93 protein-coding genes, 2 tRNA genes and 1 pseudogene (1 of these 96 cut by a window edge) are annotated in these 87145 nt (G+C 69.4%); 55 read left to right on the plus strand and 41 right to left on the minus strand.

Annotation, left to right across the window (positions count from 1 at the left end):
* Nucleotides 1-496, minus strand: the start of a protein-coding gene (locus tag H5411_RS10295; RefSeq protein WP_246368901.1) for a tryptophan dimethylallyltransferase family protein. It extends 602 nt beyond the left edge of the window; only the first 496 of its 1098 coding nucleotides appear in the window; the start codon lies at nucleotides 494-496; the stop codon falls past the left edge of the window.
* Between the two features lie 330 nt (nucleotides 497-826).
* Between H5411_RS10295 and H5411_RS10300 the strand changes: the two genes are divergently transcribed.
* Together H5411_RS10300 and pcaB are read left to right on the plus strand one after the other, a co-directional pair.
* Nucleotides 827-1366: a DinB family protein gene (locus tag H5411_RS10300; RefSeq protein WP_183123661.1), complete on the plus strand. Its 540-nt coding sequence runs from the start codon at nucleotides 827-829 to the stop codon at nucleotides 1364-1366.
* A gap of 382 nt (nucleotides 1367-1748) precedes the next feature.
* Nucleotides 1749-3104, plus strand: coding sequence for a 3-carboxy-cis,cis-muconate cycloisomerase (pcaB, locus tag H5411_RS10305; protein ID WP_183123662.1), 1356 nt, complete (start codon nucleotides 1749-1751; stop codon nucleotides 3102-3104).
* 78 nt (nucleotides 3105-3182) lie between these two features.
* Here the strand turns inward: pcaB and H5411_RS10310 are convergent, their stop codons facing one another.
* On the minus strand, nucleotides 3183-3713 hold the full coding sequence (locus H5411_RS10310) for a DUF4383 domain-containing protein (protein ID WP_183123663.1): 531 nt from the start codon (nucleotides 3711-3713) through the stop codon (nucleotides 3183-3185).
* A gap of 228 nt (nucleotides 3714-3941) precedes the next feature.
* Nucleotides 3942-4388, minus strand: a complete 447-nt coding sequence (locus H5411_RS10315) for an anthrone oxygenase family protein (protein WP_183123664.1) — start codon at nucleotides 4386-4388, stop codon at nucleotides 3942-3944.
* A 90-nt stretch (nucleotides 4389-4478) separates the two neighbouring features.
* On the opposite strand from H5411_RS10315, the gene H5411_RS10320 reads away from it, so the two are divergent.
* Complete coding sequence (locus H5411_RS10320; RefSeq protein ID WP_183123665.1) at nucleotides 4479-5057, plus strand: TetR/AcrR family transcriptional regulator; 579 nt, start codon at nucleotides 4479-4481, stop codon at nucleotides 5055-5057.
* Nucleotides 5058-5197: 140 nt separating this feature from the next.
* Here the strand turns inward: H5411_RS10320 and H5411_RS10325 are convergent, their stop codons facing one another.
* Complete coding sequence (locus H5411_RS10325; protein ID WP_183123666.1) at nucleotides 5198-6415, minus strand: alpha/beta hydrolase; 1218 nt, start codon at nucleotides 6413-6415, stop codon at nucleotides 5198-5200.
* A 157-nt stretch (nucleotides 6416-6572) separates the two neighbouring features.
* Entirely contained in the window at nucleotides 6573-7535 is a 963-nt protein-coding gene (locus tag H5411_RS10330; RefSeq protein WP_183123700.1) for an alpha/beta hydrolase, read from the minus strand.
* 160 nt (nucleotides 7536-7695) lie between these two features.
* Here H5411_RS10330 and H5411_RS10335 point away from each other — a divergent pair, with 160 nt between their 5' ends.
* Nucleotides 7696-8169 carry a MarR family winged helix-turn-helix transcriptional regulator gene (locus H5411_RS10335; protein ID WP_183123667.1) on the plus strand — a complete coding sequence of 158 codons (474 nt, stop codon included), beginning with the start codon at nucleotides 7696-7698 and terminating at the stop codon, nucleotides 8167-8169.
* A gap of 49 nt (nucleotides 8170-8218) precedes the next feature.
* Nucleotides 8219-9067: an SAM-dependent methyltransferase gene (locus H5411_RS10340; protein WP_183123668.1), complete on the plus strand. Its 849-nt coding sequence runs from the start codon at nucleotides 8219-8221 to the stop codon at nucleotides 9065-9067.
* Between the two features lie 111 nt (nucleotides 9068-9178).
* On the opposite strand, the gene H5411_RS10345 is transcribed toward H5411_RS10340, so the two are convergent.
* Complete coding sequence (locus H5411_RS10345) at nucleotides 9179-10108, minus strand: patatin-like phospholipase family protein (RefSeq protein WP_183123669.1); 930 nt, start codon at nucleotides 10106-10108, stop codon at nucleotides 9179-9181.
* Nucleotides 10109-10220: 112 nt separating this feature from the next.
* Between H5411_RS10345 and H5411_RS10350 the strand changes: the two genes are divergently transcribed.
* From H5411_RS10350 to H5411_RS10365, 4 genes are all read left to right on the plus strand, one after another.
* Nucleotides 10221-10766 carry a PadR family transcriptional regulator gene (locus H5411_RS10350; protein ID WP_183123670.1) on the plus strand — a complete coding sequence of 182 codons (546 nt, stop codon included), beginning with the start codon at nucleotides 10221-10223 and terminating at the stop codon, nucleotides 10764-10766.
* Entirely contained in the window at nucleotides 10766-12772 is a 2007-nt protein-coding gene (locus H5411_RS10355) for an NADPH-dependent 2,4-dienoyl-CoA reductase (RefSeq protein ID WP_183123671.1), read from the plus strand. The genes H5411_RS10350 and H5411_RS10355 overlap by 1 nt, the downstream gene beginning before the upstream one ends.
* Before the next feature lie 29 nt (nucleotides 12773-12801).
* A complete protein-coding gene (locus tag H5411_RS10360; protein ID WP_101440892.1) occupies nucleotides 12802-13770 on the plus strand; it encodes a prephenate dehydrogenase in 969 nt (322 codons plus the stop codon).
* A gap of 65 nt (nucleotides 13771-13835) precedes the next feature.
* The gene (locus H5411_RS10365) at nucleotides 13836-14090 is read left to right on the plus strand and encodes an antitoxin (RefSeq protein ID WP_101436430.1); all 255 of its coding nucleotides are present in this window, start codon (nucleotides 13836-13838) and stop codon (nucleotides 14088-14090) included.
* A 48-nt stretch (nucleotides 14091-14138) separates the two neighbouring features.
* Here the strand turns inward: H5411_RS10365 and H5411_RS10370 are convergent, their stop codons facing one another.
* The gene (locus tag H5411_RS10370; RefSeq protein ID WP_101436431.1) at nucleotides 14139-16097 is read right to left on the minus strand and encodes an FUSC family protein; all 1959 of its coding nucleotides are present in this window, start codon (nucleotides 16095-16097) and stop codon (nucleotides 14139-14141) included.
* Between the two features lie 74 nt (nucleotides 16098-16171).
* Here H5411_RS10370 and H5411_RS10375 point away from each other — a divergent pair, with 74 nt between their 5' ends.
* Together H5411_RS10375 and H5411_RS10380 are read left to right on the plus strand one after the other, a co-directional pair.
* Entirely contained in the window at nucleotides 16172-16618 is a 447-nt protein-coding gene (locus H5411_RS10375) for an SRPBCC family protein (protein WP_101436432.1), read from the plus strand.
* Nucleotides 16619-16703: 85 nt separating this feature from the next.
* Nucleotides 16704-17462, plus strand: coding sequence for a polysaccharide deacetylase family protein (locus H5411_RS10380; RefSeq protein WP_101436433.1), 759 nt, complete (start codon nucleotides 16704-16706; stop codon nucleotides 17460-17462).
* A 262-nt stretch (nucleotides 17463-17724) separates the two neighbouring features.
* Here the strand turns inward: H5411_RS10380 and H5411_RS10385 are convergent, their stop codons facing one another.
* The 6 genes from H5411_RS10385 to H5411_RS10410 all read right to left on the minus strand — a co-directional run bounded on the left by H5411_RS10385 (nucleotide 17725) and on the right by H5411_RS10410 (nucleotide 24573).
* Nucleotides 17725-20313 (minus strand): CHAT domain-containing protein, encoded by a 2589-nt coding sequence (locus H5411_RS10385; RefSeq protein WP_101436434.1) that lies wholly within the window; start codon nucleotides 20311-20313, stop codon nucleotides 17725-17727.
* 53 nt (nucleotides 20314-20366) lie between these two features.
* Nucleotides 20367-20852 carry a hypothetical protein gene (locus tag H5411_RS10390; RefSeq protein WP_101436435.1) on the minus strand — a complete coding sequence of 162 codons (486 nt, stop codon included), beginning with the start codon at nucleotides 20850-20852 and terminating at the stop codon, nucleotides 20367-20369.
* A complete protein-coding gene (locus H5411_RS10395) occupies nucleotides 20849-21454 on the minus strand; it encodes an RNA polymerase sigma factor (protein WP_101436436.1) in 606 nt (201 codons plus the stop codon). The genes H5411_RS10390 and H5411_RS10395 overlap by 4 nt, the downstream gene beginning before the upstream one ends.
* A gap of 1308 nt (nucleotides 21455-22762) precedes the next feature.
* A complete protein-coding gene (locus H5411_RS10400; RefSeq protein ID WP_158242475.1) occupies nucleotides 22763-22903 on the minus strand; it encodes a hypothetical protein in 141 nt (46 codons plus the stop codon).
* 98 nt (nucleotides 22904-23001) lie between these two features.
* The gene (locus tag H5411_RS10405; RefSeq protein ID WP_101436437.1) at nucleotides 23002-23751 is read right to left on the minus strand and encodes an SGNH/GDSL hydrolase family protein; all 750 of its coding nucleotides are present in this window, start codon (nucleotides 23749-23751) and stop codon (nucleotides 23002-23004) included.
* 189 nt (nucleotides 23752-23940) lie between these two features.
* A complete protein-coding gene (locus H5411_RS10410) occupies nucleotides 23941-24573 on the minus strand; it encodes an NAD(P)-dependent oxidoreductase (RefSeq protein ID WP_183123672.1) in 633 nt (210 codons plus the stop codon).
* A 61-nt stretch (nucleotides 24574-24634) separates the two neighbouring features.
* Between H5411_RS10410 and H5411_RS10415 the strand changes: the two genes are divergently transcribed.
* Nucleotides 24635-25198, plus strand: a complete 564-nt coding sequence (locus tag H5411_RS10415; protein WP_101436439.1) for a TetR/AcrR family transcriptional regulator — start codon at nucleotides 24635-24637, stop codon at nucleotides 25196-25198.
* Here H5411_RS10415 and H5411_RS10420 read toward each other — a convergent pair.
* Nucleotides 25195-25680, minus strand: a complete 486-nt coding sequence (locus H5411_RS10420) for a GbsR/MarR family transcriptional regulator (protein ID WP_101436440.1) — start codon at nucleotides 25678-25680, stop codon at nucleotides 25195-25197. The two genes, H5411_RS10415 and H5411_RS10420, sit on opposite strands and share 4 nt — an antisense overlap.
* Nucleotides 25681-25774: 94 nt before the next feature.
* Here H5411_RS10420 and H5411_RS10425 point away from each other — a divergent pair, with 94 nt between their 5' ends.
* Nucleotides 25775-26674: an ABC transporter ATP-binding protein gene (locus tag H5411_RS10425; RefSeq protein ID WP_101436441.1), complete on the plus strand. Its 900-nt coding sequence runs from the start codon at nucleotides 25775-25777 to the stop codon at nucleotides 26672-26674.
* Complete coding sequence (locus tag H5411_RS10430) at nucleotides 26671-28266, plus strand: ABC transporter permease (RefSeq protein WP_101436442.1); 1596 nt, start codon at nucleotides 26671-26673, stop codon at nucleotides 28264-28266. Before H5411_RS10425 ends, H5411_RS10430 begins: the two co-directional genes overlap by 4 nt.
* Nucleotides 28267-28268: 2 nt before the next feature.
* On the opposite strand, the gene H5411_RS10435 is transcribed toward H5411_RS10430, so the two are convergent.
* Nucleotides 28269-28610 (minus strand): hypothetical protein, encoded by a 342-nt coding sequence (locus tag H5411_RS10435; protein WP_101436443.1) that lies wholly within the window; start codon nucleotides 28608-28610, stop codon nucleotides 28269-28271.
* Nucleotides 28611-28729: 119 nt separating this feature from the next.
* On the opposite strand from H5411_RS10435, the gene H5411_RS10440 reads away from it, so the two are divergent.
* Nucleotides 28730-29839, plus strand: a complete 1110-nt coding sequence (locus tag H5411_RS10440; protein WP_279629995.1) for an MFS transporter — start codon at nucleotides 28730-28732, stop codon at nucleotides 29837-29839.
* A gap of 105 nt (nucleotides 29840-29944) precedes the next feature.
* On the opposite strand, the gene H5411_RS10445 is transcribed toward H5411_RS10440, so the two are convergent.
* On the minus strand, nucleotides 29945-30490 hold the full coding sequence (locus H5411_RS10445) for a TetR/AcrR family transcriptional regulator (RefSeq protein ID WP_009086025.1): 546 nt from the start codon (nucleotides 30488-30490) through the stop codon (nucleotides 29945-29947).
* Nucleotides 30491-30673: 183 nt separating this feature from the next.
* On the opposite strand from H5411_RS10445, the gene H5411_RS10450 reads away from it, so the two are divergent.
* Nucleotides 30674-31438, plus strand: a complete 765-nt coding sequence (locus H5411_RS10450; protein ID WP_101436444.1) for a nuclear transport factor 2 family protein — start codon at nucleotides 30674-30676, stop codon at nucleotides 31436-31438.
* Here the strand turns inward: H5411_RS10450 and H5411_RS10455 are convergent.
* Nucleotides 31435-32040, minus strand: coding sequence for a TetR/AcrR family transcriptional regulator (locus H5411_RS10455; RefSeq protein WP_101440893.1), 606 nt, complete (start codon nucleotides 32038-32040; stop codon nucleotides 31435-31437). The two genes, H5411_RS10450 and H5411_RS10455, sit on opposite strands and share 4 nt — an antisense overlap.
* Nucleotides 32041-32163: 123 nt before the next feature.
* Here H5411_RS10455 and H5411_RS10460 point away from each other — a divergent pair, with 123 nt between their 5' ends.
* Complete coding sequence (locus H5411_RS10460) at nucleotides 32164-33504, plus strand: flavin monoamine oxidase family protein (RefSeq protein WP_101436445.1); 1341 nt, start codon at nucleotides 32164-32166, stop codon at nucleotides 33502-33504.
* A 7-nt stretch (nucleotides 33505-33511) separates the two neighbouring features.
* Here H5411_RS10460 and H5411_RS10465 read toward each other — a convergent pair whose 3' ends face one another.
* The 3 genes from H5411_RS10465 to H5411_RS10475 all read right to left on the minus strand — a co-directional run bounded on the left by H5411_RS10465 (nucleotide 33512) and on the right by H5411_RS10475 (nucleotide 35242).
* Nucleotides 33512-34297, minus strand: a complete 786-nt coding sequence (locus H5411_RS10465; RefSeq protein WP_101440894.1) for a metal-dependent hydrolase — start codon at nucleotides 34295-34297, stop codon at nucleotides 33512-33514.
* 62 nt (nucleotides 34298-34359) lie between these two features.
* Nucleotides 34360-34713, minus strand: a complete 354-nt coding sequence (locus tag H5411_RS10470) for an STAS domain-containing protein (protein WP_101436446.1) — start codon at nucleotides 34711-34713, stop codon at nucleotides 34360-34362.
* Nucleotides 34714-34936: 223 nt separating this feature from the next.
* A complete protein-coding gene (locus tag H5411_RS10475) occupies nucleotides 34937-35242 on the minus strand; it encodes a WhiB family transcriptional regulator (protein ID WP_101436447.1) in 306 nt (101 codons plus the stop codon).
* Nucleotides 35243-35393: 151 nt separating this feature from the next.
* Here H5411_RS10475 and H5411_RS10480 point away from each other — a divergent pair, with 151 nt between their 5' ends.
* The 3 genes from H5411_RS10480 (at nucleotide 35394) to H5411_RS10490 (ending at nucleotide 37067) form a co-directional block, all read left to right on the plus strand.
* Nucleotides 35394-35810, plus strand: a complete 417-nt coding sequence (locus H5411_RS10480; protein ID WP_101436448.1) for an ATP-binding protein — start codon at nucleotides 35394-35396, stop codon at nucleotides 35808-35810.
* Entirely contained in the window at nucleotides 35807-36583 is a 777-nt protein-coding gene (locus tag H5411_RS10485) for a SigB/SigF/SigG family RNA polymerase sigma factor (RefSeq protein WP_101436449.1), read from the plus strand. Before H5411_RS10480 ends, H5411_RS10485 begins: the two co-directional genes overlap by 4 nt.
* Before the next feature lie 64 nt (nucleotides 36584-36647).
* Complete coding sequence (locus tag H5411_RS10490) at nucleotides 36648-37067, plus strand: ATP-binding protein (protein ID WP_167441930.1); 420 nt, start codon at nucleotides 36648-36650, stop codon at nucleotides 37065-37067.
* Nucleotides 37068-37706: 639 nt separating this feature from the next.
* On the opposite strand, the gene H5411_RS10495 is transcribed toward H5411_RS10490, so the two are convergent.
* Together H5411_RS10495 and H5411_RS10500 are read right to left on the minus strand one after the other, a co-directional pair.
* Complete coding sequence (locus H5411_RS10495) at nucleotides 37707-38360, minus strand: alpha/beta fold hydrolase (RefSeq protein WP_101436451.1); 654 nt, start codon at nucleotides 38358-38360, stop codon at nucleotides 37707-37709.
* A 13-nt stretch (nucleotides 38361-38373) separates the two neighbouring features.
* Complete coding sequence (locus tag H5411_RS10500; RefSeq protein WP_101436452.1) at nucleotides 38374-39033, minus strand: HNH endonuclease family protein; 660 nt, start codon at nucleotides 39031-39033, stop codon at nucleotides 38374-38376.
* A 242-nt stretch (nucleotides 39034-39275) separates the two neighbouring features.
* On the opposite strand from H5411_RS10500, the gene H5411_RS10505 reads away from it, so the two are divergent.
* The 3 genes from H5411_RS10505 to H5411_RS10515 all read left to right on the plus strand — a co-directional run bounded on the left by H5411_RS10505 (nucleotide 39276) and on the right by H5411_RS10515 (nucleotide 41661).
* Nucleotides 39276-40313 carry a tetratricopeptide repeat protein gene (locus H5411_RS10505; protein ID WP_101436453.1) on the plus strand — a complete coding sequence of 346 codons (1038 nt, stop codon included), beginning with the start codon at nucleotides 39276-39278 and terminating at the stop codon, nucleotides 40311-40313.
* 81 nt (nucleotides 40314-40394) lie between these two features.
* Nucleotides 40395-41285 (plus strand): hypothetical protein, encoded by an 891-nt coding sequence (locus H5411_RS10510; protein WP_244194639.1) that lies wholly within the window; start codon nucleotides 40395-40397, stop codon nucleotides 41283-41285.
* Between the two features lie 10 nt (nucleotides 41286-41295).
* On the plus strand, nucleotides 41296-41661 hold the full coding sequence (locus tag H5411_RS10515) for a VOC family protein (RefSeq protein ID WP_101436455.1): 366 nt from the start codon (nucleotides 41296-41298) through the stop codon (nucleotides 41659-41661).
* A 17-nt stretch (nucleotides 41662-41678) separates the two neighbouring features.
* Here the strand turns inward: H5411_RS10515 and ppk2 are convergent, their stop codons facing one another.
* On the minus strand, nucleotides 41679-42815 hold the full coding sequence (gene ppk2, locus H5411_RS10520; RefSeq protein ID WP_244194640.1) for a polyphosphate kinase 2: 1137 nt from the start codon (nucleotides 42813-42815) through the stop codon (nucleotides 41679-41681).
* A gap of 111 nt (nucleotides 42816-42926) precedes the next feature.
* On the opposite strand from ppk2, the gene H5411_RS10525 reads away from it, so the two are divergent.
* The 19 genes from H5411_RS10525 (at nucleotide 42927) to H5411_RS10615 (ending at nucleotide 61212) form a co-directional block, all read left to right on the plus strand.
* On the plus strand, nucleotides 42927-43844 hold the full coding sequence (locus H5411_RS10525) for an ABC transporter ATP-binding protein (protein ID WP_183123673.1): 918 nt from the start codon (nucleotides 42927-42929) through the stop codon (nucleotides 43842-43844).
* Nucleotides 43844-44701 carry an ABC transporter permease gene (locus H5411_RS10530; RefSeq protein WP_183123674.1) on the plus strand — a complete coding sequence of 286 codons (858 nt, stop codon included), beginning with the start codon at nucleotides 43844-43846 and terminating at the stop codon, nucleotides 44699-44701. The genes H5411_RS10525 and H5411_RS10530 overlap by 1 nt, the downstream gene beginning before the upstream one ends.
* A gap of 12 nt (nucleotides 44702-44713) precedes the next feature.
* A complete protein-coding gene (locus H5411_RS48900; RefSeq protein ID WP_101436458.1) occupies nucleotides 44714-45835 on the plus strand; it encodes a sensor histidine kinase in 1122 nt (373 codons plus the stop codon).
* Nucleotides 45832-46440, plus strand: coding sequence for a response regulator transcription factor (locus H5411_RS10540; RefSeq protein ID WP_037368971.1), 609 nt, complete (start codon nucleotides 45832-45834; stop codon nucleotides 46438-46440). Before H5411_RS48900 ends, H5411_RS10540 begins: the two co-directional genes overlap by 4 nt.
* Nucleotides 46431-47570 (plus strand): amidohydrolase, encoded by a 1140-nt coding sequence (locus tag H5411_RS10545; protein ID WP_183123675.1) that lies wholly within the window; start codon nucleotides 46431-46433, stop codon nucleotides 47568-47570. Before H5411_RS10540 ends, H5411_RS10545 begins: the two co-directional genes overlap by 10 nt.
* 322 nt (nucleotides 47571-47892) lie before the next feature.
* Nucleotides 47893-48030, plus strand: a complete 138-nt coding sequence (locus H5411_RS10550; protein WP_183123676.1) for a hypothetical protein — start codon at nucleotides 47893-47895, stop codon at nucleotides 48028-48030.
* Nucleotides 48031-48067: 37 nt separating this feature from the next.
* Nucleotides 48068-48211 (plus strand): thiocillin family RiPP, encoded by a 144-nt coding sequence (locus H5411_RS10555; RefSeq protein WP_107503639.1) that lies wholly within the window; start codon nucleotides 48068-48070, stop codon nucleotides 48209-48211.
* 50 nt (nucleotides 48212-48261) lie between these two features.
* Complete coding sequence (locus tag H5411_RS10560; protein ID WP_143271399.1) at nucleotides 48262-48420, plus strand: RiPP peptide; 159 nt, start codon at nucleotides 48262-48264, stop codon at nucleotides 48418-48420.
* A 13-nt stretch (nucleotides 48421-48433) separates the two neighbouring features.
* Entirely contained in the window at nucleotides 48434-48583 is a 150-nt protein-coding gene (locus H5411_RS10565; protein WP_009085976.1) for a thiocillin family RiPP, read from the plus strand.
* 22 nt (nucleotides 48584-48605) lie between these two features.
* Nucleotides 48606-48755, plus strand: coding sequence for a hypothetical protein (locus H5411_RS10570; protein ID WP_158242476.1), 150 nt, complete (start codon nucleotides 48606-48608; stop codon nucleotides 48753-48755).
* A gap of 49 nt (nucleotides 48756-48804) precedes the next feature.
* Entirely contained in the window at nucleotides 48805-48948 is a 144-nt protein-coding gene (locus tag H5411_RS10575) for a hypothetical protein (RefSeq protein ID WP_183123677.1), read from the plus strand.
* A 118-nt stretch (nucleotides 48949-49066) separates the two neighbouring features.
* Entirely contained in the window at nucleotides 49067-50308 is a 1242-nt protein-coding gene (locus H5411_RS10580) for a cytochrome P450 (RefSeq protein ID WP_158242477.1), read from the plus strand.
* Complete coding sequence (locus H5411_RS10585) at nucleotides 50305-52428, plus strand: ATP-binding cassette domain-containing protein (protein WP_183123678.1); 2124 nt, start codon at nucleotides 50305-50307, stop codon at nucleotides 52426-52428. The genes H5411_RS10580 and H5411_RS10585 overlap by 4 nt, the downstream gene beginning before the upstream one ends.
* A complete protein-coding gene (locus tag H5411_RS10590; protein ID WP_183123679.1) occupies nucleotides 52425-54140 on the plus strand; it encodes an ATP-binding cassette domain-containing protein in 1716 nt (571 codons plus the stop codon). Before H5411_RS10585 ends, H5411_RS10590 begins: the two co-directional genes overlap by 4 nt.
* Before the next feature lie 11 nt (nucleotides 54141-54151).
* A complete protein-coding gene (locus H5411_RS10595; RefSeq protein WP_220816764.1) occupies nucleotides 54152-56476 on the plus strand; it encodes a TOMM precursor leader peptide-binding protein in 2325 nt (774 codons plus the stop codon).
* The gene (locus H5411_RS10600) at nucleotides 56473-57957 is read left to right on the plus strand and encodes a SagB/ThcOx family dehydrogenase (RefSeq protein ID WP_183123680.1); all 1485 of its coding nucleotides are present in this window, start codon (nucleotides 56473-56475) and stop codon (nucleotides 57955-57957) included. The genes H5411_RS10595 and H5411_RS10600 overlap by 4 nt, the downstream gene beginning before the upstream one ends.
* A 5-nt stretch (nucleotides 57958-57962) precedes the next feature.
* Nucleotides 57963-60185 (plus strand): hypothetical protein, encoded by a 2223-nt coding sequence (locus tag H5411_RS10605; RefSeq protein WP_183123681.1) that lies wholly within the window; start codon nucleotides 57963-57965, stop codon nucleotides 60183-60185.
* Nucleotides 60178-60984, plus strand: a complete 807-nt coding sequence (locus H5411_RS10610) for a thiopeptide-type bacteriocin biosynthesis protein (RefSeq protein ID WP_183123682.1) — start codon at nucleotides 60178-60180, stop codon at nucleotides 60982-60984. Before H5411_RS10605 ends, H5411_RS10610 begins: the two co-directional genes overlap by 8 nt.
* Before the next feature lie 60 nt (nucleotides 60985-61044).
* Nucleotides 61045-61212 carry a hypothetical protein gene (locus H5411_RS10615; RefSeq protein WP_158242479.1) on the plus strand — a complete coding sequence of 56 codons (168 nt, stop codon included), beginning with the start codon at nucleotides 61045-61047 and terminating at the stop codon, nucleotides 61210-61212.
* A gap of 273 nt (nucleotides 61213-61485) precedes the next feature.
* Here H5411_RS10615 and H5411_RS10620 read toward each other — a convergent pair.
* From H5411_RS10620 to H5411_RS10640, 5 genes are all read right to left on the minus strand, one after another.
* Nucleotides 61486-61559: transfer RNA gene (locus tag H5411_RS10620), tRNA-Arg, on the minus strand.
* A 42-nt stretch (nucleotides 61560-61601) separates the two neighbouring features.
* A tRNA-Ser gene (locus H5411_RS10625) sits at nucleotides 61602-61691 on the minus strand.
* Between the two features lie 66 nt (nucleotides 61692-61757).
* Nucleotides 61758-63467 (minus strand): phosphatidylglycerol lysyltransferase domain-containing protein, encoded by a 1710-nt coding sequence (locus H5411_RS10630; protein WP_183123702.1) that lies wholly within the window; start codon nucleotides 63465-63467, stop codon nucleotides 61758-61760.
* Between the two features lie 46 nt (nucleotides 63468-63513).
* On the minus strand, nucleotides 63514-65493 hold the full coding sequence (locus H5411_RS10635) for an acetoacetate--CoA ligase (protein WP_183123683.1): 1980 nt from the start codon (nucleotides 65491-65493) through the stop codon (nucleotides 63514-63516).
* 204 nt (nucleotides 65494-65697) lie between these two features.
* Nucleotides 65698-66330, minus strand: a complete 633-nt coding sequence (locus H5411_RS10640; RefSeq protein WP_183123684.1) for a dienelactone hydrolase family protein — start codon at nucleotides 66328-66330, stop codon at nucleotides 65698-65700.
* A 104-nt stretch (nucleotides 66331-66434) separates the two neighbouring features.
* Here H5411_RS10640 and hisC point away from each other — a divergent pair, with 104 nt between their 5' ends.
* Nucleotides 66435-67493, plus strand: a complete 1059-nt coding sequence (gene hisC / locus H5411_RS10645) for a histidinol-phosphate transaminase (protein WP_101436469.1) — start codon at nucleotides 66435-66437, stop codon at nucleotides 67491-67493.
* Here the strand turns inward: hisC and H5411_RS10650 are convergent.
* On the minus strand, nucleotides 67486-68247 hold the full coding sequence (locus H5411_RS10650) for a sulfite exporter TauE/SafE family protein (protein ID WP_183123685.1): 762 nt from the start codon (nucleotides 68245-68247) through the stop codon (nucleotides 67486-67488). The genes hisC and H5411_RS10650 overlap by 8 nt on opposite strands.
* A 919-nt stretch (nucleotides 68248-69166) precedes the next feature.
* Complete coding sequence (locus tag H5411_RS10655) at nucleotides 69167-69511, minus strand: VOC family protein (protein ID WP_183123686.1); 345 nt, start codon at nucleotides 69509-69511, stop codon at nucleotides 69167-69169.
* Between the two features lie 77 nt (nucleotides 69512-69588).
* Here H5411_RS10655 and H5411_RS10660 point away from each other — a divergent pair, with 77 nt between their 5' ends.
* A complete protein-coding gene (locus tag H5411_RS10660; protein WP_101436472.1) occupies nucleotides 69589-70287 on the plus strand; it encodes a FadR/GntR family transcriptional regulator in 699 nt (232 codons plus the stop codon).
* A 1-nt stretch (nucleotide 70288) separates the two neighbouring features.
* On the opposite strand, the gene H5411_RS10665 is transcribed toward H5411_RS10660, so the two are convergent.
* Complete coding sequence (locus H5411_RS10665; RefSeq protein ID WP_183123687.1) at nucleotides 70289-70693, minus strand: VOC family protein; 405 nt, start codon at nucleotides 70691-70693, stop codon at nucleotides 70289-70291.
* A gap of 83 nt (nucleotides 70694-70776) precedes the next feature.
* On the opposite strand from H5411_RS10665, the gene H5411_RS10670 reads away from it, so the two are divergent.
* Entirely contained in the window at nucleotides 70777-71589 is an 813-nt protein-coding gene (locus H5411_RS10670) for a class I SAM-dependent methyltransferase (protein ID WP_183123688.1), read from the plus strand.
* Between the two features lie 66 nt (nucleotides 71590-71655).
* On the opposite strand, the gene H5411_RS10675 is transcribed toward H5411_RS10670, so the two are convergent.
* Entirely contained in the window at nucleotides 71656-72144 is a 489-nt protein-coding gene (locus H5411_RS10675) for an FBP domain-containing protein (protein ID WP_101436474.1), read from the minus strand.
* Nucleotides 72145-72233: 89 nt separating this feature from the next.
* Between H5411_RS10675 and H5411_RS10680 the strand changes: the two genes are divergently transcribed.
* On the plus strand, nucleotides 72234-73706 hold the full coding sequence (locus tag H5411_RS10680) for an adenylate/guanylate cyclase domain-containing protein (RefSeq protein ID WP_101440897.1): 1473 nt from the start codon (nucleotides 72234-72236) through the stop codon (nucleotides 73704-73706).
* 28 nt (nucleotides 73707-73734) lie between these two features.
* Here H5411_RS10680 and H5411_RS10685 read toward each other — a convergent pair whose 3' ends face one another.
* Nucleotides 73735-74733: a beta-ketoacyl-ACP synthase III gene (locus tag H5411_RS10685; RefSeq protein WP_101436475.1), complete on the minus strand. Its 999-nt coding sequence runs from the start codon at nucleotides 74731-74733 to the stop codon at nucleotides 73735-73737.
* A gap of 203 nt (nucleotides 74734-74936) precedes the next feature.
* Between H5411_RS10685 and H5411_RS10690 the strand changes: the two genes are divergently transcribed.
* Complete coding sequence (locus H5411_RS10690; RefSeq protein WP_101436476.1) at nucleotides 74937-75407, plus strand: Lrp/AsnC family transcriptional regulator; 471 nt, start codon at nucleotides 74937-74939, stop codon at nucleotides 75405-75407.
* Between the two features lie 165 nt (nucleotides 75408-75572).
* Complete coding sequence (locus tag H5411_RS10695) at nucleotides 75573-75980, plus strand: SsgA family sporulation/cell division regulator (protein ID WP_183123689.1); 408 nt, start codon at nucleotides 75573-75575, stop codon at nucleotides 75978-75980.
* On the opposite strand, the gene H5411_RS48905 is transcribed toward H5411_RS10695, so the two are convergent.
* Both H5411_RS48905 and H5411_RS48910 read right to left on the minus strand, forming a co-directional pair.
* Nucleotides 75902-76327, minus strand: coding sequence for a hypothetical protein (locus tag H5411_RS48905; protein WP_244194941.1), 426 nt, complete (start codon nucleotides 76325-76327; stop codon nucleotides 75902-75904). The genes H5411_RS10695 and H5411_RS48905 overlap by 79 nt on opposite strands.
* A complete protein-coding gene (locus H5411_RS48910) occupies nucleotides 76297-76539 on the minus strand; it encodes a hypothetical protein (RefSeq protein ID WP_244194988.1) in 243 nt (80 codons plus the stop codon). Before H5411_RS48910 ends, H5411_RS48905 begins: the two co-directional genes overlap by 31 nt.
* A gap of 51 nt (nucleotides 76540-76590) precedes the next feature.
* Between H5411_RS48910 and H5411_RS10705 the strand changes: the two are divergent.
* From H5411_RS10705 to H5411_RS10715, 3 genes and pseudogenes are all read left to right on the plus strand, one after another.
* Nucleotides 76591-76755, plus strand: a pseudogene (locus tag H5411_RS10705) (response regulator transcription factor); the annotation flags it as partial.
* 36 nt (nucleotides 76756-76791) lie between these two features.
* On the plus strand, nucleotides 76792-77466 hold the full coding sequence (locus H5411_RS10710; protein ID WP_101436478.1) for a DUF1345 domain-containing protein: 675 nt from the start codon (nucleotides 76792-76794) through the stop codon (nucleotides 77464-77466).
* 43 nt (nucleotides 77467-77509) lie between these two features.
* The gene (locus H5411_RS10715; RefSeq protein WP_183123690.1) at nucleotides 77510-77830 is read left to right on the plus strand and encodes an antibiotic biosynthesis monooxygenase family protein; all 321 of its coding nucleotides are present in this window, start codon (nucleotides 77510-77512) and stop codon (nucleotides 77828-77830) included.
* Between the two features lie 52 nt (nucleotides 77831-77882).
* On the opposite strand, the gene H5411_RS10720 is transcribed toward H5411_RS10715, so the two are convergent.
* The 4 genes from H5411_RS10720 to H5411_RS10735 all read right to left on the minus strand — a co-directional run bounded on the left by H5411_RS10720 (nucleotide 77883) and on the right by H5411_RS10735 (nucleotide 81530).
* On the minus strand, nucleotides 77883-78596 hold the full coding sequence (locus H5411_RS10720; RefSeq protein ID WP_101436480.1) for a G1 family glutamic endopeptidase: 714 nt from the start codon (nucleotides 78594-78596) through the stop codon (nucleotides 77883-77885).
* 199 nt (nucleotides 78597-78795) lie between these two features.
* Nucleotides 78796-79851 carry an ABC transporter substrate-binding protein gene (locus tag H5411_RS10725; RefSeq protein ID WP_183123691.1) on the minus strand — a complete coding sequence of 352 codons (1056 nt, stop codon included), beginning with the start codon at nucleotides 79849-79851 and terminating at the stop codon, nucleotides 78796-78798.
* A 1-nt stretch (nucleotide 79852) separates the two neighbouring features.
* Nucleotides 79853-80737, minus strand: a complete 885-nt coding sequence (locus H5411_RS10730; RefSeq protein WP_183123692.1) for an ABC transporter permease — start codon at nucleotides 80735-80737, stop codon at nucleotides 79853-79855.
* A complete protein-coding gene (locus tag H5411_RS10735; protein ID WP_183123693.1) occupies nucleotides 80727-81530 on the minus strand; it encodes an ABC transporter ATP-binding protein in 804 nt (267 codons plus the stop codon). Before H5411_RS10735 ends, H5411_RS10730 begins: the two co-directional genes overlap by 11 nt.
* Before the next feature lie 157 nt (nucleotides 81531-81687).
* Here H5411_RS10735 and H5411_RS10740 point away from each other — a divergent pair, with 157 nt between their 5' ends.
* Entirely contained in the window at nucleotides 81688-83307 is a 1620-nt protein-coding gene (locus H5411_RS10740) for a sensor histidine kinase (protein ID WP_376772117.1), read from the plus strand.
* Nucleotides 83304-83960, plus strand: coding sequence for a response regulator (locus H5411_RS10745; RefSeq protein ID WP_183123694.1), 657 nt, complete (start codon nucleotides 83304-83306; stop codon nucleotides 83958-83960). Before H5411_RS10740 ends, H5411_RS10745 begins: the two co-directional genes overlap by 4 nt.
* Before the next feature lie 129 nt (nucleotides 83961-84089).
* Here the strand turns inward: H5411_RS10745 and H5411_RS10750 are convergent, their stop codons facing one another.
* Together H5411_RS10750 and H5411_RS10755 are read right to left on the minus strand one after the other, a co-directional pair.
* Nucleotides 84090-84746 (minus strand): hypothetical protein, encoded by a 657-nt coding sequence (locus tag H5411_RS10750; protein WP_183123695.1) that lies wholly within the window; start codon nucleotides 84744-84746, stop codon nucleotides 84090-84092.
* A 121-nt stretch (nucleotides 84747-84867) separates the two neighbouring features.
* Entirely contained in the window at nucleotides 84868-85704 is an 837-nt protein-coding gene (locus H5411_RS10755) for an SDR family NAD(P)-dependent oxidoreductase (RefSeq protein ID WP_183123696.1), read from the minus strand.
* A gap of 66 nt (nucleotides 85705-85770) precedes the next feature.
* Here H5411_RS10755 and H5411_RS10760 point away from each other — a divergent pair, with 66 nt between their 5' ends.
* Nucleotides 85771-86520 (plus strand): trypsin-like serine peptidase, encoded by a 750-nt coding sequence (locus tag H5411_RS10760; protein WP_183123697.1) that lies wholly within the window; start codon nucleotides 85771-85773, stop codon nucleotides 86518-86520.
* Nucleotides 86521-86533: 13 nt separating this feature from the next.
* Nucleotides 86534-86755: an RNA-binding S4 domain-containing protein gene (locus H5411_RS10765; RefSeq protein WP_167441932.1), complete on the plus strand. Its 222-nt coding sequence runs from the start codon at nucleotides 86534-86536 to the stop codon at nucleotides 86753-86755.
* Nucleotides 86756-87145 lie beyond the last annotated feature (390 nt).

Here is an 87145-nt window from a genome sequence, read left to right on the forward strand (position 1 = left end):
TGACCAGGGAATCCGCCATGGTCGGCCCGCTGATCTGCGGGTTCAGGTACACCTTGATCTTCGGCGCGGAGCCGTTGCGGAAGATCAGCGAGTACCACAGCGTGAACGGCCCGCGGCGCTCCTCGTGCGGGAGGAAGAGGTCGGACACCGCGTCGAGCCGGTCGGTGACCAGGCCGTACTCGCCGGCCACCTGCGCGAGGAACGAGCGCGGGTCCGGGGCCCCGACGGTCTCGCCGAGAACCCGTACCACACATTCGCCATTGGCGTCGAAGGCGACCGAGAATTCCACGGGCGTGGTGTCGTCCGCCACATTGCACGGGAACTGCGCCGGACCGCCGACGGTCAATTCCCCGGACTCGCCGAGCAACAACCGGAGAAGTTCCAGGTGCCGGCGTTCTTCCGGATCGAATCCGACCGCGCGGCACAGCCGGTCGAGTTGACCACCGGCATGGGTGTACATCGACAAGTCGACCATCGGCACACTCGCTCCGACCATGGCGCTGTATTCACCGTTTCATTCGTGCGTTCGGCCCCGCGAAGCATCCGCCGTTCGGCGGAGCGGGCGCTCCCGGGCCGCCGAGAAGATTAATCCCCGGAATGCCGATCACCATACCTCTGACGGAGCGACAACACCGACCGGAAACCGTGCCTGAGTGTGCTGATCAACACCGGAATTCACCTGAATTCCGCATCGACAGGAACGGATTCTGCGGCTACTTGAGCCGCCATGTGGGCTATCCCACTGCTGCTGGCGGACGGTGTCTCGTGCACCCGATGCGGCGGCTTCGCGGCGAAAATTGTCGGTGGCGGGTGAGACGCTCGTCTCATGACCCAGATCCCGAAGCATCTGTCCAAGGTCGCCGAGAGCGACCGCCCGCCGATCCCCCGCGTCGCCGGCGAACGCGAGACGCTCCTCGCCTACCTGGAGTGGCACCGGGAAACCCTCGCGCTGAAGTGTGCGGGCTTGAGCCAGGAAGCCGTGTCGACGCGCGCGGTACCGCCGTCCACGATGTCGCTCCACGGCCTGGTCCGGCACCTGGCGGGCTGCGAACGATGGTGGTTCCGCATCCAGTTCGCCGGCGAGGACGTCCCGCTGCTGCACTACTCGGACGACGACCCGGACGAGGACTTCGACCGTCTGGACGGGGATTTCGGCGAGGCACTGGCGTTGTGGCGCGCGGAGTGCGACCGCAGCCGGGAAATCGTGGCGGCCGCGGCGTCGCTGGACGCGCAGGGGATCGGGAAGACCACGGGAGAGCCGTTCTCGCTGCGGTGGATGCTGCTGTCGATGATCGCGGAGTACGCGCGCCACCTCGGCCATGCGGACCTGCTGAGGGAGGTGACGGACGGGGCGACAGGGCGGTGAGGAGTGTCTGTCGGCCGTGGACTCGGAGGTGATGCGGTGGAGAATCCGGCTGCCGGGTTTGGCGAGAGGCGAGGCGATAGGTGCTTGGAGCTGGTCGAGGATCGGCCGACGTTTGGCTGAGGTGGTCGGCACGGCGGTTGCGCTGCCCGACCACGTGCCTGGCCTCAATGGACCGATCTGTCGCGCATGAGGCCCGGCTGCTCGCCCGTCGCGAGGGGGGTGGCCGCAGAGCCCGCGTCCGCGACGAATCGGACCAGCGGCCTTCCCGCCTCACCGCACTCGGCGTGCGGCGGACCAGCAGCCTTCCCGCCGACCGCGCCGCGCGTGCGGCGGACCAGCGGCCTTCCCGCCTCACCGCACTTGGCGTGCGATGCTGGACGGCATGATCGCCGATCCTGACTCCGGCCTGCTCTCCCCGGTGCGCGCCGGAACCCCGGCCGAAGCGGTGACTGGCGACCGGGCGTTCGCGGTCGCTCTGCTGGAAGCGGAGGCCGCACTCGCGCGGGCGCAGGCGCGGCTTGGCACGGTTCCGGCCGAGGCAGCTGAGCGCATCACCACTGCCGCGCGGCTGCTGGGCGAGGGCGAACTCGACGTCGTCGAACTGGCGCGCGACGCACGGGCGACCGGAAACCCGGTGGTCAGCCTGGTGCGCACGCTGTCCGCCAAGATCCCGGACGTCGCCGATTACGTGCACCGCGGCTCGACCAGCCAGGACATCGTCGACACGGCGATGATGCTCGTCGCGCACGACGTCCAGCGGCTGATCAGCGCGGACCTGGCGGCGATCGCGCACGCCCTCGCTGAGCTGGCGCGCGCTCACCGCGACACGGTCATGCCGGGACGCACCCTTACCGCGCACGCGGTCCCGACGACGTTCGGCCTGAAAGCGGCGATCTGGCGGCAAGGCGTCCAGGAAGCCTCCCGACGGATCGCGGAGCTGCGGCTGCCGGTATCGCTTGGCGGAGCGGCCGGAACGTTGGCCGCGTACGTCCAGTACGGCGACGGCAAGGACGACTATGCGGAACGGCTAGTCGCTGCCTTCGCTGAGGAAACCGGTTTGACCGCGCCGATTCTGCCGTGGCATGCGGATCGCACCCCGGTTGCTGAGCTGGTTTCCGCGTTGGCTGGGGTGACGACAGCGTTGGGCAAGATCGCGGTGGACGTTCAGGTCTTGGCGCGCACCGAGATGGGCGAAGTGACCGAGGCGACCGGCGGTGGGTCTTCGGCGATGCCGCACAAGCAGAACCCGGTGCGGTCAGCGTTGATCCGGTCGGCCGCGCTGCAGGTGCCCGTGCTCGCGGCCGGGGTTACGCAGTCCGGCTTGGCGGAAGATGAGCGCTCGGCGGGTGTCTGGCAGGCCGAGTGGCAGCTGCTGCGCGAATGCCTGCGCTTGACCGGCGGGGCCACGCATACGGCTTCGGATTTGGTGCAGGGACTGGATATTCACACGGACCGGATGCGGGAGAACCTCGCGCTGACCAACGGGTTGATTGTCTCGGAACGGCTGTCGGCGGCGCTGGCGCCAAGAATGGGCAAGGCTCGCGCGAAAGACTTGCTGGGCACCGCTTCCCGGCGTGCGATCGAGGAAAACCGTCCGCTTTCCGAGATCCTGGCGGACACGCCGGAAATTACCGCCGTCGTCGACGCTGCGACGCTCGCCGATCTCCTAGACCCGGCGCAGTACGTCGGCGCAGCGGGGCGACTGGTCGACCGGGCATTGGAAAATCCCGCGGAATAAGCACAAGCGGGACCGCTGCCAGAGGAAATTTGGCTCTGGCAAGCGATCCCGCCGCGCGATTACGCCACTGTGGACTGATCAGTGGGCCAAGCCGTGCCCGCCGGTATCGCGACGAGGCGGCTGAACGGTCCGGTCGACCTCGACGGGTTCCTCGTCCTCGGGAAGCAGAACCCCGTGCCGCGCAGGGAGAACTGCCGTCAGCAGACCAAGAACCGCGATGCCGAGGTGCAGCCAGTTGTCCGCGTCGGCGAGGTTGAGCGGGTTGCCCAGGCCGGACACCGGATTGACCGTGATCGTCCCGGCCAGCATCAGACCCCAGACGAACAGCGCGCCGTACCCGATGAAGAGCAGCCAGCCGAACGTCCGTGCCCCGCCGGAACGCAGGGCGAGCAGCAGACCGATCACACCGGTCCCCACGTGGACGATGTTGTTGAGCGGATTGGCGGAAAACCGCCACAAAGTGACCCCGTGTCCGGTGAAATCGCCGAACCCGGACTTCACGAGCCCGATAATGCCGTAGGCGAGAAACAGGACTCCGAGCAGAACGGCCAGCACCTGGGCGGGCTGCAGCCCTTCCACCCGAACGCGGGCCCGATGCGCACGAACCATGACTCCAGTCCTTCCCGTACCGAGATGACGGTGGGTCAACCCTGAAGGAATACCCCCGCTCAAACTGGGCCGAAACCCGAATCCCACCGCCGCGAACCCGCCCACCGGGCACAATCGGCCACACAGGACGGGCTGCCGGGGTTGCTGGGGCTGCTGAGCCAAGAGATGGCCGAGTGAGGCTCCCACCGCGTCGGCTCAGCTATCCGGAGAAATTCACCCGGCCCTGGCTCAGACCAGCGCGGCAACCAGCAGAGCGAAGGCGGCGATGATGACCGCGACGCGCACGTAGTGGTAGCGGTCCCAGCGGTTCATCTGCTCTTTCCAGTCCGCCGGCCGGTTCTCCGGCGTCCACGTCTTGCCGCGGTTGTTGATCGGGACGAGCAGCAGGATCGACATCACGACGCTCGCCACCAGCAGCCCGGAGCCGATGACGACGAGGCCGGTGCCCGGCCGGCCCCACGCGGCGATCGCCCAGATCGCGCTCAGGACGAGCGACCCGATGTACCAGAACGGCATGAGCGCGCCGAGCATCCGGCCCCCGTGCGCGCGGCCTTGCTGATTGCTGTCGTCCGGGAGCCCGTTGAGGATCGGATTGATGACGAAGGCGACCGAAAACTCCACCCCCACCATCACGCCGACGACCACGATGGTGCAGACCGCGAGTGCGCTGAGCATGATGACCTTCCCAAGTCCTAGCGTTGCTAGCTGTTGAATCGATGCTAGCTCTACTGCCGCTCGGTTGTCTAGCAGTGCTAGAGTCAGCTCATGTCGGTACACACACGCAAGCAGCGCGAACAGGCGGAACGCGAGCGCCTCATCGTGGCGACGGCCCGCGAACTCGCCGAACACCAGGGCTGGGACGCGGTCACCACCCGACGGCTCGCCGAGCGCATCGAGTACAGCCAGCCCGTCCTCTACAGCCATTTCCGCGGCAAACGGGAGATCATCGGCGCGGTCGCGCTCGACGGTGCCGCCGAACTGGCCGCGGCGGTGCGAGCCGCGACCCGCGGCGTGGACGGCCCACGCGCCCGTGCCGCCGCCCTCGCCCGCGCGTACCTCGACTTCGCCGAGCACCACCCCGCGGTCTACGACGCCATTTTCCAGCTCGACGGCGGCCTCGCGTTCGCCCAGGACGACACCCCGGAACCGCTGAAGGACGCCTTCGCCGCACTGCTGGAAACCCTCGGCGAGGTGGCCGGAGAAGGAGTCCATCCAGGACTGTTCACCGAGCTGTTCTGGGCGTCCCTGCACGGAATCGCGACGCTGACCCGAGCGGGACGGCTGCCGCGGGAATTCGCCGAACAGCGGATCGAACTGCTGGTGGAACGGCTCGTCGTGGCCTGATCCACCCGGCCGAGCCGGAACGAACCCTGCCTGCTTGCCCGCGGCCCTCCCGACCGTCACGCGTACAGGCCGGTACCGACGACACCGCCCAAACTCAGGTCACCGAAGTGGTCAGGCGCTTTCCCGGCATCGACTGAACGTCACTGGTCCACCGCGGTCAGTCCGCCCCGCGCACCCGTGCTCGGCAACGGCCACGGCTTCACTCCGCCGGTCACGTCGGCCCGCGGTCCGGGCGCTGACGGACCGGGAATCCGCTGCCCGATCCACGTCAGGACATCCGGCAGCTGCGCCTTGAACGTGTTCATGTTGTGCCCGGCGTCCGGAATCCGCCACGTCGTGAACTGCACCGGAGCCTGCGCGGCGGCCCGCATCTGGTCGACCGCACGGGTTTCGTTCTGTTCCTTCTCCCCGGAGATCGCGAGGAGTTCCAGCGGGGCCGGATGCAGCCGGACGTTGATCTTGACGTTGTTCGCGTCGTCGATGTCCTTGCGGCCGCGGAAAAGGTTCTCGGTCTCACCGTCCACTTGCGCCTTCTCGTAGCCGCTCACGCTCGCCGCCTGCGCGTACCACTGCGGATGCCGCGTCACGAGATTCAGCGCGCAATAGCCGCCGGACGACCAGCCCGCGATCGTCCACGCCCGGCGGTCCGGATTGATGCCGAGGCGCTGGATTCCCCATTCGCGGACGTCCGCGGACAGGTAGGTGTCGTTGGGGCTTCCGTTGACCTCGTCGACGCATTCGGTGTCGTGCCCGATTTTCGGCGTTCCGGTCGGATCCGGGATCAGCACGATCACCGGCGGCAGCAGATGCTTCGAGATCGCCGCGTCCAGCTGTTCGGGCAGGTGGTACCCGATCGGGGCGGTGGTGACCTCCGGGCCGGACGGGTAGTTCGGGATCCAGATGATCGCCGGGAACCGCATCGCCTTGTACGGATGCTGGAAGTATTGCGGCGGAAGGTAAACCGTGACGTCGCGGGTGAGGCCGGTGCGCCGCCCGGTCACCGTCACGTGCGCGATGGTCCCCTTGCCGACCCGCGCGTGCGCCACCCCGAGGTCGCGCGCCCGGGCGAGGTCGACGCCGTTGTCGCCGCCCTCGACGTCGATGCCCTCGGCGGCGAACGCGCCGGTCCCGAGCAGCGAGCCGAGCGTCGGGAAGAATCCGCCGATCATGTTGCCGGTCAAGCCAAGGGTGACGACGACGAGACACAGTGCGATCAGGACCGTGGCGCTGCGGCCAATTTGCTTGCGCTTGCGCCATTTGTCCCAAAACCACGGGACCGAGAGGACCGCCAGGAGTGCGAGCACGCCGACCACCGCGAGCCCGACGGGCGAATCCAACCTGATCTCGCTCAGGTGCACGGGAGAACCTCCAGGACCGATCGCGTGCCCGGACGGCGGGACTCGCTGCTCTAAATACGTTTGAGGGGCCATTCGCGTTGTGATCACGTGACGCCTGTCACGCTGGAATGGCCCCTCCGACGTCCTCGGTCCCTAGCGATTGCCCGTTAGTTCCCGATTAGTTGCCGAATGCGCCGCGCAACACCGTGATCGCTTGGGTGATCGCCGCCTCCGCCGCGTGCGTTTCACGGAGCGCGTTCACCATCACGAAGTCGTGAATGATGCCCTGGTACCGAACCGCGGTCACAGGCACCCCCGCCTGTCGCAGCTTCGCGGCGTACGCCTCGCCTTCATCGCGAAGAACGTCCGCCTCGCCGGTGATCACGAGCGCCGGCGGCAGTCCGGCGAGTTGCTCCACGGTCGCGCGAAGCGGCGAAGCGGTGATCTCGGCGCGCTGTGCCTCATCAGTCGTGTACTGGTCCCAGAACCACTTCATGCCTTCACGGCTGAGGAAGTAGCCCTCGGCGAACTTCGTGTACGACTCGGTGTCGAAGGATGCGTCAGTGACCGGGTAGAACAGCACCTGCTGAAGGAACTTCACGTCCCCGCGCTCCTTGGCCATCAGTGTCAGAGCCGCGGTCATGTTGCCGCCGACGGAGTCGCCCGCGATCGCGATTCGCGTGGTGTCGAGCCCCTTGTCCGCACCGTGCTGGACGACCCACTTCACGGCGGCATAGTTCTCTTCGATCGCGACGGGGTAACGAACTTCGGGCGAACGGCTGTATTCCGGAAAAACAACTGCCGCACCCGTTCCGGCGGCGAGTTCGCGGACGAGCCGTTCGTGCGTGTGGAAATCGCCGAAGACCCAACCGGCCCCATGGACGTAGACAAGCACCGGAAGCGGCCCGGTGACACCTCGCGGCTTCACGATCCGGACTTCGACGTCGCCGTTCGGTCCACCCGGGACAGTCAGCGTCTCGATGTCGGCGGGGGCGAGTTCGACTTCGCCGTCCTGGACGCCGTCGACCGCTTTGCGGCCCTCGGCGGGCGGGAGCTGGAAAAGGTACGGAGGCTGGTCGGTGGCCTCGGCGAACGCCTGGGCGGCCGGCTCGAGGACGAGGTTCTGCGGGTTCGCGGTCATGGCTTCCTCCGGTATCGGATCGGACAGGATGAACATAGCTCGCAACTTAATTGCGCACAACTTGATTAGGCTCAATGAGATCTAGAGCACTTGAGTTGCCCTTCCCAGCCAGTCGAGAGAGGATGGAGAGCTGGCGCACGAACCCCGAGGGAGGCCACCGATGACCAGCCCAGACACCGGAGAAACCGGCTCGCTGCTGCTTGACGACCAGCTGTGCTTCGGCCTGTACTCGGCCTCCCGGGCAGTCACCGCGCTCTACCGCGTGCTGCTCGAACCGCTCGACCTGACCTACCCGCAGTACCTCGTGATGCTCGCGCTGTGGCAGCAGGACGAGCAGCAGGTCAAGGAACTCGGCTCCGCGCTCAACCTCGACTCCGGCACGCTGTCGCCGCTGTTGAAGCGGCTGGAGAAGGCCGGGCTGATCAAGCGCGAACGCCAATCCGACGACGAACGTTCGGTCCGCATCCGGCTCACCGACGAGGGAATCGCCTTGCGCGCCAAGGCGGAACGGATCCCGCCGCACGTCGGAGCGGCGATGAACATGGACAACGCCGAGCTGAACCGGATGCGCGCCGCGATGGATCAGCTGACGGCTTCGGTCAACGCCTACCGGGAGTCCTACCGCCCGAGCTGAACCGGACGCCGTGGTTAGCATGAGCGCCAGGGCGAGCGGGAGGACGGCGATGAGCACACAGGACGAAGCGCTGCGCGCGGTGGAAGCCAGCCTGGACCGGCCGTCGGCGGCCCGCGTCTACGACTACTTCATCGGCGGCACCACGAACTACGCGATCGACCGGATGTTCGCCGAGAAGGTGCGAGAGCGGCTGCCGCTGATCGGCGAATACTGCCGCACCAGCAGGCAGTTCCTCGGCCGGGCGGTGCGCCAGAGCGTGCGCGAGGGCATCCGGCAGTTCGTCGACATCGGGTCCGGCCTGCCCACCGCGGGCAACGTGCACGAGGTCGCCGACGACGAACGCCCGGAACACGACGTTTCCGTGCTGTACCTGGACAACGAGCCGGTGGCGCTCGCACATTCGCAGGTGCTGCTCGCCGACACCGCGGACGAGGACCGGCACCAGGCGATCGCCGCGGACCTCCTGCAGCCCGCCGAATTGTGGGACCGGGTCGCCGATTCGGACGTGATCGACGTCCGGAAACCGGTGGCGCTGATCGTCAACGCGGTGCTGCACTTCATCAAGGACGAGCAGGACCCGGACGGCGTCCTCGAGTACTACCGCAAGCAGCTCGCGCCGGGCTCGTTGCTCATCCTTTCCCAGATGACCAACGAAAACCCGGTCGACGACAACGAACGCCAGGCTCTCGCCGACCTCATCGAGTACTACGAGTCGACCACCAATCCCGGCATCCTGCGCACGAAGGCGGAGTTCGAGCGGTTCTTCGGCGGCTGGCCGCTTCTCGAACCGGGCCTGGTGTACGCGCCGGCGTGGCATCCAGACGCCGACACGCTGTTCGCGAAGTCGCCGTCGGAGTCGCGGGTGATCGGCGGCGTGGCCCGGAAACCGCTGGACTGACCGGGTTTCCCGACAGCGCCTGACCCGGCTGACGTGGTGGCCACCGCAAGTCCGCCGTGCCATGGCTGGTTTTCCTTCGGCATCCACTTAGGACTCGGCCAGCAGTCGCCTTCACGAAGCCCTGCGCAAGACTTCCAGCGCCGCATAAACCGCGTCCCGGCCCAACTCCACCGCACGCCGCAACACAGCCGGATCCCGTTCCAGCACCACCACATCCGGAGCACCAGCTGGCGGCCGGACGCTGGCCAGCCGCGGATCTTCCCGCAACTGGCGTTCGTCCTCCAGATCCCGGTGGTACTGCGTGCGCCAGGCGTCGATGGTGCCCGGCGCGTGGCGGCGGAGAAACCGAGGCACAACCACATCCTGCACTCGCGGCGGCGGCACCGGACGTTCGTCCTCGCGCCGAGTGCGCAACACCAGCACGTCCGTCGCGCCCTGCGCCAACGCAGTGCGGAACGGCAACGGCTCGGCGATCCCCGCGTCCACGAACCGCCGCCCGCCCATCGCGATCGGCGGCCCGGCCAGCACCGGCATGCACGACGACGCGGCGAGCGCGATCTTGATCCCGTCCACGTCGTCGATGAACGGATGCAGATCGGTCGACTCGCCGGTGTCCGCGTCGGTGGCGAGCGGATGGAAGCCGACCGGATTCGCCAGGATCGCCGGGAAATCCATGGGTTCGAGCACCGAGTACACCTGGTGCACGAGGTATTCGAGGTCGATCACCGCCCGGCCGCGCAGGGTGTGCAGCGGGTTGATGATCCGCCGCATCACGGTCGGGTTCCACCAGGTGCGCACCCCGGTCTGCGAGCGCCCGCACAACAGCCACGCCGCGTTGAGCGCACCGGCGGAGGCACCGTACACGTCGTCGAACGCCAGTGTGGCCCCGAGTTCGTCGAGCGCGAGCACCATCCCGCTCGAATACGTGCCGCGGCTGCTGCCGCCCTCGACAGCGAGCGCGAGCCGGCGCCCGTCCGTCCGCCGCCCCGGCACGCTCCCTTCGGCGATCCGCGCGGCGAGCAGTTCCAAAACCGGATGCACGACTCCATCTTGATCCTTTTCGCCGCGCCGATCGACCCGATTTGCCCCCTCTCCGGGTGACCTGGGTTGCACTCAGTTGCACTGCACCTAGTTGCATATGACACTGTCCGTCATGGCACTGGAGCACGCGATCCTCGTCTCGCTCTCCGAGCGTTCCGGCTCGGGCTACGAGCTGGCGCGCCGGTTCGAGAAGTCCATCGGGCTGTTCTGGAGCGCCTCCCACCAGCAGATTTACCGCGTGCTGAAGCGAATGGAGGAGGCCGGCCAGGTCGCCGTCGACGTGGTGGCCCAGGACGGGCGGCCGGACAAGAAGGTCTACACCGTCGCCGAACCGGGCCGGGCCGAACTGCGTCGCTGGCTCGCCGAACCGTCACCGCAAGCCGGGCCGCAGGAACTGGCGGTGAAGCTGCGCGGGGCGTCGTTCGGCGACGCCGAGGCGGTCGCCGCCGAGATCGCCCGGCACCGCGACGCGCACGCCGAACGGCTCGAGCTGTACCGGCAGATCGAGAAGCGCGACTTCCCCGCCCCGGACCGGCTCCGCGGCCGTCCGCTGCACCAGTACCTCGTGCTGCGCGGTGGAATCCGAGTCGAAGAAGGCCAGGTCGAATGGCTGGAAGAAATCCTGACCGCGTTGCGCGCCGACGAGAAGGACGATTGATGACCGAGTACCCGAACCTGCTGTCCCCGCTCGATCTCGGCTTCACGACGCTGCGCAACCGCGTCCTAATGGGCTCGATGCACACCGGTCTGGAAGACCGCGCCTCCCGCTTCCCGCGGCTGGCCGAGTACTACGCCGAACGCGCGCGCGGCGGCGTCGGACTGATCGTCACCGGCGGGGTCGCGCCGAACCGCACCGGATGGCTGTTGCCGTTGGCCTCGAAGCTGTCCACGCCCGCCGAGGCGAAACACCACCAGTTGCTGACCAGCGCGGTGCACGCCGAGGGCGGCAAGATCGCGTTGCAGATCCTGCACGCCGGCCGCTACGCCTATCACCCGCTGAGCGTTTCCGCGTCGAGCCGCAAAGCGCCGATCAACCCGTTCCGCCCGCGCGCGCTCACGGGGTACGGCGTGCACCGCACCATCCGCGCGTTCGCCGACTGCACCGCGCTGGCCCGCGACGCCGGGTACGACGGCGTCGAGATCATGGGTTCCGAGGGCTATCTGATCAACCAGTTCCTCGCCGAACGCACTAACCGGCGCACCGACGCCTGGGGCGGCACCGCGGAGAAACGCCGCCGGTTCGCGGTCGAGATCGTCCGGCGCACCAGGGAAAAAGTCGGGCCGGACTTCATCATCGTCTACCGGCTGTCCATGCTCGACCTTGTCGAAGGCGGGCAGAGCTGGGACGACGTCGTCGCGCTTGCCCGTGAAGTCGAGGCGGCCGGGGCCACGATCATCAACACCGGCATCGGCTGGCACGAGGCGCGCGTGCCGACGATCGTCACGTCGGTGCCGCGCGGCGCGTTCACCTGGGTCACCGGCAAGCTGAAGCCGCACGTGTCGGTGCCGGTGGTGACCTCCAACCGGATCAACCTGCCGCACGTCGCGGAACAGGCGCTCGCCGACGGCGACGCGGATCTGGTCTCGATGGCCCGTCCGCTGCTCGCCGACCCGGACTGGATCCGCAAGGCCGAGACCGGCCGCACGGACGAGATCAACGCCTGCATCGCGTGCAACCAGGCCTGCCTCGACCACGCGTTCAGCCGGAAACCGGTGTCCTGCATGGTGAATCCGCGGGCCGGGCACGAAACGACCTTGAACCTGCTTCCGGCCCGGCGGACCAAGCGGATCGCCGTTGTCGGAGCCGGACCGGCCGGGCTCGCCACCGCGACGGCGCTCGGCGAACGCGGCCACGACGTCGAACTGTTCGAGGCCGACGACGAAATCGGCGGCCAGTTCGGGATCGCACAACGGATTCCCGGCAAGGAGGAATTCGCCGAGACCATCCGGTACTACACCCGCCGGCTGGAGGTCACCGGTGTGAAGGTGCGTCTCGGCATCCGGGCGACCGCCGCGGACCTGACCGGCTTCGACGAAGTCGTGCTGGCCACCGGCGTCACGCCGCGGGTCCCGGCGCTGCCCGGGATCGACCATCCGAAGGTGCTGTCGTACGTCGACGTCGTGCGGCACGGCAAGCCGGTCGGCGAACGGGTCGCGGTGATCGGTGCGGGCGGCATCGGCGTCGACGTCAGCGAATTCCTCACGCACAGCTCGTCGCCCGCGTTGGATCGTGCCGCCTGGATGGCCGAATGGGGCGTCACCGACCCCGCGCTCGCACCCGGCGGACTGGTGAAGCCGAAGCCGGAACCGTCGCCGCGGCAGCTCTACCTGCTGCAGCGCAAGAAGTCGCCGATCGGGGCCGGGCTCGGCAAGACGTCCGGCTGGGTGCACCGCGCGGCCCTGCGCGCCAAGGGCATCGAAAGGATCAGCGGGGTCTCCTACGAACGGATCGACGACGCCGGCCTGCACCTGACGGTCGACGGGAAACCGCGGCTGCTGGAGGTCGACACCGTGGTGGTCTGCGCCGGCCAGGAATCCGTGCGGGAGCTCGCCGACGCGCTCGGCGACGTGCCGGTGCATCTGGTCGGCGGGGCCGACGAAGCACGGGAACTCGACGCCAAACGGGCGATCGACCAGGGCACCCGGCTGGCCGCCGTCCTGTAGCCGCTTGCGCGCACTGGCAGGATGGCCACGTGCGAGACGTATGCGTGATCGGGCTCGGGCTCATCGGCGGTTCCCTGCTGCGAGCCGCCGCGGCGAGCGGCAGGACCGTATGGGGAGCCACAGTGTCCGAAGTGGACGCTGATGCGGCGAGCCGAGGCGGCTATGACGTCACCACCGACGCCGAAGCCGCTCTGCAGCGCGCGGCGTCCGCGGACGCGATCGTGGTCATCGCGGTGCCGCTGCCCGCGGTGGAAAACCTGCTGCGGCAGGTCGCGCAACACGCGTCGCACTGCCTCCTCACCGACGTGGTCAGCGTGAAGGGCCCGATGCTCGACGCAGTCCGCCGCCGCGCGCCGTACACGCGCTACGTCGGCGGGCACCCGATGGCGGGCACCTCGCGCTCCGGCTGGCTCGCTGGCGACACCATGCTCTTCCGGGACGCCGCGTGGGTCGTCGGCGTCGAAGAGGAAACCGACCTCACGGCGTGGGCCGAGGTCACCCGGCTCGTCCTGGACGTCGGCGCGCACGCCGTGCCGCTGCCCGCCGATTCGCACGACGAGACGGTCGCCCGGATTTCGCACCTGCCGCACCTGTTCGCCGCGATCCTCGCCTCGGTCGGCGCGCAGGGCGGCCCGCTCGCGATGTCGCTGGCCGCCGGCTCGTTCCGCGACGGCACCCGCGTCGCCGGATCGTCGCCGGACCTGGTGCGCGCGATGACCGAAGGCAACCGCGACGCCCTGCTGCCGATCGTCGACGACGCGCTCGGCCGCTTGGGAGCCGCCCGCGGTTCGCTCGCGTCCACCGGCGGTCTCGCGGCGACCATCAACGCAGGTCACGAAGGCGCGCTCGCCCTGGAAGCGACCCGCGACGCGGCGCGGTCCGGCGTCCGCATCGACCTCACCGCCGCCGACGCCCGCGAAGGACTCGTCGCACTCGGCGAACGCGGCGGCCGGATCACCGGACTGGACGGAGCGGTGGCCCTCGGTGAAGTGTCTTGACTTGCCTGGAACGCCTGGTGTGTGACGATTGAAGTCTCTCAATCCCAACCCCGGGGAGGCATTCGATGGGCATCAACTTCGACGAGCTCAAGAACAAGGCGACCGAGGCGCTGCGCGAGAACAGCGGCAAGCTCGAGCAGGGGCTCGAGAAGGCGGCTGAATTCGCGAAGTCCAAGGTCAGCGGCCACGACTCGCAGATCGACGGCGGCGTCGGCAAGGCGAAGGACCTGCTCGGCAAGGTCACCGGCAAGCACGACGAGGGCGGCGAGAAGCCCGAAGACGGCAAGCCCGAGGGCGGCCAGCCCGGCGGACAGCAGTAACCCTCCGCCTCCAGGGTGGGCCCGGCGGCACCCCATGCGGCTCTCGGCTCAGGTGCGCCGGTGGTACGGGAGGAACCGGCGCACCAGCCGCAGCGGCGAGCGTTCCACCAGGTCCGGCCCACGCACCGCGTCGAACGTCGAGCCGAGCTGGTCCACGACCCCGGCGAGCCGAGGGTTGTCCGGCATCGGCACCGAATCCGGGTCCCGCTGCTCGCGGACCGCGGAAGCCAGCTCCGCCAACGCGTCCGTGAGCAGCTCGATGTCCGCGGGCGACGGAGCCGGCGCGCCCTCGCCGATGGTCACGCCGACCTCGGTCACCGCGTCGGTCACCCGCTCCAGCCCTGCGATCACCGGCCACCACGCCACCGCCTGCCTGCCCGCCGGCGACGGCTCCACGATCACCTGCTGGAACGCGGTCCGCAGGTCCGCGAGCGCGCGGTACGCCGCCCGCCGGGCCCGTGACCGGGCGAGCCGCGATTCGCTGGTCGAGTTCAGCACCATCGCGGTGCGGACGTACTTGGCCACCGTGTCGAAACTGTCCGCCAGCCGTCCGCCGACAGTCGGCCGCCGCGAACCCGGCCACAGCAGATAGCCGAAAACGAGCACGATCACACAGCCGATCACGGTGTCGACCAGCCGCGCCAGCACGACCGGCCAGCTGCCCGTGTTGGCGAGGTCCATCTGCAGGATGATCAGCGGCGTCACGAACGTGCCGAGCATCCCGTAGTTGCGGACCTTCCCCACCGCGGCCCCGCCGGCGAACACCGCGATCAGCGCCACCAGCACCCAGCCTCGGGCCCCGAACGCGAGCACCACCGCACCGATCCCGACACCGGCGACCGTGCCCATCCCGCGCAGCACCGCGCGGCCGAACACCGAACCGAAGTCCGGTTTCAGCACCACGCCTACGGTCAGGGTGATCCAGTACGACCGCTCGAACGGCACCAGCAGCGCCACCACTTCGGCCACCGCGACGCACAACGTCAGCCGCAGCGTCGCCACCCAAGTCAGCGGTCCGGAGAGCCCGCTCGCCCACTCGCGCACGCGGCGCAGCGCCGAGACCTTCTTGCGCCGCTTGCGATCGTCGAGCTTCCCGATCCGCGCCAGTCCGGCGTAAAGCGCGCTGAGCACCGCGTCGGCGTTCTCGTCCGGCAGCTCGGGCGCGGGCGGCAGCGGCTGGCTCGCCAGCACTGAGGCGGCGACGCGCGTCAAGTAGTCGATGACCTCGTCCGGCGCGCGCTGTCCGGCGTTGACCATCGCCACCGACGCCTCGACCGCGGGGGTCGTCGCGGACAGCCGGTTCAGCAGCCTGCGGTACGTCGCGTCTCGACCGGACAGCCACGAGCGCGCGACCAGCAGCCGGTCGTACGCCGTGCTCATCGCGGTGGTCAATTGGTGGCGCGCGACCCGCGAAGTCGGTTCGTCCTCAGCCGACAGCATCGCCGCGAGTTCGATGTAGACCTGCGCGACGGCGGTGCGTTCGGGGCTCGTCGCGCGGAGCGTCCAGGTGCCGAGCGCGACCAGCAATCCCCAGCCAGCGCCCGCGCAGAAGTAGCCGAAGAGCACTTCCGTGCGCACGCCGGTCGCGTGCTGCGCGGTGCCGAGCACGCAGAAGACGAACATCTGCAGCCCGGCCACCGAAGCGTTGCTGCCCGCGGCACTGATGAGCGCGGAAATCGCCGCTATCACCACGATCGCCGGGATCGACCAAGCCGGCATGCCGCCGGTCAGGAGCCCTACGAGATACCCCATCGCGGCCGCGAACGTCGCCCCGCCCAGCCTGCGAGCGCGGTAGCGATAGGCCCCGGCCGCCTCGGACAGCACGGTCGGCAGCGCGCCGGTGGAGATCAGCGCGCCCACCGCGATGTCGCCCGCCGCGTACGCGACCGCCAGCGGAACGGCCAGCGCGGCCACCGCGCGAGCGACCATGTTCCACGGAATGGGAACCGGTTTGGAGCGCAGAAGTTGCGTCAGCCAGTGCGGCGCGGCGAAGTCGGGGCGGCTCACCGCTCCATCTTGACCTACCGGGGCCGTCCGGGATTGATTTGTCTCTCGGTCAACAACGTGTGCAGGGAGCTTTCATGCCGGGTCGCAGGTACTCGTTCGAGGTGAACCGGGTGAGCGCCGCCGCTCCGTCGGTGCTGTTCCGGCTGGAAAGCGACGGGACGCTGTGGTCGACGTGGGCGCGGCCGCTCGTATGGCAGTCCCGCTGGGCGGCACTCGGCGACGACGGCCGGGTCGGCGCTGTCCGGGAAGTCGGATTGTGGCCGGTTCTGGCCCGCGAACGGACTCTGGAATTCGAACCGGACCGGCGGCACGTCTACACGTTCGACGGTTTCAGCCCGGTCCACGACTATCGTGCGGAAGTGGCGTTCACGCCGAACGCCGACGGCGGCACGGACCTCAGGTGGTCGGGTTCGTTCGCCGAACGGATCCCCGGAACGGGTCCGGTCGCCCTCGCAGTGTTGCGCGGTGTGATCGGATTTTTGGCCACCCGGCTGGCCGAAGCGGGCAACCGGGGCGCCTGACCGGGGTGCGTTGCACCACAACGATCAACGAATACCGGAGCACGGACGTCATCCCCTCGGGGGACCCCGAGGGAAAGGAAGCGGCATGGCGAAACGGTGGCTGGCGGCGGCGGTGGCCGGCGTGCTGGTGCTGTCGGCGTGCTCCGGCCCGGACTCGAGTCAACCCCCGGAACAGGCGAACCCCGCCCCGGGAGCCGCGAACCCGGCTCCGCCGCCCGCGCCGTACCCGTTCGGCACCGTGCAGGCGAAGGCCCCGGCGATCCAGGACGGCAAGGTCGGCGTGGTCCGCCGCATCCAGACCGACAAACCGTACGTCTTCATCACCATGGACGACGGCGCCGTGAAGGACCCGTCGGCGCAGAGCCTGATCCAGCAGTCCGGCGGGCATCCGGTGCTGTTCCTGAACAACCGGTACGTGAAGGGCCACGAGGCGTACTTCAAGGCCATCCTGGACTCGACCGGGGCGGTCCTCGGCGACCACACGGTCAACCACCCGAACCTCAAGGGCAAACCGCTGGACTTCCAGAAGAAGGAAATCTGCGACGACGCCGACGACTTCCAGAAATCGCTTGGCGTGCGCCCGACGCTCTTCCGCCCGCCATTCGGCAACTACGACCAGAACACGCTGAAGGCCGCCGCGATGTGCGGCATGCGCGTGACGGTCCTGTGGACCGCCTCGGTCAACGACGGAGTCGTCCAGTTCCAGTCCGGCAACAAGCTCCGCCCGGGCGACATCGTGCTGATGCACTTCCGCAAGACGTTCAAGGAAGACTACGAAGCCTTCATCGCACAGGCCAAGAAGGACGGCCTGACCCCGGTCCCGCTGGCCGACTTCCTGGGCTGACCCGGTCCCGCCGCGCCGACCCTCGCGCAGCGCGGACTTGCCGCCGTGCTGTTTCCCTTGGCGAACCCTCAGTGGCTGCGCCGGTTCTCACCGGCGCTCACGAGAATCCTCCACCGCTGCACTGGCACTCGCTAAGCCGCGCCGCGCCATCATTCCGCCCGCTGCCGCCTGCGGGCATCGCTGCTCCGCGGACTGCCGCCGCCAGCTGTGACCGCCCTCCGCGCGTTGCCAACCCCAGGCGCGGCCGACTCCTGGCGCGCGGTCAGCCAGCCCCGAGGCACACGAACGGCCGCCGCATCGGGTCCACGGCCACCGCTTCGGCCAGTGCCAGCGCGGGAGAAGTCCCCTCCGCGAGCCGCCGGTGCAGGTCCGCCATCGTGTCCGCCGCCGCGCGGTCGCCGACCCGGGCCACCGCGCCGATGACCGTCCGCGAACCACTCGCCAGCAGCGTTCCGGCGAAGCCCAGCGCTTCCTCGCCCGGCCGGATGTGGCTCATCGCCAGCTCGCACGCGGCCAGCACCACCCGTTCCGGCGGGTTCGCGAGCCGGGTCGTCTCGTGCGCGAACAGCGGGCCGTCGACCAATTCGATGCGGGAGAACAGCGCGTTCGCCGGCTCGTGCGCGCCATGGGCGACCACGTGCGCCAACCGGGTGCCGTCCAACGCGGTCAGAACCGTCGTGCTCGTCGCGTCGTCGCCCTCGACCAGCTGCGCGTCCGGGTAGACCGAACGCAGCTTGCTCACCTCGCCGACCGCACCCGGCACCCCGGGGCCGCCCGCGAGCAGCACCGGACCGTCCTCGGCCGGACGTTTCGCGGTGATCCACGCGGTCGCCGACGGCGCGATCGACACCGGATGCCCGCGCAGCGACGGCAGCGCGCCCCACGGCATCGCGTACAACTGGCCGATCGGCACGATCACCAGCTCGCGGTCGTCGAGAGTTTTGACCAGCGACGCGGAAATCAGCGCGTCGAGCTTCTCCGCCCGGCGGCGCGCGGACGCGGACACCGTCTCGGCCATGAGCGGCGGCAGATGGTCCGGCGCGAGCGCGTCGAGGTCGGCGTGCAGCTGGGTCGCGGTCTCCACGATGTCGTCCAGCGGACCCAGTTTGAGCAGCCGGAACGTCCCGCGGTCGACGACCACCGAGTACAGCTGATTGTTGTAGGGCACCAAACTCACCAGCACGCGGTCGCCGAGCGCCGCGACGACCTCGTCCGGCGTCGCGACCGGCCGCGGGCGGCCCCACTGGCTCGTGTACCAGCCGAGCCTGCTCGCCTCGCGCTGCAACTGGGCGTACCGCTGCTCCAGCGCCTTCACCGGCTCGCCCTCCAGCCGGGCGCGCTGAATGGTGCGCTGGACGTGCCGCATCTCGTTGATGTGCTTGGCCAGCACCGGGTCCTCGATCACCGGCAGCGGTTCGTAGCGGTAAACCTGCGCCCGGGTGCGTTCGAGCCACGCGAACATGCGCCGCGCGCCCGCCGCGTTCCGCCGTGCACGCCGCAACACGAGCCGCATCGCCAGCCTGCCGAGTTCCTCGCCGTGCACGGCCGTTCCGCACAGCAGGTCGAGGCCGCCCATCCGGTCGCGGATCGTGCCGAGTTCGCGCAGTCCGGCGCGGGCCTGTGCGAGCGCCGCGCGCGGCCGGTCCTCCGCGACAGCCAGTTCCGCCCGGCACAGCCGGAACAGCATCCGGTGGTCGACCGGCGACGTCGCGCGCGGAGCCGGCACGTGCGTGAGTACGAGCGAGGCTTCGGCGATTTCCTTGCGGCGGATCAGCAAGCGCACCGCGAACAGCCGCGCGACCGCCGCCTCGTCCCGCAGCCCGAGCGCGGCCAGCCGTTCGGCGATGGAGACGAGTTCGGCGGGCAATCGCGAGGTAGAGCGTCCTTCGCGGTCCGACAGCACCTGCTGCGCTTCCGCCCGGAACCGGGCCAGACCGGCGATTTCGGCCCACGTCCGATTGCCGCGGCGGAGAAATCGGCGGCGCGCGTCCGACGCGGACTTTCGCGCCAACGCGAAATCGCCCTCCAGCAACGCGGCGGCGGCCCGGGCGACCTCGGCTTCCGCGATGTGCTGGCCGGATCCGTTGGCGCGCAAATCCGGCAGCGCTTCGTCGAGATGTTTGCCCGCCTCGTCGGCGAGGCCCGCGGTGAGCAGCGCGCGGGCCTGGTCGAGCCGGATCAGCGGGATCGAACCGGGCGATTCGGTGACAAGGATGCGCGCGGCTTGTTCGTAGCTGGACAACGCTTGCGGGACGTCGCCGATGAGCTGCGCGTGATCGCCGAGGTTCTGCCGGATCTTGCCCTCGAGCCGGGTGTGCCCGTTCTCCCGGGCGAACCGGAGCGCGCGTTCGAGGTCGGCTTGCGCGGCGTTCGGCTGGTTCAGCGCCATCTGCACGAGCGCCCGGTTCATCAGCATGATCACCAGGGTGCGGCGGTCGTCGTCGAACTCGGCCTCGATCCCGGGCAGCACGGCGTCGTAGACCGAAAGCGATTCGCTGAACCGGCCGCCGCGCATCAGCACCACGGCGCGCTGGCCGGTGACCAGCAAGCCCAGTTCGCGGGCGACCTTGCTCTCCGGGAGCTGGTCGCGAAGCTGCCGCGCGGTCTCCAGGTGCACGAGACCGGCGTCGGTGGAGGCGACCTCGGCCGCGGCCGCGCCGAGGCTCACCAGGACGCGGACCTGCAGTTCCCGGTGTTCGGGCAGCGGATCGGCGACGCGCGCCAGCCGCGTGAGCGCGCTGCGGAACAACCGCACCGCGATGCCGGGCCGTTGATCGGACGCGGCGGCCCGGCCGCGCGCGTACAGATCGGACGCCGCCGCGATCGTTCGATCATGGACGGGCGCGGACACGGACTCTATGGGAGCACACCTCCGCCACTCTCCATAACGCCCGTCCGGGTTTCTCAGAGCACGACGGTCGGCGTGACGACGGTGCGGCGGTGCGGGCCGGCGCCGAGGTGCACGAGGATCTGCGTGGTTCCGCAGGGGACGCGTTCGAGCACGAACCGGCCGCCCTCGTCGGTCGCCGTCGCGAACGTGCCGTGATCGGCGACCCGGACCTCGACGTCGTACTCGCCCGCGGGCGCGAGCCAGCCGTCGATCCGGTGCGTCTTCCCGATTTTGGTCAGGTTGATCATCACGGTCAGGTCGCTGACGGTGAACGTGATCGTGCCGGTCGCCGTGCTGCGCACGCCGGCCAGTTCGTCGAGCCGTTCCCAGCGCGCGACCTCGACGTCGAGGTTCTCGAGTTCGAGCGCGAACTGGACCCGCTGCACCAGGTCGTCCGGCGGCGGGTCGAGTTCGTCGAGGAACCGGCCGATGTCGGCCAGGATGGCCTCGTCGTCCGGAACCGCGTGGCCGTGTCCCGGCCTGCCGATGTTGTCGCTCACCGGGTGCCCCCTTCTCCTGCGAGCAGATCGCGCATCGAGTCGAGGCAGCGGCCCCTGGTGGGCCCGACGCTGCCGCGCGGCATCTGCATAGCCTCGGCCACCGCCCGGTATTCGGCACGGCCGGCGAGAACGGTCAGCCGCAGCAGCTCCTGGCAGCGTGCGGGCAGGCGGAGGAAGGCGCGCCAGACCCGGCGGTCCCGGTCGGCGCGGACGGCTTCCTCCTCAGGCGCGGGATGATCGCTTTCCAGCGTCGCGGCGACCTCGTCGGACAGCGGCACGGGCTGCGCGCGCCTGCCGTAGGGACGGGTCGCCTCGCGGCGAGTCGTGGTGATCAGCCACGCGGCGAGCGCGCGGGGATCGCGCAGCTTCGCGAGCTGGCTGAACAGAGCGAGCCACACGGTCTGGACCACGTCCTCAGCCACTTGCCGGTCGAGCCCGTTGGCGCGCGCGACGTGCCACACGAGCGGCGTCAGCTCGTCGACAAGTTTCGCCATGGCGCGCCGATCCCCGCCCCGCGCGGCTTCCATGCACGCGGCGTGCAGGTCGGCGCCGGTCAGGCCTTCCCAGGGCGGGTCTACCTCGGTGGTGTGCACGTCGGTCACCGTAGCTGCCTCACTCCGGAGGTGGGCCGACCTGGGCGAGCAAGCCTCCGGTCGTGTCGGCACGGCCAGGCCCGTCGCGGGTCGCCTCTCCGGTCGGGTACCGGATCGATCGTGAATGGTGCGCGCTCTTTCGGTGGGGTCGGTGGGGTCGGTGATGCGGATGGTGTCCAGGGGCACGGTGGGTGCCACATGGGTGGGCTCTTGGTTGAGGAGCACGCAGCTGGCTCTGGGATACATGAATCTCTGACTTTTTTTCGGATGGGTTTTTTGGTGGCACCGGTCGGGGCGGCTTGGATGCGGGCCGCACCGCGGCTCCGCGCCGTTCGGCGGCGGTGTTTGTGCAGGTCAAGCAGGTCTTTGCGAGCTGGTGCCGGGACACGACCGGCCAGGCTCCCCCTCCGGCACGGCCGTGTCCCGACAGCTCGGTCGGACCCGATGAATCCCCCAACGACCCATCACGCCCCGCCGGCCCAGTGCGGCCGGACGGACCCTCCCCAGAACCCGCCCGCCCGCACGGGCCCGGAAGCTGCCCGCTGATTCACCAGTCCCCGCCTTCCCAGGCCCACCTGCCGGATTTATCCCTCCCCGGACCCCTCCGGCTGACCGGCTCGAAAGCCGACCAGCAAGTCCCTGCCAGCCGGGCAGATCCCCCCGGATCCGCCCGGCTGACCCCGTCAGGTCAGCTCACGGCCCGGTCTGGCAGGCGAGTTCCTCCCCGAACCCGCCTGACCGAACCGAGCCACCCCTCCAGGCGGGACCGACCCGGGAAGCCCGCCGACTCCGCGGACCTCCCCCGAGGTCCGCGCAGCCACCAGGTCAGCAAGGCCGAACCGCCAACCCCGCCGGACCAGCCCACGAAACCCGCCAGCTGGACAGGCCCCTCCCCGAACCTGCCCAACCGCGCCAGCCCGCAAGCCGATCCGCCTTGGACTGGCCGTTCTTGCCGTTCCGGTCGGCTCGGCGGCTGGCCGGGTCCCCTCCGAAACCCGTCCGGCAGGGCCGGGTCCCCCTGACCCGGACCGAGCGTGACCGGACCGGCGGTGTGGCCAGTCCTGCCCACGTCCATCCCTCGTTTCACACCGACCGCCGAGCTGCTCGCCCCCCTTGTGCCGAGCAGGTCGCCGGTCGCGTGCGTTCGTGCGGGTGCGCACCGGCCGGCGTGAGCGTTTCGCCCGCGCCGACCGGTACTCCCCGCCCCCAGGGGAGCCCGCTCCCCTTCGGGCTCCGCCGGAGGAGAGTTCCTCCCCGAACCCCCTCCGGCTGACGACGTCCGGCAGCCCCCTCGGCTCCCGGGCGCCGCCCGTCTGGTTACTTGGCCGTGCCGGTGTCGTCGAGCGGCTCGTGGTTGCCGTCCGGCTGCACACCCCGGTTCGCCCCAGGCGCGGGGCTCGTCTTGACGGGCGGAACGGTGGTTCCCGGCTGCCGCTCGTCCTTCTGATCCGCAGGCATGTGGCCTCCCTTTCCTTGGTTCGCCCCATAGGACGCATCCAGAGTGCGCCTAGATACACGGAGCGCCAAAGTTTTCGGGATTTTTGTGAATCTGCCGGTCAGGACGGCCGCGTCACCTCCCCCGGATGCCGACCGTCAGTGACGATCGGTAATCCCTCCGAGAGCGCGGCGGCCCAGGCGCGGTAACCGTCCGGGCCGGGATGGAAGCGGTCGGCGGCGAACATTCCCGGACGGAGCAATCCCGGCACCAACGGGATATGCGTGACCCCGGGAAGCCGGGTCAGCGTGCGCGCCGCCCGGTCGAGCGCGACGGACCGCGCGCCCAGCACGTCCCGGAGCGGCCGGGGCAAGGACGGGAAACTCGCCAGCGGCGGCACGCCCGCGAGAACGACCGGGACGTCGCCGATCCTCCGCCGCACCTCGACGATGATCGCCAGCAGATCTCGCCGGTACCGCGCGGCCGAGTGCAGCTCCAGGGTGTCGTTCACGCCGAGGACGACGACCACGATGTCAGCCGCCCGGACGCGCGGGACCAGCTCGTCGAGGACCACCCGCGCCGAGGCACCGGTGATGCCCAGCGCGTGCCATCGCACCTCGCGGTCCGGGTACGCGCTGGCGAGACCCACCGCGAGCTGCCCAGTGAGCGCATCGGCGTGCGTGGCCGCGCCGACGCCGTCCACTGTCGATTCGCCGATGACGGTGAGCCGCAGCGGTCGCCCGGTGCCGAGAGCGCCCTCGATCGGCCCCGTGGCCCCGGGAAGCCGCGGAGTCGCCCGACGCACCCGAACTGCCTGCGCGACCAGCACGGGTGCCGTCAGGAAAAGGAGGAACAGCCGAAGAACTGCCATGCCTCCGACAGTAACGAGGGGCTACGACAGATCCGGGTCCGTGGAGCGAGTTGTCCACAGGGGATGTGAGTTGTGGACAACCCTGGGGATAGCTTGGGGACAGCTGTGCACATGTCCGCACCTGCCGACCAAATCACCCCACGCCGACCTCGGCGTTCGCGGACAACCCACCGGCAATCGCAGACCACCTCAGCCCTGCGAGATCGACACCGTCTTGCCCACCAAGGACTCATCCTCAGCCGCGTCCAGCAAATACCGCGCCACGTTCGCCCGCGGGATCTGGAAGCTTCCCCGAACATCCCGCCCGACCTCGCTGCGCACCCGCTCCCGCGCGGGCTTGTCGGTCAGCCTCGTCGGCCGCACGATCGTCCACCGCACCTCCGGGGCTTCGTGCAGGATCGACTCCATCCGCCGCAGGTCGGCGTATCCGTTGCGCAGCACCGCGCCCAGCAACGGCTTCAGCAGCAACCGCGACACCAGGCTGTCTCCCTCAGCCGGCAGGCCGGACGCGCTCACCACGACGAACCGCGTCTGGGAGCCGCGCAGCGCGGACACCACGGAGCGGGTGCCGTCGGAGTTGACCGTCGTCGGCTTGAGGTCCGTGGGGCCGAGGGCCAGGACGACCGCGTCACGGCCGGTCACCGCGTCAGCCAAGCCAGGATCAGTAAGCGAGTGAACCGCGACGTCCAATCGGGGGTGTGCGGGGACGGTCAACCGCGCCGGGTCGCGGACTACGGCGGTGACGTGCCATCCGCGCGCCAGCGCTTCCCGCACCGCCAGGCCGCCGATCCGGCCGCTCGCGCCCAGGACGGTGATCTTCATGAGGCCTCCAAGGAGGGTGAGTGAACACTTACCACGCTGAGAAGACCCTCAGGGAGCACACATGGGAAGCCGCGAGGAGATCGTCGCCGCAGCAGCGACGGTGATGCGGGAGCGGGGGTACGCGCACGCCACGACCAAGGCGATCGCACAGGCCGCGGGCTACTCGGAAGCCTTGCTGTACAAGCATTTCCGCGACAAGACCGCGCTCTTCCTCGCAGTGTTGAAAGAAGAGCTTCCCGATCTTGCCGCCACGGCGGCGAGGCTCGCCGAGCATCCGGAGAAGGCAGAGTTCAGCGACAATCTCGCCGAACTGACCACCACAGCACTGGCCTTCTACTGCGCGAGCTTCCCGATCTCCGTCTCGATCTTCTCCTCGCGCGCTCTGCTCCGCACCCACCGGGACACCCTCGAAAACGGTCCCGACCAGCCGATCCAGTACGTCGTCGGCTACCTCGACGCCGAGGTCAAACTAGGCAGGCTGCGCAGCGATCTCGACGTCGAAGCCGCGACCCGGCTACTGCTCGGCGCGTGTTTTCAAGAGGCGTTCCTCGCGTCCTTCGAAGAACGCCCGCCGCGACCAGATCTCGCGCACCGGCTCGCCGCGACGTTCGCGAAGATCGGCTAGTCGCGGTTCTTCCGCAGCTCGTGCCACCGTTCGTACAGGTTGTTGATCTCGACCAGCAGGAACGCCAGGAAGTCCCGCATCTCGGCCAGCCGCTTCCCAGCGGGGGTGTCCGCGCCGAGGGCGTCGATGCCTTCGGTGGCCGCGTCCCTCCACATGATCAGGAACCGGTCGCGCTTGAGGAACGTCGCGTACCAGAGGTCGTCGTAGAGCTGGTAGTGGTCGCGGCGCTGGCCGGGTTCGCGCACCTTCCGCACCATGCCGACCTGTTCCAGATACCGCACCGCCCCGGAGATCGCGGCCGGGCTCACCGACAGCTGCTCCGCCAGCTCAGCGGCCGTCAGCTGCCCCGAATCGGTCGTCATCAGCGCCGCGAACACCCGCGCTGACATGCGTTGCATGCCGATCTGAGCCATCACGAGGCCCAGGCTTTCGACGTATCGGCGGACGGCGTCCTCGTCCCTCTTCGTCTCAGGCGTCGTCATCCGTCCATCCTCTCCCACGACCCTCCAGAAGATCACTCGGTCTAGACGTTTTCTTAACTTCACAACTTCGTGAAATGAGTGTAGCTTCCGAAACATGGGAAACGCCATTGCGATCTCCGGCCTGCACAAGGCATTCGGCCGGGTGAAGGCCCTCGACGGCCTTGATCTTCAGGTTCCCGCGGGGGAAGTACACGGTTTCCTCGGCCCGAACGGCGCCGGGAAGTCCACCACGATCCGAGTCCTGCTCGGACTGCTGCGTGCCGACGCCGGCGAGGTCCGGCTGCTCGGCGGCGACCCTTGGCGCGACGCGGCGAGCCTGCACCACCGGCTCGCCTACGTGCCCGGCGACGTCAACCTCTGGCCCAACCTGTCCGGCGGCGAGGTCATCGACCTCCTCGGCAGGCTGCGCGGCGGGCTCGACCAGAAGCGCCGCAAGGAACTCGTCGAGCGCTTCGATCTCGACCCGCGCAAGAAGGGCCGCACGTACTCGAAGGGCAACCGGCAGAAGGTCGCCATCGTCGCCGCGCTCGCGTCCACTGTGGACTTGCTGCTGCTCGACGAGCCGACCTCGGGGCTCGATCCGTTGATGGAGGCCACTTTCCAGGAGGTCATCCAGGAGGAGCGCGCGCAGGGCCGTACGGTGCTGCTGTCCAGCCACATTCTCGCCGAGGTGGAAGCCTTGTGCGACAAGGTGAGCATCATCCGGAACGGCCGCACGGTCGAGTCCGGCACGCTCGCCGAACTGCGCCATCTCACTCGCACGTCGATCACCGCGGAACTGGCCGGACCGCCGAACGGCCTCGCCGAACTCGCCGACGTGCACGACCTCAAGATGGACGGCAGCCGCGTCCGCTTCGACGTGGAAACGCGCGCGCTCGAGGACGCGCTGCGGCAGCTGGCCCAGATCGGCGTGCGCAGCCTGGAGAGCCGGCCGCCGACGCTCGAAGAACTCTTCCTGCGCCACTACGCGGACGAACTCGAGGCCGGGAAATGACCGGCGCGCTCGTCGGCACCGGACCGCTGATCCGGCTCGCGCTGCGCCGCGACCGGATCATCCTGCCGATCTGGATCGTCCTGCTCAGCATCGTCCCGGTGGCCACGATCAGCAGCTACGACCAGTTCTATCCGACCGCCGCGAGCCGGGCCGGGCTCGTCGCGTCGGCGGCGGCGAACCCGTCGTTCGCGCTGCTCTACGGCCCAGCGTTCAATCTCGGCGCGGCCGGCGGGTTCATCGCCTGGCGGATGGGCGGATTCCTCGCGCTGCTGACCGGCCTGATGGCGGTCTTCACGCTCACCCGGCACACCCGTGCGGAGGAGGACAGCGGCCGGGCCGAACTGCTGGCGTCCACTGTGGTCGGTCGATACGCGCCGCTCACCGCCGCGCTCACGGTGACCGGCGGGGCGAGCGTGCTGATCGGTGTATTGCAGGCGAGCACGCTCGCGTCGAAGGTTCCCGCAGCGGGTTCCGTCGCGCTCGGCGCGAGCACGGCGCTCGCCGGTCTGGTCTTCACCGGCGTCGCCGCGGTCGCCGCGCAGCTCGGCGAGTACTCGCGTACCGCGAACGGCATCGGCACGGCCGTGCTCGGCGTCGCGTTCCTGTTGCGTGGCGCGGGTGATTCGACCAGCGACGCGCACTGGCTGTCGTGGCTGTCGCCGCTCGGCTGGGCGCAGCAGATCCGCCCGTTCGCCGAAGAACGTTGGTGGGTCCTGACTCTGCCCGTCGCGACCACATTGGTGCTGTTCGCGGTGGCCTACGCGCTGCTGCCGCGTCGCGACGTCGGCGTCGGCCTGCTTCCGCCGCGCCTCGGTCCCAGCGAGGCCGCGCCGTCGCTGCGGTCGCCGTTCTCGCTGGCCTGGCGGCTGCAACGGGGTCCGTTGCTCGGCTGGCTGGTCGGGCTCGCGGTCGGCGGCGCGTTGTTCGGGACGATCGCGCAGGGCATTTCCGGCCTCGTCGGCGGTACCGAGCAAAGCAGGCAGATCTTCGAACGCCTCGGCGGATCGCGCGGACTGGTCGACGCTTTCCTCGCGACGATGGTGAGCCTGTTCGCGATGCTCTCCTCGCTCTACGGCGTGCAGGCGACGCTGCGGATGCGCACCGAAGAAACCTCGCTCCGGCTCGAACCGCTGCTGGCCACACGGGTCGGACGGCTGCGCTGGGCCGCGAGCCACCTGGTGTTCGCGTTCCTCGGCAGCGCGTTGCTCGTGCTCGTCGGGGGCGTGCTGCTCGGGCTGTCGAACGGATTGCGCAGCGGTGACGTCGGCCGCTCGGTCGGGAACATGGTCGAGGCCGTCGCGGTGCAGGTGCCCGCGGCGTGGGTGATCGTCGCGGTGGCCGCGCTGATCTTCGGACTGCTGCCGAAACTGGCGACCGCCGCCTGGGGCGTGGCCGCGCTGGCGTTGCTGATCAGCATGTTCGGGCCGGTCGTCAACGCGCCGCAGGTACTGCTGGACGTCTCGCCGTTCCAGCATCCGCCCAAGGTGCCCGGCCAGCTGTTCACCGCGGTGCCGCTGGTGGTGCTGCTGGCGGTCTCGGCGGTCGTGCTGGCGACGGGGCTGGCCGGCTGGCGGCGGCGCGACGTCGGCTGACGTCAGCGTTCGTCGCGGGAGAATCCGCTGGTCGGGCCCAGCGAGGTCGGCGGGGGCGCCGGCGGGCTCGACGAGGTCGGGGTGACCGACACCGTGGCCGTGGTCGTGCGCGGCGGCGGGGCCGGGGGTGCCGGCTGGCGATGGGTCACGGTGATCGGCGGCAGAGGGAGGCCGGTCACCGTGACCGTCACCTGCTGCACAGGCGGCGGGGTAGGCGGCGACGACTCTCCGGCCGGACGCGGAGTGCGACCGGCGACCAGCAGCGCGGCGACGAGCAACCCGCCCGCCAGCCCGGCCAGCCCGGTCACGACGACATAACCCCAGGTGGGAGCGGTGTCCGACATCCGGCACCTCCTCGCCGCACGGTCACTCGGCTACGAGGGTTTCGTCGCGTTGATCATAGGCGTCGTTACGCACTGTGCAACTTGATATCTACCGACTCAACTTATGTCACACTCCCCTTATGAGGGGGATTCTTCGCACGCCCGACTTCCGGCGGCTCTGGCTCGCCGACGGCCTCAGTCAGGCCGGCAACCGCATCGATTTCCTGGTCATCCCGCTGCTGGCCACCACCACGCTCGCCGCCTCAGTGGCGGAGGTTTCGCTGCTGCGGACGCTGAGCACGCTCCCGTATCTGCTGCTTGGACTGCAGGTGGGCGCGTGGTGCGACCGGATGCGCAACCGGCCGGTGCTGATCACCGCCGACCTCGCCCGCGCGGCGCTCATCGGCTCAGTGCCGCTCGCCGCGGCGTTCGGTGAGCTGTCGCTGGGTCATCTGTACCTCGTCGTGCTGCTGGCCGGTGTGTTCACCGTTTTCTTCAACGTCGCGCACCAGACCTACCTGCCTGGCCTCGTCGAACGCGGCGAACTGCCCGACGCGAACGCCCGGCTGCAGACCAACCTCTCCGTCGCCGCGATCGCCGGGCCGGGCCTCGGCGGGCTGATCGTGCAGTTCATCGGCAGCGCGGGCGCGATGGCCTTCGACGCTCTGACCTACCTGTGGTCCGCCGCCTGGCTGCACCGCATCCGCACGCCTGAGCCACGGCCCGAGCCCGCCGAGCGCAACCTCCGCCGCGAGATCGGCGAAGGCTTGCGGACGGTGCTGCGCGATCCGATCCTGCGGGCGATCACCGTACACAGCGCCGTTTCGAGCCTATTCCAGTCGATGTTCATGGCGGTGTCGATGGTGTTCATGGTGCGAGACCTGCATCTGACGCCGTTCATGATCGGGCTGATCGGCACGCTCTCGCTGACCGGAGCACTGCTGGGCAGCACAGTCGCCCGACGGCTCGGCACCCGCTTCGGCGCGGCGCGGGCTCTGTTCATCGGCGGTGCGGCGTACAGCGTTTCGTTCCTGCCCAACGCTTTCGCGACGCCAGGGTGGGGCCTTGCCTGGTACATCGCTGGCGGGATCGCGTCGAGCTTCGGGATCATCGTGCTCGGCGTGTTCGAAACGAGCTTCCGGCAGGCGATCCACCCCGCACGAGCTGCTGGGCCGGGTCTCCTCGGTGTCGCAGACGGTCGTTTTCGGCATCGCCCCGCTTGGCAGCCTGCTCGGCGGCTTCATCGCTGAGTTCACGACGACCCGGGTCACGTTGTACGTGTGCGGCATCGGAATCCTTGCGGCGTCGGCGATTCTCGTCGCTTCGCCGCTTCGGAAGATGCGCGATCTGCCCGGCTAGACCTTCCGCAGTCCGTCAAGCAGTACGCGCACCAGATGCCGGCTGTCCGGCGTAAATCGCTCCACCGCGAGTGCGCCGACGATCAGCGCGCGCAGGTCTTCGCCGTCGATGTCTGCGCGTACAGCGCCCGCGGCTTGTGCGCGTTCCAGAAGCGCAGTGAGGTTCACTCGAAACCGCTCCGCTGCTTCGGCCTTGTACGCGGAGCCGCTTGTCTCACCGAGCGCTTCGCAGATCGCGCGGTTACGCGACGCCTGTTCGATGACGCGTGTGAAGTAGTCGTAGAACGCTTCGCCCGGCGCGTCGGAGTCGATCAGCTCCTGCGCCTCGACGCCGTACTGCTCCAGCCGCTCTACGACGACTGCCTGGAACAGCGCTTCCTTGCTGGGGAAATGCCGGTAAACCGTGCCCGCGCCGACGCCAGCCAGCCGCGCGATGTCGTCGAGGGGCACGGAGAGCCCGTCGACGGCGAACGCTGCTTCGGCGGCAGCCAGCACACGGGCGCGGTTCCGGCGCGCGTCCGCGCGGAGCGCAGGCTTCTCCACCGGTCATCTCCTCTGATCTCAAAGTGGTGCGGCCGTCCGATTCTTCCTTGGAACACGGTCCGCCGCTTCTGACCGTGTCCCAGATCTCCAGGGTGCCGTTGACAACCGGAGCGCGAACTCCGTATCGTCGTAAGCGGGTGCCCCGTTCCGATTATCCACCCGTCTTCCCGAATGAGGTTTCTGATGCCCCGCACCGTGTCCGAGGTGGCCGAGATCGTCGCGAACGCGCTGAGCGCCGTCGACGCCGCACCGCTCGCTGACGTTCTCGCCGAGGACGCCGTCTACGAAATCCCGTTCACCGGCCACCGCTCAGCGGGCCGGGACGCCGTACTGGCCACGCTCGGCGCGGGCAGCGCCGTCGCGGCCCGGATCGGCCTGGGAAAAGTCGAGGTCACCACGACCGAAACCGCGGACGGGTTCGCCGTCGAACTCGTCGCCGAGGGCCGCAATCCGCACACCGGGCACAGCTACCGCCTCCCGTCGTCCGCCGGGTTGCTGACCGTGCGGGACGGCGAGATCACCCGTTATCGGGACTACCCGAACAACGGCGCGGCAACCGCGTTGCACGGGACGAAGGAAGTGTTCCAGCGTTTCCTCGACGCGGCGGTCGACAACCGCTGGGACGATCTCGCCGACCTGTACTCCGACGACGTCGTCATCGAAATCCCGTTCGCGCCGGCCGGAGTGCCCAAGGTGACGCGCGACCGGGAGGAGTTGCGCAAACGCTTTCACGAGGCCGGACAGCGCCGCCGGATCACCAAGGCGGACCGGGTCGTAGTGCACGAGACCAGCGACCCTGAGGTACTGGTCGCCGAGTACGACCTGCACGGGGAATACGAGGGCAAGGCGTACGTCTCGACGTACGCGATGGTGCTGACGGTGCGCGACGGGCGGATCGTGCACTCCCGGGATTACTCCGGCCCGCCGGTGTTCGCCGAATCGGCCTAAGCGGCGTCGACCCTCGCCAACCCGATCACCATGTCCGCCAAGGCCTCGCGCCCCTCCCGCGCACGCGCGTCGTCGGGGTCGCAGACGTACTGCAGGATCAAGCCGTCCACTCCGGCGACGATCATGCGCGCGAGGTGGTCGAAGGAAACGGCGGCAGTCTCGCCCGCCTGCTCGGCGGCTTGGCGGCACCAGCGAGCGACGACCCCGGCGTAGCGCTCGTACTGGAGCCGGGCGAGCTCTTCGTGACCAGGGGTGCGCAGCGCGTACATGGTGAGCTCATACTGCAGCAACTGCAGCTCACGCCCGCCCTCGACGAGCTTGGCCCAGAAGGTGTCGAGGCCGTGCCGGATCGCGTTCTCCAGGCCTTGGTCAGTAGCGGCCGAGGCCTGGAGAACGCCGGCGATCTCGTCGACGACGTCCTCGATCACGGCGCGGAGCAGCTTCTCCTTGGACGGGAAGACGTACTGCATGGTCGCCAGCGGGACGTCCGCCTGCGCGGCCACCACACGCAGCGAAGTCTTGGCGACGCCGTGCGCGGCCAGCGCGGCGCGGGCGGCCGCGATGAACTGCGGCCGGCGCACCGAGGCCTCGACGTACGGCATGGCCACCCCTTTCGGTCAGTCGACCGAAATATTGCCACGACCCCTTGCCAGCCCCGGCGGCGCTCCTTACGCTGCTCCAAATCGGTCGGCTGACCGAATCTTCGGAACGCGAGGGAGCGAGCCATGAAGGTCGTGGTCGTCGGCGCGGGACTGGCGGGACTCTCCGCCGCACGAGAGCTCGGCAAGACCGGAGCCGAGACAGTCGTCCTGGAAGCTCGCGACCGGGTCGGCGGGCGAGTCGAGGGCGGCGAGCTCGGAGGCCATCCGATCGAACTCGGCGGCACCTGGATCGGCGAGGGCCATTCCCGGATGCACGGGCTCGTCGAGGAACTCGGCCTGGCGACTTTCCGCACGTGGAACGACGAAGGCAAGACACTCGTCCAGCTCGGCGGCCGGCGCACCCTCGTCAACGGAGCCAAGGGCGCCGTGCCGCGGCTCAACCCGGTCGCGCTCGCCGACCTAGCGCAGGGCTTGGCCCGTTTCGGCCGGCTGGCCCGCAGCATCGACCCAGCCCAGCCGTGGACGCATCCGAAGGCGCGCCTGCTCGACAGCCAGACCTTCGAGACCTGGGTCCGGCGCAACCTGCGCACCCCGAGCGGGCGGGCGTACTTCCGGGTCGCGACCGAAGCCGTCTTCGCCGCCGACGCCAGCGACCTGTCGCTGCTGCACGCGCTGTTCTACGCGGTCAGCAACGCGGACCTGGAGACCCTCCTCGCCGTCGACCGCGGCGCACAGCAGGACCGCGTCGTCGGCGGCTCCGTGCTGGTGGCTCAACGACTCGCGGACGGGCTCGACGTCAGGCTGTCGACGCCGGTCGCGTCAGTGGCCCACGACGGGACCGGGGTCACGGTCACCACGCGCGCTGGTCAGACCTTCACCGGCGACCGGGTCGTCGTCGCCCTCCCGCCGACGCTCGCCGGACGGCTGCGGTACGACCCGGTGCTGCCCGCCTGGCGCGACCAGCTCACCCAGAAGCTGCCAGCGGGCACCGTCGCCAAGACGTTCGCCGCGTACCCCACCCCCTTCTGGCGCGAGCAGGGGCTGAACGGGCAGGTCGCCTGCGACACCGGCCCGGTCAAGGTCACCTTCGACGTTTCCCCGCCGGGCGGCGAGATCGGCGTCCTCCTGGGCTTCGTCGAGGGCGGCGAGGCACGGCGCTGGCAGCGTCTTCCCGCCGACCGGCGCCGGCAGGCCGTGCTCGATTCCTTCGTCCGCTACCTGGGGCCGCGGGCCGCCGAACCGACCGCGTACGTCGAGAAGGACTGGAGCGCCGAGGAATTCACCCGAGGTTGTTACGGCGCCCACTTCGCCCCTGGAGTGTGGACCAGCTACGGCGATGCGCTGCGGCCGCCGGTCGGCCGGATCCATTGGGCAGGTGCGGAGTACGCGGTGGAGTGGAACGGCTACATGGAGGGCGCGGTGCGGTCCGGCAGCGCTGTCGCGGAAGAAATCATGCGGCTTTGAGCGGGGCTCAGTGCGTCGCGGTCTGCGAAGCCGCCGGAGTGAACAAATGCTCCACCGCGGCCACGGTCCAGTCCCACACGCCCGGCACCAGCAACACTCCCACCAGCACGAACACCGGGAACACGAGCCGCGTCTCCACCTTTTTGCCGGTGTGCAGCCGCAGCGGCTTCGGCGGGCGGAGCTCGTACCAGGTCTCCCCCGCGATGGGCAGCGGGAACAGGAACGGGCAGCCCGACTCGGTCAGCGAATCCCCGAGGCAGTGCACGAAACAGCCCGCCGCGACAGCCACGCCGAGCCAGCCGGAGATGTCCGCCAACTGAGCCACGCGGTCGTCCGGCGCGGTGAAGTACCACCAGGCCACCGCGCCGCCGTAGAGCAGCAGCAGCCAGTCGCCTAGGGCACCGACAGCGAGCAGCAATCCGAACAGCAACACTCCCAGCACGGCCCAAGCCCCACCGGCACTACAGCCAGCGGAGGTAGCCGCGCCGAGGGCGACAGCGAACAAGAGGGTGTGCGAGAGGTGCCGGTGCGTGCCGGGCCCCTTTTCGTCGCGCGGGCCCTTCGTCAGGGCGTAGACAGCCGCGGACAGCCGGCGCAGCAGCCAGGACAGCGCGCCGGTCAGCCAGCCGAACAGGCGGGTCGCGCTGGCGCTGGGGTGGTCCAGGTCCGGCAGCAGCGCGAACCCTGCCGTGGTGGCCGCGAAGACCACCGCCTGGTGCACTGTGCCGACGCCTACCGCCGGCGCGAGGGCAAGCCCAGCGCACCAGCCGGTCAGGGCGTGCGTGCGCCCCATCATGATGGTTATCCCCCAGGTCGCGGACCACTTTACTCAGTCCGCGCGACCGTATCGGGAGATCAGGCCGGAGGTTCCTCCGACACGCTCAGGTGTTCGGCCACCCCGGTGAGCTCGATCACCCGGCTGACCGCCGGGCTCGGCACGACCTCGAGTTCGACCTGCTGTTCCCCGGCCTGCCGCTGGGCGTGCAGGACGACGTTCAGCGCCGATGAGTCGAAGAAGGTCACCCCGGTGAGGTCGGCCACCACGCGACGGGAATTCTTGTCCGCGATCAACCCGGCAAGAGCTTCCTGCAGCTGCGGGCTGGTGAGCAGATCGAGCTCACCCGTGACCACCACCCTCGGCTCGGCGGCCGCGGTGTCCAGCGTGATGCCGAATCCGGGCGGAGTGGCGTTCTGGTCGGCTGCGGGCATGCAGTTTCTCCTCGTCAGGCGCTGCTCCTGCGCCGGTACGCGCCTGTTGTCTCAAGCGGCAACCGTGTCACGGTCCCAAAGCATCTGGAGACCCAACCCTAACCCAGTGGGTGACCGCCGCCGCGTCGGCACACGGCTACCCCCTGGCTCGCGGGCGACCGGCGGACGCACAGCACCCCGCGCACCGCAGGTGGGCGCGCGGGTCGCGGGGGGTCGGATCAGCTCAGGCGGACACCTTCTTGCGCTTCGCCCGCCGTTCGCGCATGAACAGCTCGCGGCGCTCGATCTCGCCGAGCCCGCCCCAGATCCCGTAGGGCTCTTCGACGGTCATCGCGTGCTTGCGGCACTGCGCCAGCACCGGGCAGGTGTGGCAAATCGCCTTGGCGCGGGACTCGCGGCGCTCACGCGCGGAGCCGCGCTCGTTGTCGGTATGGAAGAACAGGCTGCTGTCCGCTCCGCGGCACGAGCCTTGAAGCTGCCACTCCCACTCCTCGGCCACCACATTCGGCAGTCGGCTCACGTCAGCCATGTCGTCCCCACCTTTCCCGGGATCAGCACACTCGACGGCTACATGCCCGCCGGTCGCGGCGGTCAAACGCGGGTTTGGTTTGCTCACCCCCCGGGCATGTGGCAGATCGGGCACGAAAGACTGGCGTGGCACGCCGGAGAGAGGAAAGCACGTGGAGGAGAACGCCCCGCTCGAGCGCGAGGACGCACAGCTCATCGAGGTGCGGACGGCGGCTATCCCGCACGTGGTGCCCACCCTGCGCACCATCGTCGCCGACATCGCCATGCGCCAGGATTTCGACCTGGACGCGGTCGAGGATCTGCGGATGGCCGTGGACGAGGCCTGCTCGATGCTGCTGCCCTCGGCCGCCGACGGCAAGCTGACCTGCGTGTTCTCCTGGCTGGAGGGCCGGATCGAGGTCACTGTGTCGGTCGTCTCCGAGCGCGCCGACCACGGCGACGAGACCGGTCTGTCCTGGCAGCTGCTGACCGCGCTCGCGACCTCGGCGCGACGCACCGTGACCCCGGCCGACGGCCGGTACCTCTCCCGGGTGCAACTGGTCCGGGAGAGTGAGGCGGCCAGCTCGTGACGAACCCCGCCGGCGGCGACCAGCCCACCGACGTGGCAGCACTGTTCCACGAGCTGACCGAGCTGCCCGAGCGTTCGCCCCGCCGCGAGGAGATCCGGGACCAGCTGGTGCGCGAGCATCTCGAACTGGCGCGCAACCTCGCCCGGAAATTCCGCAACCGCGACGAGGCGATGGACGACCTTGTGCAGATCGCGACCGTCGGCCTGATCCACGCGGTGGACCGTTACGACCCCTCGCAGGGCACCGACTTCCTGGCCTTCGCGGTGCCGACGATCTCCGGCGAGCTTCGCCACCACTTCCGCGACAACAGCTGGTCGGTCCGGGTGCCAAGACGGCTCAAGGAGCTCAACGCCACGATCTCGGCCGCACGCGAGGAACTGACCGTGCGGCTTTCGCGTGCGCCGAAGCCCAGCGAGATCGCCAGCCATCTCGGCGTGCCGATCGAGGACGTCTACGAGGGCCTGCGGGCCGGACAGGGCCGTTACGGGGCCTCGCTGGACAATCTGCTGGAGAACTCCGCGCACACCCGCTTCGGCGCGCCGGACGCGAACCTCGGCCAGGCCGAACTGCGCGAGGCGCTGCGGCCGATGCTGGACAGCCTGCCCGAGCGCGAACGCAAGATCGTCGCGTTGCGCTTCGGGTCCGGGATGAGCCAGTCGGACATCGCGCGCCGCGTCGGGGTTTCCCAGATGCAGGTGTCGCGGCTGCTCGCGGCGACGCTCAAAAGGCTCCGTACCGGACTGGCCGAGACTGACATCACCGAGGGCACCTGATTCGCTTTCGGCCGAGTTGGGTAAACACCACATGCGACAACAGCGGCCGGGAGGTGCAGAACCCATGACGACGTCCAGGATGCCGACCAGGGGCACCGAGGCGGCCGCCGCCACGGTGCGCCTGGAGCTTCCGGACGACGTCACCGCGCCCGCTATCGCGCGGGCACAGGTCCGCGCCGCGCTCGCCCAGCTCGACGTTCCCGCCCAGCTTCGCGACGACGTGCTGCTGGCGACTTCCGAGCTGGTCACCAACGCCTTCGAGCACGGCGACCGGCCAGACCGGCTCGAACTCCGGATCGAGCACGGCGAACTGATGCTGCGGGTCTTCGACACCTCGGCCTCCCTTCCGCAGCTGAAAGAGCCGGTTCTTCCGTCCGCGGCGCGCAGCCGCGGACTTCAGCTGGTGCACGCGCTGTCCCGGCGCTGGGGCTACGACCCGGCCGAGGGCGGGAAGTGCGTCTGGGCGGCGTTCGGCCTCAGCTGACGCCGGCTGGCCACCACGAGCCCGGCCGCGCCGAGCACCCCTAGTCCGCCCCCGAGCCAGCCGACGATCGTGCGCGGCCGTTCGGCCGCCGCACAGCCCGCTTCGGCGTGTGTCTCGGTCTCCGGCGAGCTGAACGCCGTCCCGCAGCCGACCCGGACGCTGGTGACGGAATCCGGTGGGTCGCCGGGGCCGAAGAGAGGGCGGTCACCGGCAACCGGAGGAACGCGATCCCGGCGAGGAAGAGCGCTGCGGACGCGAGTCCGATCCACAGCGCCGGACGCCGGATGCTGGACGCAATCGGGGTGACTGGGGACGAGGAGCGGGCGAGCAGCTGGGGCTGAGCGCGGCACAGGTCTCGGAGATCCTGCGGATAACCGCGCGGGTTTTCGGACTGGGTGAAGCGGACGTGCTCCGCCCCGTGCCCGGCCGGACCGTCGCGATCTGCCTGCCGCCCTGGAAACTTTCGACGTGCACGACGTCACCGGTGAGCAAGGTGACGGCGTGCCACTCACCGGGGCCAGGCACCGGTGAGCCGCGTGCGGCCGAGAGTGATGGCCTCGTGATCTCCACGTCATCGCACAAGATTCGGGGCGAGCCGGGGTTCACGTCACTGCCTCGCACTGTCGCGGTTGCGACATGTTAGCCAGCCACCGCCGCGTAATAGGCCAGGAGGCGGTCAGCGAGTTCGTCCGGACGGCTCAGCAGCGCGAGATGGGAACCGGCCATCTCGTCCGCGTCCAGTCCCAGCCGTTCGCGCGCGACCCGGCGCAACAGGTCCGCGGAGAAGAACCGGTCGTCGCGGAAGAGCAGGACTTTTGTTGGCACGTCCGGCAACCGCTCGCCTGGCCACGGCACGCTGTACTCGGCGCTGTTCTGATCCCGGCCGCGGCGCTCGTTCTCCTCCGCCAGCTCGGCCGGAACGTCCGCCATGAACTGCTCGGCGACGCTCAGTCCGTCGGCCGATTCGAAGCCGACGTTGCCCCACCACTCCCCCGGAGCCTCGCCTGGCGCGGGCACCATCCCGGCGACGAACACGAGAAGCCGCGCGCCGACCCGCTCCGCCACGAGCGGCGCGGTGAACCCGCCGTAGGAATGTCCGACCACGACGACTTCCGCGGCGTCGCCGATCGCCGCGACCACGGTGTCGGTGAAGTCGGCGAACGTGGCCTGCGGGTTCTCGATCGGCAGGTCCGGGGCCACGACCTCGTGGCCGGACGCCTTGAGCCGCGCGGCGACCAGGTGCCAGTCCCAGCCGCTGCCGCCGCCCCCGTGGATCAGCGCGAAAGTCGCCATGGGGCCCAGCTTGTCACGCTGGGCAGCGCTTCAGCATGTCCTGCAGCGCGTTCTTCTCCATGTCCGTGATCGTCAGCCCGTAGTAGTGCTTCACCGTGACCCAGTCGGTCGCGTAGGTGCACCAGAACGACACCAGCGGCGGCTTCCACTCGTCCGGAGCCTTGTCGCTCTTCTGCCGGTTCACGCTCGCCGTCACCGCGAACAGCTGCGGGCGCGTGAGGTCGTTCGCGAACTGCTCGCGCTTCTCCTGCGTCCAGTCGCGCGCGCCGCTCACCCAGGCCTGGCCGAGCGGGACCATGTGGTCGATGTCGAGCTGAGTCGGCTTGGTCCAGGTCTGGCCGTCGTACACGCTCAGCCAGGTGCCCGACGTCGGCTTGCAGTCGCTGCCCGCCTTGACGTCCTTGCCCGCGCGCTTGAGAACGGTTTCGCGGGTGTCGCAGCTGTCGCCCTGGCTGTCCCAGTGCTTGAACTTGTCGCGCGAATAGCCGGTCATGGTGCCGCGCGCGCCGATCTTCAGCTCGGACAGCTGCTTCGTCGCGTCCGCGGCGGAGGCCGGTGCCGCCTCGGACGGGGTGTCGCCGACTTCGCGCTGGCCGTACCAAAACCCGACGACAGCGATGAGCAGCACGACCGCGAGCAGCACGGTGCGCTTGGTGGGGAACGGCCGGGCCATGGTGCGCGGAATCCTCTCGGGCGGGGAGTTCGGGGAGCCGGAGTATGCCTGTCGCCGGGCCGGTAATCGCGCAGACACTCTCGGCAGCGTTCGAGCCGTGGCAAGGACCACGTCCGGCCAGTCGTTGCCCGCCAACGAAAAAGCGCAGATCAGCGGGGGTGGATAACGCTCGCGAAGGTGTCACGTCCTCGGCGGCGCGAACGATTGTCTTCAGTGGGGAGCCGGAAAGGAGCGGGTGCGAGATGCCCGGGCGGCTGCGGAACTGGAACACACGCGTCGATGACTACCTGCGCCGGAAGGCGGCGGAGGGCGGCAACCTCGTCGCGATGACGCGGGTCGCCGCCGACCTGCGCGAACGCGGCGACACGGCGGAGGCCGAACAGTGGTATCGCCGGGCTGCCTCGGGCGGTGACCGGATCGCCATGACCGCGCTGGCCCACCTGCTGGCCGAACGCGGAGCCGACGACGAGGCCGCCCGCTGGTACCACGAAGCCGCGCAGGCCGGCGAGCCGCACGGGATGCTCGGATACGCCCGTACCTGCGAAAACCAGGGTCATCTCAACGACGCCGAACGTTGGTATGCCGCCGCGTTCCAAGCCGGTGCGACCGAAGCAGCCGGACTGCTGGGTCACCTGCTCGTCGAAGACGGCCGATACGCCGAGGCCGAGGGCTGGTGCCGCACGGCCGCGGAGGACGGCAACGCGACGGCGATGCTGGACCTCGGCACGGTCCTGCGAGAACTCGGCGCGCCCGACGAGATGGCGTACTGGTGGCGAGCCGCGCTGGACGCGGGCGAACTCTCCGCGACCTGCCTGCTGGGCCGGGAAGCGGAACGGACGGACCGGCAAGGCGACGCCGAGCGGTGGTTCCGTCGCGGCGCGAAAGGCGGGCACGTCGAGGCGAAGGTGCGGTTGGGACTGCTGCTGCATCGCCGGGGCGACCTCGAAGAGGCGGAGCGCTGGTACCTCGAAGCCGCCGAGGCGGGCGACGCGGCGGCGATGACCAACCTCGGCGTTCTCGCCCGCAATCGCCGCGACGACGGCGAGGCCGCGGCTTGGTACCGCAAGGCCGCCGAGCACGGCAGCATCCCGGCGCTTACCAACCTGGGACATCTCGCCGAATCCCGCAGCGACCTGGCACAGGCCGAACGCTGCTTCCGCGTCGCCGCGGAGACCGGTGACGTGCAGGGCATGCTGAGCCTGACCCGGATGCTGCGCGCCCGCGGCGCGACCGCCGAAGCCGACCATTGGCAGGCCCTCGCCGCCGACCGTCCACAGTAGACACTGCGCGCCTCGTCTCGGGGTCGATCTCCGGGATCTTCCCGGATGTTGTCCGGCACCGGCGCGGCTAGCGTCGATGAAGTGTTCCGACGCCTGCTTCTCGCCGTCCTCGCCGGCATCGCGGTGTTCCTGGTGCCGTGGACGGTCTATCTCGGGCTGACCCTGCCCGAGCACTTCGACACGAGCCAGTGGCGGGTCGCCTGGGTCGGCTTCGACATCGTCCTGCTGCTGTGTTTCGCCGCGTCCGTGCTGCTCGGGATGCGCCGCAGCCGCGCGTCGGTGCCGATGCTGGCCGCGACCGCCGCGCTGCTGTGCTGCGACGCCTGGTTCGACGTCGTCCTCGACTGGGGCGGTCCCGACCAGTGGGCCAGCATCGGCACCGCGCTGGTCGCGGAAGTGCCGATCGCGGTGTTCCTGATGCTGCGAGCGCGCGCCCTGCTCGCCGGCAACGCGCGACCGCGGCCGCTGACCATGCGCGACATCGCCGTGCACACGAACCCGAACTACCAGCGGTTGCTCCGGCTGCTGCCGGCCACCTCGGCCGAACTGCGCGCGCAGCTCCCGTCGATCGACGTCCCGGCCGCGCTGCTGACCCTCACCCACGCCGGATACACGCGTCGTGCCCGCGACGGTCGCTGGCACTCCCTCCCGCAGAGCACGAACGAAGCGAAGCCGGAGGACTTCCCCGAGGAAGACCGGCCGAAGCTGGCCGCCTACCTCGACGCGAAGTACGACCGCGAGGTGCGCCTGATGTCCTGGGCCGCCGAGCATCGCGACACCTTCGACGGCTGGACCGCCGGGAGCCGCGCCGGCATCCGGCTGAGCTACAAGGACCTGAAGGAGTTCCAAGCGGAGTACCTGGAACTGGTGCACCGCTACGCCGCCCGCAAACCCGGTCCGTCCGACGAGGCGCGTGATCTGGCCGTGCGGTTCTACGCTTTCCCGGAACCGAAACCCGCCGAGCTGGCGTAGGTTTCGCAGCATGATTCATCACGTGCAGATCGCCTGCCCAGCGGGCGCGGAGGACGACGAACGCGCTTTCTACACCGGTGTGCTCGGCTGGACGGAACTGCCGAAACCGCCGCTGCTGGCGGCCCGCGGCGGCTGCTGGTTCCAGGTGCCCGGCGTCGGCGGCCCGGACGGCGAACTGCACGTCGGCGTCGAGGCGGATTTCCGTCCAGCACTCAAGGCGCACCCGGCGTTCGTGGTCGACGTGGACGCCGTCGCCGCCGCGATCGAAGCCGCCGGCCGATCCGTGGCGTGGGCCGATCCCGCGGAAATCCCGGGCAGGCGGCGGTTCCACACCTTCGACCCGGTCGGCAACCGGCTGGAGTTCCTCGAGGGCTGATTGTCCTTTATGGACATTCAGTCGCCGACCGCGTCCCGTCCGCGCTTCACGATCAGCGGATCCGGTTCCCCCACCACGGTTTTGTCTTTGCCCTCATAGTCGAACCGGGACAGGAAATAGCGCATCGCGTTGATCCGGGCGCGTTTCTTGTCGTTGCTCTTGATCGTGATCCACGGCGCGAGATCGTTGTCCGTGCGGAGGAACATCGCCTCCTTGGCCGCGGTGTAGTCGTCCCATTTGTCGAGCGACTGCAGGTCCATCGGGGACAGTTTCCACTGCCGCACCGGGTCGACCTGCCGGATGATGAACCGCGTGCGCTGTTCGGCCTGGGTCACCGAGAACCAGAACTTCGTGACGGTGATCCCGCTCTCCACCAGCATTTCCTCGAACAGCGGCACCTGCCGCATGAACTGCTCGTACTGGTCCGGCGAGCAAAACCCCATCACCTGCTCGACCCCGGCCCGGTTGTACCAGGACCGGTCGAACAACACCATCTCGCCCGCGGTCGGCAGATGCTGGACGTAGCGCTGGAAGTACCACTGATGCGCTTCCCGGTCGCTGGGCTTGGCGAGCGCGACGACACGAGCGTGGCGCGGGTTGAGATGCTCCATGAACCGCTTGATGGTGCCGCCCTTGCCCGCGGCGTCGCGCCCCTCGAACAAAATGACGTGCCGGCTGCCGGTCTCGCTGATCGAGTTCTGCAGCTTGAGCAGTTCGACCTGCAGCAGATACTTGGTCTGGTCGTACTCCTCGCGCGGCATGCGCTCGTCGTAGGGATAGTTCTCCCGCCAGGTGTCGACCGCCTTGCCGAACGCGTCGATCAGCACGGGATCGTCATCGTGGTCCTCGCCGACCGAATGCCCGTCGATCTCGAGCCGATCGATGTACTCCCGCACGTCCCGCAACATGCGGCCGACCTTAAGCAGGACAGGTGAACGGGAGGTGTCTGGCAGCTGCCAGACCGGCAGGCGGTGCAACCGCGCGACGGTCAGCTGATTGGCGCAGTCCACTCTGTACTCCTCGCCGCTGATTCCGTTGAACCGCAGCCCTTCCGGCGAAAAGCCGGTCCCGAGCACCCCGAGATTCGCTTGTTCGCTCACGGCAAGCCAGGCCCCGGCGAAGTGCAGGTGCCTCCAGACCGCCACCCAGAGCATGCCCTGACCTGCGGATATGAGGTTTGTCATGAGCCTCGCCTGCGAAATCCACGTCGGTTCGGTGAGGGCTGCTCCTGTGCCGGTCAGGGCGGTCGGCGAGACGCTGTCGGCATGGGCAGGGAAACGGTAGTCGAGGTGGACGGCCTGCGGATCGACTACGGGTCGTTCGTAGCGGTCCACGGGTTGAGTTTCACGGTGCGCGCCGGCGAGGTTTTCGGGTTGCTGGGGACCAACGGTGCGGGCAAGACGTCGACAATGGACGTCCTGGAGGGGTACCGGCGGCCCTCGGCCGGGAGTGTGCGGGTCTTCGGAGTCGATCCGGCACAGCAGCGCGAGAAGATCGCGCCGCGGGTCGGGATCATGTTGCAGGAGGCCGGGTTCTTCGACGACCTGACAGTCGTCGAGTCGATCCGGGCCTGGCGGCGCTTCACCGCCGACGCGATGCCGATCGACGAGGTGATCGACCTGGTCGACCTCGGCAAGGTCGGGAACACGCGCGTGGGGAAGCTGTCCGGCGGAGAGCGGCGGCGCCTTGACCTGGCGCTCGCCGTCCTGGGGAGGCCGGAGCTGCTGTTTCTCGATGAGCCGACGACCGGACTCGACCCGCAGGCGCGGCGGCGGACGTGGCGGGTGCTGGAGAACATGGTCGCGGGCGGCATGGCGATCCTGCTGACCACTCACTACATGGAGGAAGCGCAGTATCTCGCCGATCGCGTGGCGATCATGGACCGCGGGCGCATCGTGCGCCACGGCTCCGTCGGCGAGGTGATCGGGGCCGACCACGGCTCGACGGTCACGTTCGTCAGCGAGGCTCCGGTGCCGGTCGAAGTGGCCGGGGTGTCGCAGGACGGCCGCCACTACGCGCTGAGCAGCACCGATCCGCAGGCGGACCTGCACCGGCTGCTCGACTGGGCCCACCGGGCCGGCGCGCGGATCTCCGAACTCGAGGTCCGGCGCAATTCGCTCGAAGACGTCTTCCTGCGGGTCGCCGACGAGGCCGACCTCGCTGTCACCGCGAAGGAGCGCTGATGACTGCCGCGGCACCCGTGCTGCCCGCCGCCCGCCGATCGCTGGGCTGGTGGCGCTACACCTGGTCACAATTCCTGCTGTCGCAGAAGGTGCACTGGCGCGATCTCGGTTTCGCGCTCACCGGAGTGCTTATTCCGCTCGGGCTCGGCATCGGATTGCCCGCGAGCCAGCACGGCAAGGGCGAGGTCGCCGGCATCGACGGCGGCGTGTACCTGCTGCCGGGGATGATGGGATTCGTCCTCGTCTGGATCGTCTACAACGTCGTGAACTCGGCGACGAGCCGACGCGGGAAACTGATTTACAAAAGGCTGCGCGGCACCCCGCTGCCCGACACCGCGATCATGACCGGAGAAGCCATGAGCGGATCCGTCACCAGCGTCGCGCAAGTAGTGGTGCTCTTGGTTTTCGGGCTCGTTTACCTGGGCGGCCCCGCGCCGGCGAACCCGCTGTTGCTGCTGGTCGGCGTCGTGCTGGGCGCGTTCACGTTCGCGCTGCTGGCGATCGGCGTTTCCGGACTGCTGCCCACCAGCGAGGTCTCGACGTGGCTGGTCACGCCATTCCTGTTCCTGATGATGTTCGCGTCCGGAATCGTTTTCCCGCTGTCGGAGATGCCGCACTTCCTGCAGGTTCCCGTGCAGTACCTGCCCTCGAGTTCGGTGGTCGAGATTCTGCGCACCGCTTACCTCGGCCGCGACTTCGCTTCGAATCCCGCGACCGCCCAGCTGCCCCGCGAAGTCGGATTCCTGCAGTCGTTCCGGGCGTGCGTCATGCCGCTGGGACTACTCTGTGCCTGGATCGGCGTTTCCCTCGGCCTGGGCAAGCGCTTCTTCAAATGGGACCCGAAACGGACGGGCTAGGCGGGAGGACGTGTGGACCGGTGGAGCCCCGGGACACTGGGCCGCGTCGTCGCGCTGCTGATCCTCGGCACGGTCGTCGCGTTCACCGGCGAAGGGTTCTTCCTCTGGCTCAGCACCCGGCCCCCGATGGTCGACGTCCTCTTCGCGGTGCTGGCCGGCGCCGGTCTGCTGGCCGCCATCGGCCGCGTCGTGTGGTCGGTGGTGCGCCGTTCGTCCTCCCGGAGCGAGCACCTGGTCGACGTGGCCATCGCCACCAGCCTGTCCTACGCGCTGCTGCTGGCCTTCGGACCCGCGTGGCTGGCGCTGCCCGCCCTGGTCGCCGGGGTCGCGGCGATCAGCTTCACCGGAGCCAAACGCTGGCTTTTCCCGCTGCTCGTGCTGATCAGCACGGCCGGGATCGCGTTCCTGCACGACGTGCCGGCGTTCGCGGTGGCCGAGACGTTGCTCCGCTCGGTCGTGACCGTCGTCGTGCTGGCCGGGATGGGGCTGCTGGTCGCCTACGCGGCCGAGGTCCACGCCAGCCGCGACGAACTGGCCCGGATGGCGGTGGTCGAGGAGCGGTTGCGCTTCGCCCGCGACCTGCACGACGTGCTCGGGCGGGGCTTGTCGGTGGTGCGGCTCAAGGCCGAACTCGGGGTGCGGCTGCTGGACGCCGACCCCGGTGCCGCCCGCGACCAGTTCGTGCAGATCGCCGAGCTCGCCGGCAGTTCGGTGTCCGAACTGCGCAAGGTGATCGCCGGCTACCGGCAGCCCAGCCTCGCCGAGGAGCTGCGCGGCACGTCGTCGATCCTCAGCCTCGCCGGCGTCCGGGTGGTCGCCGATCCGGTGCCCGAGGACCTGCCCGCACCCGCGGCCGAGGCGATCGGCGCGGCGATCCGCGAGGGCGGCACCAATATCCTGCGCCACAGTGCCGCGGAGAACTGCCGCGTCGAGTTCGTGCGCGAACCGGCGGCGCTGACCGTCCGGATCTCCAATGACCGGCCGCACGCCGGGGGCGCCCGGGCCGGCCACGGGCTCACCGGCCTCGCCGAGCGGCTCGCCGCGGTGCACGGCACGCTCGACCACACCGGCGCGGGCGACGAGTTCGTGCTCACCGCTCGCGTTCCCCTTGACCTGCCGAGGAAAAACTCATGACCCTGCGGATCGTGCTGGCCGAGGACCACGCCCTGCTCCGGGAATCCCTGCGCACGGTGTTCAGCCTCGCCGACGACATCGAGGTGGCCGAAGCCGTGGACAACGGCGCCGACGCGCTCGAAGCCATCCGGCGCGAACGTCCCGACGGAGCCATGGTCGACATCGACATGCCGCGCATGTCCGGCCTGGAGGTCGCCGAGGCGGTGCACGCCGAGGGCATCCCGTGTGCCCTTCTCGTGGTCACCAGTTACGGCAAACCCGGGTACCTGCACCGCGCCATGCGGGCCGGGGTGCGCGGGTTCGTCACGAAGAACATCTCGCCGGACGCGCTGATCGACGCCGTGCGCAAGGTGTGCGCCGGCGGACGGCACGTGGACCCCGAAATCGCCGCCGACGCGCTCGCGGTCGGCGAGACGCCGCTGACCGATCGGGAGCTGGAAGTGCTCCGGCTCTCGGGAGCCGGGCTGCGTCCCGCCGAGATCGGCGCGCGGCTGTCGCTGGCCGAGGGCACCGTGCGCAACTACCTGTCGAGCACCCTGACGAAACTGCAGGTCGACAACCGGGTGGCGGCCTACCGCGTCGCGGAGGAGGCCGGGTGGCTGTGACGGACCTGTTCGAGCTTTATCAGGACCTGCACCGCCATCCCGAACTCTCCGGCGCCGAGGAGCGCACCGCCGCCGTCCTCGCGCGGGAACTGACCGGCCTGGGCTTCACCGTGCACCCGGGAATCGGGGGCCATGGTGTCGTCGCGGCGCTGGACAACGGCGAGGGGCCCACGGTCGCGCTGCGGTCCGAACTGGACGCTTTGCCGCTGACCGAACGCACTGGTTTGTCTTACGCCGCAAGCGGTTCCGCGATGCACGCGTGCGGGCACGACCTGCACCTCGCCGCCGTGGTCGGCGCCGCGGCGGAGCTGACCGAGGACCGGGCTAGCTGGCGGGGCAGGCTGGTCGTGCTGGGACAGCCGGGCGAGGAGACCCTCGACGGCGCGCTGGCGATGGTGGCCGACGGCGTGCACGACGTTTTCGGGAAGCCGGACGCGGTGCTGGCCCAACACGCCGTGCCGGGACCGGTGGGGCGGATCGGGCATTCGCCCGGGCCGATCACCGCGCCGTGCGCCGAACTGGCGATCACCGTGCACGGCCGGGGCGGGCACGCCGCGGTGCCGCACCTCGCGGTCGACCCGGTGGTGCTGGCCGCACATCTCGTGGTGCGGCTGCAATCGGTGGTGGCACGGGAAACCAGCCCGGCCGAGCCGGTGGTGGTCACGGTCGGCTCGATCCACGCGGGCGACGCGGCCAACGTGATCCCGTACCGGGTGCGGCTGGGAGTGAGCGTGCGTTCGGCGACCGACGGCGCGCTGAGCCGCGCGCTGACCGCGGTGGAGCGCGTGTGCCGCGCTGAGGCCGCCGCGTCCGGGGCACCGGTCGAGCCGGAGATCCAGACGGTCCGCTCGGCCCCCGCGACGATCAACGACCGGCAGCTCACGCTCGCCGTGCGGGGCGCACAGCTGGCTGCCCTCGGCCCGAACCTCGTCTCCTGGACGCCGCCGGTGGCCGCGGCCGAGGACGTGAGCCACCTGGCTGAGGGCGCGCCCCTGTGCTACTGGACGCTCGGCGTCGGCGACCGCGGAACCAACCACTCGCCGGACTTCGCCCCGTCTCCCGAGGCACTGCCGGCGGCCGTGCGGGCGCTGGTGCTCGCCGCGCAGGCGGTCTTCGCGCCCGGACGCTGAGCTATCCGGAGTCAGTACTCAGGGTGACCGCAGCGTAGGCAGCCATGCACTCTTAGCATGACTTTCCTAAGGGAACCCTAAATTAGCTGTCAGCTAACTACTCCAGACGGGTGATATCGCTGCGTAACCCGTCTACCGGGTGCCGAGTTTGGTTTACGTTCGCCTTGTGCGAATCGCTCGAAGCGAATAGCACGAAACTGGGGAATCAAAAGCCTGGGGGGCTTGCATGATGACCGCTGCTGTCATTTCCGCTTTCGCGGTTGTGTCCGGTTTGCCCGGAGTATCCGCTACCGGAGCCACCGTTCCGGCACCGCCGAGGTGTGTGCCGAGCACACAGTTCGCCAACGTCGGATTCGAGCTGGCGGAATGGGAGTACCTCGGTACTCAGGGCGGGGAATACCGGTACCGCTACAGCTTTAACGGCTGGACTCAGGGCACGGTCGCCTGCACCCCTAGCTGAATTCCCTTCGCTTTTATCGCGGGAGGAGGTGAAAGGAATGCAGGAGATCACCAACGCCGTGGACGCGGTGGAGGAGCTGCAGGTCGAGGAGCTCGTCGAGACCACCGCGGCCGGCACCGCCTTCTCGATCGGCAGCGCGGGCTGCCCGTCGAGCGTCGGCACCGCTTCCAGCTTCGGCTGAGCGCGTCCGAATCCGGAAAAACACTGGTCAGCACATCCGAGGAGATCGATATGAACGAGTTCGACACCCAGGTCGAGCAGGCGTTCGCCGAGGACATCACGGTGGAGGAGCTGGGCGAGGTGGCCGGCGCCGGCACCACGAACACCGGCGGCACCATCAGCTCCACCACCTGCCCGGCGTGCATCGGCACCGCCTTCAGCTGGTCCTGAGAGGACAACGCACATGGACATGCAGGAGTCGCAGGACTTCACCGAAGAACTGACCGTCGAAGAGCTGTCCGACGCCACCGGCGCCGGCTGGTGCGTCGGGTCGGCCGGCACGTTCGGCTGCCCCTCCAGCGCGGGCTCCTACGGCACCGTCAGCTCGCACTGAGCCTCTGAACAGGGAGAACATCATGAACGAAGAGATCTTGGAGCCGGCGACGACCGAGCTGACGATCGAGCAGCTGTCGGACGCGCAGGCGGGCAGCTTCTGCCTCGGCAGCGTGGGCACCGCGGGGTGCCCGAGCTCGGCGGGCACGGTCGGCACCGCGAGCTCGAGCTGACAATCCCCTGCCCCATCCGCGGCGAAACGAATTTCGAAGGGAGGTTGCCATGGAGAACGCTACCACGCAGGCCCCGCAGGCCGAGGAGCTCGTGATCGAGGAACTCACCGAGGCCGGAGCCAGCAATTGTTTCGGAACGGCGGGCAGCATCGGCTGCCCGGTGTGCTTCGGCACCTACGGCTGCGCCACCTGATCCAGGCGCGTTAGCCGATATTCCACACACCCGTGGTCGCCGCCGAATGATGAATCTTTTTATAGCCGGCGGCGACCACGCGGTGCGGATGAACACGTGCCGAGAAAGGAACTGGGGGATGGCAGAAATCGTCCAGCGGCTGTGGCGGCACTTCGCCCGTCAGGAGCCGTTCGGCAAAGACGCTCCGGGCTTCTTCGCGGAGCTCGCGGAACGCGCACCGGTGGTGCGGTTCGACGGGATGTGGGTCATTTCCGGCTACGACCTGGTGACCCGGCTCTGCACCCACCCCGGCTTCCCGATGGCGGCTCCGGTGTTCCAGGAGGACGTCCGCCGGGATAACCCACAGTTTGTTCGCTTCTTCAGCGGCACCATGTCGGTGCGCGCCGCCGAGGAGCACCAGCGGCTACGAAGCGTGCTCACCGGAGCTTTTTCCGGCCGCCGGCTGGCCGCGCTGCGCGGCCGGATCGACGAGGTGGTGGCCGAGTTGCTGGCCGAACCCCTCCGGCGCGGCGAGGCCGAGTTCGTGGCCGACATCGCGACGCCGCTGCCCGCGCGGGTCACCGCCGTGCTGCTCGGCATCCCTCCGGCCGACCGTGACCTGGTCACCGCGAGGGCGACCGGCATGATGAACCAGCTGGCCGCCGGTTTTCTCGCCGAAGCGCATCCCGAGGCCGGTCCGCCGATCACCGCCGCGGAGTTCGCCGAGCTGCGCGAGTACGTCGCCGGCCAGCTCGCCCGGCGCCGCGCGGAACCGGCCGACGACCTGATCGGGCACCTTGCCCAGGCGCAGCAGGACGGCAAGCTCTCCGCCGACGAAGCCGTCGACATGGTGCTCCTGCTGTTCATGACCGGCCTCGACACGGTGACCGCCGCGCTCGCCAACACGCTCGTCGTCCTGTCCGAGCGCCCGGAGATCGCCGCGGCGCTGGCCGCCGACGAGCAGCGCGCCGACCGCGTGTTCGCCGAGGCGATCCGGCTGCGCACGCCGGTCGCGTTCGGCTCGCGCCAGGTCACGCACGACCTGTCCGTCGGCACCCTGGACTTCAAGGCGGGCGACACCGTCATCCTGGCTTTCGCCGCCGCCAACCTCGACCCGCGCAAGTTCGCCGAGCCGCTGGAGTTCCGGTGGGATCGGCCGATCACCGGCAACGTCGCGTTCGGCCACGGCAGCTACTACTGCCTTGGCAGCGCGCTGGCCGCGATGACCGCGCAGTCGCTGCTTCAGGCGGTGCACCACCGGCTGCCGACCCCGAGCCGTCCGCTCGCCGAACTGCCGTGGCGGCAGTCGCTGGCCTTTCCGACCCCGCGCGTGCTGCCGGTGACCTTCGCCCCGGCGCTCGCGGAAAGCGGTGCGCGGTGAGCACCCGCTTCCGCTCCCGCGCGGGCGCCGAGTTCCGCCAGGTCGAGGAATCCGACTGCGGCGCGGCCTGCCTCGGGATCCTGCTCGCCGGTTTCGGCAAGCACCTCACCTGGCCGGAGCTTTCGCAAGCGTGCGGCGGCGGACGGGACGGGATCAGCGCCGCGACGCTCGCCCGGCGCGGGCAGCAGTTCGGGCTCACCGTGAGCGCCAAGCGCGTCCGGCTGTCCGGAGCCGAAGCTGACCTCGCCACCTTGCGCGGACTCGCCGCGCCCGGGGTGGTGTTCGTCGACAACCGGCACTTCGCGGTGCTGGAGCGAGTCGGCCGGAAGGGCCGCGTGCGGCTGCACGACCCGGCGGCGGGCAGGCTGACACTGTCGCTGGCCGAGTTCCGCACCCGGTTTTCCGGGCTGTACCTGGGTTTCCGGCCCGGTGCCGGGTTCACGCGCGGTGGCGCGCCGCAGCGGGTGCTGCCGCGCGCGATGCGCTGGCTCGGCGCGGGACTGCCCGCGGTCGTCGGCGCGGTGACCGCGGGCGTGTTCACCGCCGCGCTGACGGTCACGGCCGCGTTGCTCGCCTGGTCGTTGGTCACCGCGACCGCCGGGCCGAGTGCGCAGTGGCTTCTGACCGCCACCGCAGTCGGCGTCGCACTGGCGGGCTGGGCGCAGCAACGCTTGCTTTCGGCAGCGCTCCTGCGCACGTCCCTCACGCGGTCGAGCGAACTCGTCGGGCATCTGCTGCGCTTGCCCGGCAGCTACTTCCACCGCCGGTTCACCGGCGGCGTCGCGGCGCGGGTACAGATCGCCGACACTATCGCGCAGCAGCTCACCACGGTGGTGCTCCCGGTCGCGGTGAACGCCGCCGCGGTGCTCGGACTGCTCGTCGTGCTGACCGTGCTCGCCCCTGCGGCCGCCGCGGTCCTGCTCGGCAGCACGCTGATCACCGCCCTGTTCCTGCGCCTCGGCCGCCGGTCCGGCACCGAACGGCAGTCGACGCTCATGGTCGAGCAGTCGGCGCGCGACGGGCTTTCGCTCAACGTGCTCTCCGCGATCGACACGGTGAAGGCCGAAGGCAGCGGACGGCAAGCGTTCGCGCGCTGGTCCGCGGCGCAGCGGAAAGTGCTTACCGCGCAACGGAAAGTCGCGCTGGGCGAGCACAGCTTCGGGCTCGGCGTCACGGCACTGCACGCCGTCGGGTACGCCGTCTGCCTCGCGCTGACCGCACTGGTCGCGCCCAGCGAAGTCATCACCGTGGCCGTGCTGGCCGGAGTGTGGCAGCTGCACGCGGGCGGGCTGGTCACCGGACTGCACCGCATCGGCGGCCTGCGCAGCAGCTTCGCCGCGTACGACGACGTGGCGGGCGCCGAGACCGATCCGTCCGATGTGGACACACCCGTCGCCGTGGGCCCGGGCCGCGTCACCGTGCGCGGCCTGCGCTACGGCTACGACACCAACGCCGAACCGCTGCTGGTCTCGCTGGATCTCGACGTGCCGCCCGGCGGTCGCATGACCTTGGTGGGCCCGAGCGGCTGTGGCAAGTCGACATTGGCGAAGGTGCTGGCCGGACTCGTGCGGCCGTGGTCGGGCGTGGCGCTGGTCGACGGGAAGCGCACCGCGGACCTTCCGCCTTCGGTGCGGCCGTCGCTGGTCGGGTACGTGCCGCAGCGGCCCGCGTTCTTCGAGGGCACCGTGCGGGAAAACCTGGAGCTGGGCACGCGGCTGCCGGACGACGCGATCGCCGCCGCCCTCGCCGACGCCCAGCTCACCGAAACGATCGCCCTGCGCGGCGGCGTCGACGGAGCTACGGTGAGCCAGCAGGCCCGCAACTTCTCCGGCGGCGAGCGGCAACGGCTCGCGCTGGCCCGCGCGCTCGCCCGCAACCCGCGCGTCCTCGTACTCGACGAAGCGACGAGCGCGGTCGAAACAGCTCTCGCCGGACGGATCGACGCGGCGCTGCGGGCCCGTGGCACCACGACGATCGTGGTGGCGCACCGGCTTTCCGAAGTCCGCGCCGACGACACCGTCGTGCTGCTGGACCGCGGGAAGGTGCGTGTCTACGGGACGCACGAAGACCTCGTCGCACACGCCCGCGGGTATCGCGACTTCGCGGAGGTGGCCGGATGACCACGCTGCCGCCCGAAGGAATGACCGGACGCGGACTGCTGTCGTTCGCACTGGCCGGCGAACGGGTCCGGCTGGCGATCACGGCCGTGCTCGGCCTGCTGGCGACGGTCTTCGGATTCGTCGTGCCGCTGGCGGGCATGGTGCTGGCCATCGCGATCGCCGCGGCGAACCACGATGCCGTGCCGTACGCCGCCGGAGCGCTCGCCGGGCTGCTCGCCTTGCAGCTGCTGACCACCGCGGTGGTCGAACGCGGTCTGCTGACCCTCACCGACCGGGCTCAGGACCGGCTCGAATCCGCGCTGTGGCATCGGCTGCTGAGCCTGCCCTCGGCGTTCTTCCGCCAGTACCCGCTGCGCCGGTTGATGGGCTTCGCCGGCGGCGTCGGCCAGCTGCGCGGACTCCTCGGCAGCGGGGGCCTGACCGCCGCGCTGCACGCGGTGTTCGCACTCGTCGCGGTCGCGTTGCTGGCCTTGCTCGACCCGTGGCTCGCGGTCGCCGCCACCGGGATGTTCGGGCTGGTGCTCGGCGCGATGCTGTGGCTTTCCGTGCGCCAGCAACGGCACGACACCGACGTGCTGGCCGCGGTCGACGACGTGCAGGCCGCGGTCTATCCGGCGATGCTCGGCATCGACGACGTGCGGGCGTTCGGCGCGCAGTCCTATGTGGTCAGTCGCTGGCGCGAGGCGTTCACGGCGCAGAAACGGTCGGACGACAAGGGGTTGCGGTACTCGGAGATCGCGAGCGCACTGGCCGTGGCGTGCTATCCGGCATTGCTCGCTGTACTGCTGCCGATGACCGCCGGGCTCGGGTTCACCGCGCAGTGGACCGTGGTCATGGTCGCGATGACGCTCAACCTCACCGCCGCGCGGCTGCAGGGCGCGCTGGTCGGCCTGTTCTCGATCGGCCCGGTGCACGCGCGGCTCGCGCCGGTGCTCACGACGCGTCCGGAAACGCCGCCGGACCCGGTTCCGCTCCCCCGCGCTCGCGGCGCGGTGGTGCTCGACGGCGTGAGCTTCCGCTATCCCGGCCAGACCCGTGACCTGCTGCAGGACATTTCCCTGCGCATCGAACCGGGCGAATTCGTCGCGCTGGTCGGCGCGTCCGGCGCGGGCAAGTCGACCCTGCTCCGGCTGCTGCTCGGCCTCGACCACGCCGACCGCGGCCGGGTGCTGGTGGACGGCGTGGACGTCCGCCATTGCGACGTCGACGAGCTGCGGACGCGGATCGGCTACGTCGCACAGGACGCCACGCTCATGCGCGGCACCCTCGCCGAGGTGATCTGCGGGGCGGCCGGCGAGACGGACCTGCGCCTGGCCTGGCAGGCGGCGGAATCGGCACAGCTCGCCGACGTGGTCCGCGCGCTGCCGATGGGCCTGCACACTCAGGTCACCGACGGCGAGAGCGGGCTGTCCGGCGGCCAGGTGCAACGACTGCTGCTGGCCCGCGCGCTGGCCAAACGCCCGTCCGTGCTGCTGCTCGACGAAGCGACCAGCGCGCTCGACGCCGCCGCGCAGGAACTCGTGCGGCGCGCGGTGGACGACTTGCGGCTGACCCGGGTGGTGGTGGCCCATCGGCTCTCCACCATCCGCTCGGCCGACCGGATCGCCGTGCTGGAGCACGGCCGCATCGCCACCCTCGGCACGTTCGCCGAGGTGGCCGGCCGTTCGGAGGCTTTCGCCCGGCTGGTGGGCACCGCCCGCCGGCTCGACTGAGGGGAACAACCATGACGAAAAGCATCAACCGGGTCACGAGGTTCAACCGGTCGCTGCGGGTGCTGACGGTGCCCGGCGACGCGGTGTACCTCACCAGTGAGCGGACCACGCAGACGCGGCTGGCCGGCACGCTGGTCGAGCGGCTGGCGCCGCTGCTGGCCGACGGGCAGCTGAGCCGCGACGACATCAAGGCCGCGCTCGCCGAGGCCGACCCCGCGCGCATCGACGTCGCGCTGGACCGGCTGGGCCGCAGCGGCTACGTCGTCGAGGTCGACCCCGAGGTCGACCCGCGCGTCGGCGGCTACTGGGAAGCGTCCGGTGTGGACGGGGACGACGCGGTGCGCCGGCTTGCCGCGGCGAACGTGCGCGTGCTGACCGCGGGCGAGGTCGACGCCGCCGGGTTCACCGAGGCGTTGCGGGCGCTCGGCACCAACGTGACCAGCGAGCCCGGCGGGTTCACCGTCGTGCTCACCGACGACTACCTGCGCCCGGAACTCGCCGAATGGGGCAAGCAGTTCCACGAGGCCGGGATGCCGTGGCTTCCGGTGAAGCCGGTCGGCAGCATGATCTGGGTCGGCCCGGTTTTCGAACCCGAGGTCACCGGCTGCTACGAATGCCTGCGGGTGCGGCTGTCCAACAAGAACGTCCTCGCCTCCTACCTGCGCCAGCGCGGCGTGCTCGACAGCCCCGCACTGGTCAACTCGGTGACCGGCACCCCGGTCACCCAGGACCTGGCGCACCGGCTCGCCGCGCTGCACGTGGGCAAATGGCTCACCGGGGCGTTCGCCGCGGGACGCGCGGCGATGCCGCAGCCGCCGGGCGGGGTCGCCGCGGAATACGGCACGCCGTGGCAGGCCGAGGTCATCACGCTCGACACGATCAGCCTCACCCAGGAGCACCACCCGTTCCAGCGGCGTCCGCAGTGCCCGCTGTGCGGTGAGCCGGACCTGCAGGCGCGCCGCCAGGAAACGCCCGTGCGGATCGAGTCGCGCCCACGGATGGCAAGCAGCGACGGCGGATACCGCTCGCGTCCGCCGGAGCAGTTCGTCGCCCGGTACGAGCACCTGATCAGCCCGGTCACCGGACCGATCAGCAACCTCGTGAAGGTGCCGCTGGAGGTCGAGGGCCTGCACACCTACACCGCGGGCCAGAACTTCGCGATCCCGATGGCGAACGCCAACGACCTGCGGGCGGGGCTGCGCAGTTGCAGCGCGGGCAAGGGAATGAGCGACGCGCAGGCCAAGGCGTCCGCGCTGGGCGAGGCCATCGAGCGTTACTCCGGCCTGTTCCACGGCGACGAAGCCCGCCGCACCGCGCGCTACACCGATCTGGATCCGGCCGAGGTGATCCACCCCAACGCGGTGCACCTGTACAGCGAAGCGCAGTTCCGCGACCGGGCCGAATGGAACGCGCGCCCGTCGCACTTCCACTGGGTCGCCGACGACCTCGACCCGCACGCCGAGGTCGAATGGTCGCCGGTGTGGTCGCTGACCGAGCAGCGCACCAAGCTGTTCCCCACCTCCGGGCTCTACTTCGCTTACCACCACCCGGAAAACCGGTACCAGGCCGGAGCGAACTCCAACGGCTGCGCCGCGGGCACCAGCCTCGAGGACGCGGTGCTGCAGGGCTTCATGGAACTCGTCGAACGCGACACGGTCGCGATGTGGTGGTACCACCGGCTGCGCCGCCCGGCCATCGATCTGTCCACTTTCGACGTTCCCTACTTCGCCGAATGGCAGCAGCGCTACGACGCTCTCGAACGCGACACCTGGGTGCTGGACCTGACCAACGACCTCGGCATCCCGTCGGTGGCCGCGGTTTCGGTCCGCCGCGACAAGCCCGCGCAGGACATCCTGTTCGCCCTCGGCGCCCACTTCGACGTGGAGGTGGCGATCGGGCGGGCGCTCTCGGAGATGAACCAGTTCCTGCCCGCGGTGATCGGCATGAAGGCCGACGGTTCGGGCACTTACGCCTACAACGACCCCGACCAGCTGCACTGGTGGCGCACCGCGACCACCGAGAACCAGCCGTACGTGCTCCCGGCCGAAGGCCCGCGGCGCACCAAGGCCGACTTCGCCCGCTACGAAAGCTCCGATGTCCGCGACGACGTGCTGCGCGCCGAGCGGATTGTCGCGGAGCACGGCATGGAAATGCTGGTGCTGGACCAGACTCGCGTCGACATCGGCCTGCCGGTGGTGCGGGTGCTGGTGCCCGGGATGCGGCACTTCTGGCCCCGCTTCGCGCCCGGCCGGCTGTACGACGTGCCGCTGGAGCTGGGCTGGATCGACCGCAAGCCGTCCGAAGCCGACCTCAACCCGATTGCGATGTTCCTATGACCACGCTCGAACGCACCGCCGAAGCCGTCGTCACCTTCCGCCGCGACATTTCCTTGCTGCACAAGGACGACCAGGTCCTGCTCGGGCTCGCCGACCGCGCGGGCTACCGGCTCAAGGGCGTCGGCGCGCCGATGCTCGAAGCACTCGAGCAGGTCCGCGCCGGGTTGCACACCGAAGAGGAACTGGTCGCCGAGCACCCGAACTCGCCGGTCGCCGCCGTGCTGGCCAAGGTGGAACCGTTCCTCGCCGCCGGTTTCCGGCTGCGCGGCGAGCGCGTGGCCGTGCTGGAACGCACCGGCGTGACGCCGCTGCGGCCCGAACTGCCCGAGATCGCCGGCGGGTGGCTGCGCCTCGGCAAGTTCAGCCTGCTGCGCCGCCGCGGCGGTGAGCTGGTGATCGAATCGCCGATCGGGAAGTATCGTGCGGTGCTGCTCGACGCGGCGCTCGCCGGGGCCGTGGCCGCGCTCGCCGTCGCGCGGCCGGTGTCCGAACTGGACGCGGAATGGCATCCCGTGCTGGCCGCGCTGGCTGGTGCCGGTTTCCTCGACCTCGGAACGGACGGCGAGTTTCCCGCGGACCAGGACGACGTGCTGCGCCAATGGGACGTGCACGACCTGTACTTCCACAGCCGCAGCCGGATCGGGCGCACCGACGAGGCGTTCGGCGGCCGGTTCCCTTACGTGGGACAGATCGAGCCGCTGCCCGCGGTGAAGCCCGCCCCGGAGGGCCCGGCGATCACGTTGTACCGCCCCGAGTTCGACGTCGTGCGCTCGGCCGATCCGGGCCTGCAGGAGGCCATCGAGGCGCGCCAGTCCATCCGGACGTACGGCGAGAAGCCGATCACCGCGCAGCAGCTGGGCGAGTTCCTGTACCGCACCGCGCGGGTGCGCGGCACGTACGGGCCGCGGCCGGAGGCGCGCATGCCGTACGAGGGTTCGAGCCGTCCGTACCCGTGCGGAGGCGCGGGCTACGAACTGGAGCTGTACCTGACCGTGCGCCGGTGCGACGGGCTGGAGCCGGGCATCTACCACTACGACGCGGGCGAGCACGTGCTGCGGCTGGTCAACGCCGACGAGGCCGTACGGGAGGAACTGCTGTCCGTCGCGACGCTGTCGACCGGCGGCCAGGCCGTGCCGGACGTGCTGGTGACCATGACGTCCCGCTTCCAGCGGCTCTCGTGGAAGTACCAGTCGATCGCCTACGCCGTGACCCTCAAGCACGCCGGCGCGCTGTACCAGACGATGTACCTGGTGGCGACCGCGATGGGGCTGGCCGGCTGCGGGCTGGGCAGCGGGGACGCCGACGCGTCGGCCCGCGCGTTCAAGCTCGACTACCTGCGGGAGTCCTCGGTCGGCGAGTTCATCCTCGGCAGCGCCCCTGCGGAACTGCCGGCGCCGGTGAGCGGGGACGGCGCGCTCGACTGGCGCGCGGGCAACGACCCGGGCTGGCAGGCCGAGGCCCTGGCCGCGCGTAGGCGGTGACGACCGTGGCCGAACTGCTCGTCTCCCGGATCTGCGGGCTGCCCGCCGCGGTGCTCGACGGCCTGCGGGCCCCGGAGACCCTTGCCCTGCTGGAGGAGGCCGAGGCCGCCGCGGCACGCAAAAACGCGCTGCGCGAACCGGTCTGCGACCTGCTGCACGCCGTCATCGGGCGCGACGGACTGTCGCGCGACCAGCGGCGCGGGCTCATCCGGCTGCGCCGGGGCGTGTTCAACGACCGCACCGACGAGGCCGGGCTCCGGCTCTCGCGCGAGGTGCTGGCCCCGGCGGACGCGGAGCGGCTCGGCGAGTGGCACCAAGCGCTGGTGCGGGAGCGGGAACTGCTGGAAAAGGCGGCTCGGGCGCTGACCGGCGAGCTGGCGGCGGCGCAGCACGCGGTGTCGGCCGCGTTGCGCCAGCCCGACGTGCTCGCCGGGCTCGCGCTGGCCAGCCCGGAGTTCGTCACGGCCTTCACTGACCGGCCGGAGCTGGGCAAACCCGGCGGCAGGCTGAGCCGCAGCGCGGTGTCGTATCTGGTGCGGACCACGCTGAAGCCCAGTCCGTTCGGCACATTGACCACGGTCGGCGTCGGCGGCTTCGCCGGAGCGGTCGATCCCGGCCGGGAGCGCAGGTTGGTGAGTTCTTCGCGCGTCGCCGCGCGGCTCGCCTACGCGGCGCTGGCCAGCGACCCGGTCGTGATGCCCAATGTGGACACCAGGTTGGTCGGCGACGAGTGGCTCGCCGCGTTGCCGGTCCACCTCAAACGCGGTGGCGTGTACTTCCGCGAGGACGAGGTCACGGCGTTGCCCGGCCCAGTGCCGTTCGACGCTCGCCCGCGCCGCCTGCGAGAACTGGCCGCCTTGCTGGGCTGCTCGCTCGACGAGCTGCGCCGGCTTCTGGATCAGGGCCTGCTGTTGCTGGTGCCGCCGTGGGAGCTGGCCGAACCGCGGCATTTCACGGCGTGGGGCGAACCCGCGCTGGCCGAAGCCGAAAAAGTCGTTGCCGGCAAGGAAAACGGACGCCAGCGCGCCGAAGCCGTGCTCGCCCTCCGTTCCCGCCTGCGCACGACGTTGGCCGAGCGCGACCCGGCCCGCGCTGGATGGCTGGACGGACTGGGCCTGGTGCACGAAACCGTCGCGCACGGCCCGGAGCCGGAAACCGTTCCGCCCGAGTGGGTTCCCGGAGAACTGGACCGCCTCGAAGGCGTGTTGCGCTCGACGGTGCGGCCCCGGGCGGGTTACTTCGATCTGGTCCGTTTTTTCGTGCACCACTACCGCGACGGCAGCGCCGACCTCGCCGAGTTCGCGTTCCGCGCGGTGCGGGACCTGGACCCGATGTGGTGGCTTTCGCGGTGCGCGGTGCCCGACCCGCAAGCGCGTGAGGTGTCCGGGGCGAGCGTCGGACGGCCCGCGCACTCGGTGTTCTGGCAGGTCGCGGGCGACGCGCTGGTGCTCAACCAGGTCCACCCGGGTTACCTCGGCGCGGTCGCGCGCTGGGCGGGCGTGCCGGGTCTGTCCGATCAGGTCGAAACGGCGATGGCCGCCCTGCACGAACGGCGTTTCCCGGACGCGGCGGTCTACCAGCTGACCGCACACGCCGACTGGACGGATACGCAACGCCCGGGCGTGCGTGCGACGCCAGTCCTGTCCTGGGGAGCCGAACGTGCTTACGGCGGCGTGCCGATCGACGGTTTCCGCGTGCGCCACGACCCGGCCACCGGCACGCTCGAAATCCTTGACCCAACCGGACGCCCCGCGGCGTTGAGCTATCTCGGCGCGGTGCCCGCACACCTGCTGCGCGGCGTGCCCCGCGTGCTGCAACTGCTTTCGGACCCGTGGCTGTCGCTCGGCCCGTGGGCACCGACGCCCGGATCTGGCTTCCGCGACCGCGTGACCGACGGGCGGCTCGTGCTGCGCCGGGCCCGCTGGACGCTGCCCGCGTCGGCGCTCCCGAAGCTCGGCAGCGGCCCCGACCTCGACTTCCTCCGCGCCGGCCGGATGTTCCGGGCCGAACACGGGCTGCCCGAGCAACTGTTCGTCCGCGGGCTCGCCGCGGGCGGGACGCCGCTGAGCAAACCGCAATGGCTCAGCTTCGACTCCCCGCTCGCGGCGTGGACGGCGCTGAAAGGCGTGGCCGGCGCGGAGGAACTCGAATTCACCGAAGCGCTGCCCGCCGCGGGTGCGGCAGCCGGGCGCGTCACGGAATTCCTCACGGTGGTGACCCATGATTGATGCCGTGCTGCGACCGGAGTGGCGCTATTGGCGGGTTTACGTGCCCGATCTCCGGTCCGTTCCGACGCTGTTGCGGCAAGTCGTGCACCCATTCGTCGCCGCGCACCGCGAAGGATTGCGGCGGTGGTTTTTCCTGCAGTACATGGACATGTCGGGCCTGCAGCTGCGCGTACGGTTCAACGCGCGCCCCGAAGCCGCGTCCGAGGTCGAAGCGGACCTGGACCGACGCTTCGCCGAACACGGCGCGGAAGTCGTGAAACGCTGGTACGAACCGGAATTGGCGAAATTCCGCGGACGCGACGGCGTGGAGTTCGCCGAACGCGTCGCGCACCTCGGCAGCGAAACCGCCCTGGAACTGCTGCCCGCCCGGACCCCGGCTCGCCGCATCGCATTGGCCGCGGCCCATACGGCGGTGATCGCCGACGGCTTGCCCACGACGCAGCAGGTGAGTTTTCTGCACCAGTACGCGTGGTACTGGTCAGGTCGCGGTGCCCGGACCGTCGCCTGGCGTCCCGCCGCCGCGACCGCGCACCCCGGCGATCCGGCCGCCGTACGCCAAGCGAGCCGCCTCGCCGAAACCGTGGCGCGGGAACTCGCGAGCGATTCGGTCGGACGCCCGTTGCGCCGTTACGCCGAGCGGTTCTGGGCGGAGTACGAGGACTCGGCACGCCGCGTTTCGCCTTACCGGGCCGCTTTCCAGCACGTCCACCTCATGAACAATCGGCTCGGCGCCGTTCCCGGAGAGGAGGCACAAATCGCACGGTTGTTGTGGGTGCGACGAATGCGTAGCATCGAATAGGGGTAATTAGCCAACAAAATCGGCAATCAAAAATAACGACGCCAGACAGGGAGAAAGATCATGGACTCAGGTTCCAGCGGCGCGGCGAGCAGCATCGGCGACCCGGACGACGACCACCCGAACCCCGTCGGGGACGCAGTGGTCAAGGGCGTGCGCACGGTGCTCGGCAAACTCGGCCCGGCCGGCAAGAAGGCCGCCGAACAGCTCCCGAAGAAGAAAGACAAGTAGTCCGGTGCCGCCTCGCGCGCGACCGCGGCGCTGAGAGCGGGCCTATTCCCGTTCCCAGCGCCGCGGCCGTATCACGCGGGTACCGGAATCCCGATGATCGATCGAGTGAAAGCCCCGGACCGGGAACTGCATGGGCGGATATTCCGCACGATTGAACTCAAGAAGACCCGGGTCGTAAGCCGGCTTGGCCACGCCGGAGCTCCCGGTCGCCGTCCAGACAGCGAGGACCCCCTGTCACCAGGGGGTCCTCGCTTTACTGTCTCGACCAGACAGTGCGCCCGAAGGGATTCGAACCCCTGACCTTCTGATCCGTAGTCAGATGCTCTATCCAGCTGAGCTACGGGCGCGTGTTCAGTTGTTAATCTAGCACCTGCCGAAACAAGCACCAGCGGAGGCTCCGGGATTTGAACCCGGGAGGGGGGGTTACCCCCAACCGCATTAGCAGTGCGGCGCCATAGACCAGACTAGGCGAAGCCTCCTGGGTCCCAACGACCACTGCTCAGATAGGTTACACACCCCTCCGCCCCCTCCGGAAGGCACCCCCCTCAACGCTGCAGCAGCCGCCGCAACCAGGGGGAACGTCCGCCGAGGCCCTCGGCTTCGAAGGTCGCGATGCCTACGCGCGGCAGCGACCCGACGCCTGGGTAGACGAGGTAGCGCGGGACCCACCGGGGCTGGAACTTGGCGTTGAACCGGTAGAGGCTTTCGATCTGGATCCACCGCGAGAAGAAGTGCAGGACCTTCGCCGAGAGGCGCGCGACCGGGCCCGCTCCGATGCGCTGACCCTGCTCCATCAGGGCGCGGAAGGCGGCGAAGTTCAGCGACACGTGGTCGATGCCGTTCTCGCGGGAGTACAGCAGCAGCTCCGAGATCATCAGCTCGTTCACGCCGTTGTCGGCGGTGCGGTCCCGCCGCATCACGTCCAGCGAGAGGCCTCGTTCGCCCCACGGCACGAACTGCAGCACGCCCCGGACGCGGCCGCCCTGTTCCGCGGTGACGATCACCGAACCGGGGTCGCCCATGCGGCCCAGCGCCATCGAGAACCCGCGTTCGGTTTCGGTGCCGCGCCAGGCGGCGGCCAGGTGCACCAGCTCGGACAGCTCGCCGGGACGCAGGTCCTCGGCCCGGCGCACCAAGACCTTGTAGCCGGCCCGCTTCGTCCGCGACGACGCCTGTCGCACGCCGCGCATCACGCGGCCTTCCAGCGTGAACGTCTCGGTGTCGACGACCGCCTCGTCGCCGATTTCCAGCACCTCCAGGCCGAACCGGGCCCACACCGTCGCGCCCAGCTCGGACGCGCCCATCGCGGCGGGCAGCCAGGCGTTGCGCTTGCAGATGTCCAGGTACTCCTCGATCGCGCCGGGCCACGCCTCGTGGTCGCCGAGCGGGTCGGCCGACGTCAACGCGACCCCGGCGATCACGCGGAACGTGACGGCCGCCTTGCCGGTCTTGGAGAAGACCGCGAACTTGTCGCGGCGCAGCGCGAAGTAGCCCAGCGAGTCCCGTTCCCCGTGCTGCTTCAGCAACTCGTGCAGCCGCGCGAGTTCGTCGTCGGACAGCTCCGGCGCGGGTTCGGACGAGCGCAGCAAGAAATACGCCGACACCAGTACGCCGGTGATGCTGAAGACCAGCCCGACCGACGCGGACAGGTCCTCGAACCACATCTCGTGGAACACCGCGGGCCCGCTGACGCCGGCGAGCGCGAGCGCGGACTGGGAAAACCGGTCCGCGAAGCTCATCGGGTCGAGCATCCGGGCGGGCGCGACGGACAGCAGCGCGAAGTTGAGCACGAACCCGGCCAGCACCAGCTGTAACAGCACTCGCAGCGCACGCCAGCGGCCAACGGTCGGGTCCGGGCGGGCGATGAAGTACCGCCTGGTGCCGATGAGCCCGGCGAGCAGCACCACGGACACCACGCCCGCACCGAAAACGTGCCGCAGCCCGAGGTGTGACAACGCCAACAGGGCGGCGAAGCCGACCGCCAGTTGCCAGGCGCGGCGCTTGCGGCGACGGAGCCCGGCCGCGAGCATGATCAGCAACACACCGGTGACCAGCGCCACAGCGGCCGCCGCGGTGGTCGCTTCGCTCGGCAGCTCCAGCCATTTGGCCACGTGCCCGCGCACGTCGCGGCCCATCGGCACGACCGTGGACACGATGGCCAGCAGCCCGGCCAGCCTGGTCACCCAGGTGATCGCGACGACCGACGTGACGCCGGCCGCCTGCCAAGTGTGCTGCGCGCGCGTCTCGGTCACCACGCGTGCAACACGCACGGCCCTGCCATGCTTCCCCCCGCTGGCGCGTTCAGTCCGCGGCGAGCTCCACGAAGGGGGCCAGCGCGGCCGGGTTGGCCAGCGCGTCCCTGCTCACCGCCCTCTCCGGCGCGACTCCGGAGAGGATCCGCTTCACTGGTACTTCGCACTTCTTACCGTTCAACGTACGGGGAATCTCGGAAACGACGATGAACCGATCGGGTACGTGTCGTGGCGACAGCGCGTTGCGAAGCTCTTTCCGCAGGTCAGGCTCAACTTCTTCGAGTGTCGCGCCGGCCGTGAGTACGACAAAACACAGCAGCTGCCCGTCGTCGTTGCCCGCCGCCGACGTATCGATGACCAGCGAGTCGGCGACCTGGGCAAAGCCTTCCGCGACCCGGTAGAACTCGGCGGTGCCCATCCGGACGCCGCCGCGGTTGAGCGTCGAATCGCTGCGGCCGTAGACCACCGCCGAACCGCGGCGCGTGATCTTGACCCAGTCGCCATGCCTCCAGATACCCGGATACATCTCGAAGTACGCCTCGCGCAGCCGGGAACCGTCCGGGTCGTTCCAGAAGGAGACCGGCATCGACGGCATCGGCTCGGTGATCACCAGCTCACCGACCTCCTCGACCACCGGCTCGCCGCGGTCGTCGAACGCCGCCGCGGCCACGCCGAGCGCGCGGCAGGACAGTTCGCCGAGCCACACCGGCACGTCCGGCGCGGCCGTGACGATCCCCGCGCACAGGTCGGTGCCGCCGGAGACCGAGCAGATCTGCACATCCCGGCCGATCGCGTCGGCGATCCAGCGGAAGCCCTCCGGCGACAACGGCGCACCGGTCGAGCCGACGACGCGCAGCGCGCTGAGGTCGTAGCGTTCGGCCGGGGCGAGGCCCGCCTTGAGGCAGCTCTGGATGAACGGCGCGGACGTGCCGAAGTAGGTGATGCGGTGCTGCTCCGCCAGGTGCCACAGCGCGTTCAGGTCCGGATGGCCGGGACTGCCGTCGTACAACACGATCGTGGTGCCGACGAGCAGCCCGGAGACGATGAAGTTCCACATCATCCAGCCGGTGGTGGTGAACCAGAAGAATCGGTCGCTCGGCCCCAGCCCGCTCTGCAGTCCCAGCGCTTTGAAGTGTTCGACGACGATGCCGCCGTGGCTCTGCACGATCCCCTTCGGGAGCCCGGTCGTGCCCGAGGAATACAGGATCCACAACGGATGCGAGGCTTCCACCGGCTCGTACGCCAGCTCGCCGCCCGCGTGTTCGGCGAGCATCGCGTTCCAGTCGACGACGCCGTCGATGGTCCCATCTCCTACGTACTTCACCAAAACGGTGGCTTCCAGCGAAGGAAGCTGTTCGCGCAACTGCTGAACGGTGTCGCGGATGTCGAATTTCCGGCCGTGGTAAGCGTATCCGTTCACCGCGATGAGCACCTTCGGCTCGATCTGGGTGAACCGGTCGGCGATCGCGCGGATCCCGAAGTCCGGGGAACACGACGACCAGATCGCGCCGAGGCTGGCGGTGGCGAGGAAAGCGATGAGCGTCTGCGGGCAGTTCGGGGCGAGCGCGACGACCCGATCTCCTTTGCCGACACCGAAAGCGCGCAACGCGGCGCGCGCGGCGGCGACGTGCGCGCGGAGGTCGCCGTAGGTGAATTGCTCGGTGAGCCCGTCCTCGCGGTGGAAGATCACCGCGAGTTCGTCGTCGGCCTTCGTCGCGCCGCCGGTGTCCGGGCTCAGCGAGTGTTCGGCGTAGTTGAGCGTGCCGCCTTCGAACCATTTCGCGTCCGGCATCGCGCCGGACAGGATTTCCCGCGGCTGCTCGTGCCAGCGCACGCCGAAGAACTCCGCCACCGCGGCCCAGAACTCGGGGACGTGCTCGACCGAGTAGTGCCACAGGTCGTCGTAATCGGCCAGGTCGACGCCGCGCCGCTCGCGCAGCCATCGGCGGAAGGCTTCGATCTTCGAGTCAGCGACCTGGTTCGGGTCGGGTCGCCAGAGCACCTCGGGAGCAGCGGCGTTCTCGGTCACTCGCCGATGCTAACCCCGGGATGCTCGCGAAGTCCTTTTTCGACCGTGGCCACTCCGGCCAGCAGCGCGCGGACACGTCCAGGCGACGTCTGGAAAGTTGCTCAGCACCGGAACGCCTGCCGCTCCTCCACAAAGGACAGAGCGGCCGCCGATCGCCTCCAGTCGCTGCTGTTCGACAAGCCCTGCCGAGGGCGCTGCCGGAGATCAGCGGAGATGGGCGTCGAACCAGTCGAGGGTGCGTTGCCAGGCCTCTGCGGCCGCGTTGGGATCGGCGTCGAAGCGGTGGTTCGCGCCCGGGTAGCGCACGACGTTCGTCGCGACTTTCGCCGACGCCGCGGCCTCGCGCAGCTGCTCCACCTCGGCCTCGCCGACCTCGTCCCCGGCATCGCCGTACATGCCGAGCCACGGGCTGGTCACGCGGCCGGCGATCTCCAGCAGTTTCGGCAGCTCCGCGACCGCCTGGCCGCCGACGCTCACCGCCGCCCCGAACTTGCGGTGCGAGGCGACTACCAGCGCCGCCGTGCCGCCGAGGTCGAAGCCGACGACGCCGCGGAGGTCGGCCTCGACGCCGCGATCGGTGAGCCATTCGAGCGTGCGGTCCGTCGCTTCGAGCAGATCGCGCTGGGTGAGCTGTTCGCCGGACTCGATGTGCGGCGTGACAGTGAGCCAGCCCTCGCCGGCGAGGCTCTTGACCAGCAGCAGAACGCCGTCAGTGACCCCGTGGCCCTCGTGCAGGACCACCAGGCCGCCGCGAAGCGCGCGGTCGGGCTCGGCGAAGGTGAGGCGGAGGGTGCTGCCGTCGGTACGCTGGTGGTCCACGGTGGTCGTCGACGTCATCGCCTCATGCAATCACCTCTGGGTGAACATTGGGAACCTTTCCGGATCGGCCGGGGCGAGATACGGTGACCCCGTCGTCCCGTGAAAACCGAGGAGTTCCGACGATGCCGTCCCTCGCCCCCCGCCCTGACCTCGATTCGTTGCCGAAGTACGTCCCCGGCCGGACGATCGAAGGGGCCGTCAAGCTCGCGAGCAACGAGGTGCCCGGCGGTCCGCTGCCGAGCGTGCAGGCGGCGATCACGGCTGCGGTCACCGGAGTGAACCGGTATCCGGACAACGGTTCCCAGGCTTTGCGCGAGCGGCTTTCGCGGCGGCTGGACGTGCCGGTCGAGCGGCTCGCGATCGGCTGCGGTTCGGTTTCGCTGTGCCAGCAGATGATCCAGGCGCTGTGCGGTGCCGGCGACGAGGTGCTGTTCGGCTGGCGGTCGTTCGAGGCCTACCCGATCGTGGTACAGGTGGCGCTCGCCACAGGCGTGAAGGTTCCGCTGACGCCGGAGCACGGGCTGGACCTCGACGCGATGCTGGCGCGGATCACCGACCGCACCAAGCTGGTGTTCCTCTGCAACCCGAACAACCCGACCGGCACCGTGCTGCACCGGGACGAGATCGAGCGGTTCCTCGAAGCGGTGCCGCCGCACGTGCTTGTGGTGCTGGATGAGGCATACAAGGAATTCGTCACCGACCCCGAGGTGCCGGACGGCATCGAGTTCACGCGGACGCGCGGCAATGTGGCGGTGCTGCGCACGTTCTCGAAGGCGTACGGGCTCGCCGGGCTGCGCGTCGGGTACGCGGTGGCTCCGGAGCCGATCGCGCAGGCGCTGCAGCAGGTGTACGTGGCGTTCTCGGTGAACAGCATCGCGCAGGTGGCCGCGATCGCGTCGCTCGACGCGGAGGACGAACTGCTCGCCCGGTGCCAGGAGATCATCTCCGAACGCACCCGGGTGCGGGACGCGTTGCTGGAGATGGGCTACGAAATCCCGCCGACCCAGGCGAACTTCGTGTGGTTCCCGCTCGGCGAGCGCACCGCCGCCTTCGCCGAGCACATGCTGGACCGGAAGCTGATCGTGCGCCCGTTCCCCGGCGAGGGCGCGCGCGTGACGATCGGGACCCCGGAGGAGAACGACCTGATGCTGGCCGCGGCCAAGGAATTCCAGGCTATTTGAGGACCAGCTGCACGACCGCGGCGAGCCCGATCACGACGATCACGCCGCGCAGCACGGTGGGCGGCAGCTTGCGGCCGATCCTGGCCCCGAGCTGCCCGCCGATCGTGGACCCGAGCGCGAGCAGCCCGATCACCGGCCAGCTCACCGGGGCGACGAACGCGTAAATCGTGCCGGCGACGATGTTCACGACCGCGGACAGCACGTTTTTGACGCCGTTGAGCCGCTGCAACGGTTCGGACAGCAGCATGCCCATGACAGCCATCATCATCACGCCCTGCGCGGCGGTGAAGTAGCCGCCGTAGATGCCGATGACGAAGAGCAGCCCGAACAGCAACGGCCCGGCGTGGTGCTCGCGCCCGTTGGCCTCGCGGCGTTTCTGCACCCACTTCGACACCTTGGGCTGAACGATCACGAGCACGACGGCGAGCCCGACCAGCACCGGAACGATCTTCTCGAAGGCACCTTTGGGCAGCGTCAGGAGCAGCACGGTGCCACCGATGGCCCCGAAGAACGAGGCGACCGCGAACCGCATCACCTGCGGCCAGTACCCGACGAGCTCATGCCGGTAGCCGTACGCACCACTGACCGTGCCCGGCGCGAGCCCGACCGCGTTCGACGTCGTAGCGGTCACCGGCGGATAGCCCAGCGCGACGAGCACCGGGAAGGTCACGAGCGTCCCTGAACCGACGACGGTGTTGATCGTCCCGGCCCACATCCCGGCGATGAAGATGACGACGGCATGCCACCAGGTCATAAAGCACTCACCCGCTGACCCTAAGCAGGAGCCTCCTCACCCGGCGACGCGATGTGTCCGGTCAGACACTGGAAGGCATCGCCCAGGCGCGACGGGTGCCTGGCGGCGGGCGCCGGTTCAGCTCATCGGCAGTCCCCGGCGTGGCCGCGCACGCAACGGGACCCGCCACGGGCTGACACAACCGCCACCGCGCGCTCCACTTCGGCCACCGGGTCCGCGCTCTGGCCGCCACGTCCAACCGCCAGAGCCGCCACGTCTGGCCGGATCCGCGCACCAGCCGCCAGGCCGGGGCCGCCGAGTCCGAGCTCCGGCCGCCACATCCAGCCGCTGGTCCGCACTCAACCGCCAGGCACACGCACCAGCCGCCAGGTCCACGCACCAGCCGCCAGGTCCACGCACCAGCCGCCGGGTCCACGCACCAGCCGCCGGGTCCGGTCGGAGCCGCGCACCAGCCGTCAGGTCGAGCCGCCGGATCCGCACACCAGCTGCCACATCCGGCCGCCGAGTCCGCACTCCGGCCGCCAGGTCCGGCCGCCGAGCCCACGCTCCTGCCCGCCAGGTCCGGCCGCCGAGCCCACGCTCCCGCTGCCAGGTCGGGCCGCCGAGTCCGCGATTCAGCCGTCAGGTCCGCACTTCGGCTTCACCGCCAGATCGCACTCCGCCAGCCAGCTGGTCCGTGATCTGCCGCCGCCTCAGCCACAAGCCCGCACTTCAGCGCAGCCGCCGGTCCGCGTTCCGTCTCCGCCTCAGCACCCAGCCCGCTCCCGCCTCGGCACTCAACCCGCGTGCGTCTCCGCCCTCGGCACCCAGCCCGCTTCACCTCCTCGCTCCGCTCCCGCCGCACTCACCTCCACTCCCAGCCACTCCACGCACTCCACTCACCCACTCCGCCGAACCCCACCCCGCCCGGCACCACCCCTCACCGCTCAAAGACGCAAAACTCGTTCCCCTCCGGATCCGCCATCACGTGCCACTCCCGGTCCCCTCCTCGCTCCGCCACCATCCGCGCACCGGCCGCGACCAGTTCGTCCGGATTTCCCCACACGTCCAGGTGCATCCGGTTCTTCACCGTCTTGCGCTCCGGCACCGGGTTCAGCCAGAGCAACGGCCCCTCGCCGGCCGGGTCGACGATCGCGACCGGCCAGTCCGGCGGTTTCTCGCCGGGCGGGCTCCGGCGGACGTAGCCGAGCACCGTGCACCACCAGTCGGCCTGTGCCTGGTGGTCGAGTGCGTCCAGTGCGAGATCCTTGAACTGCGCGGGCATGGTCCCTCCCTTTCCCACCCAAGATCGTGACACCCGCCACCGACAATTTCCCGCGCCTCGGGTCGCCAGCTGTCAGGATGGGCGGCGTGGCCCACGAATCCGAGCAGGTCTGGAGCGCCACGGTCGACCATCTGCGCACGATGATCGACTCGGGCGAGCTTCCGCCGGGCTCGCGGCTGCCCGCCGAACGCGCGTTGTGCGAGCAGCTTGGCATCAGTCGCGGGTCACTGCGCCAGGCGTTGCGCGTCCTGGATTCGATCGGTTACGTCCAGATTCGCGCCGGGTCAGGCACTTACGTCCGCGAGCAAGGCACCGAGGAAAGCCCGCTGAGCAGCTGGTTTTCCGAGCACGAGCAGCTGGTGGAGAAGCTGTTCGACCTGCGCGCGACCGTCGAGCCGACCCTCGCCGAGCGGCTTGCCCGGCAGCACACGCCGCGTGTGGTGCAGCGGCTCGCGGACAACGTCGCGGAGATGGAGGCGGCCGCGGCGGCTGGGGACATGTTGCGCGTCATCGCGACCGACGCCGAGTTCCATCGGGTGATCGCCGGCAACGCGGGCAACGACGACGTCGCTGACCTGCTTCGTTCGGTGCTCGCCCTGGTCGGCGAGGAACGCCGGGCCGCGCTGCGGCTGCCTGGGCAGATCCGCAAGGCCGTGGCCGAGCACCGCGCGATTCTCGACGCCATCAGCCGGTCGGACGCGGCAGCCGCCCGCGAGATCACCCTCAAACACTTGCTGGACGCGAAAACCTACGCCCACGACTACGCGTCTTCCTGAATCAGCACACGCAGAATGCGTTGCCTTCCGGATCCTGCAGCACGGCGAAACAGCCGCTCTCGTCCACGACCGTGCGCACATGCACGGCGCCTCGCGCGACCAACCTGGCCGTCTCGGCCTCGACCCCGACTCGATCCGCCGCCCCGGTGCGCACGTCCAGGTGCAGCCGGTTCTTGCCGAGTTTCGGCTCGGGCACGCGATGGAACAGCAACCGTGGGCCGAGTCCGGCCGGGTCGGCCGCCGCGCACCACGCTTCCGCGCCGTCCCCGACCGAGCGGGAGAACTCGGCCCAGCTCGACGCCCCCGAGGACGGCCCTTCGACCACGTACCCCAGCGCCGCGGCCCAGAACTCCGCCAGCCGCTCCGGGTCCGCACAGTCGATGGCTATCTGCACCCGCTTCGCCATGCCTATGGATGATGCTGCCTCCGGCAATCAGCGCTACAGTCTTCACAAGTTTGTGAAGACTTTGCCACGATGGGGGTCTGGCCGTGGAGAAAGTGCACTTCACCGAAGAGAAGGCGACCAACCTCGGCACGCTGTATGCCCGCGCGCTCGACGCTCGTGCGGCCGATCCCGTCCTCGGCGACACCGCCGCCGACGAGGCGGTCAAAAAGATCGACTACGACTTCCGCAAGCTCGGCGTCAACGAGAACTCCGCGGTCTCCGTCGCGATCCGGGCGCGCGCGATCGACGAGATGGCCGCCAAATGGCTCGCCGAACACTCGGACGCGATCGTCGTGCACCTCGGCTGCGGAATGGACACCCGCGTGTACCGGCTCGACCCGCCGCCCTCGGTCGTCTGGTTCGACGTGGATTATCCCGAGGTCGTGGACGTCCGCAGCCGGATTTACCCGGAGCGCCCCGGATACTCGATGATCGGCTCGTCGGTCACCGATTTCGGCTGGCTAGACCAGGTTCCCGGCGACCGCGAGGCGCTGATCGTGGCCGAGGGGCTCACCATGTACCTCACCGCGGAGTCCGGGACAGAACTGGTCCGCAGGCTCGTCGGCAAGTTCCCGTCCGGCCGGATCGTGGCCGATTTCTTCAGTTCGCTCGGCATCAAGGCGCAGAGAATCAACCCTGTGGTCCGCCGCGCGGGCGCGACTTTGCATTGGGGCATCGACGATCCGCACGAACTCGAACGCTACGGCCTCCGCCTGGTGTCCTGTTTGGACGCGACCGACTGGGCGAGCGACGAAACCCTGGCGAAGATCCCGACCGCGTCCCGTTTGGCGTTGCACGCGTCAGCGCTGTTCCCGACGATCCGCAGGATGGGCCGGATCGCCGAATGGGAGTTCTGAATCCCTGACCGACCGGGCTGCTTTTGCCCACTCCGGACATCCCGGTCACCAGCACCCGCACGGTGGTTACCGCGTTTCCAGCACCCGCGCGACGAACCGGCCGATCTTCTCGTTCATCCGCTCGACGCGTTCCTCCTCCGAGAGCGTCTCCTTCGGCTGCGGCACCGCGGGCTTGAGCTCGCCGCGCAGGTACGCGCTGCACGCCAGGTCGGAGCACAAATACGTACCGACCGTGTTGCCGTCGCGGCCGGCTTTTCCGGCGAGCCGGGCGGAAAACAGCGTGATGTCGGCGAGCGGATGCGTCGTGGTGCAGAACGCGCAGATGTTGCTGCGCAGCCGCGATTTCGGCGGCGCCGCGGCCCGCAGCGACAGACCGATCACCTCGTCACCGCGCGGTACGACGAGGTACGCCCGGCCGGGCGCCTTCACGTCGCGCCAGCCGAGGAAGTCGCGCTTCTCCCACGGAATGTCCGCGGGGAGCGTGATGGACTTGGCTTCCCCGCGGGAACAGTTGACGAACGAGGCGCGGATCTCGGCGGGGTCGAGCGGTTGCATGCCGCCACGCTAACCATCGCCGCGCCTCGGCCGCGACGGCTTTTTTCGCTCCTGGGCCCGCCACCCCATACGATCTGCTGGTGCGCACGATGATCGCGGGGAGGTTCCGCCTGGTTCTGCGCACCAGTCTGGGCTTCGCCGCGCTCGGTGTCGGATCGAGTGTCGCCGGTGCCGGAGTCGTCGCGTTGCTGCTGCTCCTGCAGGGTTTGCCGGCGGACGTCGACGATCGCGGCTGGGTGCTCGGCGTCACCGCGGCCGGGGTGGTCGCGCTCGCCTTGATCGTCGGCACGCTCTGGACCGCTTACCTGCAGCGCCGCACCGTGGTGTGGTTCACGATCGGCCGCCCGCCGACCGCGGACGAGGCGAAACGCGCGCTGCGGCTGCCGTTCGACATGGCGGTGGTGAGCGGCACCCTCTGGCTGATCGGCGCGCTCGCGCTGGGCATTCTGGCCGGCGTCCTCGGTTCGATCGGCGACGCGGCGGGCATCGCGCTCACCATCGGCCTCGGCGGGCTGACCACGGTCGGCCTCACCTACCTGGCCGCGGAATGGGTCGCGCGTCCGGTGATGACGATGGCGCTCGACGTGCTGCCGCCACGCGGTTCGCTGCCGGTCACCGTGCTGACCCGGCTGGTCGTCACCTGGGTGCTGGCGAGCGGTGTGCCGCTGATCGGCGTGCTGCTGGTGACCACGCCGCCCGACCTCGGCCGCCACGGAAATCCGACGGCGAGCCTGATCGTGCTGTCCGTGACCGGCCTGACGACCGGCGCGATCGGCACCGCGCTCCTGTCCCGCGCGGTCGCCGCGCCGCTGCACCGGCTGCGAATCGCCCTGGACGCGATCGCCCGCGGACGCAAGGACGTGCACGTCGACGTGGACGATTCCAGCGAGATCGGGATGCTGCAGACGTCGGTCAACGACCTCGCCGCCGGCCTGCGCGAACAGGACCGGATGCGCGACCTGTTCGGCCGTCACGTCGGTGCCGACGTCGCCCGGCACGCGCTCGAATACGGCGCGTCGCTCTCCGGTGACGTCCGCGAGGTCACCGCGCTGTTCGTGGACGTCGTGGACTCGACAGCCCTCGCCTCGCGCACTCCGCCGCAGGAATTGGTCGAGAAGCTGAACCGGTTCTTCGCGAGCGTGGTGTCCGCAGTGGACGCTCGGGGCGGGCTGGTCAACAAGTTCCAGGGCGACGCCGCGCTGTGCGTTTTCGGTGCGCCGACCCGGCTGTCCGACGGCCCGACGATGGCTCTGGCCGCGGCCCGCGCAATCCGCGACGCGGTGATGTCAGAAGGCGAGCTCGACCTGGGGATTGGTGTCGCGACCGGGCAGGTGTTCGCCGGGCAGCTCGGCGCGTCGAGCCGTCTTGAGTACACGGTGATCGGCGACGCGGTGAACGAAGCCGCGCGGCTCACCGAACACGCGAAAGCCGTGCCGTCGCGCGTGCTCGCCAGCGAAACGACGGTGAAAGCCGCACTGGGCGGCGAACGGGAACACTGGCGGCTGCACGGCGAACTCCACCTACGCGGCCGCCACCGCGAGACCCGGACCTGGACGACCTAGCGCCGTCGGTTCTCACCGGGATGGCCGCTTACGACAGCTCAGGCCAGGTCAGCACGGTCGAACCCCAGGTCAGCCCGGCCCCGAACGCGGTCAACAGGACCCGGTGCCCCGGCGTCAGCGTCCCGTCGGCGACCGCGTCCGCGAGCGCCAGCGGGATCGACGCCGCGCTGGTGTTGCCGACCCGGTCGATGTTCGACACCACCGCGTCCGCCGGCATGCCGAGCTGCTTCGCGGTCGCCTGCAGGATGCGGATGTTCGCCTGGTGCCCGACGAACCGGTCGACGTCGCCGACCATCCAGCCTGCCTGGTCCAGCACCGCGCGCGAGGATTCCGCCATCCGCGCGCACGCCTGCCGGAACACGGCCGTGCCCTGCATGACCATGAACCGGTCCTTCGGGTTCTCCGGCACCCGCTGCGCCGCGCCGCCCGCCTCGACCCACAGCAGCTTGGCCAGTTCGCCCTCGCTGTGCAGGTCGAACGGGCCTAGCGCGCCGCGTTCGCCGGGCTCGCCCGCGCGCAGCAGGACCGCGCCGCCGCCGTCGCCGAAGATCGGCACCGTGGTGCGGTCGTCCGGGTCGACCAGCGAGGTGAAGACGTCCGCACCGATCACCAGCACCCGCTCGGCCATCCCGCCGGCGATGAACCCGGCGGCGGTCGCGAGCGCGTAGACGAAACCGCTGCACACGGCGTTGACGTCGAGCGCGAGCGCCGTGCCGAGGCCGAGCCGGGCCGCCACCTGCGGCGCGGTGGCCGGGCAGAGCTGGTCGGCGGTGGAGGTGGCGAGCACGACCGCGTCCGCGTGCCCGTCCGGGCCGAGCGCCGCCCGTCCCGCCTCCTCGGCGAGGTCCACTGTGGACTGGCCGGGCGCGACCCGGCGGCGCTCCCGGATCCCGGTGCGGGTGCGGATCCACTCGTCGGTGGTGTCCAGGCGAGCCGCGATCTCGTGGTTCGTCACCACGTGCTCGGGCAGCGCGCCGCCGAGTCCGGCGACGACGGCGGCTCGATGCTGCGACCGGACGGCACTCATGGCGGAACCTCCCAGACCGGCTTGTTGGCGGACGTCGCCGGTTGCCTCCCTTGTATGGCCTACCCCTGGGTAGACCGGTCAGTTGTGTTCCACGTCACTGAGAGACCTCTTCCACATTCGCTCAATAGGAGGTATTGCGCGCAGCGTCACGGCGGCGTGGTAAACCCGAGGCTTTTTGTCGGTCCGTCCAGTTAGCCTGAAGCGTGCGCACTCCCGACCTGGACCAGCTTGACCTCGCCATCCTCTCCTGCCTGCAGACCGACGCCCGCATGATCGCCGAGGTCATCGGGTCCAAAGTCGGCCTGTCCGCCGCGGCCGTCCAGCGGCGGATCAAGCGGCTGCGCGAGGCCGGAGTGATCGAGAAGGAGGTCGCGGTGCTGTCCCCGGCCGCGCTCGGGCTGGACATGACGTTCGTCGTCATGGTCGAGATGGAGCGCGAGAGCCTGCCCGTGCTCGACGGCTTCCGCGCGCAGGTCCTCGCCGACGACTGCGTGCAGCAGTGCTACTACGTCACCGGCACCGCGGACTTCGTGCTCGTGGTCACCTGCCCGGACATGGCGGCGTTCGAGAATTTCGCGCGGCGGATGTTCTTCGACAATCCCAACGTCCGGCATTTCACCACCAGCGTGGCGATGGACCGGGTCAAAGTGGGCCTCACGCTGCCGCTTTCCTGACGCGCGCGGAAACGCAAGGGTTCTGTGTCCGGTGTTACGTGTTCGCGTCCTGATGCAACCGATCGCGTGAACGTCGCCGGAACGCCGTCATGTGCTCCCGAGTCGATCATCTCCCTGCCGACCAGTTCGCGAGGCGCGAACGACCGGAGGAAACCAGGAGCAGCCGTGCACACCACCGACGCCGTACACCAGACCCAGTTCGTACTGCTGAACGAGAGCACTACGCCGGTGCTGTCCCGCCTCTCCTTCCACGTGGCGGAGCCCTACGCGGTCACCGTGGCGTTCCGGACCGAGCGCGGCCGGTGGATCGAGTGGACGTTCGCCCGAGACCTGCTCGTGACCGGGCTGGACGAGCCGACCGGGATCGGCGACGTGCGCATCCGGCCGGACCTGTCCGAGGACGAGGCTTTGCTGACGCTGGAAATCGAATCGCCCGACGGCTACGCGTCGTTCGAGCTGGAACGCGCCGACCTGCAGGCGTTCCTCGAATCTTCCTACGAGCTGGTGCCGCTCGGAGCCGAGAGCGAGCACTTCGACATCGACGGGCTGATCGAGGAGATCAGCAACGTGTGAGAAGACCTGCCGATCCCGCGGCAATGCGGACAAGGGCGGTTCGAGTGCGCTGGAGGCACTCGAGCCGCCCTTGTCGCATGTGGACCGTGGGGACGGACAATCACCCGCGCACGAGCGTGCTGCCAGTCGCCGACAGCGCTCAGCGAGAATCCTACCGAGCAGCCGGACGAGCTGCCGATGTAGTACGCGTCCCCGCCGAGCACGTTGTAGTGCGCCTTCGGCACGGCCGAGGTTTCCGTCACGGCCACTGCCGCAGTGTCCACACCGGACTGGCGGACGAACTGCTCCGCCGCGCCGCGCTGTCCCTTGAGGACAGTCAGGCTGATCCGGTTGCTCGCGGTGTCGATGCCCCAGCCGGTGACGGACTTCGGCGCGCCTGGTCGACCGGCACCGCGTCGGTCACCGAGACGACGGCCTTGCCGGTGGCCGCGTTGAAGCTCGTGCCGCTGACGCGTTGGCCGAGAGACTTCTCCGGTGCCGCGCCGATCTTGCTCGCGGTCTCCTCGTTCGCGAGCCGGGCGAGCGCCTGGTTGTGGGTGAGGCCGAGGTCGCGCTGCATGGCCGGGACCAGGCCGGGGTTGAGCGGGGCGGCGCCGGCGGCCAGGCGACGATCGCCGAGATGCTCGCAAAGGGTCGGACAAACCGACAGATTGCCGACGGCCTGTTCCTGTCACCGCGCACGGTGGAGCAGCACGTGGCGAAGGTGCTTCGGAAGCTAGGTGCGCGAAGCCGCACGGATGTGACCAGAAAACTGCCGAACCTTCCGTCGCGCTAACGGGCATCTCATCGCACCGGGCCCTACCGTGTTCGGGTGGCTGACGAACAAGTGCCTGCCTGGCGGCGGGCGACGAAAGGCGAGACCCGGTGGCCCGCGGCGGCCGTTGTCATCGGAACCCTCGCCCTGCAGCTGGCCTTGCCCGACGAGATGGTGCTGCACCCGTGGTGGCTGCTGCCCGCGCTGACCGCCGTGCTGATCATCGCGCTGCTGTTCCTCAATCCCGGGCGGCTCACCGAGTTCAACATCATCGAGCGCATGGTGGCGCTGGCCGCGCTGGCCGTCGTCAGCGTACTCAACGGCGCGTCCGCGGTGCAGCTGGTGATCGAGATCGCACGAGGCGCGCAACGCGGGCACGCGGTACAGGTGCTGATCAGCGGCGTGGTCGTCTACTGGACCAACATCGTCGTCTTCTCGCTCTGGTACTGGGAGTTCGACCGCGGCGGCCCGGCCCGGCGCGCGGCAGGCCGCGCGGACTTCCCCGACCTGCAGTTTCCGCAGATGAGCGACCCGTCGATGGCCAAGGCGGAATGGGAACCGCGCTACCTGGACTACCTCTACACGTCGTTCACCAACGCCACCGCGTTCAGCCCGACCGACGTCATGCCGCTGCGGATCTGGGCCAAGATGACCATGATGGTCCAGGCCGGGATCTCGCTGCTGCTCGCGCTGATGGTGTTCGCCTGGGCGGTCAACGGCCTCCAGGGCTGAAACCCACTGGCCTCGCCCGCGTCCGCCAGGTATATCTCCGGCCATGGAGCTTCCCGAACCGCCCTACTACGCGGTGATCTTCACGTCCCTGCGCACCGACGGGGACCGCGGCTACGCCGAGCGCGCCGCCTACATGTCCGAACTCGCCGCGAAACAGCCCGGCTACCTCGGCCAGAACTCCGTCCGCGACGAATCCGGGCTCGGCATCACCGTGTCGTATTGGCAGGACGAGGACTCCATCGCCGCGTGGCGCACCAACCTGGAGCACACCGAAACCCGCAACCACGGCCGCGCCGAGTGGTACCGCTCCTTCGATGTCCAGGTGTCCCGGGTCGAACGCGCCTACCGCTTCGAACGTCCATGAGGGGAGCCCCGAGGGACTCTGCTTCCCTCGGGGCTCCCGCACAGACTTTTGGCTACTGCCGGTTCATGGTGAAGCTTTGGCCGTCCGAACCGATCGGGCCGGGGACCCATGTGGCGCTGCCGCCGTCGTCCGCGTTGAGGCCCTGCGGGCTCGTGTCGGCGAGGTTCTTGCCGTCGAACTTGACCCCGTCGAACTTCACGCCGCCGTTGATCGTCGGATAGGAATCAGACGGCGATTCGATGATCGCTTCCGCCGACGAGTGCTTCGCGTTCAACGACTGCGTGGTCGTCTTCGTCCAGCCCTGCGTGTCGTTCTTCAAGTCGAGTTTGTAGCTGCTGTTGCTACGCGTGACAGTCGCGGTGATGTGGTCACCCGCCTTCACCGGTGCCTCGCTCGCCGAGTAGTACACCGGTGCGGCCGGGTACATTTCGTACCACGCCTGGTATTGCGGGCTGCCGCTGGAACAATCGGTCGCGACGCCGGTTTGCTCCACAGAGGACGATCCGTCGCCGTCGATGCCCACCCACGGCGCGAACAGGTCGTTGCTGGATTTGCAGGTCGCCGCCGGTTCGGTCCAGCCAGCCGTCGCGGTGGTGAAACTGCCGAAACTGACGTAGCCGCCCCAGTTTCCGCCGGAGTAGTGGTTCCCGTGGAAGTGCTTGCCGAACGTGACGGGCCCGGCTCCCGCGCCGGCGACGAGGGTCGCGGCCGCGAACGCGCCGACCGCCAGCAATCCGAGGGGACGCGGGAAGGATCGTGAACTCATGGGCATCCAATCTGGTCACGGGAGTGCCTGCGCGTACCAGTGTTGAATTTCGCCCGCCCGAGTTGGTAGCTACTTTCGAAGGGTATTCACATCTGGGGAATGGTTCACCAAATGTCCCGATTCTCCGGTCTGTACCCGGAAGTCCGTGCCCGCCCGCCGGGGGAGGCAGCGGGCCGGCACGGACTCCTTCCGAAGTGGACTACCGCGCCGTACGGGCGTGCGCGGCGTCCACGAACTGGGTGGTGTACGTCTGGGACAAATCGATCTTGTCCTTTTTCGGCTTCACGTTGCTGGACGACGCACCCAGCACCTTCAGCACGTTCTGCGCGCCGGACGGGTCCATCCGGCCGTCCTTGGTGAACATCGGCAGACTGTCCTTGAGCGACTTGACGTACAACGCCTTGTCCCCGCCCGCGAACGACGGCGGCATCAGATCGGCCACCTGCTCCGCGGTGTGCGTGGAAAGCCACTTCAGCGAATCCACGTACGCGTTGGCGAGTTTCTGCACGACGTCCGGATAGCGTTTCACGATTTCGCAGCTCATGTACAGCGAACTCGCCGGATACAACCCGCCCAGCGCCGCGCGCGTGCCTTCCGGCGTGCGCATGTCGTACAAGACCTTCGCCTGCCCAGTGTTGGTCAGCTGCGCGATGGTCGGATCGGTCGTCATGCCCGCGTCGATCGAACCTTGTTGCAGGGCCGAGATAAACGTCTGCCCAGCCCCGACCTTCACCGGCGTGTAGTCCTTGCTGCCGACGCCGCCGCGGCTGGCGAGCGCCTTGGTGAGAAAGTCGGTCGACGAGCCGAGCGACGTGACGCCGAGGTTCTTTCCGCGGAAGTCCGCGCCGGATTTGATGTGCGGAGCCTTCGAGGTCGCGACCATTTCCGCTTCCCCGGGCACATTCGCGAACTGCACCACACTCGTGATGCACTGGTCCTTGGCCTGCAGGTCGATCGTGTGGTCGTAGAACCCGATCACCCCCTGCACTTCCCCGGCCAGCAGCGACGTTTCCGCGTTGGCCCCGGACGGCTGGTCGAACAGTTCGACGTCCAGCCCCTGCTTCTGGTACTCGCCCAGCTGCTTCGCGAGCTGCCCCGGCAGATAGATCACTTTGGACAGTCCGCCGACCATGATCTTGATGTGCGGCCGCCCGCTGGTGCCGAGGTCGATCTCCCGGGAGTCCCGGCAGGCGGTCACCCCGGCAACGGTCACCAATGCGGCCGCCGCGACCGCGAGTGTCCTTTTCAGCCGCATGTCAGATCCCCTGGCTCGCCTGGGCCGAGACCTGCGGACGCCAGCGCAGCAGCCTCGATTCCAACGTGCTGATTCCCCACTCGGCCAGCAGCGCGACCACGGTGATGATCAGCATGCCCGCGTAGACCCCGGCAGTGTCGAAGGTGCCCTGCGCGTTGGCGATCAGGAAGCCCATGCCCGCCTTGGCACCGGTGTACTCGCCGACGACCGCGCCGATCAACGCGAACCCGAACGCCACGTGCAGCGACGAAAGAATCCACGACGTCGCGCTGGGCAGCACGATCGACTTCAGCACCTGCCAGCGAGTCGCGCCGAGGATGCGAGCGTTGTCGATCAGGTTGCGGTCCACCTCGCGAGCACCGGTGAAAGCGTTGAAGAACACCGCGAAGAACACCAGTACGACGACCGTCGCGACCTTCGAGGACATGCCGAGGCCGAACCAGATCACGAACAGCGCGGCGAGCACGATACGCGGCAACGCGTTGGCTGCCTTGATAAAAGGAGCCAGCACGTCCGAGAGGTACTGGCTGCGCCCGAGCACCACGCCGAGCAGAACGCCGAGTGCCGCGCCGATCACGAACCCGAGAACAGCTTCCTCCACGGTGACCAGTATCTGGTACCAAATGGAGCCGAAATCAGTTCCGGTGATGAACCATTCGGTAAGTCGTTCCCAGATTTTCGACGGCATCGAATAGAAGAACGGGTCGATCCAGAACCGCCCGGCGAGCTCCCAGCTGCCGAGCCACACCACGACGATCGCCAGGCGCAGCAACCAGATGTTGCGCCTACGCGCGGCCGTGCGGGTCTTCTGCCGCGCGAGAATGCTTGCCTCGTCCTCGATCTGAGGATTCGGGTTGGACGGGCCGACAGTCAGATCAAGCGACACCGGTCGCTCCCTTCTGGCGGGCCTTGTCGACCTCGCCGCGCAGCGATTCCCAGATGTCGGAGTAGATCTTGCGGAATTCCTCGGTCAGTCGCAGGTCTTCCACCTTGCGCGGCCGTTCCAGCGGAACCTCGAACACGTCCTTGACCGTCGCCGGGCTGGTGGTCAGCACGACTACCTTGTCCGCCAACGCGATGGCCTCGTCGAGGTCGTGCGTCACGAAGATCACCGCGGCGCCGGTGCCGGACCACAGCCGGAGCAACTCGTCCTGCATCAGCGCGCGAGTCTGGACGTCGAGCGCGGAGAACGGCTCGTCCATCAGCAGGATTTTCGGCTCGGTGACCAGCGTCTGCGCCAACGCGACGCGCTTGCGCATACCGCCGGAAAGCTGGTGCGGGTAGTACTTCTCGAATCCGGCCAGCCCGACGCGGGCGATCCAGTCGGCCGCCTTCTTCCGGGCGTCCTCTTTGAACGCGCCGCGGAAGCGCGGTCCGGACGCGACGTTGTCCAGCACCGAACGCCACGGCATCACCGCGTCGGTCTGGAACATGTAGCCGACGCCGTCCGGAATCGACTTCACGTCGGAGCCGTGCACGACGACCCGGCCCGCCGACGGCGGCTGCAACCCGGAGACCAGCGACAACGTGGTGGATTTGCCGCATCCGGTCGGCCCGACCACGGCGACGAACTCCCCCGGTTCGACGGTCATGGTCAGCTCGCGGACTGCGGTGTGGACAGAACCTGATCCGCTCGGGAACCTTTTGGTGGCGCCGATCAGTTCGATGAGTGGGGCCATCGAGGTGACTCCTTCGTCACGGTGGGGACTCGCTCGACGCAGGTTAAGAGCGCGTTTCCCGGCGGAGAAGCTTGTCGACGTTCTGCGTGCGCTCTGCGCGTTCTCCACGTTTTGCTCGTTTAGCGCACAGCGCTGAGCTGGGGGTATGTTGCCTGGCATGCCGAAGTGGGCGCTCTTTCCGCGGATGCGGTTCACCCGTCAGGTGCTGCTGTTGCAGATCGGCGTGGTGGTCCTCGTCGTGGGCCTCGGCGTCGCGCTGGTCAGCTCGCTCCTGCGCACGACCCTGACCGAACAGTACGGCGAGCGAGCCTTGGCGATCGCGAAATCCGTGGCCACGGAGCCGGTGGTGATCGCCGGTGCGGCTTCCCGGAAACCGAGCCCGGACCTTCAGCAGCGAGTCGAAGCAGTGACGCAGACCGACGACGCGCTGCTGTTCGTGGTCATCACGGACGATCACGGCATCCGGCTGGCCCATCCAACGCCCGAGATGGTCGGCAAGCAGGTGAGCACGCCGTGGGAGGAAGTGATCGCGGGCAACGACGTGGTGAGCGAGTTCAACGCGGGCACCTTGGGACCGTCCGTGCGCAGCAAGACCCCGATCAAGCAGGGCTCCCGGGTCATCGGCGAGGTGAGCGTCGGCTACCGCATCGGTGAGCTGACCGGCGACTTCAACCGATGGTTCATCCTGACGATGGTCTTTGGCGGCGGCGCCCTTCTGATCGGCGCTGGCGCATCCGCCCTGCTCAACCGCCGTCTGCGCCGCGTAACCCATGGCCTCGAACCCCACGAACTGACCGAGCTGCTCTACGAACACGAAGCCGTCCTGCACGGCATCGGCGAAGGTGTCCTGGCGGTCGACGCGGAACATCGGGTGACCGTCCGCAACGACGAAGCCGAACGGCTCCTCGGCACCCCGCTCCCCGTCGGCGCGCCGCTGGAGGCACTGGGCCTGTCCCCGCGAGTGCACCAGGCCGTGTCCGAAGGACGCCCAGTGGACAACCTCCTGGCCGTCGCCGGAAACCGGGTCCTGGTAATCAATTCCCGTGCCGTGCACCGGGAAGAACACGCGCTGGGCACCGTGCTGACGTTCCGCGACCGCACCGACCTCGACACTCTCACCCGCGAACTCGACGGCATCCGCTCGCTGTCCGACGGCCTGCGCGCGCAACGGCACGAGTTCGCGAATCGCCTGCACACGCTGTCCGGTCTGCTGCAGCTGGGCCACCACGCCGAAGCCGAGGAATACCTGCAGACCCTCACCGAAACCACCGCCTCGCGTGCGGAACCGCTCGACGACCGGGTCGTCGATCCATACCTGCAAGCCTTGCTGGTCGCGAAAACCGAGCAGGCACAGGAAAAAGGCATTGAGCTCCGATTGGCCGACGACGCCTGGGTCCCCGCTTCAGTAACCGATCCGATCGCCGCGGGCACGGTAATCGGCAACCTGGTCGACAACGCCCTGCACGCCGCGCGCATGGGCCCGCGCCGGCCCGCGTGGGTCGAAGTCGGCCTGCTTGCCGATGACTCCACTTTGCATGTGTCCGTTGTAGACAGTGGCCCGGGAATCGACGCGGCCTTACGGGACAAGCTTTTCGACGAAGGAGTGTCCACAAAGCTCAGTCCCGGCCACGGTCTGGGACTGGCCTTGGCCCGCCAAGCCGCCCGAGCCCGCGACGGTGACGTGTGGCTCGCCGACCCCGGCGACGCGACGACCGGCGCGTTGTTCGTCGCGAAACTTCCCGGACTGCTGGACCGACCCGAGGAGACCGACGCATGATCCGCACCCTGATCGTGGACGACGACTTCCGCGTCGCCGGCGTGCACGCGGGATTCGTGTCGGAGGTACCGGGATTCACTGTCGCCGGGGTGGCGCACACTGCCGCCGAAGCCCGTGCCCGCGTGCGGGAACTGGCCCCGGACCTGGTCTTGCTGGACGTCTATTTGCCGGATGAGTCCGGACTTTCCGTCCTGCCCGACCTGAAGACGGACACCATCGTGTTGTCCGCCGCTACCGATGCCGCGTCGATCTCCGCCGCGATCCGCGCGGGTGCGTTGAACTATCTGATCAAGCCGTTCACGACGCGGCAATTGTCGGAACGGCTCACGTCGTACGCCCGGTACCGCGGTCTGGTCACGACCGAACGTCCGCTGTCCCAGGACGACGTGGACCGGGCTTTCCGCGCTCTCCATGACCAGGACCGCGCCGCGACGCCGAAAGGCCAGTCGAGCGCGACGGCTCGCCTGGTGTCAGAGCGGCTGCGCGGTTCCCCGACCCCGCTGTCCGCCGCCGAAGTGGCTCGCGAACTCGGCATGGCCCGCGCTACCGCGCAGCGTTATCTGACCGCGCTGGCGGAGTCGGGAGCAGTGGAAATGCGCCTTCGCTACGGCGCGACTGGGCGACCGGAACACGAATACGCTTGGATCGGCTGACCCCGCGGTCAGTGCCTCCAGCCAGCAAGGAATCGGCCAACCGCAGTTCTTGCTTGCCGATGCCGGTGACACTGCTGTCCTTCAGGTCGGCTGGCCGTCGGTCGGCGCGCTGCCCTGCCCGATGACCTCTCAGCGCCCGCCAGCCATCCGCTGCGCGGCGTCGAGCCACGGCTTCCAGTCGAGGAACTGGTCGATGCCCGCCCGCGACGGGGTCTTGGTCGGAGCGGGCGTCCCGAGGTCCGCACGCGGGTCGGCCTGTTCCTGGGTTTCCGGAGCCGCCGTCGTACGCGGCGTGGTCGGGTGGACCGGGTTGTGCCGCCGCACCGGGGTCTGCTGCGTGGGCACCGGGACGTACACCGTGACCGGCGGCGCGGTCTGCGTCACCGGCGGTGCGATCGTCGACGGAACCGGGACCTGCTGCTCCGCGATCGGAAGGCGCTGCTCGGCCTGCGCGACGGCGTCGTCCGCGGTCTGGCCGGGGAGCGAGCCGGTGAAGAACCCGCCGGCCAGCCAGCCGAGTCCGACCAGGAGCACTGCCAGCCCGGCGCCGACCCACACCCGGGCCCGCCGCCGCGACGCCACCGCGCGCGGGCGTTCCTCGGCGGGCGCGCATCCGGCGATCACCGGGATCTGCTGGGTCGATTCGCAGCTCGTCTCGACCGCGGCCTCGTCCTGCGGGCGCGGCTCGCGCGGCAGGCTCGCGGCGATGATGCCGGTGCGGTCGACCAGTTCCCCGGAGGCCCGGTCAGCGGGCGCGGCCAGTCGGCGCTCGGCAAGGCGCAGCATCGAGGGCTACCTCCGGGGTGCGGACACACGAGTGGACTCGGAGCATTCTGCGGCATTTCCGAGGTGCTCGGCGAAAATGCAACTCTATCGAGTGATCAAGAATGCGGACGGTCGCGGCGGGTTATCCGTTCCGCTCGACGCGCTTGAGTCCCTGGCGCGCCAAAACCGCGAGCGGACGCTGGTATGCCGAACCGAGCACGCGCGGGATCGCGTCGATCACGTACGCGTCCGGTCCGATGAGGATCCGCGCGGACCGCCTGCGCACGCCGCGCAGGATGGTCTCGGCCGCTTTCTTCGGTGTGGTAAGGGCGATTTTCTCGAATCCGGCCGCCGCCTTGGCTTGGTCGCCGGCCGCTCCGCCGCGGGCGTTGCGGGCGATGTTGGTCTTGATCCCGCCCGGATGCACGCAGCTGACGCCGACCGGATGCCGTGCCGCGAGCATTTCTTCGCGCAGCGACTCGGTGAATCCGCGAACGGCGAACTTCGCCGCGTTGTACGCACTCTGCGTAGGCACTCCGACGAATCCGAACACGCTGGAGATATTGACGACGTAGCCGTCTCTGGAGTCGATGAGGTGCGGCAGGAATGCCTTCGTGCCGTTCACGACACCGCCGAGGTTGATGCCGAGCAGCCAGTCGAAGTCCTCGAACGTCATGTCCTCGACAGTCGCGCCCAGCGCCACCCCGGCGTTGTTGACGACGAGGTTGACCCGGCCGTGCTCCCGCACGACGTCCTCGGCGTGGGCGAGGACGGCAGCCCGGTCGGCCACGTCGAGGGAATGACCCCGCACCTTGGCACCGCGTTCGCCGGCTTCGCGCACGGTGCCGTCGAGGCCTTCGGAGTCGACATCGGACAGCTCGAGGAGCGCGCCGTGCAACGCGAGTTCGAGGGCCAGCGCCCGGCCGATGCCCGAGCCCGCTCCGGTGATCACTGCGACTTTGTTCGAGAAGTCCTTCATCGTCTCCCCACCCTGGTCTCACCGCTCACTCTGATACTAGTGACGAAGACCAGTACAGGAGGTGGCATGCGGCGCACGGTGATCGGGCTGTTCGCACTGATGAGTGCGAGCGGGACCATCGTGGCGTGCGCTCAGCACGCAGCGGAACCGGCGGTCGCGCCGTCGACCCCGGCGAAGCCGATCCACGCGGCCATCGGCGCGCTGTTCGTCGACGGTTCGCATTACTGCACGGCAAGCGTCGTGCACAGCCCGCGCGGGGACGAACTGCTCACCGCCGCACACTGCATCCACGACGGCGAAAGCGGAGGCTACCTGTCCAATATCACCTTCGCGCCCGGTTTCCACGACGGCGTCGCGCCGTACGGATACTGGCAGGTCGGGAACGAACTGGTCGCGCAAGGATGGATCGATTCGTCTGATCCGAACCTGGATGTCGGTTTCGCGACCGCGCGTCAGGACGGTTCCCCGGAACCCCTCGAAGCAGTGACCGGAGCGAACCAACTCGGCACGAACGGCCCCTTCGCCCGCCAGGTGACCGTGGCCGGCTACCCGGACGGCGTCGACGAGGTCGCCACCTGCGAAACGCACACCCAGCAGCAGGACGACCACCAAATGCGCCTCGACTGCCCCGGCTTCGCGACCGGCACGAGCGGCAGCCCGCTGGTAGCGGACCCCGCACCGGACACGAAAAACGGCACGGTAGTCGGCGTGATCGGCGGCTACGAGGCAGGCGGAAACACCGACGACATCTCGTACTCGAGCTATTTCGACGACCAGATCGCCGATCTGTACAACCGGGCAACCACAATGCCGTGACATGATGCGGCCCATGAGCACGCGCGACGTCCCGATCACCGGGGAACCGATCCGGCTGGGCCAATTCCTGAAACTGGCCGACCTCGCGGACAACGGCTCGCACGCGAAAGACCTGATCGACGCGGAAGAAGTCACGGTCAACGGCGAAGTCGAAACCCGCCGAGGCCGCCAACTAGCAGACGGCGACATCGTCGCGGTCGGAACCGAGAAAGCCCGCGTCTCCCTGGCCCGCTGACTTCCGGGCCCAACGTTCGTGAGGGGAACCTTCACAGACTCTGATTCCCTCAGGGTTCCCCTCACGGCACGCCGCCGCGCCCGCCGCCGCCGCGATGCACCCAAGGCGGCATTCGGTGCGTCACCTGCACCGAAAACCTCAGTGGGGCGCTAAACCGGCACCCGCGAACCCACGCAACCACTCACCCAAGTCGCGCGCCCACCACAAAACCGCAGCCCCACACCCAACACGTCCAGGCCCCCGAGCCGCGCGCCCCCCACCACCGATCCGCAACCCGCGCACCCAAACCATCGAGGCACCCAGCCCCTCCCCCGCACCCCGATACGAAGCCTCCTCTGCGGTTCGGGGGTGCTTGTCAAGGCATCTTCCCCGCCTTGACAAGCACCCCCG

Source organism: Amycolatopsis echigonensis, assembly GCF_014174495.1.
Lineage (GTDB): Bacteria > Actinomycetota > Actinomycetes > Mycobacteriales > Pseudonocardiaceae > Amycolatopsis > Amycolatopsis echigonensis.

Coding starts and splice junctions, on each gene's coding strand:
- H5411_RS10300 (WP_183123661.1), top strand. CDS start 827: ATGACCCAGATCCCGAAGCATCTGTCCAAGGTCGCCGAGAGCGACCGC.
- pcaB (WP_183123662.1), top strand. CDS start 1,749: ATGATCGCCGATCCTGACTCCGGCCTGCTCTCCCCGGTGCGCGCCGGA.
- H5411_RS10310 (WP_183123663.1), bottom strand. CDS start 3,713: ATGGTTCGTGCGCATCGGGCCCGCGTTCGGGTGGAAGGGCTGCAGCCC.
- H5411_RS10315 (WP_183123664.1), bottom strand. CDS start 4,388: ATGCTCAGCGCACTCGCGGTCTGCACCATCGTGGTCGTCGGCGTGATG.
- H5411_RS10320 (WP_183123665.1), top strand. CDS start 4,479: ATGTCGGTACACACACGCAAGCAGCGCGAACAGGCGGAACGCGAGCGC.
- H5411_RS10330 (WP_183123700.1), bottom strand. CDS start 7,535: ATGACCGCGAACCCGCAGAACCTCGTCCTCGAGCCGGCCGCCCAGGCG.
- H5411_RS10335 (WP_183123667.1), top strand. CDS start 7,696: ATGACCAGCCCAGACACCGGAGAAACCGGCTCGCTGCTGCTTGACGAC.
- H5411_RS10340 (WP_183123668.1), top strand. CDS start 8,219: ATGAGCACACAGGACGAAGCGCTGCGCGCGGTGGAAGCCAGCCTGGAC.
- H5411_RS10350 (WP_183123670.1), top strand. CDS start 10,221: ATGGCACTGGAGCACGCGATCCTCGTCTCGCTCTCCGAGCGTTCCGGC.
- H5411_RS10355 (WP_183123671.1), top strand. CDS start 10,766: ATGACCGAGTACCCGAACCTGCTGTCCCCGCTCGATCTCGGCTTCACG.
- H5411_RS10365 (WP_101436430.1), top strand. CDS start 13,836: ATGGGCATCAACTTCGACGAGCTCAAGAACAAGGCGACCGAGGCGCTG.
- H5411_RS10375 (WP_101436432.1), top strand. CDS start 16,172: ATGCCGGGTCGCAGGTACTCGTTCGAGGTGAACCGGGTGAGCGCCGCC.
- H5411_RS10380 (WP_101436433.1), top strand. CDS start 16,704: ATGGCGAAACGGTGGCTGGCGGCGGCGGTGGCCGGCGTGCTGGTGCTG.
- H5411_RS10400 (WP_158242475.1), bottom strand. CDS start 22,903: ATGCCTGCGGATCAGAAGGACGAGCGGCAGCCGGGAACCACCGTTCCG.
- H5411_RS10405 (WP_101436437.1), bottom strand. CDS start 23,751: ATGGCAGTTCTTCGGCTGTTCCTCCTTTTCCTGACGGCACCCGTGCTG.
- H5411_RS10410 (WP_183123672.1), bottom strand. CDS start 24,573: ATGAAGATCACCGTCCTGGGCGCGAGCGGCCGGATCGGCGGCCTGGCG.
- H5411_RS10415 (WP_101436439.1), top strand. CDS start 24,635: ATGGGAAGCCGCGAGGAGATCGTCGCCGCAGCAGCGACGGTGATGCGG.
- H5411_RS10420 (WP_101436440.1), bottom strand. CDS start 25,680: ATGACGACGCCTGAGACGAAGAGGGACGAGGACGCCGTCCGCCGATAC.
- H5411_RS10425 (WP_101436441.1), top strand. CDS start 25,775: ATGGGAAACGCCATTGCGATCTCCGGCCTGCACAAGGCATTCGGCCGG.
- H5411_RS10430 (WP_101436442.1), top strand. CDS start 26,671: ATGACCGGCGCGCTCGTCGGCACCGGACCGCTGATCCGGCTCGCGCTG.
- H5411_RS10435 (WP_101436443.1), bottom strand. CDS start 28,610: ATGTCGGACACCGCTCCCACCTGGGGTTATGTCGTCGTGACCGGGCTG.
- H5411_RS10440 (WP_279629995.1), top strand. CDS start 28,730: ATGAGGGGGATTCTTCGCACGCCCGACTTCCGGCGGCTCTGGCTCGCC.
- H5411_RS10450 (WP_101436444.1), top strand. CDS start 30,674: ATGCCCCGCACCGTGTCCGAGGTGGCCGAGATCGTCGCGAACGCGCTG.
- H5411_RS10455 (WP_101440893.1), bottom strand. CDS start 32,040: ATGCCGTACGTCGAGGCCTCGGTGCGCCGGCCGCAGTTCATCGCGGCC.
- H5411_RS10460 (WP_101436445.1), top strand. CDS start 32,164: ATGAAGGTCGTGGTCGTCGGCGCGGGACTGGCGGGACTCTCCGCCGCA.
- H5411_RS10465 (WP_101440894.1), bottom strand. CDS start 34,297: ATGGGGCGCACGCACGCCCTGACCGGCTGGTGCGCTGGGCTTGCCCTC.
- H5411_RS10470 (WP_101436446.1), bottom strand. CDS start 34,713: ATGCCCGCAGCCGACCAGAACGCCACTCCGCCCGGATTCGGCATCACG.
- H5411_RS10475 (WP_101436447.1), bottom strand. CDS start 35,242: ATGGCTGACGTGAGCCGACTGCCGAATGTGGTGGCCGAGGAGTGGGAG.
- H5411_RS10490 (WP_167441930.1), top strand. CDS start 36,648: ATGACGACGTCCAGGATGCCGACCAGGGGCACCGAGGCGGCCGCCGCC.
- H5411_RS10495 (WP_101436451.1), bottom strand. CDS start 38,360: ATGGCGACTTTCGCGCTGATCCACGGGGGCGGCGGCAGCGGCTGGGAC.
- H5411_RS10500 (WP_101436452.1), bottom strand. CDS start 39,033: ATGGCCCGGCCGTTCCCCACCAAGCGCACCGTGCTGCTCGCGGTCGTG.
- H5411_RS10505 (WP_101436453.1), top strand. CDS start 39,276: ATGCCCGGGCGGCTGCGGAACTGGAACACACGCGTCGATGACTACCTG.
- H5411_RS10515 (WP_101436455.1), top strand. CDS start 41,296: ATGATTCATCACGTGCAGATCGCCTGCCCAGCGGGCGCGGAGGACGAC.
- ppk2 (WP_244194640.1), bottom strand. CDS start 42,815: ATGCTCTGGGTGGCGGTCTGGAGGCACCTGCACTTCGCCGGGGCCTGG.
- H5411_RS10525 (WP_183123673.1), top strand. CDS start 42,927: ATGGGCAGGGAAACGGTAGTCGAGGTGGACGGCCTGCGGATCGACTAC.
- H5411_RS10530 (WP_183123674.1), top strand. CDS start 43,844: ATGACTGCCGCGGCACCCGTGCTGCCCGCCGCCCGCCGATCGCTGGGC.
- H5411_RS10540 (WP_037368971.1), top strand. CDS start 45,832: ATGACCCTGCGGATCGTGCTGGCCGAGGACCACGCCCTGCTCCGGGAA.
- H5411_RS10555 (WP_107503639.1), top strand. CDS start 48,068: ATGCAGGAGATCACCAACGCCGTGGACGCGGTGGAGGAGCTGCAGGTC.
- H5411_RS10560 (WP_143271399.1), top strand. CDS start 48,262: ATGAACGAGTTCGACACCCAGGTCGAGCAGGCGTTCGCCGAGGACATC.
- H5411_RS10565 (WP_009085976.1), top strand. CDS start 48,434: ATGGACATGCAGGAGTCGCAGGACTTCACCGAAGAACTGACCGTCGAA.
- H5411_RS10570 (WP_158242476.1), top strand. CDS start 48,606: ATGAACGAAGAGATCTTGGAGCCGGCGACGACCGAGCTGACGATCGAG.
- H5411_RS10575 (WP_183123677.1), top strand. CDS start 48,805: ATGGAGAACGCTACCACGCAGGCCCCGCAGGCCGAGGAGCTCGTGATC.
- H5411_RS10580 (WP_158242477.1), top strand. CDS start 49,067: ATGGCAGAAATCGTCCAGCGGCTGTGGCGGCACTTCGCCCGTCAGGAG.
- H5411_RS10590 (WP_183123679.1), top strand. CDS start 52,425: ATGACCACGCTGCCGCCCGAAGGAATGACCGGACGCGGACTGCTGTCG.
- H5411_RS10595 (WP_220816764.1), top strand. CDS start 54,152: ATGACGAAAAGCATCAACCGGGTCACGAGGTTCAACCGGTCGCTGCGG.
- H5411_RS10600 (WP_183123680.1), top strand. CDS start 56,473: ATGACCACGCTCGAACGCACCGCCGAAGCCGTCGTCACCTTCCGCCGC.
- H5411_RS10610 (WP_183123682.1), top strand. CDS start 60,178: ATGATTGATGCCGTGCTGCGACCGGAGTGGCGCTATTGGCGGGTTTAC.
- H5411_RS10615 (WP_158242479.1), top strand. CDS start 61,045: ATGGACTCAGGTTCCAGCGGCGCGGCGAGCAGCATCGGCGACCCGGAC.
- H5411_RS10640 (WP_183123684.1), bottom strand. CDS start 66,330: ATGACGTCGACGACCACCGTGGACCACCAGCGTACCGACGGCAGCACC.
- hisC (WP_101436469.1), top strand. CDS start 66,435: ATGCCGTCCCTCGCCCCCCGCCCTGACCTCGATTCGTTGCCGAAGTAC.
- H5411_RS10650 (WP_183123685.1), bottom strand. CDS start 68,247: ATGACCTGGTGGCATGCCGTCGTCATCTTCATCGCCGGGATGTGGGCC.
- H5411_RS10655 (WP_183123686.1), bottom strand. CDS start 69,511: ATGCCCGCGCAGTTCAAGGATCTCGCACTGGACGCACTCGACCACCAG.
- H5411_RS10660 (WP_101436472.1), top strand. CDS start 69,589: ATGGGCGGCGTGGCCCACGAATCCGAGCAGGTCTGGAGCGCCACGGTC.
- H5411_RS10665 (WP_183123687.1), bottom strand. CDS start 70,693: ATGGCGAAGCGGGTGCAGATAGCCATCGACTGTGCGGACCCGGAGCGG.
- H5411_RS10675 (WP_101436474.1), bottom strand. CDS start 72,144: ATGCAACCGCTCGACCCCGCCGAGATCCGCGCCTCGTTCGTCAACTGT.
- H5411_RS10680 (WP_101440897.1), top strand. CDS start 72,234: ATGATCGCGGGGAGGTTCCGCCTGGTTCTGCGCACCAGTCTGGGCTTC.
- H5411_RS10685 (WP_101436475.1), bottom strand. CDS start 74,733: ATGAGTGCCGTCCGGTCGCAGCATCGAGCCGCCGTCGTCGCCGGACTC.
- H5411_RS48910 (WP_244194988.1), bottom strand. CDS start 76,539: ATGCAGCGCGACCTCGGCCTCACCCACAACCAGGCGCTCGCCCGGCTC.
- H5411_RS10715 (WP_183123690.1), top strand. CDS start 77,510: ATGGAGCTTCCCGAACCGCCCTACTACGCGGTGATCTTCACGTCCCTG.
- H5411_RS10720 (WP_101436480.1), bottom strand. CDS start 78,596: ATGAGTTCACGATCCTTCCCGCGTCCCCTCGGATTGCTGGCGGTCGGC.
- H5411_RS10725 (WP_183123691.1), bottom strand. CDS start 79,851: ATGCGGCTGAAAAGGACACTCGCGGTCGCGGCGGCCGCATTGGTGACC.
- H5411_RS10735 (WP_183123693.1), bottom strand. CDS start 81,530: ATGGCCCCACTCATCGAACTGATCGGCGCCACCAAAAGGTTCCCGAGC.
- H5411_RS10740 (WP_376772117.1), top strand. CDS start 81,688: ATGCCGAAGTGGGCGCTCTTTCCGCGGATGCGGTTCACCCGTCAGGTG.
- H5411_RS10745 (WP_183123694.1), top strand. CDS start 83,304: ATGATCCGCACCCTGATCGTGGACGACGACTTCCGCGTCGCCGGCGTG.
- H5411_RS10750 (WP_183123695.1), bottom strand. CDS start 84,746: ATGCTGCGCCTTGCCGAGCGCCGACTGGCCGCGCCCGCTGACCGGGCC.
- H5411_RS10755 (WP_183123696.1), bottom strand. CDS start 85,704: ATGAAGGACTTCTCGAACAAAGTCGCAGTGATCACCGGAGCGGGCTCG.
- H5411_RS10760 (WP_183123697.1), top strand. CDS start 85,771: ATGCGGCGCACGGTGATCGGGCTGTTCGCACTGATGAGTGCGAGCGGG.
- H5411_RS10765 (WP_167441932.1), top strand. CDS start 86,534: ATGAGCACGCGCGACGTCCCGATCACCGGGGAACCGATCCGGCTGGGC.